The organism is Nocardioides pakistanensis (genome assembly GCF_054781215.1).
Genome location: NZ_BAAGUV010000056.1, coordinates 1 through 99697, shown reverse-complemented (window position 1 = coordinate 99697; position 99697 = coordinate 1). Strand labels below are relative to the sequence as shown.

Here is a 99697-nt window from a genome sequence, read left to right as displayed (position 1 = left end):
GTTCTCATGTCCGCCAGCGGGCAGCTTCGTGGCCGTCTCCGGGCAGTTTCTCGTGGCCGCCGACACCGGTATCCCGCCGCGACCAGGTCGGAGCGAACGGGAGCCGACCAACCGACGGGGTCGGCGAGTGGGTTGCTGAGGAAGAGCACCTCGGGGCCCGCGCCCCACGAGCGAGCCACACCCAGATCGCACTCCACGCGTCGGCCGCCCATCCCCCGAGTGTTCCACCCGGATCTCCGCGCCGCTTCGGCGGCCGAGCCGGCGCGGAGATCGCTCGCGACTCCGGCTTTGCCGATCGACGGCAGCAGGGCCGGATCGAGATCCCCTGGCGCCTGCGTCGAGACCGTCGAACATGCAGCTGGGCCCTCGTCCGGCCGGTGCCAGGCGTGCGACGTACCCCTGATGGCCTTAGCTGCATGTTTCACAGATCCTGACGGCCGCCTCTCGCAGCGGGTCAGAACCGCGGGGGTCGCAGGCCGAGGACCGGATCGAGTTCGGGGGTGGCGAAGTGCCAGTGGCTGTCGGCGGCGGCTGCCCCGGTCAGAACCGCGACCGCCGGATCGGCCAACGGCCGGTAGGGCAGTGCACGTATGAGATCGATGGCCGCCTCGACGGGGAACCAGCGGGCCTCTCGCACGAGGCGGTCGGGGTCGTCGACCGGAGGGCGGGATGTTCGATGACGACATCGAAGTTCCAGGCCAGCGATGTCAGGCCGTCGACCAGCGTCGAGGAGCTGGACCGGAGGCGAAGGGCGCCGGGTGGAACGCGCAGGCCGGCCTCCTCTGCGAGCTCACGCGCCGCGCCCTCGGCGGGTGTCTCGTGGGCGTCGACCATGCCGCTCGGGAGGTTCCAGAACTCGCCGCCCCAGCGCGAGTGCGCTTCCCGGACGAGCACAACGCGTCCGTCGTGGTGAGCGAGCACGCCGGCGAAGCGCCGCGGGGAGGGGGCGGTCATGAGGAGATCCTCGCAGGTCGACTCTCGGGATCAGAGCAGACGGAGGATGGCGGCGGTGAGCGCGGCGACCAGCACCACCACGATGAACGGCGCGCGCAGCAGCAGCGCGACGACGGCTGCCGCCAGGCCGGCGGCGCGAGCATCGACGGTGAGCGTCGCACCCGAGGCGAAGACCTGCACGGCCACCAGAGCAGCGAGCAGGGCGACCGGCATCAGGTCCGCGACGCGGTGCACCAGCGGCCGCTCGAGCACCGAGGCGGGGATGGACAGGCCGGCGAGCTTGAGCAGGTAGGCGCCCACGCCGGTGACGATGATCGCGGTCCACATCACGGGTGCTCACCCCCACCGGCCAGGTCGTCCCGCGCCGGGATCTCGGTCGCGTCGGGAGCGGGCCGGGTCAGCAGCCCCGTGCCGAGGGCGACCACGGCCGCCGCCAGCACCGGAACACCGGCCGGCGCCGCGGGCACGAGGCTGAGGGCCAGCGCGACCGCGAGCACCGCGGTGACCTGGTTGTGCCGGTCGCGCAGCCGTGGCCACAGCAGCGCCAGGAAGGCGCCGCCGACCGCGGCGTCGAGCCCGTAGGTGCGCGGGTCGCCCAGGGCCTCCCCGGCCAGCGCTCCACCGAGGGTGGCGAGGTTCCACAGCGCGAACACCGCCAGGCCCGTGCTCAGGAAGCCCACCCGCGCGTCCTCGGTCGTCTCCCGGGTGACCGACATCGCGGTGGACTCGTCGATCAGCAGGTGCGCGGCGCCGGCCCGCCGCCAGCCGGTCCACCCGAGCAGGGGAGCCAGGCGGAGCCCGTAGAGGGTGTTGCGGGTGCCGAGCAGCAGGCCGGTCACGGCGCCGGAGAACGGCGCACCGCCGGCGGCGACGACCCCGACGAGCGCGAACTGCGAGGCGCCGGTGAACACCAGCAGGGACAGCGCGCAGGTCTGCAGGACCGTCAGGCCGGCGGCGACGGAGATGGCGCCGAACGAGATCCCGTAGGCGCCGGTGGCGACACCGACCGCGACCCCGTCGCGGATGATCGCGCGTTGGGTGGGAGTGGGGTTCACCCCCGTGAAGTTAGTGCAGGTGGCGCCGGCGTACGCGACGGGGCTCGGCGGCGGGCTCGGGCGCGTGCACGAGCAGGTAGGTGATCACCGCGCCCACGACCAGGCCGACACTCGCGCCGGCGCCGACGAGCACGGGGTAGGGGAGCATGAACGCCGCCCAGGCGCCGGCGCCGATGAAGACGGTCAGCGCGACGGCGGAGACGATGACGCGGTAGAACTTCGGCAGAGGTCCCAGCACTGTGCACCCTCCGGTTTCGTCCGGGTCAGCAGACCCGATCTCGAGCCTACGACTGTTCAGACGAACGAGTCGAGCAAAAGGTTGCCGGCAGCCGACGGTTCACTCGGTCAGGTCGGTGTGCAGCCGGACCTGCTTGACGAGCACCTCGCCGTCACCGCGCAGGTCGAGCTCGCGGTGCGCGCCGTCGGGCGCCCAGCCTGCGTCGGTCAGGAAGCTCCGCCGCGCGTCGTCGGTGCTGTTCAGCCAGGCCACCGCGCGGCGGAACTTGTCCGCGCGGAGCGTGTCCACGCACGCCTGGAGCAGCCGGGAGCCGTGCCCGTGCCGGGTCTGCTCGGGGTCGACGGTGAGCTCGGAGACCTCGCCGTCGACGACCGGGTCGGCGTCGGGGTCCTCGGAGGGGGAGGTGATCGCGAACCCGCGGACGGTGTTGCGCTCGAGCGCGACGAGCACCCGGTTGCGTGCGTCCTTGGGCTTGGTCAGCGAGGCCTGCCAGGCGGCGGTGAACTGGTCGGCGTCGAGGGAGTCCAGTACGTCGGGCGGCAGGAGGCCGTCGTACGACCGGCGCCATGCCCGGACCTGCACGCCGGCGATCGCGGCCGCGTCGTCGGCCCAGGCCACGCGGACCGAGACGTCGGCGGTCGGGGTGCCGTGGGAGGAGCTCATGGACCCATCCTGACAGGGCTGCGCGGTGTTACACGCCGACGGTCGTGGTGAGTGTGACCTGTAACACTTCCTTGTTAGGGTGTGCTCATGTACGGCAACGACTTCTCCGCGCCCGAGAGCGCCGCGCCCCCCGTCACGGAGGACCCACCGGGCTTCTTGGACGTCATCGACGCCGACGGCAGGATCGAGCCGCGCGACGCGATGCCTGACGGCTACCGCAGGACCCTGATCCGGCAGATCGCCCAGCACGCGCACTCCGAGATCATCGGGATGCAGCCCGAGGGCAACTGGATCACCCGCGCCCCTAGCCTGCGCCGCAAGGCGATCCTGATGGCGAAGGTGCAGGACGAGGCCGGGCACGGGCTGTACCTCTACGCCGCCGCCGAGACCCTCGGCGTCGACCGCTCCGAGCTCCTCGACGCTCTGCACGCGGGCCGGCAGAAGTACTCCTCGATCTTCAACTACCCGACCTTGACCTGGGCCGACGTGGGGGCCATCGGCTGGCTCGTCGACGGCGCCGCGATCGTCAACCAGGTGCCGCTGTGCCGCTGCTCCTACGGCCCCTACGCACGGGCGATGGTGCGGGTCTGCAAGGAGGAGTCGTTCCACCAGCGGCAAGGGTTCGAGGCCCTGTACGCGCTCGCGCACGGCACCCCCGCGCAGAAGGCGATGGCCCAGGACGCGGTGAACCGCTGGTGGTGGCCGAGCCTGATGATGTTCGGTCCCCCGGACGAGAAGTCCACGCACTCGGCACAGTCGATGCGCTGGGGGATCAAGCGGTTCTCCAACGACGAGCTTCGTCAGCGTTTCGTGGACATGACCGTGCCGCAGGCCGAGGCGCTCGGGCTGACCCTGCCCGACCCGGACCTGCGCTGGAACGACGAGCGCGGACACTACGACTTCGGTGAGATCGACTTCACCGAGCTGTTCGAGGTGATCAAGGGCAACGGTCCGTGCAACAAGCAGCGGCTCGAGCACCGGGTGCGTGCGCACGAGGAGGGTGCCTGGGTGCGGGAGGCCGCCGCGGCGTACGCCGAGAAGCAGCAGGCACGTACGACGGGAGCGGTGGCATGACGCGCGAATGGCCCCTGTGGGAGGTGTTCGTGCGCTCCCGGCGAGGGCTCTCGCACGTCCACGTCGGCTCGCTGCACGCAGCCGACGCGCAGATGGCGCTGCACAACGCCCGCGACCTCTACACGCGTCGGCAGGAGGGCGTCTCGCTGTGGGTGGTGCCCGCCGCGGCGATCAGCGCGTCGAGCCCCGACGAGAAGGACTCCTTCTTCGACCCGGCAGCCGACAAGATCTACCGGCACCCGACGTTCTACGAGGTTCCCGAGGGCGTGGAGCACCTGTGAGCCGGACGTCTGCGGAGACCGGGGCCCCTGCGGGCGGGACCACGACCGATGCCCACGTCCGCTACGTGCTCGCGCTCGCCGACGACACGCTGGTCGCCGCCCAGCGACTGGGGGAGTGGGTCGCCTCCGCGCCGGTGCTGGAGGAGGACGTGGCGCTGGCCAACATCGGCCTCGACCTGCTCGGCCAGGCGCGGGCCCTGCTCGCCCACGCCGGTGCCCTCGAGGGCCGGGGGCGTGACGAGGACGCGTTGGCCTACTTCCGTGACGAGCGCGACTTCCTCAACGTGCACCTCGTCGAGCGCGACAACGGCGACTTCGCGGTCACCATGGCGCGGCTGCTCGTCCTCACGGCGTATCTGAAGCAGCTGTGGTCCGCCCTGCAGCCGAGCACGGACGCCACGATCGCGGCGATTGCGGCGAAGGCGGTCAAGGAGGCCGGCTACCACGTCGAGCACGCCCGGATGTGGGTGCTCCGGCTCGGCGACGGCACCCCCGAGTCGCACCGGCGGATGCAGGCCGGGCTCGACGCGGAGTGGCCGTTCGTCGACGAGCTGTTCGACGACGGCTTCGTCGACGACGCGCTGCTCGAGGCCGGCGTCGCGGTGCGCCCGAGCAGCCTCCGCGAGGCCTGGCTGGCCGAGGTCGCCGCCGTGGTCTCGGAGGCGACGCTGACCCTGCCCGACGTACCCCCCGCCGTGACCGGCGGCCGCCGGGGCATCCACACCGAGCAGATGGGCTACCTGCTGGCCGAGATGCAGCACCTCGCCCGCTCGCACCCGGGGGCGTCGTGGTGAGGGTCTCGACAAGCTCGACCACCGGGAACCGCTCGACCGCCGGGAACCGCTCGACCCCGAGCCCCGCCCTGTGGGGGGTCGTCGCCGCGGTGCCCGACCCGGAGATCCCGGTGCTCACCATCGCCGACCTCGGGATCCTGCGCGACGTCACCGTCGGCGACGACGGACACGTGCACGTCACGATCACGCCGACGTACTCCGGCTGCCCGGCGATGGATACCATCCGCGACGACGTGGTGGCCGCGCTGGCAGCCGCCGGCTGCCCCGATGCGACGGTGCAGGTCGTGCTGTCGCCTGCGTGGACCACCGAGTGGATGAGCGCCGAGGGGCGCCGCAAGCTCGAGGAGCACGGCATCGCACCGCCGTCGGTGCACGAGCCCGGCGCCGCCGTGCCGCTCCGGCTCACCGTGCGCTGCCCCCAGTGCGGCTCGCCCGACACCCGGGAGCTGAGCCGGTTCGGCTCCACCGCCTGCAAGTCCCTGTGGGCCTGCAACGCGTGCCGCGAGCCCTTCGACCACTTCAAGGACCTCTGAACCCGTGAGCAGACATGCGGTCTTCCACCCGTTGCGGGTCGCGGCGATCGAGCCGGTGACCGCCGACTCGGTGGCGATCACCTTCGACGTGCCCGAGCACCTGAAGGCCGACTACGCGTTCACCCAGGGTCAGCACGTGAACCTGCGTACGACGCTCGCCGGCGACGACGTGCGGCGCAGCTACTCGATCTGCTCGCCGGTGTCGTCGGGGGTGCTGCGGATCGCCGTGAAGCGGCTGCCCGGGGGAGCGTTCTCCGAGCACGCGCTCGAGCGGTTGCAGGCCGGTGACGTGATCGACGTGATGACCCCGAGTGGGCGGTTCTTCACCGACCTCGATCCCGACAACGCCAAGCGCTACGTCTGTGTCGCCGCCGGGTCGGGCATCACGCCGATCCTGTCGATCGTGGCGACCACGCTCGAGGTCGAGCCGCGCTCGCACGTGACCCTGGTCTACGCCAACCGCACGCACGCGTCGGTGATGTTCCTCGAGGAGGTCGAGGATCTCAAGGACCGCTACCCCGACCGGTTCCAGCTGATCCACGTGCTCTCCCGCGAGCCGCAGGAGGTCGAGCTGTTCTCCGGACGGCTCGACGTGCCGCGCATGCAGCGGCTGCTCGACACGCTGATCCCGCCGGCCGACGTCGACGAGTGGTTCCTGTGCGGGCCCTACGACCTCGTCGGGGCACTGCGCAAGCAGCTCGTCGCCGAGGGCGTGGACAAGCGGTCGGTGCACGCCGAGGTGTTCCACGTCGAGACCCGGCCGCGTGCCCGTCGTACCCCTGTCGACGCGGGCGGCGCGGACGCCGGCGGCAGCGAGGTGACGATCAGCCTCGACGGGCGGCGCTCGACGTTCAGGCTGGCGTCCGACGGGCCGCCGGTGCTCGACGCCGCGCTCACGGTGCGGGCAGACGCCCCGTTCGCGTGCAAGGGCGGTGTGTGCGGGACCTGCCGGGCGAAGGTGGTCGAGGGTTCGGTCGAGATGGACACCAACTGGGCGCTCGAACCGGGCGAGGTCGAACGCGGCTACGTGCTGACCTGCCAGGCGCACCCGACCTCGGAGAAGCTGCACCTCGACTACGACGCGTGACCCGTCGGCCGGCGCACGGCGCTGTCCGGTTGGGGACGTCCGGCACTGGCAGCACCTCCTCGGCGCGAGCAGGCTGGCAGCAGTGAGAGGAGGAGGTGTACTCGATGAGACTGACGCTTCGTGACCTGGTCGCGACGATCCTCGTGCTGGCGATCGCGGTGCCCTACGTCGGCTACCTGATCGAGGGCGACATGCCCTTCGTGGAGGATGCGCGCGGGATGGCCGCGGTCGGCCTGCTGCTCGGTGCTGCCGCCTACGTGGTGCTGAGGATGGGCGACGAGTTCGACCGGGTCGGCAAGGTCGAGACGACCGTGGCAGCGGTGTCGCTGGCTCTGGGGCTCGTGGCGCTCGCGTTCGCCGAGACCGGCGCAGCCGAGGTGCTGCTGGCGGCCTTCATGGCATCGATCCTCGTCGTGTTCGCGCTGGAGCTGGTCGACCACTCGGGGGTCATGCACTGGCACGAACCACCCATGACGCGCGCCTGAGCGGGACCGCGTCACCCGACGGCGCCCGGTGAGGGGCCCTCACCGGGCGCCGTCGCGTGCAGACGGTTCTCGGCCCGGCGTAACGCCGGCAACCCGGCGTCGTTGCACTGCGTGAGCGCGGCTCGGGGCCGCGCCGCTGCCTGAAAGGGACTCCGATGACTCTCACCCGCCGACTCACCGCACGCCTGGGTGCCACCCTCGCCGCCACCGGCCTCCTCCTCGCCTCCCTCGGGCTGGTCCCGGCCGAGGCGATCGTCGGTGGCCGCCAGGTCGAGGACGGGGAGTTCGGGTTCATGGCGTCGATCCAGACCGCCGGGTCCGAGGGCACCGCCGGCCACTTCTGCGGCGGGTCCGTGATCGCGCCGCAGTGGGTGCTCACCGCGGCACACTGCATGGTCGACACTGACCCGGCCGACATCCAGGTCACCGTCGGGCGCACCAACCTCGACGCCGCCGGAGGACAGACGCTCACCGCGGACCGGGTGGTCGTGCACCCCGACTACGAGGCGACCGGGACCTTCGACGCCGCGCTGATCCACACCACCGCGCCGATGGACGTGCCCGCGATCGAGCTGGTCCCGCTCGGTGACGAGAGCCTCGAGCAGAGCGGCGCGGCGCTCACGGTCGCGGGCTGGGGCACCGAGTTCTTCATGTCGCCCACCATCCCCGCCCAGATGAAGGCCGTCGACGTCGAGGCGGTCGCCGACGCCGACTGCGTCACCAACGGGCTGATGGGCTTCCAGGCCGAGTCCGAGATCTGCGCCGAGACGCTGCTCGGCGACTCCTGCCAGGGCGACTCGGGCGGCCCGCTGTTCGGCACTCTCGCCGATGGCCGCCAGGTGCAGGTCGGGATCGTGTCCTACGGCCTGGGCTGCGCCACCCCGCTGTTCCCGGGCGTGTACGGCGAGGTGAACAACCCGTCGATCCACGAGTTCATCACCTCGACCGCCGGCGTCGGGAGCGCGTCGAGCAAGGCCAAGCCGGGCCGCGGCAAGGGCCGCAAGTAGCGCGGCCTACTCGAAGGGCGTCGGGTCCCCGGCACCACGCCGGACGACCTCCGGGGCGCCGGAGGAGAAGTCGACCACGGTCGTCGGGTCCTTGCCGGCGTCACCGGAGTCGATCACCGCGTCGACCTGGTGGTCGAGCCGCTCCTTGATCTCCCAGCCGTCGACCATCGGCTCCTCGTCGCCGGGCAGCAGCAGGGTGGTCGTGACGACCGGCTCGCCGAGCTCGGCGAGCAGCGCCTGCGCGACCCTGTGGTCGGGGATCCGCACGCCCACGGTGCGCTTCTTCGGGTGCAGCAGCCTGCGCGGGACCTCCGAGGTGCCCGGCAGGATGAACGTGTAGCAGCCCGGGGTCGCCGCTTTTATCGCGCGGAACACCGAGTTGTCGATGTGCACGAGCTGGCCGAGCTGGGCGAAGTCCTTGCACAGCAGCGTGAAGTGGTGCTTGTCGTCCAGGCCGCGGATCTGCCGCATCCGCGTCAGGCCGTCCAGGTTGCCCATCTGGCAGCCGAGCGCGAACCCCGAGTCGGTGGGGTAGGCCACGACGCCGCCGTCGCGCATGATGCGGACCACCTGGGCGATCGAGCGAGGCTGCGGGTCCACCGGGTGCACGTCGAAGTACATCGCCATGGCCCGAGCCTCCCACACCGCGCTCGCTGCCGCTCGTCGTCGGTGCGCGGTGCTACCTTGACCCGGTGCAGCAGTACCTCGATCTCCTCCAGCGGATCCTCGACGAGGGCGTGGAGAAGGGTGACCGCACCGGCACCGGCACCCGCTCCGTGTTCGGCCACCAGATGCGCTTCGACCTGCGCGAGGGCTTCCCGCTGGTCACCACCAAGAAGGTCCACACCCGGTCGGTCTTCGCCGAGCTGCTGTGGTTCCTGCGCGGCGACACCAACGTCAAGTGGCTCCAGGACCGCGGCGTCACGATCTGGGACGAGTGGGCCGACGAGCACGGTGACCTCGGCCCGGTCTACGGCTACCAGTGGCGGTCCTGGCCGACCCCCGACGGACGCCACGTCGACCAGATCGCGGAGGTGATCGGGGCGCTCCGGCGCGACCCGGACTCGCGCCGCCACATCGTCTCGGCGTGGAACGTCGCCGACATCCCGCAGATGGCGCTCGCCCCCTGCCACGCGTTCTTCCAGTTCTACGTCGCGCCCTCGCCCGACGGCGGGCCGGGCCGGCTGAGCTGCCAGCTCTACCAGCGCTCGGCCGACGTGTTCCTCGGTGTGCCCTTCAACATCGCCTCCTACGCGCTGCTCACGCACATGGTCGCCCAGGTGACCGGGCTCGAGGTCGGCGACTTCGTGCACACCCTCGGCGACGCGCACCTCTACCTCAACCACCTCGACCAGGCTCGCCTCCAGCTCGGCCGCGAGCCCCGGCCGCTGCCGACGCTGCGGCTGGACCCCTCGGTCACCGACATCGACGGCTTCGACCTGGAGCACATCGTCGTCGAGGGCTACGACCCGCACCCGGGCATCAAGGCGCCGATCGCGGTATGACGACCGTCTCCGGCGCGCCTGCCTCGGAGGCGGGAGGTACGACGGGCCGGCGGATCGTGCTGGTCGCGGCAGTCGCCGACAACGGCGTGATCGGCAACGCCGGGGACATCCCGTGGAGCATCCCCGAGGACATGCGGCACTTCCGCACGGTCACCCGGGGGCACACCGTGGTGATGGGACGAGTGACGTTCGAGAGCATCGGCCGGCCGTTGCCCGACCGCACCAACGTCGTGGTCACCCGCGACCCGGACTGGTCCGCCGAGGGGGTCACGGTGGCCGGCAGCCTCACCGAGGCACTGGCCGTGGCCGCCGCGACCGGAGCCCCCACAGGCGACACCGACGCCGACGTCCCCACGGCCGATGCCGGCGAGGTGATCGTGATCGGCGGGGCGCAGGTCTACGCGGCGGCGATGTCGCTGGCCGACGCGCAGATCCTCACCGAGGTGCACCAGAGCCCCGAGGGCGACACGTTCTACCCCGCGTTCGACCGCTCCGAGTGGGTCGAGACCCGCCGCGAGGAGCACGACGGCTACGACTTCGTCTGGCTCGAGCGGCGCTGAGCCTTCCACTGACGTGTCCACGGCGACGGCCGGTGCGTGCGTAGCGATAACCTGACCCCATGAGCCCGTCCCCGCTTGCCCCCGCGCCGTTCGGCCGGGTCCTCACCGCGATGGTCACCGCCTTCGCCGACGACGGTTCGGTCGACCTCGACGCGACCGCCCGGGTCGCCGTACACCTCGCCGACACCGGCCACGACGGCGTCGTGGTGTCCGGGACGACGGGCGAGGCGCCCACGACCAGCACCGAGGAGGACGGGAAGATCCTCCGCGCGGTGATCGACGCCGTCGGCGACCGGGTCAAGGTGGTCGCCGGGGTCGGCACCAACAACACCGCGCACTCCGTCGAGCTCGCCGAGCAGGCGTTCAAGATCGGCGCGGACGGCGTACTCCTGGTCACGCCGTACTACAACAAGCCGACCCAGGAAGGCGTCGCCGCGCACTTCGAGGCGGTCGCCGCGGCCAGCGAGCTGCCGGTCATGCTCTACGACATCCCGGGTCGCACCGGGGTGCAGATCGCCGAGGACACCTACAAGCGGGTGGCCGAGAACGACCGGATCGTGGCCGTCAAGGACGCGGTGGGCGACCTCTACCGCGGGGTGCGGATCATGGAGGCCACCGGGCTGGCGTTCTACTCCGGCGACGACGTGCAGAACCTCGGCTGGCTGACCCACGGCGCCGCCGGCATCGTCTCGGTGGTCGGCCACGTCGCCGGCCGGGAGTACGCCGCCATGGTGCGCGCCGTGGAGGCCGGTGAGCTGGCCGAGGCACTGGCGATCTACCGCCGGCTCGTGCCGGTCGTCGGCGCGATCATGACGAAGGCCCCCGGCGCGATGATGGCGAAGGCCGCCATGCAGCTGCTGGGCGTGCTCGACAACCGCAACATGAGACTTCCGCTCGTGCCGGCCGGCGACGACCTCGTCGCCCTGCTGCGCACCGAGCTGGTCGACGCTGGACTGCTGGAGAACTGACGACTTGACGAAGGGCACCGCATGAGCCACCCCCACCCCGAACTGTCCGCCCCGGGTCCGCTGCCGGAGAACGGCCTGCGGGTCATCCCGCTGGGAGGGTTGGGTGAGATCGGGCGGAACATGACCGTCTTCGAGTACGACGGTCGCCTGCTGATCGTCGACTGCGGGGTGCTGTTCCCGGAGGAGAACCACCCTGGCGTCGACCTGATCCTGCCCGACTTCGAGCCGATCCGGGACCGGCTGGACCAGGTCGAGGCACTGGTGCTCACCCACGGCCACGAGGACCACGTCGGAGCGGTGCCGTACCTGCTGCGCGAGCGGGGGGACATCCCGCTCGTCGGCTCCCAGCTGACGCTGGGCTTCGTCTCCGGCAAGCTCCGTGAGCACCGGCTCAAGGAGACCGTGCAGCACGTGGTGAAGGAGGGTGACTCGCTGACGTTCGGGCCGTTCGAGCTCGAGTTCGTCGCGGTCAACCACTCGATCCCCGACGGCCTCGCGATCGCGATCCGCACCGGCGCCGGCCTCGTGCTCCACACCGGCGACTTCAAGATGGACCAGGTCCCGCTCGACGGCCGGATCACCGACCTGCGGGCGTTCGCCCGGCTCGGCGAGCAGGGCGTGGACCTGTTCATGGTGGACTCAACGAACGCCGAGGTGCCCGGGTTCACCACGTCCGAGCGCGACATCGCGCCGGTCCTCGACCGGGTCTTCCACCAGAGCAGCCAGCGGATCATCGTGGCCTGCTTCGCCTCCCACGTGCACCGCGTGCAGCAGGTGATGGACGCCGCGGTCGCGCACGGGCGCAAGGTCGCCTACGTCGGCCGCTCGATGGTGCGCAACATGGGCGTGGCTCGTGAGCTCGGCTACCTCAACGTCCCGCCGAACACCCTCGTCGACGCCAAGGAGCTCGCCGACTACCCGCCGGAGAAGACGGTGCTGATCTCCACCGGCTCCCAGGGCGAGCCGCTGTCGGCGCTCTCGCGGATCGCGCAGCGCAACCACAGCTTCGTGCACCTGGAGGAGGGCGACACCGTCGTGCTCGCCTCCTCGCTGATCCCCGGCAACGAGAACGCCATCTACCGGGTGATCAACGGCCTGTCCCGCCTGGGCGCGAACGTCGTGCACAAGGGCAACGCGCTGGTCCACGTCTCGGGCCACGCGTCGGCCGGCGAGCTGCTCTACTGCTACAACATCGTCAAGCCCAGCAACGTCCTGCCGATCCACGGCGAGGTCCGGCACATGCGCGCCAACGCGGATTTGGCCAAGCAGACCGGGGTGCCCAACACCGTGCTCGCCGAGGACGGCGTGGTCGTCGACCTCGTCGACGGGAAGGCGTCGATCGCGGGCAAGGTCAACGTCGGTTACGTCTTCGTCGACGGCTCCTCGGTCGGCGACCTCACCGAGTCCGAGCTCAAGGACCGCCGGATCCTCGGTGAGGAGGGCTTCATCTCGGTGATCGTGGTGGTCGACTCGGTGACCGGCAAGGTCTCCGGCGGCCCGGAGATCCACGCCCGCGGGTTCATCGAGGGTGAGTACAAGTTCGACGAGATCGTGCCCTCGGTGATCGAAGCGCTCGACCGGGCGATGTCCGAGGGTGTCGACGACAACTACCAGCTGCAGCAGACGATCCGCCGCGTGGTCGGCCGGTGGGTGAGCAACAAGCACCGCCGTCGCCCGATGATCGTCCCGGTCGTGATCGAGGCCTGAGCCGGCCCGCCTGAGCCGACCGCGGCGACCCGGCTGCTGCGTGCAGCCGTTCGGGGGGCCGCGGCTCAGGCCTGCACGGCCGCCGGGTCGGCGGGCAGCGGCGCCGCGGCGGCGCCCAGGTCGAGGATCCGGTCGACGCGGTCCAGACCGACGGTGCCGTGGGTGATCCACACGACCGTGCGCGATGAGGCGACGTCGAGCAGGTCGGCGGCGACCGCCTCCGCGGTGGAGGTGTCCAGGTGGGCGGTCGGCTCGTCGAGCACCAGCACGGGAAGGCCGGCGAGCACCGCCCGGGCCATCCCGATCCGTGCTCGCTCTCCGCCGGAGACGTGGGCGTGCCCGTCACCGAGCATCGACTGCAGTCCGCGCGGCAGGCTGTCCAGCCAGGGCCCGAGCTGCACGCTGCGCAGGGCGCGCGCGACGTCGTCCTCGGTGGCGTCGGGGCGGGCGAGGCGGACGTTCTCGAAGACGGTCGAGGCGAAGATGTGCGGGTCGTCGTCGACCAGCCCGACCTTGCGTCGTACGTCGTCGAGGAGCAGCGACCGGGCGGGGACACCGTCGATCGTCACGATGCCGGAGGACGGGTCCAGGAACCGCATCAGCACCGCCGCGAGCGTGGACTTCCCCGACCCCGAGGGCCCGACGACGCCGACCCGGGCGCCCGGTGCCAGCTCGAGGTCGAGGTCGCGGAAGGCGTCGGTCACACCCCACCCGGCGGAGACCCGCTCCAGCCGCACGAGCGGGGCGCCGTCGGGCGCGGGAGCGCCACGGGGGGCCGCCGGGTCGGCGACAGCCGGGGTCACGGCGGCGAGCTCGGAGAGCCGGTGGTCGGCCGCGGCCACCCGCACCTGCAGCGCGCCCACGTCCGCCAACGGGGAGATCACCTCGAGCAGCGCCAGCGGGAGCAGCACCAGGAGCGCGAGCATCGGCGCCGACACCCGTTCCTCGGCCAGGGCCGGAGCGCCGACCCACCCCACCCCGAGCACGCCCAGCCCGGTGCTGAGCAGGGCGGCGGTGCGGCCGGTGGCCACGGCCCGCGTGGACCGCGTGGCCGCGGCGGACGCGGCCTGGCCGACGGCGTCGACCTGCCGCACTGCGCTCCGGTCGGCCTGCCACATGATCAGGTCCGCTGCGCCCTGCAGCAGGTGTACGACGGACGCAGACAGGCCTGCGCGTTCGGCGACGAAGTGCCCCTCGGCCCGGGCCACGCCCATCCGGCTCACCGTGTAGGTCAGACCGCCGCCGACGAGCAGGGTCAGGCCCGTGACCAGCCCCGCCTCCGGGAGAACCCATGCAGCGAAGACGGTGGCGATCACCGCGACCCCGCTGAACGTGACGAGCGGTGAGCGAACCCGCAGGTAGCGGTCCACCAGCGAGTCCACGTCGTCGACGATCGTGGCGAGCACGTCGCCGCGCTGCCGCCCGAGCCGACCGGGCACGAGCGGCACCAGCGCGTCGTACACCGCGGCACGCCGCTCGGCGAGCAGGCGCAGGGCGACGTCGTGCGACACGAGCCGCTCGGCGTAGCGCAGCACGGGGCGCGCCAGGCCGAAGGTCCGGACACCGACGATCGCGACCATCAGCATCAGCACCGGCGGGTGCTCGGCCGCCCGGGCGATCAGCCAGCCGGCGGTCGCGGTGAGGGCCACTCCCGAGGCCGCTGCAAGCGCACCGAGCACGGCGCCGACGGCGAGGCGCACGTCGGCCCGGTCCCGGAACGCAGCCCAGCGGCCGGTCTGCGCGGTCTCGTGCACGGTCTCGCGGGTGGTGGCAGGCGAGGTCGTGGTGGCCGTCGTCGCGTCTGCGAGGGGGGGCGAACCCGTGGGCGGGGCCTCGGGGTCGCCGGGCGCGGCCGGGAGCCCCGGTCCGGATGGCTGGGACACGATCCGGAGGGTACGTCGGGCGGGGACCTCGACGACGTGGTCGGCCAGCTCCACCAGCGACTCGCGGTGCGCGACGACCACGACCGTGCTCCGGGTGCCGAGCCAGGTCACCGTCTCGGCGATCACGGCCTCGGTGAGCGGGTCGAGGTGCGCGGTGGGCTCGTCGAGCAGCACCACCGGCCGGTCGGCGACGACCGCCCGGGCCAGGGCGAGCCGGGCCCGCTCACCGGCGGAGAAGCCCTGACCGTCCTCCCCGAGGAGCTCGTGGAGCCCCTCGGGCAGGGCGGCGACGACCTCGCTGAGACCGACGCGCTCCAGGGCGGCCCAGACCTCGAGATCGGTGGCACCCGGGCGACCGAGCCGGACGTTGTCGGCCACGGTCGCGGTCGCGATCCACGGCCGCTGCGGCACCCAGGCGACCTGGCTCCGCCAGGCGGGGGACTCGGGGTCGACCTCGCGCCCGTCCACGCGCACGACCCCGTCGCGCAGGGGCAGATGACCCATCAGCGCGGCCAGCAGCGTGGACTTGCCCGAGCCCGAGGGGCCGACGACCGCGGTCACCCCGCGCGCGGGCAGGGAGGCGGAGAACCGGTCCAGGACGGGCTCGGGGCGGTCGGGGTAGCCGACGGTGACCCGGTCGACCTCGATCGAGCCGCCCGCGCCGCCCGTGACGGCCGCGGGTGTGGGCTCGACGCCGGGAGGGGTCCCTTCCGCTCCGGAGGCGCCCTCGCGAAGTCCCCGCCCGGAACGCAGGATCTCGTCGGCGGCCTCGAACGTGGCAGTGCCTTCGGCGGCGGCGTGGAACTCCGCGCCGACCCGGCGCAGCGGCCAGTACGCCTCCGGGGCGAGCAGCAGCACCACGAGCGCCGTACCCAGGTCCAGGGAGCCACCGGAGAGCCGCAGCCCGACGACCACGGCGACCAGGGCCACGGAGATCGTCGCGACCAGCTCCAGCACGGCCGAGGAGGCGAAGGCGAGCCTGAGGGTGTCGTTGGTGGCCCGGCGGTAGCGGTCGGTGACCGCCCGGATCGATGCCGACTGCGCCTTCGCGCGCCGGTACGCGACCAGGGTCGGCAGGCCGCGCATGACGTCGACGAAGTGGCCGGACAGCGAGGAGAGGGTGCGGTACTGCCGGTCGGCGCGGTCGCGGGTGGCGAGCCCGACCAGGACCGCGAACACCGGCACGAGGGGGAGCGTCGCCAGCACGATGCCGGCACTGAGCAGGTCCTGGGTGGCGATCGCGACCACGGTCACGGTGGGCAGCACCGCGGCGACGACGAGCGCGGGCAGGTAGCGCGTGAGGTAGGGATCGATCGCCGACACACCGCGCGTGGCGAGCAGGGCCACCTCGCCGCTGCGCCGACGCGAGAGGCCGTACGGACCCTGAGCCAGGGCCGCGGTGAGCAGCCGGTGCCGCAGGGAGGCGGTGACCTGTGCCGAGGCCCGTGCGGAGAGCACGTCGACCAGCCAGGAGCTCGCCGCCCGGCCGAACGTGACGAGTCCGAGCGCGATGCCGGCGCGGAGGGCGCCGTCCCAGGAGCCGTCGGCGGCTCCGGAGAACAGCGAGGTGATCAGGGCGGCCACGGCGAACGCCTGACCGACCAGGAGGAGTCCCGAGAGGGTGCTCGCTGCAACGACACCGGCCAGGGGGAGCCTGGCCGGTGTCAGGTGTGGCAGGAGACGGGGGTCGAGCGGCTTCATGACCCCTGCTGGGCGAGCTCCGCCGTCGGGATGTGGTGGACCGAGATCCGCTTGCGGAAGATCCAGTAGGTCCAGCCCTGGTACATCAGCACGATCGGGGTGAACAGGACGGCCACCCAGGTCATGATCTTCAGCGTGTAGTCGGTCGCCGAGGCGTTGGTGGTGGTCAGCGACCACGCAGCGTCCAGGGAGGAGGGCATCACGTCGGGGAACAGCGCGACGAACAGGCCGGCCACCGCCAGACCGATGGTCGCGAAGGTGCCGATGAACGCCCAGCCCTCACGGCCCTCGTAGGCGGCGAAGAGGCCGGCGACCAGGGCGAGCGCGGCACCGACGAACAGGGCCGCGGACCCGAAGGACCCGGTGAGGAACTGGGTCCAGACCAGGAAGCCGACCGCGACCACGGCGGTGCCGAGGCCCAGCTTGATGCCCAGCGCACGCGCGCGGTGCCGGATGTCGCCGTCGGTCTTGAGCGCCAGGAACAATGCGCCGTGGGTCAGGAACAGTCCCAGGGTGGTCAGGCCGCCCAGCAACCCGTAGGGGTTGAGCAGGGTCAGCGTGCTGCCGACGTACTCCTTGTCGGCGTCGATCGGGACACCGCGGACGATGTTGGCGAAGGCGACGCCCCACAGGATCGCCGGCAGCAGCGAGCCGAAGAAGATCGCCTTGTCCCAGCGGGCCTTCCAGAGCGCCTCGTCACGCTTGGCGCGGTACTCGAAGGCGAGGCCGCGGACGATGAGCGCCACCAGGATCAGCAGCAGCGGCAGGTAGAAGCCGCTGAAGAGCGTGGCGTACCACTCGGGGAAGGCGGCGAAGGTGGCGCCGCCGGCGACGAGCACCCACACCTCGTTGCCGTCCCAGACCGGGCCGATCGTGTTGATCACGACGCGACGCTCGGTGTCGTTGCGCGACAGGACCGGGAGCAGCATGCCGACGCCGAAGTCGAAGCCCTCCAGCACGAAGTAGCCGATCCACAGCACCGCGATCAGGCTGAACCAGACGGTGGTCAGTTCCATGAGGTCGAAGTCTCTCTCGTCAGATGTCGTGGGTCGGGGATCAGTAGGCGAAGGTCAGCGGCTCGTCGGACTGCCGGCCGAGCTGGGGGGTCGGCGGCTCCTCGAACGGGTCGGCGCCCTTGCGGATGAACTTCAGCATCAGGCCGATCTCGACGACCATGAGAACCGCGTAGACCAGGGTCAGGGTGATGATCGAGGTCCACGCCTCACCGACGCTGACGCCGGGGGAGACCGCGGTGGCGGTGGTCATCAGCCCGAACACGGCCCAGGGCTGCCGGCCCATCTCGGTGAAGATCCAGCCGAAGGAGTTGGCCACGACCGGCAGCAGCGGCATCGAGATCGCCAGCCACAGCCAGGCGCGGCCCTTCGGCACCAGGTTGCGACGGGTGGCCCACAGCAGCGCCGCGGCTCCGAGACCGGCGACCACGCCGAGCCCGATCATCAGGCGGAAGGTCCAGTAGGTGACCGGGATGATCGGCGTGTAGTCACCGGGGGAGTAGTACTTCGCCCCCGGGTCCTGGCCGTAGGTCTCCCGATACTCCTCGCGGAGCTGGTTGATGCCGACGACCTCGGCGTCGAAGTCGTTCTCGGCGAGGAAGGACAGCAGGTTGGGGATCTTGATCGAGAAGACCTCCTCCGAGCCGTCCAGCGACCCGATGGTGAGGACCGAGAAGTCCGCGGGTGCCTCGGTCTCGTACAACGCCTCGGCCGCGGCCATCTTCATCGGCTGGACGTCGGTCATCACCTTGCCCTGGAAGTCACCCGTGACCGCGACGCCGAGGCCGGCGACGATGGTCACGACGGCGCTGATCCGGACCGCCTTGCGGTAGAGCGAACGGTCGGCGTCGGGGGTCTTGCTGCGCATCATCAGCCACACCGAGACGCCGAGGATGAACGCGCCCCCGGTCATGTAGGCCGCGGTGATGGTGTGCGGGAAGGTCACCATCTGCACCTTGTTGAACATCACCGCCCAGAAGTCGGTGAGCTCCGCGCGGCCGGTGTCGGGGTTGAACTCGTAGCCGACCGGGTGCTGCATCCAGGAGTTCGCGGCGAGGATGAAGTACGCCGAGAGCAGGGTGCCGATGTGCACCAGCCACATCGTCGCGGCGTGCAGCGCCCGGGGCAGCTTGTCCCAGCCGAAGATCCACAGGCCTAGGAACGTCGACTCGAGGAAGAACGCCAGCAGTCCCTCGATCGCGAGCGGGGCGCCGAAGATGTCACCGACGAAGCGGGAGTAGTCGCTCCAGTTCATGCCGAACTGGAACTCCTGCACGATGCCGGTGACCACGCCGATGGCGAAGTTGATCAGGAACAGCTTGCCGAAGAACTTCGTCAGTCGCAGGTACTGCTCGTTGCCGGTGCGTACCCACATCGTCTCGAACCCGGCGATGATCGCCGACATCCCGATCGTGATCGGGACGAACAGGAAGTGGTAGACGGTGATGATTCCGAACTGCCACCGGGCGATGTCGACGACGTCCAAGGGAGGGCCTTCTTTCCGCGACGGGCACACAACTACTACATATCGTAGTAGATACTACGACGGGTAGTACGTCCTCGAGCAGGGCCATTAGACTCAGGACCATGGCCCTAACGTCCCGGATGGGTGAGCTCGAGCGCGCTGTGATGGACGAGCTGTGGTCGGTCCCCGACGGCGGCTGGTTGACCGTCCGCGAGGTCCACGACCGGCTCGCCAGCCGCCGGGCGGTCGCCTACACCACCGTGATGACGGTGATGGACCGCCTCTCGAAGAAGTCGCTGGTCCGTCAGCAGCGTGACGGTCGCGCCTACCGCTACGCCGCGGCAGCCTCGCGAGCCGCGATGACCGCCGACCTGATGCGCGGTGCCCTCGAGGAGTACGCCGTGGACGAGCGGGACACTGCGCTGGTGGCGTTCGTCGGGGAGGCCAGCGCCGAGGAGCGGGCTGCCCTACGGCGCGCTCTCGCAGAGCTCGAGGACGACTGACCGATCCGGCGATGACACCGCTCCTCCTGGCCGCACTCGCGGTCCTGCTCTCGGGGCCCGCCCCGTGGCTCGTGCTCCGATTTCCCGAGCTCCGGCAGGCCCCCAGGGCGGCAATGACGCTGTGGCAGGCAGTCGCCCTGGCAGCGGTGCTCGCCGCCCTGGGCGCCGGCCTGTCCCTGGCCACCGGCGCCGTCGTCGCGCCCGGCAACAGCAGCTCCCGGGCCGTGGCCGCGGGCGGCGTGCTGGTCACGGCCGTGGTGCTCGCCCGGCTGCTGGTGAGTGGTCACCGCGTCGGGACGCGGCTGCGGTCGACCCGCCGGAGCCACCGCGAGCTGGTCGACCTGCTCGGCGCCGAGGACTCGGGCGTGCTCGTGCTCGAGGACCCACGCCCGCGGGCCTACTGCGTTCCCGCGCTGACGCGGTCACGCGTGGTCGTCACTGCCGGCGCCGTCGAACGCCTCCACGAGGACGAGGTCGCCGCGGTGCTGACCCACGAACGCGCTCACCTCCGGGCCCGTCACGACCTGGTACTGGAGGCCTTCACCGTGCTCCACGAGGCGTTTCCCCGCATCGTCTCGAGCGTTCGCGCACTCGGCGAGGTGAAGCTGCTGGTCGAGGTGCTTGCCGACCGGACGGCCATGCGCCGGCATGGCCGGCTGCCCCTTGCGCGCGCCCTCGTGGCGCTGTCGGACGGCGGGGCGCCGGAGACAGCCCTGGCCGTGACTGGCTCCGACCTCGGCACGCGGATCGAGCTGCTCCGCGACGACCGGCCACGCCCGGTGCTCGCGGGGGCGCTCTACGCCACGGCGCTCGCGGTGCTCGCCCTCCCCACGGTGTTCCTCGCCCTCCCGTGGCTGGCCTCCCTGACCTGAGGCCAGGCAGGCCCGCCTCGCTGAAGGAAGGTCAGACCACGCCGAGGGCGAGCATGGCGTCGGCGACCTGGGTGAACCCGCTGATGTTGGCGCCGGCCACGTAGTCGCCGGGCAGGTCGTACTCCTCCGCAGTGGTGATGCAGCGCTCGTGGATGCCGGCCATGATCTCGGCCAGCCGCTCCTCGGTGTGCTCGAAGCTCCACGAGTCGCGCGAGGCGTTCTGCTGCATCTCCAGGGCGCTGGTCGCCACACCGCCGGCGTTCGCCGCCTTGCCGGGGGCGAAGAGCACGCCGGCCTCGGTGAGGATGTTCACCGCGTCGGGCGTGGTCGGCATGTTCGCGCCCTCGGCGACGACCTCGACACCGTTGGCGACCAGCGTCTTCGCGGCGTCACCGGCGAGCTCGTTCTCGGTGGCGCAGGGGAGGGCGATCTGGCACGGGACGTCCCAGATCGAGCCGCCCGGGACGAACGAGACGCTGCCACCACGTGCCTCGGCGTACTCGTTGATCCGCCCGCGACGGACCTCCTTGATCTCCTGCAGCAGCGCGACGTCGACGCCGGCCTCGTCGACCACGTAGCCGGAGGAGTCGGAGACCGCGACGACGGTGCCGCCGAGCTGGTGCACCTTCTCCGCGGCGTAGATCGCCACGTTGCCGGAGCCGGAGACCACGACGCGCTTGCCGTCGAAGGAGTCCCCGCGAGCGGCGAGCATCTCCTTGACGAAGAAGACCGTGCCGTAGCCGGTGGCCTCGGTGCGGGCCTGCGAGCCGCCCCAGGTGATCCCCTTGCCGGTGAGGACGCCGGACTCGTAGCGGTTGGTGATCCGCTTGTACTGCCCGAACAGGTAGCCGATCTCGCGGCCGCCGACGCCGATGTCACCGGCGGGCACGTCGGTGTACTCGCCGATGTGCCGGTACAGCTCGGTCATGAACGACTGGCAGAAGCGCATGATCTCGCCGTCGGAGCGACCCTTGGGGTCGAAGTCCGACCCGCCCTTGCCGCCCCCGATCGGCATGCCGGTCAGCGCGTTCTTGAAGATCTGCTCGAAGCCGAGGAACTTCACGATGCCGAGGTAGACGCTGGGGTGGAAGCGCAGACCGCCCTTGTAGGGGCCGAGCGCGGAGTTGAACTCGACGCGGAAGCCGCGGTTGATCTGGACGTTGCCCTGGTCGTCGACCCACGGCACCCGGAAGATGATCTGCCGCTCGGGCTCACAGATCCGCTCGATGATGGAGGCCTCGACGTACTCCGGGCGCTTCTCGACCACGGGGCTGAGGCTGGCGAGCACCTCCTTGACCGCCTGGTGGAACTCGACCTCGCCCTGGTTGCGGCGCAGGACGTCGGCGTAGACGGGCTGAAGTGCAGGGTGCAGTGTCTCCACGGGTGTAGGTCCTCTCTCGGGTGCCCGACCACTCTAGGTGAGCGGCAGACCCGGAGACGACGCCAGTCGGGCGACGGGACGAGCGGCCGGGCCCGGCGTGTGAAGCGTGAGACTGGTGTGACATTCGCTTAGGCTCCTCAGCATGGCGACCCGTACGTCTTCCCCACCGGCGTCGCGAAAGGGCAGAGGAACCAGCTCTGCTCCTTCGAGGACCCGGTCGTCCGGCAGCCAGACCCGACGGAAGCCCTCGTCGTCGACCCGCTCGTCCACCAGGACCAAGCGGCCGGCGCCCCGGGCGGTCCGCAACGGGCCTGGCCCTATTGCGACGCTGTTCGCTGCCCTCGGGCGCGGCATCGCAGCGGCGTGGCTGGGCCTTGCCCACGCGATCGGCGCGACCGTCCGCCACATCGGGCACACCGCCCGAGACCTCGACCCCGAGCACCGCCGCGACGGGGCCGGACTGTTCCTGATCGGCCTGGCCGTGGTGGTCGCGGCCGCCGTCTGGTGGCAGCTGCCCGGCGGTATCGGCGACTTCACCCGCACGGTCGTGAACGGCTCGGTCGGCCTGCTCGGCTGGTTCGTTCCGCTGCTGCTGGTCTTCGTCGCCGTGCGCAACCTGCGCGACCCCGAGCGGAACGGTCCGATGGGCCGGCAGGTGATCGGCTGGGCCGCCCTGCTCTTCGGTGTGCTCGGTCTGGTGCACATCGCCAACGGCATGCCCGAGCCCAAGCTCGGGGACACCTCCGGTCTGCAGCAGGCCGGGGGAGCGCTCGGCTTCGTGATCGCCTCGCTGCTCATGGACCTGTTGCGCAGCACGCTGGTCGTCGTACCCCTGCTCGTCCTGCTGGCGGCGTTCGGACTGCTGGTGATCACCGCGACGCCGGTCTACCAGATCCCCACCCGCCTGGCCGCGGCTCGCGACCGGCTGCTCGGCCGCACGCCGGCCGGGGCCGATGTCGAGGGAACCGACGGGGCCGACCAGCCGACCGAGCCGCTCAAGCGGCACCGGCCGCGCCGCCGGGTCGGCTCGATGGCCGCCGACGACGTGGACCCCGACCTCGGCGACAAGCCCTACGACAGTCCCGTCCTCGAGGGCCGCGCCCTCGCCAAGCGCGGCAAGCCGGACGCTGCCGTCCCGGACGAGGCAGCCGACGCGGCGACGGGGGAGAAGAAGGACCTCGAGCCGCCGCCGCACGCGCCGCTCCCGGCTCGGGTGGAGCAGCTCTCCCTGTCCGGCGACGTCACCTACTCGCTTCCGCCCAACGAGGTGCTCAAGCCCGGCAGCCCGCACAAGCCGCGGTCCAAGGCCTCCGACGACGTCGTGTCGCGGCTGACGGAGGTCTTCGAGCAGTTCGACATCGACGCCCAGGTCACCGGCTACACCCGGGGCCCGACGGTCACCCGCTACGAGGTCGAGCTCGGCTCGGCGGTGAAGGTGGAGAAGGTCACCGCGCTGGGCAAGAACATCGCCTACGCGGTCGCCTCGGCCGACGTCCGGATCCTCTCGCCGATCCCCGGCAAGTCCGCGATCGGCATCGAGATCCCGAACGTCGACAAGGAGATCGTCTCCCTCGGCGACGTGCTCCGCTCGGGCAACGCCCGCAACGACCACCACCCGATGATCGTCGGGCTCGGCAAGGACGTCGAGGGCGGCTTCGTCGTCGCCAACATGGCGAAGATGCCGCACCTGCTGGTCGCCGGCGCCACCGGCTCCGGCAAGTCGAGCTTCGTGAACTCGATGATCACCTCGATCCTGATGCGCTCCACACCCGACGAGGTGCGGATGATCCTCGTCGACCCCAAGCGCGTCGAGCTCAACGTCTACGAGGGTGTCCCGCACCTGATCACCCCGATCATCACCTCGCCGAAGAAGGCCGCCGAGGCGCTGCAGTGGGTCGTGCGCGAGATGGACATGCGCTACGACGACCTCGCGGCGTTCGGGTTCCGCCACGTCGACGACTTCAACAAGGCGGTGCGTGCAGGGAAGGTGCAGGTGCCGCCGGGCAGCGAGCGGGTGCTGGCGCCGTACCCGTACCTCCTCGTGGTCGTCGACGAGCTCGCCGACCTGATGATGGTCGCCCCGCGCGACGTCGAGGACGCGGTCGTCCGGATCACCCAGCTCGCGCGTGCCGCCGGCATCCACCTGGTGCTGGCCACCCAGCGGCCGTCGGTCGACGTCGTGACCGGCCTGATCAAGGCCAACGTGCCCTCGCGGCTGGCGTTCGCGACGTCGTCGCTGGCCGACAGCCGCGTGATCCTCGACCAGCCCGGCGCCGAGAAGCTGGTCGGCCAGGGTGACGGGCTGTTCCTGCCGATGGGTGCGGGCAAGCCGGTGCGCGTCCAGGGCTCCTGGGTCACCGAGGCCGAGATCCACCAGGTCGTCGCGCACTGCAAGACCCAGCTCGAGCCGAGCTACCGCGAGGACGTCACGGCTCCGCAGCAGAGCAAGCGCGAGCTCGACGACGACATCGGCGACGACATGGACCTGGTGATCCAGGCGATCGAGCTGGTCGTCTCGACCCAGTTCGGCTCCACGTCGATGCTGCAGCGCAAGCTGCGCGTGGGCTTCGCCAAGGCCGGCCGCCTCATGGACATCCTGGAGAGCCGCGGCGTCGTCGGCCCGAGCGAGGGCTCCAAGGCGCGCGACGTGCTGATCAAGCCCGACGACCTCGACGGGGTCATCGCCACCTTGCAGGGGGAGCAGTGAGCGCCATGCACGACGACTTCTCCGACGCGTTCGTCGAGGACGGACGCGCCGGGGAGACCCAGGCCACGGCGACCCCCGTCGTCGTCCACCGCCGGGCCGGCGTCGCCGCGGTCATCGGCGCGGCCGCCTCCGCGGTCGCGATCGCGTACCTCTGGCGGGCCGCCCAGTCCATGGCGGTCCTCGACTGGACCCTGTTCGCCGTCATGGCGGTGGTCGCCGGCTACTACCTCGCCTCGCTGGTCGACGCCCGCACCCCGTTGCTGGTAGCCGACGACCTCGGCGTGCGGATCCGGCTCGGCCACGAGTGGCGCGGGCTGCCGTGGGAGGCGATCGGCCAGGTCGTCGTACACCCGCGCACCGGGCTGCTGCGCGACGGCCGGCTCGTCGTCGCCCCGCGCAACCTCACCCGAGCGCTCGAGGGTCTCGACGCGCGGGCCCGCCGGCACGTCGCCCTGAACCAGAAGATGTACGGCGCTCCGCTGGCCGTGCCGCTCGGCAGCACCACCCGGACCAACACCGCCGGGGACCACGACGTCAGCGCCGGGGTCGCCGGACTCGCGCTCGGTCGCTCCGAGGTGGTCGAGCTCGACCCCCGCACGCTGGAGGTCGTCGAGCACGCGGCTGAAGACGCCGGACCTCCCTCGAACCAGCCGAACGGTGAGCATGCCACTGCTCGGGCCGCGGACCATGCGTCCACCGGTGAGTCTGTCCGCCAGGGGGGTACGACCTCGCAGCAGCCGTTCCCCGCGCTGCGTGAGGACGTGCCCCACGACGAGCCGCAGCGCTTCCCGCTCCACGATGCGCCGGCACGGCCGGAATCGCGCACGGGCGCGGAAAACGCCCCCGTCGGGGACGCTCTCGCCGCGGACAGCGCGCACATGCGCGAGCTTGGCTCCGCCGTGGTGGGCGAGGGGGTCTCGCAGCGGTCGGCCGGACACCTGCGCGGAGCCCTCGGCGCGCTCGCGACCGTGGTCTCCCGGGTCGGCCGGGGTCGCGCTCACGACGTCGACGAGCCTGCCGCGCCAGAGGCGCCCTCCGCCGTCGAGCCGGACGAGAGCGCCGCACCGAGCACCCCGTTGCTCGCACCCCCTGATGCGCTGCGCACCACCCGACCGGCGCTACGCGCCGAGGCGACGCTGGACACCGCGGGCAGCACCGCGCTGGCCCCCAGCTCCGACGGCCGGACGATGCTGCCCGAGGGTCGCGAGCTGCGCCGCCCGGGCAGCGTGGACCTGGTCTTCGAGCGCGTGGAGCTCGGCGACCGGGTGCGGCCCATCTCCACGCTGGGCGAACCGGTCGAGCCGCTGGTCATCGACGGCTACCCCACCGAGCCGGCCTACGACCCGGTGATCGGACCCGAGCTCACCGCCGCCCGGACCCGGCTCGGGCTCTCCGTGGACGACGTGGCCGAGCGCACCCGGATCCGTCCGCACGTGATCGAGTCGATCGAGGTCGACGACTTCGGCCCGTGCGGCGGCGACTTCTACGCCCGCGGCCACCTGCGCACCCTGGCCCGGATCCTCGGCAAGGACCCCGCGCCGCTGCTGGAGCTGTTCGAGCAGCGCTACGCCACCGCGCCGGTCAACCCTCGGCGCGTGTTCGAGGCCGAGCTCGCGACCGGGATGACCGGCAGCATGCGCGCCACCGTCGGCGGCCCGAACTGGGGCCTGCTGATCGGCGCGGTGCTCGTGCTGGTCCTCCTGTGGGGGGTCGCGCGGCTGTTCACCACCGACCCGTCGTCCACGGTCGAGATCCCGGCGCCTGCCCTGGACAGCTCCGCGGTGGTCGAGCCCGCGCCGGCAGCGCAGCCGCTGGCACAGAGCCGTCCGGCCGCCAAGCCGGTCGGGGTGCGGCTGACCGCGTCGCAGTCGGACTCCCATGTCGTGGTGCGCGACGCCAGCGGCAAGGTGGTGTTCAGCGGGGTGCTGGTGCTCGGTGAGCGCAAGCAGCTCGACGTCGTCCCTCCGGTCCGGGTCGTCGCGCGGGACGGCGGTGCGGTCGAGGCTCGGGTCGCCGGGCGCGACAGGGGCTTGCTCGGCGAGGCCGGCGAGCCCGCCCGTCGTACCTTCCGCTGAGGCGCGGCGGGTGTGACGTTGACCCCCGAGGCGGTCGCGGGTTAGCCCTTCCGGGCCACCGCCCGTCATACTCGATGGCGGTTATGACTACATCTGCTGACACCGACGCGCCCGCGCAGCCGGGGCTGACCACCGTCGCGATGCTCACCCTCGGGTGCGCGCGCAACGAGGTCGACTCCGAGGAGCTCGCCGGGCGGCTCGAGGCGGGCGGCTTCCGGCTCGTCGAGGACCCCGCCGACGCCGAGACCGTCGTCGTGAACACCTGCGGCTTCGTCGAGGCGGCGAAGAAGGACTCGGTCGACACGCTGCTGGAGGCCTCCGACCTCAAGGGCGCCGGTACGACGCGCGCGGTGGTCGCCGTGGGCTGCCTGGCCGAGCGTTATGGCAAGGACCTCGCGGAGTCGCTCCCCGAGGCCGACGCGGTGCTCGGCTTCGACGACTACCCCGACATCGCCGACCGGCTGCGCTCGATCCTGGCCGGCGAGCAGCACCACCCGCACACGCCGCAGGACCGGCGCAAGCTGCTCCCGATCTCCCCGAGCGAGCGTGGTGCCTCGGCCGACTCGGTGGTGCTGCCCGGGCACACGATCGCGGCCCCGGACCTGCCCGCCGGTGCGGCTCCCGCGGCCGGTCCGCGCGCGGTGCGCCGGCGCCTCGACGGCGGGCCGATGGCGCCCCTGAAGCTGGCCAGCGGCTGTGACCGCCGCTGCTCGTTCTGCGCGATCCCGAGCTTCCGCGGCTCCTTCGTCTCTCGTCGCCCCTCCGATGTCGTCGGCGAGGCGCGGTGGCTGGCCGAGCAGGGCGTCAAGGAGCTCTTCCTGGTCAGCGAGAACTCCACGTCGTACGGGAAGGACCTCGGCGACATCCGGCTGCTCGAGACCCTGCTCCCCGAGCTGGCGGGGCTCGACGGCGTGGAGCGGGTCCGGGTGTCCTACCTCCAGCCGGCGGAGACCAGGCCGGGTCTGGTGGCCGCGATCACCGGCACGCCGGGGGTGGCCGACTACTTCGACCTGTCCTTCCAGCATGCCTCCAACGCGGTGCTGCGCCGGATGCGCCGGTTCGGCGACCCGCAGAGCTTCCTGGAGCTGCTCGAGCAGATCCGCGGCCAGGCGCCGCTGGCCGGGGTGCGCTCCAACTTCATCGTCGGCTTCCCCGGCGAGACCGAGGAGGACGTGGAGATCCTGTGCGACTTCCTCGAGGCCGCCCGGCTCGACGCCGTGGGCGTGTTCGGGTACTCCGACGAGGACGGCACCGAGGCCGCGACGTACGCCGCGAAGCTCGACGAGGACGAGATCCGGGCTCGCACCGAGCACGTCACCAACCTCGTCGAGGAGCTCACCGCCCAGCGGGCCGAGGAGCGTCTCGGTGACCGGGTCGAGGTGCTGATCGAGTCGATCGGCCACCGGGCCGCGGAGGGACGGGCGGCGCACCAGGGGCCTGAGGTGGACGGCTCGACCACCGTGGTGAACCTTCCTCCCGACGTCCGCGTCGGCGACTTCGTGACGGCCGTGGTGACCGACACCGACGGCGTCGACCTCGTGGCGAGCGCCACGACCAACGAGAGGTAGGGCTCGGCCTTGTCCACGCAAGCTCCGGCCAGCAACTGGAACGTGCCCAACGCACTGACCACGCTGCGGATCGCGCTGGTGCCGTTCTTCGGCTGGGCGCTGCTCGTCGACGGCGGGGAGTCGGTGCTGTGGCGCACCGTCGCCTGGGCGATCTTCTTCGTCGCGATGGTCACCGACAAGATCGACGGCGACCTGGCCCGCAAGCACAACCTCGTCACGAACTTCGGCAAGATCGCCGACCCGATCGCCGACAAGGCACTGACCGGCATGGCCTTCATCGGCCTGTCGGTGATCGGCGAGGTCTGGTGGTGGGTGACGGTGCTCGTGCTGGTGCGGGAGTGGAGCGTGACGTTCATGCGCCTCTCCATCGCCAAGCACGTGGTCCTGGCCGCCAACGCCTCCGGCAAGCTGAAGACGATGCTGCAGGGTCTCGGCCTGGGCCTGCTCGTGCTGCCACTGCGCGAGGTCGACGGCTGGCTCGAGACGCCGGCCTTGGTCGTGTGGTGGATCGCGATCGTCGTGCTCGCCGCGGCCGTGGTGATGACGGTGTACTCCGGCTACGAGTTCTTCCGCGACGCGTTCAGGCAGCGCCGTCACCACAAGGCTCGCGCCTCGGTCTAGGCACCGGGGCGCCGCGCCGCCGTGCGATCCGCGTCGGCGAGGTGCACCGCGGCGCCGACCAGGGCGAGGTGCGAGAAGGCCTGCGGGAAGTTGCCGGCCATCCGCCCCGCCACCGGGTCGTACTCCTCCGAGATCAACCCGACATCGTTGAGGAGTCCGAGCAGCCGCCGCATCAGCGTGTGGGCGTCGTCGAGGCGGCCGGCCCTGGCGTATGCCGAGACCAGCCAGAACGAGCAGGCCACGAACGGGTGCTCGTCGCCGGGCAGGCCGTCCACCCCGGTCTCGGTGCGGTAGCGCAGCAGCAGCCCCTCGACCATGAGGTCCTTCTCGACCGCCTCGATCGTGCCGAGCATCCGCGGGTCGTCGCCGTCGACGAAGCCGACCAGCGGCAGCACGAGCAGCGAGGCGTCCACCTCGGTGGTGTCGTAGTGTTGCGTGAAGGTGTTGCGCGCCGCGTCGTACCCCCGGGCCAGCACCTCCTCACGCACCTCCTCGCGCAGCCGGCGCCACTCGTCGACGGGCCCCGGCAGGCCGTGCTGCTCGACGGCGCGGACGGCACGGTCGAACGCCGCCCACACCATCACCCGCGAGTGGGTGAAGTGGCGCTGCGGGCCACGGATCTCCCAGAGCCCGTTGTCCGGCTCGTCCCAGTGCGTGGCCAGCTCCTCGACCAGGGTGCGCTGCAGCGCCCACGAGTCCTCGGTCTCCGGAAGCCCGGTCTCGCGCGCCATCTCGAGGGCGATCATCACCTCGCCGAGGACGTCGGTCTGCCGCTGGCTGACCGCGCCGTTGCCGATCCGCACCGGGCGGGAGCCCTCATAGCCGGGGAGGTGGTCCAGCTCGCGCTCGGGCAGGTCCCGGCCGCCGTCGACGGTGTACATGATCTGCAGGTCCGCAGGGTCCCCGGCCACGGCGCGCAGCAGCCAGTCGCGCCACAGCAGCGCCTCGGTGCTGTAGCCGCACGCCAGTAACGCCTCGAGGGTCAGCGAGGCGTCGCGCAGCCAGCAGTACCGGTAGTCCCAGTTGCGCACGCCCCCGAACTCCTCGGGAAGCGAGGTGGTCGGGGCGGCGACGATGCCGCCGGTGCCGCCGTGGGTCATCAGCCTTAGCGTGACCAGCGAGCGGAGCACCGCCTCCCGGTAGGGGCCCTGGTGGCTGCAGTACGACGTCCACCGCTCGCTGCGGGCGATGGTCGCCGCCAGCCGCGCGTCCACCTCGAGGAACTCCGGAACCGGGTGGTGCGAGGCGACCCAGGTCATGGCGAAGGTGAGGGTCTGTCCCGCGGCGACCTCGAAGCTGTCGGTGTGCCGGTACCCGGTCGCCGTGGGCAGCCGGTCGCCACGGAGCACCAGCCGGTCCGGCCCCGCCACGGCCATCACCACGTCGGTGTCGTGGACCCGCTGGTGGGTGACCCAGGGCTTGACGGTGCCGTAGCCGAACCGGACCACCCACTCGTGGCGCATCCGCACCGTGCCGCTGACCCCTTCGATCCGGCGCACCAGGTCGGCACGCCCGTCGGCCACCGGCATCGCGTCGACGACGCGCACGCTTCCCGTGGCGGTGGTGTAGGTGGACTCCAGGACGGCGGTGCCGTCGAGGTAGCGGCGCGTGCAGGTCGCTTCCCCGTCGGGGCCGAGCAGCCAACGGCCGTTCTCGGGGTCACCGAGCAGCGCAGCGAAGCACGCGTGCGAGTCGAACCGCGGCAGGCAGAGCCAGTCGACCGAGCCGTCGCGACCGACCAGGGCGGCCGTGGCGGTGTCGCCGATGACGGCGTAGTCCTCGATCGGCAGCGGCATGCGACCACGCTATCCGGTCCGCGGTTGCGGGCTGTCAGGCCCAGGTTTGCGCAGGTCACGGCTGGTTACCATGACCCGCGTGAGCACAGACGAGCAGGCGGGCCAGGGCACCAGCGAGGCGCCGCAGAGTGACCAGATGACCCTGGCCAGTGCCCTGCAGGCCGAGCTCTTCGGACGGGGGCTGATGCTGGCCACCGCGGAGTCGCTCACCGGCGGCCGGCTCGGCGACGTGATGAGCGCCGCGCCCGGGGCCAGCGACACCTACCTCGGAGGCGTGGTCAGCTACGCCACCGAGGTCAAGCAGAAGGTGCTCGGCGTCTCGGACCAGACGGTGGAGAACCACGGCGTGGTCTCCGCCGAGTGCGCCGACGAGATGGCGGTCGGCGTCCGCAACCTGATGGGCGCCGACTACGCAGTCAGCACCACCGGCGTGGCCGGACCTGCGGAGCAGGAGGGCAAGCCGGTCGGTCTGGTGTTCGTCGGCGTCGCCGGCCCGCACGGCATCCACAGCAAGCGGTTCCACTTCGACGGGGACCGGGCCGAGATCAGGGAGAAGGTCGTCAAGGCCGCGATCGACCTGGTGATCGAGACAGTCCGGGCCGACCAGTAGTGTCCAGTCCCCGGTCGGGGTCTTGCGCTGGGAGGTTCCCCGGCGGGAAGTTTCGGCCAGCGGGTAGCGTTGGGTCCCTAGATCGTCATCTGGAAAGGAGCAGCGGCATGGTCCTCTTTCGTCGCCTCCTCGGCGAGGTCCTCCGCACGCGGCGGATCCGCCAGGGTCGCACGCTGCGCCAGGTGTCGGCCGAGGCCCGGGTGAGCCTGGGCTACATCTCCGAGGTCGAGCGCGGCCAGAAGGAAGCCTCCTCGGAGCTGCTCGCATCGATCTGCGCGGCGCTCGACGTGCCGCTCTCGGAGATCCTCGCCGAGGTCAGCGACGCGGTCGCGATGGAGGAAGCCGCGCTCGCGATCGCCGTCGACGAGGCCGCCGCCCCCGCCCCCGGCGGCGACGTGGTCGCCTCGGCCGCCTGAGCCGCGCCGGCCCAGCCCCCGCGGCGCGGTCGCGACGGCCCAGCTCGGCCGGAGCAGCCGCGTTGGCTCAGCCTCACGGCTGGCAGCGCGGACACCAGTACGTCGCCCGCTCCCGACTCGCCTGCTCCGACTCCCGCTCGGCACCCGGACCGAGCCCGGAGGGACCCTGCATCGCCACCTCGATCCTGGTGCCGCAGCGCCGGCACGGCTGCCGGTCGCGACGGTAGACCCACAGCTGCCTCCCACGCCGCGTGTCACCGGTGGTGGTCTGGGCGGTGCGCAGCTTGTTGGCCTCGAGCACCCGCTTGGCCTGCCGCAGGAGCGGACGGAGGTCGGCGACGTCGCCGACCGGGAGCCACGGGTGGAGTCCCTGCAGGAAGCAGAGCTCGGACTTGTACATGTTGCCGATGCCGGCGAGGTTGCGTTGGTCGAGGATCGCCTCGCCGACCGCACGCCCCGGATCGCTGCTGACCCGGCGCAGCGCCTCCTCGAGGTCCCAGCCCGGCCCGAGCAGGTCCGGCCCGAGATGGCCGACCACGGTGTCCTCCGCTCCCCGGGGAAGCACCTCCACGACACCGAGGCTGAAGCCCACGGCCGACCACTCCGCGGTGTGCAGCACCACCCGCGCCTCGTGCGCGGGCCTCCGCCACGGCGTCCCGGGGTGGTACAGGTGCCAGGACCCTTCCATCTTCAGGTGGGTGTGCAGCGTGACCGCCTCGTGGCCCTCGCCGATCCGGGTGAGCAGGTGCTTGCCCCGCGACACGGTCTGCAGCACGGTCCGGCCCGTCAGGTCGAGGGTGGCGTGGGCCGGGACCCGGAAGTCGCTGCCGGTCAGCACCTGGCCCGAGAGCGCCTTGTCGAGGTGCAGGGCGGTGCGCCACACGGTGTCGCCCTCAGGCACGGAGCCGCAGCCCTCTCGGTGTCGCGACGAAGCCGGCGGTCTCGAGCGCGTGACGCAACCCGCTCGGGCGCTCACCGAGCCCGAGGATGTGCTCGCCGTCGGCGCGCTCCACCGTGAGCCGGCCCAGCGCCCCCTGCCGGACCGCCGTGGCGAGCGCCCGCGTCGCCGGCTCCAGCACGCGCGGATCTTCGGCGTAGGTCAGCAGGGTCCGACCGCCGCGCTCGACGTACACGACGAGCTCGCCGTCGACCAGGACCACCAGCGTACCAGCCTTGCGGCCCGGTCGGTGTGAGCCGCGGCTGCTGCCGTCTCCGCCCGCCTCCGCGTCGGCGACCACGCGGTCCGGCCAGGGCAGAGCAGCACCGTAGGGGTTCGCGGGATCCGTGGCGGCAAGGGCAACCGCGGTCGGCTCGGCCCCCGGGTCGGCCCCCGGCTCCCGGGAGTAGGACCGCAACCGGTCCACTGCCCCGGGCGCCCCGAACTGGGCAGCACCGAGCGTGGCGACGAAGTACCCCCGGCGGCACCGACCGGAGTCCTCGAACGCAGAGAGCACCTTGTAGACCCCGGCGAACCCGCCGGGCACCCGCTCGCTGGTCACCGCGCCGCGGGTGACGACACCGTGCCGCTCCAGCAGCGCCTCGGCGCTGGCGTGCGCGCGCCGGGTGACGTCGGGCTCGAGCTCGGGCAGCAGTGCCCATCGGCCGGCGACCGTCGGCGGTCCGGTGCGGCTGGGCCCCCGGCCTGGTCCCGGTGGTCGGCGTGAGGACCGGGCACGGGGTGGGGTGCGCCGTGCGCCGGTGGCGCGGTGCGCGGTCCGGCCGCTGCTGGTCAGGGCGCGAAGCGGGGCGAGGGTGTCTCCGGCGATCCGTCCCGCCCACACCAGGTCCCAGAGGGCGGCCTGCATCGTGGCGTCGTCCGCAAGCCCGGACCGGGCCTGGGCGAGGTCGGCTAGCTGTCGGAAGAAGAAGGCGCCACCGCCGGCGAGCACCCCGAGGACCGCCTCGTGCAGCGGGGTGCTCTCCAGCTCGCCGTGGTCGGGCAGCGTCAACGGCGCGGAGTCGGCCAGGTGCAGCGAGACCCAGCCGTCGCTGCCGGGCAGCGTGCCGTGGCCCGCCCAGAGCACCTCGCCGCTCGCGGTCAGCTCGTCGAGCATCGCGGGCTGGTAGTCGACCACCCGGCTGCCGAGGACCAGCGGTTCGAGCGCCGAGGCGGGGACCGCGCACCCGGCCAGCTGGTCGACGACGGAGAGCACGCCGTCGACCCCGCGGAGCCGGGTGCCCTTGGCGCCGACGGGCACGACGTTCTGCCAGGCCGGCAGGAACCGGCCCAAGGTCGACGGCTCGACCGGCTCGACCTCCCTGCGCAGCGCTGCCAGCGACCGGCGGCGCAGCCGGCGCAGCACCTCCGCGTCGCACCACTCCGATCCGGTGCCGGCGGGGCGGAACTCGCCCTCGAGCAGCCGGCCCTGCGCCCCGAGCCGGGCCAGGGTCTGCTGGACCACGGCAACGCCGAGCCCCAGCCGGGCTGCCACGTCGGCTGGGGTGAACGGGCCGTGGGTGCGGGCGTAGCGGGCCACCAGGTCGGCCAGCGGGTCGGCGACGGGTTCGGTGAACGTCTCCGGGGTGCCGGGCGGAACCGGCACGCCGAGGCCGTCGCGCAACCGGCCGACGTCCTCGACCGCTGCCCAGCGAGCCTCGCCGGCGACGCGGACCTGCACCGCCCGGCGGGAGTCCTGCAGCTGCTCCAGCCAGCCGGCTGCCTGGCCACGGACAGCCTCGACGGTGCGCTCGGCGACCTCCTCGGTGCTGAGCGGGCCCAGCAGACGCAGCAGGTCGGCCACCCCTTCGAGGTCGCGGGCCTGCCGTTCGGGTACGAGCCGCTGCAGCTCGGTCTCCACGTCGGCGAGCACGTCGGGGTCGAGCAGCTCGCGCAGCTCGACCCGGCCGAGGAGCTCGGCGAGCAGACCCTGGTCGAGCGAGAGCGCCGCCGCCCGGCGCTCGGCGATGGGGGAGTCGCCTTCGTACATGAACGCCGCGACGTAGCCGAACAGCAGGGACCGCGCGAACGGGGAGGGCTGCTGGGTGGTCACGTCGACGAGCCGGATCCGGCGAGCGGCGACGTCCTTCATCAGGCCGACCAGCGCGGGGACGTCGTACACGTCCTGGAGGACCTCGCGCACCGCCTCGAGCACGATCGGGAAGGACGGGTACTTCACCGCCACCTCGAGCAGCTGCGCGGACCGCTGCCGCTGCTGCCACAGCGGAGAGCGGCGGCCCGGGTCGCGGCGGGGGAGCAGCAGCGCGCGTGCGGCGCACTCGCGGAACCTGGACGCGAACAGCGCCGAGCCACCGACCTCCGCGGTGACGATCTCCTCGATCTCGTCGGGCTCGAAGACGACGACCTCGGCCCCCGGTGGGTCCTGGTCGGTCTCGGGGACGCGGAGCACGATCCCGTCGTCACCGGGCAGGGCCTGGGCGTCGATTCCGTAGCGTTCGCGCAAGCGGGTGCCGATGGCGAGCGCCCAGGGCGCGTGCACCTGCGTGCCGTAGGGCGAGTGCACCACGATCCGCCAGTCGCCGAGCTCGTCGCGGAACCGCTCGACGAGGATCGTCCTGTCGGAGGGGAGCGTGGCGGTGGCCTCCCGCTGCTCGTCGAGGAACATCACCAGGTTGTCGGCCGCCCACTGGTCGAGCCCTGCAGCGCGGCCCCGGGCGACGGCCTCGTCGCGGGACAGCGCGGACAGCTCGCGGGTGAACGCGCCGATCGCGGCACCCAGCTCGGCGGGCCGGCCGAGCTGGTCGCCCTTCCAGAACGGCAGCCGTCCGGGCTGCCCAGGGGCGGGGGAGACGAGCACCCGGTCGTGGGTGATGTCCTCGATCCGCCAGCTGGTCGCGCCGAGTGCGAACACGTCGCCCACGCGCGACTCGTAGACCATCTCCTCGTCGAGCTCGCCGACCCTGCTTGCCTTTTCGCCCACCAGGAAGACCCCGAACAGGCCCCGGTCTGGGATGGTGCCGCCGCTGGTGACCGCCAGGCGCTGTGCTCCGGGCCGTGCACTGAGGGTGCCGGTGACCCGGTCCCAGACGATCCGGGGCCGGAGCTCGGCGAACTCGTCGGAGGGATAGCGGCCCGACAGCAGGTCGAGGGTGGCGTCGTACGCCGAGCGGGGCAGCCCGGTGAACGGCGCCGCCCGGCGGACCAGGTCGAACAGCGCCTCGGCGTCCCACTCGTCGACTGCCGTGGCGGCCACCACCTGCTGGGCGAGCACGTCCAGAGGGTTGGCCGGCACCCGGAGCGACTCGATCGCGCCGGAGCGCATCCGCTCGACGGCGACCGCGGTGTGCACCAGGTCGCTGCGGTGCTTGGGGAACAGCACGCCGCGGGAGACCTCACCGACCTGGTGCCCGGCTCGGCCCACCCGCTGAAGGGCGCTGGCCACCGACGGCGGCGACTCGATCTGCACGACCAGGTCGACCGCGCCCATGTCGATGCCGAGCTCCAGGCTGCTGGTCGCGACCACGCAGGGCAGCGCCCCGCGTTTCAGGTCGTCCTCGATCAGCGCACGCTGCTCCTTCGACACCGACCCGTGGTGGGCACGCGCGATCACCGGTGCGGCGCCGTACGACTGGCCGGACTGGGCCATCACCGCCGCCGGCGGGCCGGTCACAGGGGTGACACCGGTCCGTTGGCCGGGCCCGGTCCGTTGGTCGGGCCCGTCGAGACCGGCCCGCTCGGCCGCGATCTCGTTGAACCGGGCGGTCAGCCGCTCGGCCAGGCGACGGGAGTTGGCGAACACGATCGTCGAGCGGTGCTGCTCGATCAGGTCGACCACGCGCTCCTCCACATGTGGCCAGATCGAGGCGCGACGCTCGGCGTCGCCTGCCGCCGAACCCTCCGACGGCTCCAGCTGGGCCAGGGCAAGCTCGGTCATGTCCTCGACCGGCACCACGACCTGCAGGTCCCACTCCTTGCGCGAACCCGGTGCGACAACCTCGACCGGCCGTGCGCCGCCCAGGAAACGCGCCACCTCCTCGACCGGTCGCACGGTCGCGGACAGGCCGATCCGCTGCGCGGGCTGCTGCAGCAGTGCGTCGAGGCGCTCGAGGCTCAGCGCGAGGTGGGCGCCGCGCTTGGTGCCGGCGACGGCATGCACCTCGTCGACGATCACCGTCTCCACGCCCCGCAACGCCTCACGTGCCTGCGAGGTGAGCATCAGGAACAGCGACTCCGGGGTGGTGATCAAGATGTCCGGAGGCGTGGTCGCCAGCCGCCGGCGCTCGGCCGACGGAGTGTCGCCCGAGCGGACACCCACGGTGATGTCGCGCACCGGCTCGCCCAGCCGGTCGGCGGTGTGCCGGATGCCGGCCAGCGGAGCGCGCAGGTTGCGCTCGACGTCGACGGCCAACGCCTTGAGCGGGGAGACGTACACGACCCGGCAGCGCTGCAGCTTCTCCTCAGGTGCGGGCCGGGAGGCGAGCCGGTCCAGCGACCACAGGAACGCCGACAGGGTCTTGCCGGAGCCGGTCGGCGCGACCACCAGGGCGTTGCGTCCGGCCGAGATCGTGCTCCACGCGCCGAGCTGGGCCGGGGTGGGCTCGGCGAAGGCAGCCTGGAACCAGGCCCGCGTCGGCTCGCTGAACCCGGCGAGTACGTCGACCGCGGCCGACGTACCTTCTTCTCTGCTCACCGCACCATCCTTGCTCATGGCACCGACAGGTCGTCGCCGGCGAACCCGACCGGCGCCATCCTTCAGGTACCCGGCGCCGCCGCCGATATCTCTCGTATCGGACGAGTCCCCGTTCGAGCGGAGGGAGGCCGCCATGTTCCACACCACCGGATCAGCCATCGCCATGTGCACGGTCCGCTGCCATCCGGAGGGCGGCTACGCGCCCGTGCTGCACCTGTCGAGCACGCCGGCGCCCGAGCCGGTCGCGACCGGTATCTCGCTGCCGACGCCCGCCGAGGCCGCGCAGTACGCGCGCAACCACTTCGGCACGCTGCCGGTCGTCGTGGCCGAGGAGTGTCACCAGCGCAGCCTGACCCGGCGCTGACCCTGGCGCGCTGGTTCAGCCCGTCGAGACCTCCGCTGGTCGAGCCCGTCGAGACCTCCGCTGGTCGAGCCCGTCGAGACCTCCGCTGGTCGAGCCCGTCGAGACCGCGCCCCGACGAAAAGCCGGTGAAACCGTCGGTGCCGGGTTCTAGGGTTGTCTGCTGTGTCGCAACCCCACCAGCACCAGACCGATCGCCGCCCGCCGGCACCTGCCGCTGACCCCGTGGCCGAGACACCCGACCCGGGTCGCGAGGCCATGGTGCGCGCTCGCGGGCTCCGCAAGTCCTACGGCGACTTCGAGGCGGTGCGCGGCATCGACGTCGAGGTGCGTCCGGGCGAGGCGTTCGGCTTCCTCGGCCCCAACGGCGCGGGCAAGTCCTCGACGATGCGGATGATCGCCGCCGTCTCGCCGCCCAGCGGCGGCGAGCTGAGCATCCTCGGCATGGACCCGGCCCGTCAGGGCCCCGAGATCCGGTCCCGGATCGGGGTCTGCCCGCAGGAGGACACCCTCGACAACGAGCTCAACGTGCGCGACAACCTGGTGGTCTACGGGAGGTACTTCGGCATCCCGCGCCGCGAGGTGGCCGACCGGGCCGACGAGCTGCTGGAGTTCGTGCAGCTCACCGACAAGGCGAAGGCCAAGGTCGAGGACCTCTCCGGCGGCATGAAGCGTCGGCTGACCATCGCCCGCTCGCTGGTGAACCGCCCCGACCTGCTCCTGCTCGACGAGCCGACCACCGGGCTCGACCCGCAGGCGCGGCACCTGCTGTGGGACCGGCTGTTCCGGCTCAAGCAGCAGGGCGTCACGCTGGTGCTCACCACGCACTACATGGACGAGGCCGAGCAGCTGTGCGACCGGCTCGTGGTGATGGACGGCGGCCGGATCGTGGCCGAGGGCTCACCGCTGGACCTGATCCGGGAGCACTCCACGCGCGAGGTCGCCGAGCTGCGCTTCGGGGTGGGGGAGCACGCCGCGCTCGCGGCGAGGGTCGAGGACCTCGCCGACCGGGTCGAGGTGCTGCCCGACCGGCTGCTGCTCTACACCTCAGACGGTGAGGAGGCGCTGGCCCGGGTCCACGAGCGCGGCCTGTCGCCGACGACATTCCTGGTCCGCCGCTCCACGCTCGAGGACGTCTTCCTCCGGCTGACCGGAAGGACCCTGGTCGACTGATGAGCGACCTGACCACGCCCGCTCCCATCGGCCGGCTGGACCTGATCGGCCGGCAGCTCGACTACTGGGTCACCGTCTACAAGCGCACCTGGCGGGGTTCGGTGATCACGTCGTTCGTGATGCCGCTGCTCTACGTCGCTGCGATGGGTGTGCTGCTCGGCGGGTTCATCGAGCAGGACCCCGAGACGCTCGAGGGCGCGACGTCGTACCTCGCCTTCGTGGCACCCGGCCTGGTGGCGGCCCATGCGATGCAGACCTCCACCGGTGAGGTGATGTGGCCGGTGATGGGCATGATCAAGTGGAGCCGCACCTACTACGCCATGACCGCGACACCGCTGCGCCCCAGCGACATCGTCGCCGCCCAGCTGCTGTTCGTGAGCTTCCGCGTGGCCAGCGCGTGCGGGGTGTTCCTGCTCGTGCTCGCCGGGTTCGGGGTGTTCGACTCCGTGACCGGGCTGCTCCTGGCGTGGCTGGTGCAGATCCTTCTCGGCCTCGCCTTCGCGACGGTGTTCTTCGGGTTCTCCGCGTCGCTGAAGAACGAAGCCGGTTTCTCGGTGGTCTACCGGCTCGTGGTGATCCCGCAGTTCCTGTTCTCGGGCGCGTTCTTCCCGATCGCCAACCTGTCCGCCCCGCTGGAGTGGACCGCCCGGCTCACCCCGCTGTGGCACGGGGTCGACCTGACCCGGATGCTGCTGCTCGACCGGGTCGACGGCTCCCTGGCGCTGGTCCACGTCGCCTACCTCGCGGTGATGGTGCTGCTCGGTTGGTGGTTCGCCGCGTCCCGACTGACGAGGAGGCTGGCGCTCTGATGGCGGTCATCAACGCCGCGCTCGCCGAGGGCGCACGCACCACCCGACGGCCGACCGGACGCACCCTGGTGGTGCGCAACTTCATCACCTACCGGTCGGCGTGGCTGCTGTTCGCGACCGGCTTCCTCGAGCCGGTGTTCTACCTGTTCTCGATCGGCGTGGGCGTCGGCCAGCTGGTGGAGGGCTTCGAGCTCAACGGGCAGCTGGTCACCTACGCCGCTTTCGTCGCGCCGGGCATGCTTGCCAGCTCGGCGATGAACGGTGCGATCTTCGACTCGACGTTCGGGATCTTCTTCAAGCTCCGCTACGACAAGGTGTACGACGGCGTGCTCGCCACGCCGATGCGTCCGATCAACATCGCCACCGGCGAGCTGATGTGGTGCCTGCTGCGCTCGGGTGTGTACTCCCTGGCGTTCCTGCTCGTGATGGTGGCGATGGGGCTGGTCGACTCCTGGTGGGCCGTGCTGGCCTGGCCGGCCACCTGGCTGATCGGCTTCGCCTTCGCCGGGGCCGGGATGGCGCTGACGACGTTCATGAAGTCCTGGCAGGACTTCGAGTACATCCAGCTCGCGATCATCCCGATGTTCCTGTTCTCCGCCACGTTCTTCCCGATCACAGCGTTCGACGGGTTCCTGCGCTGGCTGGTGGAGGTGACCCCGCTGTACCGCGGGGTGGTGCTGTGCCGCGAGCTGACCACCGGGGCGCTGTCCTGGGACTCCGCGATCTCGGTGGTGTACCTCCTCGCGATGGGCGCGCTCGGACTCGTGGTCGTCTCGCGCCGGCTGCACAAGCTGCTGTTGTCCTGACCAGCCCCGTTCCCGTTAGGCGGCCGGCGGCTCGCGTCGCGGCTCGATGCCCATCTCCAGGCCGCGGGCCAGACCCTGCTCGTAGGCGAGGGGATACACCGCGCGCGCCCGGTCGGCGTCGAACAGGCCGAGCGGGTTCCGCCCGGCCATCCGGGCGATCTCGCACGTCGGCTGGATCAGCTGCACCTCGCAGTCGAGGTGACGTGCCTGGCAGCGACGCATCTCCAGCGACAGCAGGAGCCCGGCTGTCCGACCCATCGGGCCGAGGACCCGGCCCGCCAGGGGCGCGACCACGATCACCCGGTCGGCCTCGGCCGCGGCGTCGACCGAGGTGGCCGACCACATCCCGCCGTCGATGTAGAGCCGCCCCTCGATTCGGTGGGGAGGGAGCAGGCCGGGGATGGCGGAGGACGCTGCCACCAGGTCGGCGAGGGGGTACACACCGCCGTCGAGGATGTGCCGGCGCCGGCTGCGCACACAGACCGCCGACACCGAGACCAGGTGGTGGGTGCGCTCGCCGAAGATCTCGCGGGCGATGTCGGCGAGCACGCCGGGCTTGAAGTTCGGTACGGCGGGGGCCGGGAGCTCGGCGAACTCCTCGTAGGTGATGCCCAGGGCAAGCGCCGAGGCGGTCCACGAACCGGCGGACGTGCCGAGCGAGGGAGCGGTGGCGACCGCGATCCCCGCGTCCGCGAGCCCTGCGGCGACCCCCGCGGTGTAGGCGATCCCGAACACCCCGCCGCCGCCGTAGACCATGGCGAGCCGATGGCGCGCGAAGACCAGCTCCGGCCGACCGTCCAGATCGACCTTCCCCCGGTCGCTGTGCCCGTGGGCCATGGCGCACCTCCGCCTGCTTCCACCCTGCTGCGCGGTGGATCGCGGGAGCAGGGGCGATCGGCCCCCGGGAGAGGTCCTTCGGCCTGGTCGGGCCGGGCCGGGCTACCGAAGCTCGGGCGGGATGATGACGTGTGCCGCCGGGGTGGCGTGCTGCGCCGGGTTGAGCATCTTCTGGAACCACGCCACGTCGATCCACTGGTCGAACTTGTAGCCGACCTCGCGCATCCCGCCGACCCGCTCGAACCCGCAGTACTCGTGCAGCTTGATGCTCCCCGGGTTCGGCAGCGCGACCAGGGCGACCGCGGTGTGCACGCCCGACTCGGCCATCGTGTCGAGCAGCGCCGGGTAGAGCAGCTTGCCGATACCCTTGCCTCGCACCGACGGGTCGAGGTAGATCGAGGTCTCCCGCGTGAGGCTGTACGCCGGACGCGGCCGGAAGCTCCACGAGTAGGCATACCCGACGACGTCCTCGTCGGAGTCCACCGCGACGAGCAGGTGGTCGCCGGGGTGCTTGCCCGCGAGCTTCTCCTGCCAGTACGCCGAGTCGGGAGGCTCCAGGTCGAAGGTCGCGATGCTGTTGGCGATCTCGTGGGCGTAGATCGCCGCTATGTCGGAGAGGTCATCCTCGACGGCCGGACGGATCACGAACTCGGGAGGCATGGGCTGCATTCTCGCAGGCTCGGCCGCGGCGCCGGCGGTCAGTCCACCCGGAGGTCGCGGACCGCTCGGTGCTGGGTCGTAGGCTCGGGGAGTCCCGATGCCGATGTCGAAGGTGAGTTCTGCGAGTGCGTCACACCGAGTTCTGGGCCCGCATGGAGCATGCCCTCGGACCGTCGTACGCCCGGGTGTGGGCCCGCGAGCACGTGCTCGCCGATCTCGAAGGTCGCACCGTGCAGGAGGCGCTCGACGCGGGAGAGACCCCCAAGGTCGTGTGGCAGGCGGTCTGGCGCGCGCTCGGCCTGCCGGCGTCGGAACGCTGACCAGGGTGAGACCATGCCGGACATGAGCGACCAGCACTCCTCAGCCGCTGCCGGGCGCCGGGTCGCCGGCTGGGTCGGCTCCAACGCGGCCGGCTTCGCGCGCGGGTTCGGCGGCGGGGTGCGCTGGCCCGACCACCGGGTCGAGCAGGTCCAGCGGCGCACCGTGTGGACCCTCGTCGCTGCCCAGGGCCTGGGCGGACTGGGCATCACCATCGGCGTCGCGGTGGCCGCGATCCTGGCCGAGGAGATCTCCGGCCGTGAGGACCTCGCCGGGCTGGCCCAGACCATGCAGGTGCTCGGGGCCGCCGTGGCGTCGTTCCTCCTCGCGCACCTGATGGGCACGCGTGGCCGCCGTCCGGGCCTGACCCTGGGTTACCTGCTGGGCGCCGCCGGGGCTGCCCTCTGCGTGCTGGCGGGCATCATCGACTCTTTCGCGACACTGCTCGTCGGCGCGGCCCTGCTGGGCTCCACGACCGCGGCGAACAACCAGTCCCGCTACGCAGCCACGGACCTCGCCAAGCCGCATCACCGGGCCAGGGCGCTCTCGGTGGTGGTCTGGGCGACCACGATCGGCGCGGTCGCCGGACCGAACCTCACCGGTTTCGCCGGGAGTGCGGCCGAGCAGATCGGCATCCCGCGGCTGACCGGGCCGTTTCTGTTCGGCCTGGTCGGGATGCTTGCCTCGGCACTGGTGATCTGGCTCTTCCTGCGCCCCGACCCGTTGTTCGTCGCGCGGGAGGCGGCGCTCGACAGCGGCACCCCGCCCGCCGTGCTCACCGGCACGAAGTGGTCCCGGGTGCGCGACGTGGTCACCACCCAGACCGGCGTGGCCGCCGGCATCACCACGCTCGCGCTCGCGCACGCGGTGATGATCGCGGTGATGGTGATGACCCCGTTGCACATGCACCACGGCGGCGCCGAGCTCGAAATCATCGGGATCGTGATCAGCGGGCACGTGCTCGGGATGTTCGCCTTCGCCCCGGTGGTGGGCTGGGCCTCGGACCGGTTCGGGCGGGTGCGCGTGATGAACGCCGGCGCGCTGGTCCTGCTGGCGTCGTTGTTCCTGTCCGGGACCGCGCCCAGCGGCGCCTCCTGGCAGATCGGGTGGGGCCTGTTCCTGCTGGGCCTGGGCTGGTCGCTGTGCACCGTCGCCGCCTCCACGCTGCTCTCGGAGTCCGCACCGCTCGACGCCCGCACCGACGTCCAGGGTGCCGCCGACCTGATCATGGGGCTCGTCGCGGCAGCGGCCGGCGTGGTGGCCGGGCTGGTCATGGGCGGCTTCGGCTTCGGGCCGCTGAACGTGTTCGCCGCGCTGCTGGTGACCGGCATCGTCACGGCGTCGGAGTTCGCCCGCCGGGACGGACGTACGACGGGCGCGGACACCGTCGAGGGCGAGACACCGCTCGGCCTGTGAGGCGATCCGGCCGGCTCTCGGTCGGGGATCGGACCGGCGCCGCCACACTGGTTTGATGAACTCGACACGCGTGAAGGACTGGCTGATCGGTGCCACGGGCATGCTCGTCGTCCTGGCGGCAGCAGCCGCGGCGCTGTGGTGGGCGGTGACGGACTCTCCGGGCTCGGCGCCCACGGAGACTCCCGTGGTGGAGCCGGGCGGCCCTGTGCGCGCGGAGCCGCCCGTCCGGCTGCGACCCGACGAGGTCTGGCTCGCCGACCTGGCTCTCGACACGGAGCAGGTGGTGACCGCCGACTCGACGCTGCGTGACGTGCGGGCTCGGGGTCTGGACGTGGTCACCAGCCCGACGGGACTGGTCGCCTCACGGGTCACCGTGGACGCCACCGTGCCGTTCGAGGTGGTGGCCGATGAGCTCGGCGGGGGCGCCGAGGTCCGTGCTGCCGAGGACGGTCAGGCCACGGTCCTGACCACGGTCGAGGCGCTCGGTCGGGAGCTGGATGTCGCCGCCACCGGCACGGTCGAGGTCGTGGCGGGCAGGCTCGTCGTCGAGCCCCGCTCGATCGACCTCGGTGGTCCGGGCTTCCTGTCCGATGCCCTGGCCGCGGTCGTGCGCAGGCTGGTGACCATCGAGCACGAGGTCGCCGGGCTCCCCGAGGGCCTGGTGCTCGAGGACGTCTCCGTGCGCGCCGACGGCTTCCGCGCACGACTCCGCGGGCAGGACGTGGTCCTGGTGCCGTAGCCCCTGGGCGTGTCGGGGCCGATCGAACAGGTGTTCGGGCTAATGTGGGTCCACAACCACGACGCAGAGGCTGCACATCCACAGACCAGCTCGTGTGATCGAGAACTGTCGGAGGTGCCCTCTAGTGTCAACCGCGATGAAGAAGAGCTCAGGTTCCGCGAGCAGGCGGACAGACGGACGGATTACTTCAATGGCTGGTGGAGACCGCGAGAAGGCGCTTGACGCCGCGCTCGCAAACATCGAACGGCAGTTCGGCAAGGGTTCGGTCATGCGGCTCGGCGACGAGACGCGCGCCCCGCTCGAGGTCATCCCGACCGGTGCCATCTCCTTGGACATCGCGCTCGGCCTCGGCGGCTTCCCGCGGGGGCGGGTCGTGGAGATCTACGGTCCGGAGTCCTCCGGTAAGACCACGGTTGCCTTGCACGCGGTGGCCAACGCCCAGCGGGCGGGCGGGATCGTGGCGTTCATCGACGCCGAGCACGCGCTCGATCCCGAGTACGCCAAGGCCCTCGGTGTCGACACCGACGCTCTTCTCGTCTCCCAGCCCGACTCCGGTGAGCAGGCGCTCGAGATCGCGGACATGCTGATCCGCTCCGGCGCGCTCGACCTGATCGTCGTCGACTCGGTGGCCGCGCTCGTGCCGCGTGCCGAGATCGAGGGCGAAATGGGTGACAGCCACGTCGGCCTCCAGGCCCGCCTGATGAGCCAGGCGCTGCGGAAGATGACCGGTGCCCTCAACGGTGCCGGGACCACGATGATCTTCATCAACCAGCTGCGCGAGAAGATCGGGGTGATGTTCGGCAGCCCGGAGACCACCACGGGTGGCCGTGCGCTGAAGTTCTACTCCTCGGTGCGCCTCGACGTCCGCCGGATCGAGACGCTCAAGGACGGCCAGGAGATGGTCGGCAACCGCACCCGCGTGAAGGTCGTGAAGAACAAGGTCGCCCCGCCGTTCAAGCAGGCGGAGTTCGACATCATGTACGGCCAGGGCATCAGCCGCGAGGGTGGGCTCATCGACGTCGGGGTCGAGGCGGGTCTGGTTCGCAAGGCCGGCGCCTGGTACACCTACGAGGGCGACCAGCTCGGCCAGGGCAAGGAGAACGCCCGCAACTTCCTCCGCGACAACCCCGACCTCGCCAACGAGCTCGAGAAGCGGATCCTCGAGAAGCTCGGGGTTGGTCCCCACGTCGACACACCTGCGGCTCCCGCCGAGCCGACCGGGGTGGACTTCTGACCCCTGCCGTGCCGCACCACGCAGACGACCGTCCGTCTGGTTCCCACCTCCCAGGGCCCCAGGCGGACGGTTCTGTGCTGTCGTCCGACCCCGCCGCGCCCGTTCCCGCAGCGCCGGAGTCAGGTGCGGCTGATGCCGGCGTCCCCGTCGCCGGTGCCGACGAGTCCGGCGCCCCGGAAGCCGTGCCGGAGGACCCGGTCCTGCTAGGCCCGGACGCCGACAGCGAGGAGGTCGCCCGCAAGATCCTCCTCGACCAGTTGACCGGCCAGGCCCGCAGCCGCGCCGAGCTCGCCACCAAGCTCGCGAAGCGCCGGGTGCCCGAGCACGTGGCCCAACGCCTGCTGGACCGGTTCGAGGAGGTCGGTCTGATCGACGACGCCGCCTTCGCCCGGTTGTGGGTGGAGTCCCGCGGCCCTGGGAGGGGACTCGGCCGGCGCGCCCTGGCCCAGGAGCTGCGCCGCAAGGGCATCGACGACGAGACCGCCCGAGCGGCCCTCGACCAGGTCGAGCCCGACGACGAGGAGGAAGCCGCACGGGCGCTGGTGCGCCGCAAGCTGCGCACCCTGCGCAACGTCGACCGGGCGACCGCGACCCGGCGGCTCACCGGGATGCTGGTGCGCAAGGGACACGGTGGCGACGGGGTGTGGCGGGTGGTGCGCGAGGAGCTCGACGCCAACGGCCTGTTCGACGGGAGCGACGAGGCCGACGCCGTCGACGACCCGTTCGGCTGAGCACCCCCGGCGCGCATCGTGTGCACCCCGCGGGCGCGGCCCGCGTGCGCAGACCGGGGGCTGCGTCGTCGGCCCGTGCGGGCAAGCGGCCCGACGACCGGCTCCCGTGCAGACATCGTGCGTGTGGCGCGCCCTCACGCGGTTTCCTTGACCGGCCCAGGTCGGCGACCTAGCCTCGAAAGGGACGGCCGCGTCCCATGACGCGACCCGACTGAGATGACACTGAACCCGGCGTGAGCCGGACATGCGCGACAGTTACGTGTGACCTGAGCGCCCGCCTCGTGGCGGTCGCTGAGTTCGGCGTACCCGTCGCGCCCATAGCGACAGGAGCCTGGGATGAACTCAACTGCCGTTCCGGCGGACCAGGCCGGCGAGAGGTACCCACTCCTCCTGGGGCTCGACATGGTCGAGTGGCTGCTCGCGATCATCGCGCTGCTGGTCGTGGCCGGCATCGCCACGCTGGCGATGGGACTGGTCAACCGGCACCGCGCGGCCAAGCACGAGGAGGCCCTGCACCGAGACCTCCAGGAGCAGCGTCAGGACATCGAGCGGCGCGAGCACCGGCTCCGCGAGCGCGAGGAGCGGCTCGACGAGCAGGCCCGCCGGCTCCAGGGACGTGCCGACGAGCTGGTGGCGACCGAGGCCGAGCTCGAGGCCCGGCGCGCCGAGCTGCTCGACATCGAGGAGGACCGCCGACGGACCCTCGAGCAGGTCGCCGGGCTGACCGCCGAAGAGGCCCACGACCAGCTGGTCGAGAGCATCGAGGCCGAAGCCAAGCGCGCCGCCGCAATCTCGGCCCGGGACATCGAACGCGCGGCCCAGGACGAGGCCGACGCCCGTGCCAAGCGGATCCTGGCGACGGTGATCCAGCGGCTCGCCTCGGAGCAGACCAGCGAGTCCGTCGTGTCGACCGTGCAGCTGTCCGGGGACGACATGAAGGGCCGGATCATCGGCCGCGAGGGGCGCAACATCCGGTCGTTCGAGCAGATCACCGGCGTCAACCTGATCGTCGACGACACGCCGGGTGCGGTGCTGCTCAGCTGCTTCGACCCGGTCCGCCGGGAGATGGCCCGGCTCACGCTCGAGGAGCTGCTCGCCGACGGCCGGATCCATCCCAGTCGGATCGAGGAGGTCCACGAGCGGTCATGCATCGAGGTGGACCGGCTCTGCGTCCGTGCCGGTGAGGACGCCGCGCTGGAGATGGGGATCACCGACCTGCACCCCGAGCTGGTCGCCACGCTCGGCAAGCTGAAGTACCGCACCTCCTACGGCCAGAACGTCCTGCGCCACCTCGTCGAGTCCGGGCACGTCGCGGGGCTGCTCGCCGACGAGCTCGGCCTGGACCGGACGCTGTGCGTGCGCGCGGCGTTCCTGCACGACATCGGCAAGGCGCTGACCCACGAGGTCGAGGGTTCCCACGCCATCGTCGGGGCCGAGCTGGCCCGCAAGTACGGCGAGTGCGAGGACGTCGTACACGCGATCGAGGCGCACCACAACGAGGTCGAGCCGCGCACCGTCGAGGCCGTCATCACGCAGGCCGCCGACGCGGTGAGCGGCGGTCGACCCGGTGCGCGTCGGGAGTCGTTGGAGGCGTACGTCGAGCGCCTGCACCGGCTCGAGCAGATCGCGATGGACAAGCCCGGCGTGGAGAAGGTGTTCGCGATGCAGGCCGGTCGCGACGTGCGGGTGATGGTGCTGCCGGACGAGGTCGACGACATCGGCGCGCAGGTGCTCGCCCGCGACATCGCCAAGCAGTTCGAGGAGGAACTGACCTACCCCGGCCAGATCAAGGTCACCGTGATCCGGGAGTCCCGAGCCACCGAGGTCGCCCGCTGACCCCGTGTAACGCGGGGTTACGGACGCTCCACACGCGGCAGGACGCGAGGGAAGCGTCCAGAGCACTGGGGGAGACGGGTCGCTGGCGCAAGGAAGTTACCTACCGGTAATGTCCACTGGCATGGCGAACGTGTTGGACCTGTACCACCAGGTCACCAGGCTCCCGGCGGGCAAGAAGATCTTCTCGGTGCTGTTCTCGCAGAAGGCTCCGTACTTCGCGACCGTGCGGCCCCGGTTCGTCGAGCTGCGGCCCAACTATGCCGAGCTGCGGATCAAGAAGCGCCGCGGCGTGCAGAACCACATCGGCACGGTCCACGTGATCGCGATCATCAACGGCCTCGAGGCGGCGATGGGCGCGCTCGCCGAGGCCACCATCCCGCCTGACAAGCGGTGGATCCCCAAGGGGATGGAGGTGGACTACACCGCGAAGGCGACCAGCGACATCACCTGCATCGCCGAGACCGACCCTGAGGCATGGACTGGCGACGACCCCGACCTGCCGGTGCGGGTGCGCGGAGTGCGTGACGACGGCACCGTGGTGGTCGACGGCGTGATCCGGCTCTGGGTCACCGAGAAGCCGGCGAAGTAGGCGCGCGCAGGGTCAGCCCGCGCCGCCACCTCCGGGGTTGAGGTTCGGGTCGTGCGCCGCGGAGAGCTTGCCGGCCGAGGAGTGTCCGCGCTGGGCGAAGCGGCGCTCGACGTACACCGCCAGCCGCGACAGCGAGTAGTTGATCGCGATGAAGATCACCGCGATCAGCCCCAGTGGCACCACGGAGTGGTCGACGAACTCGGCGATCAGCCGGCCCTGGGCGACGGCATCCTGGTAGGAGATGATCAGACCCAGTGAGGTGTCCTTGAGGACGATCACGCACTGGCTGATGATCGCCGGCAGCATGATCGTGACTGCCTGCGGCAGCAGGACCAGGCGCATCACCTGGTTCTTGCGCATTCCGATCCCGTACGACGCCTCGGACTGTCCCTTGGGCACGGCGTTGATGCCGGCGCGGAACACCTCGGCGAGCACCGAGCCGTTGTAGAGCGTCAGCGCCGCCACCAGGGCCCAGAACCTGTCCAGCACGTCGGCGTAGGCGATGAACAAGAACAGGATCAGGAGGATCAGAGGCACCGCGCGGAAGAACTCCACGATGACCACGGCCGGCCAGCGGACCCACGCATGGTCCGAGAGACGAGCGACCGCGAACACGGCACCGAACACGACCGAGGTGACGATGGCGACAGCTGCGGCGGAGAGGGTGGCTTGGAAACCCTGCCAGATGGCGCGCCAGATGTTCTCCTGCGCCATGTCCTCCCACAGCTCGGCTTCGAACTCGCCTTCGACGTAGAGCTTCCAGAGCACCAGCCCGAGGACCGCCGTCAGGATGATCGCGCCAAGCCAGGTGTAGAGCCGGTGTCGGGCGGCCGCGCGGGGCCCGGGGGTGTCGAAGAGGACCGTGCTCATCAGGCCACCGCCAGCTTGCGCTCGAGGATGGAGGCCAGCCCGGAGATCAACAGCACGATGATCACGTAGCCCAGGGCGAAGCCGATGAAGATGACGTAGATGTCGGTGGTGAACTGGTTGCCGAGCTTCTTCATGACGTACGAAGCCTCGGCGACACCCACGATCGCCAGCACGCTGGTGTTCTTCGCGAGGGCGATGTAGATGCTCGCCAGGGGCGGGATGATCGCGCGGAACGCCTGCGGGAGAACCACCATCCGCAGCGACTGGGAGAAGTCCATCCCGATGGACCGGGCCGCCTCTGCCTGTCCGGCCGCGACGGAGTTGACCCCTGAGCGGATCGCCTCGCAGACGAAGGCCGCGGTGTAGAGCGAGAGACCGATGATCCCCATCACCTCGAAGGTGTTGAGCTCGTACAGCCCGAAGTCGAACCCGAGGTCACTGAACCCCAGGGTCGGGATCACGAACACACCGAGCACCAGGATGAGCACCAGCGGGGTGTTGCGGAAGACGTTGACGTACGTCGTGCCGGCCGCGCGCAGGCTGGTGATGGGGGAGACCCGGAAGCTGCCCAGCACCGTGCCGAGCACGGTGGAGAGCACCAGCGAGAACGCGAAGATCCACAGGGTCTTCACGAACCCCGCCTGGACCTGGTCCCACTCGTTGAAGAAGGCGTTGTCGAACACCGTTCACCTCGTCAGGAGATGAGCCGGGGGACGCCACGGCGGACGTCCCCCGGCTCGTCGGTCATCGGTCGGACCGTGTGCTCAGGCGCACTCGTCCAGCGTGGGCGGCTCCGGAGTCTCCACCCCGGACTCGCCGAGAGTGGCCTCGAACGCCTCGGCCCAGGTGCCGTCGTCCATTGCGTCCTGCAGCGTGTCGGTGATGAACTGGCACATCTCGGCAGCGTCCTTGTTGTAGCCGACGCCGTAGCGCTCCTCGGAGAACGGCTCGCCGACGACCTCGAGCTCGTCGGGGTTCTCCGCGGCGTAGCCGAGCAGGATCGCGCCGTCGGTGGTCACGGCGTCGACGGTGCCGTTCTCGAGCTGGTCGACGCACTCGGAGTAGGTCGCGAACGGCACCGGGTTGGCGCCGTACTCGTCCTCCATCCGCTGCAGCGAGGTGGAGCCGGTGACCGAGCAGACCTTCTTGCCCTCGGTGTCCTCGGGCTTGGTGATCGCGTCCTTGTCCTCCTCACGGACCAGGAGCTGCTGCCCGGTGACGTAGTACGGGCCGGCCTGGCCGACCACCTGGCGACGCTCGTCGGTGATCGAGTACGACGCGATCACGAGGTCGACGCGGTCGTTCTCCAGGAACGGCTCGCGGTTCTCCGAGACCGTCTCGACCCACTCGATGCCGTCGTCCTCGATGCCGAGCGCGGCAGCGAGGATCCGGCCGATCTCGATGTCGAAGCCCGACGGGGCGTCGGCCCCGGGCTCCTGGAAGCCGATGCCGGGCTGGTCGTACTTCACGCCGATCTTGATCTTGCCGGCGTCGGCGAGCTCGGCCATCTTCGTGCCGGAGTCGAACGTCGGGTTGTCGGCCACATCGACCTCGGTGTCGCCGCCGTCACCCCCGCACGCTGCGAGCACGAGCGAGAGCCCGGCTGCCGCGATCACTGCCTTGGTCCTGGTGAAACGCATGTGTTCCCCTTCTGTATCTGACCGGGCCGATGGGTCGCCCGGCCGAGCTGGTGGACGGATCAGTGCTTGAGGATCTTGCCGAGGAAGTCCTTGGCCCGGTCCGACTGCGGGTTGGTGAAGAACTCCTCGGGGGTGTTCTCCTCGACGATCTGGCCGTCGGCCATGAAGATCACCCGGTCCGCCGCCGTACGGGCGAAGCCCATCTCGTGGGTGACGACGACCATGGTCATCCCGCGCTGGGCGAGGTCGACCATGACGTCGAGGACCTCCTTGATCATCTCCGGGTCGAGCGCGGAGGTCGGCTCGTCGAAGAGCATCACCTTGGGCTCCATCGCGAGCGCGCGGGCGATCGCGACGCGCTGCTGCTGGCCGCCGGAGAGCTGGGCGGGGTACTTGTTGGCCTGCTGTGCGACACCGACGCGCTCGAGCAGCTCCATCGCGCGCTTGTCGGCATCCTCCTTCTTCTGCTTGCGCACCTTGATCGGCCCGAGCGTGACGTTCTCGAGGATCGTCTTGTGCGCGAAGAGGTTGAACGACTGGAACACCATCCCGACCTCGGCGCGGAGGCGGGCGAGCTCCTTGCCCTCCTGGGGCAGCGGCTGACCGTCGAGGGTGATCGTGCCCCCCTGGATCGTCTCGAGCCGGTTGATCGCCCGGCACAGCGTGGACTTGCCTGATCCGGACGGGCCGATCACGACCACGACCTCACCCTTGTTGATGGTCAGGTTGATGTCCTGGAGCACGTGCAGGTCCCCGAACCACTTGTTCACGTGGTCGAGGACCACGAGTGGCTCACCGGAGCCGGCGTGGGACGCAGGGGAGGAGGAGGCTTCCGCAGCGGTCATGGCCTGCACGTTAGCGACAGCACAGTGTGACTGCCTACACAGAACGGCCCCTGCACAGTTTCAATACGGTTAAGAAGGGGGACTCAGACGGGGTCATCGACGAAAGGGAGAGACGTGGCTCGCAAGAATCCGGTGGGCAAGCTCGCCGAGACAGCGTTCAGCACACTCAAGGACCCGAAGGCGGCAGCTGAGAAGGTCGTCGAGCAGGCCAAGGGCACCGTCGCACTCGGCAAGGTGATGGCCGAGACCGCCGGTTCGGTGGCGGAGTCCGTGGTCCAGCGCGCGACCGGCCGAGGTCAGAAGCAGCCGACCCAGCGGCCTGCACCGGTCGAGGTGAGCCGTCCCGCAGCGTCCGAGCCGGGCCTGCGTGCGGTCCCGGACGTGAACGAGCCTGCGGCCACCCAGGCCCCGGCGAAGCCGTCGGGCGCTCCGGCGAAGAAGCAGGGCGACCAGCTTCGGACCGTGCCGACCAAGACCGCGGCTCCGCGGAAGAAGCCGGCCGCGAGCACGCCCGCGAAGAAGGCTGCCGCGAGCGAGCCGGCGAAGAAGACTCCCACCAAGAAGACCCCGGGTGCGAAGAGCGCGACCGCGAAGCAGCCGGTCAGGCCGCCGGTGCAGGACGTCGCCACCAAGAAGGCGGTCGCCGACGCCGAGGCAGCCAAGAAGGCCCCGGCCAAGAAGACCGCTGCCGAGAAGACTGCAGCCAAGAAGACCGCCGGCAAGAAGACTGCAGCCACGAAGACTGCAGCCAAGAAGGGCGCTGCCAAGAAGGCTCCCAGCCCGGCCGAGGTCGCCGAAGTGATCGAGGCCAAGGTCGCCGAGAACCCCAGCGAGACCGCGGCCCAGCCTGCGAAGAAGGCAGCCAAGAAGGCGGCGAAGAAGGCTCCGGCCAAGAAGTCCGCGCCGGGCGCGAAGCTCCCGGTCAAGAAGTCGGCCGACACCGGTGCGGCCAAGAAGACGACGCCGGCGAAGTCGGCAGCCAAGAAGGCCCCGGCCGCCAAGCCCGTGGATCAGGGTTCCGCCGCCGGTGCGGCCAAGCCCGTGGATCAGGGCTCGGCCGCCGACGGGGCCAAGCCGGCGGCCGCGCAGGGCGGGTCCGCGGTCTCGCCCGCCAACCAGGGCGAGGACGCGCGCACGCCGTCTGGGATCCCCGCGGCAGGCCAGGGCTTCAACCCCGCAACCGGCCAGACCGGTCTGGTCCAGCGCGGCACCGCACCGGTCACCGAGCCGGACACCGGCGACCAGCAGAGCTCCTCGGGTTCCGCGGGCACCGACGCCGACTGAGTCAGCACCCACCCGACGCCTCCGCGGCCGCGTCCCCGACACCGGGGGCGCGGCCGCGGCGGCGTGATGGGCGTCCTCTGGTGGGTCCGGCTCCTGCCGGCGGTGCAGGCGAGGGCAAGCCCGCGCGGCTGGTGGCCACGTCACGATCGTTCAGCTGAGCTGTTGTGACGGTGATCTCGGCGTCCGGGCGGTCACAACAGCTCAGCTGAGCTGTTTTGACGGTGATCTCGGCGTCCGGGCGGTCACCACAGCTCAGCTGAGCCGTCGTGGCGGCAGGTGCGGCGGGCCGCGGCGCGCGCCGCGGGGCGCGGCGAGCGCGGTGCCGCGGGGTCCGACTGCAACGCGTTCTAGTTCAGTGGCTATCCTGCCGTCCATGGACATCACAGGTGCAAGCGCAGTCGTCACGGGTGGGGCCTCCGGGATCGGCGCGGCCGTCGTACGCCAGCTGGCCCAGCGGGGCGCCAAGGTGGTCGTGGCCGACCTCCAGGAGGACAAGGGCAGCCAGATCGCCGAGGAGGTCGGTGGCCGGTTCGTCAAGGTCGACGTCACCGATACCGACCAGATCGTCGCCGCGGTCGAGGCGGCCCAGGAGCTCGGCCCGCTGCGGGTGCTGGTCAACTCCGCGGGCATCGGGTGGGCGCAGCGGACCATCGGCCGGGACGGGAGCTACGACTCCGCGCACGACCTCGACGCGTTCAAGAAGGTCGTGGCGATCAACCTGTTCGGCACCTTCGACGCGATCCGGATCGCGGCGACGGTGATGAGCCGCAACGAGCCGCTCGACGAGTCGGGCGAGCGTGGTGCGATCGTGAACCTGGCCTCCGTGGCCGCCTTCGACGGGCAGATCGGCCAGGCGAGCTACTCGGCCTCCAAGGGCGGCGTGGTCGGTATGACGCTCCCCATCGCGCGCGACCTCTCCGCCGCCGGCATCCGGGTGAACACGGTCGCCCCGGGGCTGATCGACACCCCGATCTACGGCGAGGGCGAGGCCAGCGAGCACTTCAAGGCCAACCTCGAGCGTGGCGTGCTGTTCCCCAAGCGGCTCGGCGCCCCCGAGGAGCTGGCCTCGATGGTGGTCGAGGCGGTCACCAACAGCTACCTCAACGCCGAGACGATCCGCGTCGACGGCGGGATCCGGATGCAGCCCAAGTAGGTCACGGCGCGTCCTGGCGCCGCCGACGCGAGGCAGCCTCTTCTCAGCCGAGGTCGACGAACACCGGGTTGGTCAGAGCGACCATCGCGGAGCCCACGGCATCCTGCGTCGGGTCCGTGGGCGGCTGGTCGACCGACCCCGGCCGCCGTACCTCGACGCGCAGGAAGCGGGCGGCGGCCGCGGGCAGTGTCAGCTCCAGAGCCACCTCACCCTCCGCGTCCGCCGGCACGGACGCCAGCGGTCCGGTCGGCCCGACCAGCGTCGCGACGCAGCCGGGCACTCCCTGGACGTCCACCCGCGCCCTCACGGTGTCGCCCGCGCCGGCCGGGAGCCGGCCGCCGCACGTGGCCTCCCCCGACGGACCGGACACGATGAAGTCGAGGTGAACGTCGGCGGACTCGGCCAGCCAGGCACGCCCGGCCTTGAGTGACCGGACCAGCGCGCCGGTGCTCAGCGTGTCGGCGAGCACCACCGTCTGCGGCAGCCCGACCGGTTGGTCCGGCCTGTGGGAGTCCGAGCTGCCGACGACCGGGACGTAGCGACCGGCCACGAGCATGGCGTGCCAGCGGGACAGGGTGCCCTCGTCGTCGAGGGTCCACGGCCCGTTCCACACCTCGATCGCGTCGGCCTGCTCCAGCGGACCCTGGCTCCAGCCGGTCGACGGGATCGGCACGGTGGGGTGCGCGATGATCGCGAGCCCGCCCAGGTCGCGCACCTGGTCGAGGAACCGGGGCAGCGCGCCGTCGGTGCTGCGGTAGCGCCAGTCGACCCACGCCCCGGCCGGGAGTCCCAGGGCCAGCCAGTGGCCCTCCCGGGTGGTGACCTCCTCGCCGTTGACCACGAGCAGGTCGGCCGGTGCGTGGCGGCCCCAGACCAGGCTCGCCGAGCTCGTGTTGTGCTCGGTGGAGGCGAAGAAGTCCAGGCCCGCTGCGGCTGCGGCCGCGACCATCTGCGCGGGAGTGCGGCTGCCGTCGGAGTGGACGGTGTGCAGGTGCAGGTCGCCGCGGTACCACCGCCGGCCGGTGCCGGGCACCGAGCGCGGCGCCGGGGACGGCCGGAAGCGGCGCCCGGGACGGCCGAAGTGCAGCGTGACCGTCATCGTCCAGTCGACGCCGGGCGGGATGATCCCGACCGGCCCGAGCACGACGTGCCACAGTCCTGGCTCGAGGGGGCCCGGCAGGTAGCCAGGCGTGGCGCCGGTCCGCGAGACCCGGAACGACCGCCGTGCCCCGCCCGACCAGCCCCGGAAGCCGGCGGCGTTGCCGAGGCCGTGCCCGGAGGCGTCGAACAGGCCGATGTCGATCACGTTCGCGCTCGCCCCGATCGGCGTCGGAGTCGACTCGTAGTCGTAGGAGACCTCGATCTCCCGCACGCCGCGCGGCACCCGGACCGGTACGTAGTGCCAGTCCGCAGTGTCGACCCCGGTGAAGCTGCCCGTGTAGGTGCGACTGACGCTGCGTCCCGCCGCGGCGGGCTCGAACAGCATCGGTGCCGCGACGGTGGCCAGCCCGGTCGTCAGCCCGGCGGCCACGGCGGTCGCCCTGCCCGTCGTACGCAGGAACTCGCGGCGGTCGGGCTGTTCTGCCGGCCCGAGGGCGGGGGAGCGGTGCTCGCACATGCCCTGCCAACGCCGCTCGTGGGACCGGGGTTACGCGGTCGGTCGGCGTGCGCGCATTTCTCCGGGTACGACGGGGCGCCGTACCCTGGTGCCGATATGTCTGCACCAGCTCCCCGCACCTATGAGGTCCGCACCTACGGGTGTCAGATGAACGTCCACGACTCCGAGCGGCTCACCGGCCTGCTCGAGGACGCGGGCTACGTCCGCGCACCGGAGGACGCCACGGCCGACGTGGTCGTGTTCAACACGTGTGCGGTGCGCGAGAACGCCGACAACAAGCTCTACGGCAACCTCGGTCACCTCGCCCCGGTGAAGGCGGCGCGGCCCGGCATGCAGATCGCGGTCGGCGGCTGTCTGGCGCAGAAGGACCGCGGCGAGATCACCCGCAAGGCGCCGTGGGTCGACGTGGTGTTCGGGACCCACAACATCGGCTCGCTGCCGGTGCTGCTCGAGCGCGCGCGCGTCCAGGAGGAGGCGCAGGTCGAGATCCTCGAGTCGCTCGAGGTCTTCCCCTCGACGCTGCCGACCAAGCGCGAGTCGGCGTACGCAGCGTGGGTGTCGATCTCCGTGGGGTGCAACAACACCTGCACGTTCTGCATCGTGCCCGCGCTGCGCGGCAAGGAGAAGGACCGTCGACCCGGGGAGATCCTCGCCGAGATCGAGGCGCTGGTCGCCGAGGGGGTCACCGAGGTCACCTTGCTCGGGCAGAACGTGAACTCCTACGGCGTTGAGTTCGGTGACCGGTTCGCGTTCGGCAAGCTGCTGCGCGCCTGCGGGGAGATCGAGGGGCTGGAGCGGGTCCGGTTCACCAGTCCGCACCCGGCAGCGTTCACCGACGACGTCATCGACGCGATGGCCGAGACCCCCAACGTCATGCCGAGCCTGCACATGCCGCTGCAGTCGGGCTCGGACAAGGTGCTGCGCGACATGCGGCGGTCCTACCGCCAGGAGCGGTTCCTCGGCATCATCGAGCGGGTGCGCGCGAAGATCCCCGACGCTGCGATCACCACCGACATCATCGTCGGGTTCCCCGGCGAGACCGAGGAGGACTTCCTCGAGACGATGAAGGTGGTCGAGGCTGCGCGGTTCTCCGGCGCGTTCACCTTCCAGTACTCCAAGCGGCCCGGCACGCCGGCGGCGGTGCTCGAGGAGCAGGTGCCCAAGGCGGTCGTGCAGGAGCGCTACGAGCGGCTCGTCGAGCTGGTCAACGACATCGCGTGGGACGAGAACAAGAAGCTGGTCGGGCGCACCGTCGAGCTGCTGGTCTCCGAGGGCGAGGGCCGCAAGGACGAGCAGACCCACCGGCTCACCGGCCGAGCCCGCGACAACCGGCTGGTGCACTTCGCTGCTGTCGGCCGGGACGGCGACGTGGTCGACGTACGGCCCGGGGACGTAGTCGAGGTGGTCGTCACCAAGGCCGCGCCCCACCACCTGGTCTCGGACGCGCCGGTGGTGTCGGTGCGGCGCACCCGCTCCGGCGACGCTTGGGAGGCCCGCAACGCCGCCCCCCAGCAGGCCGCCGGGGTGATGCTCGGCCTCCCGACGGTCGGGGTGCCCGAGCCGCTGCCGGCGACCGAGGGCTGCTCCCTCTAGCCGGCATACCCGCGGTGAACCTCAGCCGAGCGCGGCCAGCAGGTCGCGGCAGGCCTGCTCGCAGGTGCGGCACGACTCGGCGCACACGCGGCAGTGCTCGTGCATCGAGGCGTGCTGGTTGCACTCGTCACCGCAGGACTGGCACGCCTGGGCGCACGCCTCGAGCACCGCGCGGGTGATGTGTGCGTCGTAGCCGGTGTGCCGTGAGAGCACCCTGCCGGTGGTCTCGCAGATGTCGGCGCAGTCGAGGTTGGTGCGGATGCACTTGGTCAGCTCGGCGACCATGTCCTCGGCCAGGCAGGCGTCGGCGCAGGCGGTGCAGAGCTGTGCGCACTCGAAGCACGCGGTGATGCAGGCCTCGAGCTTCTGCCGGTCGACGCCGCCGAGGTCCTTCGGGTAGGTCTCAAGCATCTGGGCGGTGGCAGTCATCTCTCCTCCTCGGATCAGGTGCTTTCCCGAGGCGGACCCGCGGGCCGCTGCGGGATGCGGGTCAGAACCCGAAGGCGAGGATCGGCTCCAGGGTCCCGTCGCGCAGCCCCTCGATCACCACCCGCTCATGAGGTACGACGGGCGACGGCAGGTCGTGCACGCCGAACCAGCGGAGCTCGGCACACTTGTCCGGCTCGATGATCCGCGGCTCGCCCGACCAGCTCGTGGCGAGCAGGAAGTAGTCGACCCGCTCGTCGATCGGGTCGCCGGTCGCCCCGGTGCGGTGCATCGCGCACAGGCCGGTCAGCTCCAGGTCGCCGACGCCGAGCTCCTCGGCGGCCTCGCGCGCAGCGGCCGCGAAGACGGACTCGCCGCGCTCGACGTGTCCGGCCGCGGCCGTGGCCCAGTGCCCGTCCATGTAGCCGGTGCCCTGGCGCAGCTGCAGCAGGATCTGGTCCTCTGCGCCGACCCGGCGGAGGAACAGGACATAGGAAGCGGGCACGACGACGAACCGGTCGGTCATGCCCGCAGCCTAGGGGGATCTCAGTTGCCGGAGTGTCCGGGGTTCTTGTGGCTCAGCTCGTGGGAGGGCACGTCGGCGGTGTTGCTCTCGCCGACCGTGCGCTTGGGCCGCGCCTGGTCGTCGGGGTGGGGCTCCCGGTCGGCCTCGGGGTCCCGGCCCGGGGCGTCCCTGAGCTCCGGACCGCCGGTGGTGGGCACGGTGCCGTGCGTGCGCGATCGCGCGGTGCCGACCGTGCCGGTGCCCTCGAAGTCGGTCAGGTCGCCGAGTCCCTGGGTGCTGGTCTCGTCAGCCGGGCCGGTGCGCTCGCTGCTGATGCCCATGTCGCCCTCGAGGCCCGCAGAGGTGGCGGCGTTGGGGTTGGCCGCCTCGGCAGCCTCTGCCTCGAGCACCTCGTCGTGCGGCGTGCGCAGGGTCTCGCCGGTCTCGTGGTCGTAGGCGGTGCCGGTCTCGGGGGACTCGTCACTCTCGGGGCGGTACTCCTCGGCGTTGTTGCTCATGATGCCTCCTCTGCTCGCCGGGCTCGCTGCCCGGTGGAGTCTGGTGCCGACGCGGGGTGGGCGCTCACTCGTGACCGGAGTCGTCCGACGGTTCGGCCTGGGGTCCGCGAGCATGGTCGCCCTCGTCCCGCGGTTCGGCCGGCGGGTGGGCGCCGACCGGCTCCTCGACCTCGCGCATCGGCCGCTCGGGTTCCTGTGGCTCGCCTGGCTGCGCCGGCGTCCCGGGGCCGCCGGGAGCGACCGGACCCGATGGTGCGTCACTGCGCAACGGGCCTCCTGGGGGAGTCGGGGCGTCGAGACTGCTCGATGCCTGGGGGTTCGCCGGCCCAGGCTTGGTCGTCTCGTCCTCGGCCGGCGTGCCGCCGTGGTTCGTCTCTGATGCTGCCATGTCCGAGGCGTACCCGACAGGCCCTGAGGCAAACACCCCGGGGACCCACCTGGGAGACTGCAGGACATGTCCTCGACCGGCCGCAGCACCTCGTCCCGGCCGCCCGTGGTGGCCGTCGTCGGACCCACCGCGGCGGGCAAGTCCGAGCTCTCCCTGGACCTCGCCGAAGCCCTGCACGGCGAGGTCGTCAACACCGACGCGATGCAGGTCTACCGCGGCATGGACATCGGTACGGCGAAGCTCTCGGTCGCCGAGCGCCGGGGCATCCCGCACCACCTGCTGGACCTGCTGGAGGTCACCGAGCCCGCGAGCGTCGCGGAGTTCCAGCGCTGGGCCCGTGACGCGATCGAGGACTGCCGAGCCCGCGGCGCGAGCCCCGTGCTGGTCGGCGGCTCCGCGCTCTACACCCGAGCTGTGCTGGACCGGTTCGAGTTCCCCGGCACCGACCCGGCCGTGCGTGAACGGCTGGAGGACGAGCTCGCCGAGCGCGGGCCCGAGGCCCTGCACCGCCGGCTCGTCGAGCTCGACTCCGACGCGGCGGCGCGGATCATCCCCAGCAACGGCCGCCGGGTCGTCCGCGCGCTGGAGGTCATCGAGCTCACCGGCCGCCCGTTCAGCGCCAGCCTTCCGGAGCTGACCTACGTGGTCGACGACGCGCACCAGGTCGGCGTCGACATCCCGCGGCCGGTTCTCGACGAGCGGATCGCGCTGCGGGTGGAGCGGATGTGGAATGCCGGCTTCGTCGAGGAGGTACGACGCCTCGCCGCTCGTGGTCTCCGCGAGGGCCGCACCGCCAACCGGGCGATCGGCTACCAGCAGGTGCTGGCGTTCCTCGACGGCGAGCTCACCGAGGCCGAGGCCATGGAGCAGACGATCGTCGCGACCCGCAGGTTCGCCCGGCGCCAGGACAGCTGGTTCCGCAAGGACCCGCGGATCAGCTGGGTGGCCTGGGACGACCCCGACCGGGTGGCCAAGGCGCTGGCGGCAGTCGGCCGGTCCCGCTGACCCCCATGACACGCGCTCGTCCAAGGTAGATAGGTTAGGCTCACCTAACTATCTCGCGGAGGTGCCCACGTGTTCGACTTCCGGCCCGTCGACCCTGGCCAGGACGCGGTGCTGCTGCACGACTGGTTCACCCGTCCCTACGCGCAGTTCTGGGGCATGCAGCAAGCGACCGTCGAGGACGTCGCCGCGGAGTACCACCGGATCGCCGGCTCGCCGCACCACGACGCCGTCCTCGGCCTGCTCGACGAGACCCCGGTCTTCCTCTGCGAGCGCTACGACCCTGCCCACCACGAGCTCGCGGCGCACTACGACGTGCAGCCCGGCGACATCGGGATGCACTTCCTGGTCGCACCCGCCGACGTCCCGGTGCCCGGGTTCACCACGTCGGTGATCCGCGCCGTCATGGACCAGCTGTTCGCCGACCCGGCGGTGTCGCGCGTGGTCGTCGAGCCCGACCTGCGCAACACCAAGGTGCACCGGCTCAACGGGCTCGTCGGCTTCGAGGTCGCCGGCACCGTGCGGCTGTCGGACAAGGAGGCGGCGCTGAGCTTCTGCACCCGCGAGCGCTTCGAGGCCACCGAGGCGGCGCGATGAGCCTCGTCGAGCATCTGACCCCCGAGCGGGTGGCGACCGCACACCGGGGCCTGGTCCGCAAGGCGTTGGCCGAGCTCTCCCACGAACGGCTGCTCGTCCCGCAGTCGCATGGCCCAGGAATGTGGGCGGTGGCCGGGGCGGACCCGGCCGTGGAGTACACCTTCGCGGCGCGGCTGCTGCCGCTGGACCACTGGTTGGTCGACGCCGGGTCGATCCGGCGCCTCGAGCGTGGCGAGGAGACCGAGCTGGACATCCAGCGGTTCGTGCTCGACGTGAACGACCGGCTCGGGATCGGCGCCGGCACGTTGCCGGTGTATCTCGAGGAGCTCGGCAGCACGTTGGCCGGCGCGGCGTACAAGCTGCGCCCGGACGCGCCCACCGCCAAGGAGCTGGTCCACGCCGACTTCCAGACCGTCGAGGCCGCGATGACGGAGGGTCATCCCTGCTTCGTGGCCTGCAACGGCCGGCTCGGCTTCGACGCCGACGACTACCTGCGCTACGCCCCGGAGACCGGCGCCCGGTTCCGGCTGGTCTGGCTGGCAGTTCGCCGCGCCCACGCGACCGTGGCGGCCGCCCGCGGAGTCGAGTACGACGCTCTGATCGCCGCCGAGCTGGGGGCCCAGAGGCTCGACCGGTTCACGCGTCGGCTCACCGGGTTGGGGCTGGACCCGACGGAGTACGTGCTCGTGCCCGCCCACCCGTGGCAGTGGGCCAACAAGCTCGCCGGTGTGCTGGCCGGCCCGCTGGCCCGGCACGACGTGGTCTGGCTCGGCGAGGGTGACGACGAGCACCAGGCGCAGCAGTCGATCCGCACGATGTTCAACACCAGCCGCCCGGAGCGGCCGTACGTCAAGACCGCGTTGTCGATCCTGAACATGGGGTTCATGCGCGGGCTCTCCCCGCAGTACATGGGCCCCACCCCGGCGATCAACGACTGGGTGGCCGACCTGGTCGCCGGCGACGAGACGCTGCGGCGGCAGCGGTTCTCGGTGCTGCGCGAGGTGGCGGCGGCCGGCTTCCACCACCGGCTCTACGAGGACGTGTCGCTGAGCACGCCGTACACCAAGATGCTCTCCGCGCTGTTCCGCGAGAGCCCGGTGGACCAGGTCGAGGAGGGCGAGCGGCTGGCGACGATGGCCTCGCTGCTGCACGTCGACGCCGGAGGTCGGGCCGTGGTGGCCGAGCTCGTGGCGCAGTCGGGGCTGGCGCCGGACTCCTGGCTGCGCAACTATCTCGAGGCCTATCTGGTGCCGCTGCTGCACTGCTTCTATGCCCACGCGCTGGTGTTCATGCCGCACGGGGAGAACGTCATCCTCGTGCTCCGCGACCACGTCCCGGTGCGGGTCCTGATGAAGGACATCGGCGAGGAGGTCGCCGTGCTCGACACCGACGCGGAGATGCCCGAGGAGATTCGGCGGGTGGTGGCGGACGTGCCGGAGGACCTGCACGTGCTCTCGCTGCTGACCGACGTCGTCGACTGCTTCCTGCGGTTCCTCTCCGCTCGGTTCGAGGAGGCCGGCCTGCTCGACGCCGACCGGTTCTGGCAGGTCGTGGCGGTCTGTGTGAGCGCGTACCAGGCACGACATCCCGAGCTCGCCGAGGGGTTCGCCCGGCACGACCTGTTCGTCGAGCGGTTCCCGCTGTCGTGCCTGAACCGGCTGCAGCTGCGCAACAACCAGGAGATGGTCGACATCGCCGACCCTGCCTCCGCGCTGGCGATCGCCGGGGAGCTCGACAACCCATTGGCAAGAGCCGTTCGGGCGCGTCCGTGACAGGAATCACCGGGCCTTGGCGCAGCTGCGGGGGACCGGGCGCTCAGGTCGAGACGCGCCGGACCGATGGGTAAGCCCGGCAACCCGACGCTCCGCACAGAAACGAGCAGCAATGACCCTCCCCCTGGCCCGACGCGCGAAGCACGAAGACGACCTGCCCGCCGTGCTGCGCTCCACCGACACCCTCGTCGCGGCGATGGACGGCCTGCCCATGGTGCTGCTGCTCACCGACCCCACCGGCGAGATCATCTACCGCAACGCGGCGGCGACCGCGATGGCCCAGAAGACCGCCGCCGCACACGGCCCGGAGGCGCTCGGCGTGCTCCGGGACGTGCTCAAGCGGCTGCTTCGCGACTCCCGGGCCTTCCCGGTCAGCGAGCAGGTCCAGGTGGGCTCCGGTGAGGGCGCGGTGCACATCGCGGTGACCATCGCCGAGACGCCGGTCGGCTACTCCGTCACGTGGCAGGACGTCACCGCCACGGTCACCCAGACCCGGCTCAACGCGACGCTCGCCGACGAGCTCGCCAGCGAGTCCGAGCTGCTCACCCGCCTCGGTGAGGAGCTCGCACGGGCCTCCGCGGACACCTCCGCGCAGGCGGAGGCGTTGTCAGCCGGGTCGGCGCAGATGGCGCAGAGCGTCGAGGAGATCGCCGCCCGTGCCACCACCGCAGCGTCGAGCACCGGCGCGGCGGTCGAGTCGGCCCAACAGGCCAGCGTCAACATGGAGGGGCTGCGCCGCTCCGGCGAGGAGATCGGCAGCATCACGCGGCTGATCATCGGGATCGCCGAGCAGACCAAGCTGCTCGCGCTCAACGCCACGATCGAGGCGGCCCGGGCCGGCGAGCGAGGCAAGGGCTTCGCGGTCGTCGCCAACGAGGTCAAGGAGCTCGCCGCCCGCACCGCGGAGGCGACCCAGCAGATCACCAGCATGATCGGCGCGATCCAGGAGGGCAGCGGTCAGGCCGCCGACGCCCTGACCGGGATCGTCGAGCTGATCGCCGGTGTCGCCGACCAGCAGTCGATGATCGCCAGCGCGGTCGAGGAGCAGAACGCGACCACGCGCGAGATGGCCGGCCGGATCGCCTCGGTCGCGGAGTCGGTGCACGGGTCGACCGCGGCCGCGTCGTCGGTGCGCACCGCCGCGGTCTCGATCAGTGACCAGGCGGCGAGCCTGCGGCAGCGCGTGTCGGGCGGGGCCGAGTCGACGCTGTCCTACTAGGGGCCCTGCGCCGCCGGGGTGCCGCCTCGCCCCGGCGCCGCCCCGTCAGCGGTGCAGCACCGTCAGGGTGCAGCCCCGTCAGCGGTGCAGCTCGTTCAGACCGCCAGGGCGTGGTGCGGCATGCCGGTGTTGTCGAGCACCTCGAGCAGGAACACGGCGGCGTCGCAACGGGTGCAGCAGTACTCACAACCGTCGACGGCGCAACCCTCCTCCACCGGGACGAAGAGGCCCTCGTCACCACACTCGGCGCAGAAGGCGACGACGCCGGCGAGCATCAGCTTCTCCGATGTGTTCTCCATGTCCGAAACGGTAGGAGATCGCGCCGACAGAATCCGGCTGCACGCGCCGGATAGGCTGGAGCGGTGCCTCACACCGTCCCCCCGCCCGGCGGCTTCGCCTTCGTCAAGGGTCACGGCACCGAGAACGACTTCGTGCTCCTGCCCGACCCCGACGGGAGCGTGCACGGCGACCTCGCGCCCGAGCTGGTGGCCGCGCTGTGCGACCGGCGCGCCGGCATCGGCGGCGACGGGGTGATCCGGGTGATCCGCTGTGCGGCCTACGACGACCCGGCCGCTGTGGCGGTCCGCGGCGCGGCCGAGTGGTTCATGGACTACCGCAACTCCGACGGCTCGCCCTCGGAGATGTGCGGCAACGGCGTGCGGGTCTTCGCCCGCTACCTCGCCGAGCACGAGGGGGTCGACGTGCACCGGCCGCTGCCGATCGGCACGCGTGCCGGGATCAAGACGGTGGCCTTCGAGGACGACGGCCAGGTCACCGTCGACATGGGCGAGCCGGCCCTGTTCGCCGACACCAAGGTGGCAGTGGGGGAGAAGAGCTGGCCGGCGGTCAACATCGGCATGGGCAACCCGCACGCGGTCGCCTTCGTCGACTCCCTCGACGACGCCGGGCCGCTGCTGGAGAGCCCCGCTTACGACCCGGCTGCGTACCCCGAGGGCGTCAACGTCGAGTTCGTCGTGCGCCGCGGCGCGCAGCACGTCGCGATGCGGGTCCACGAGCGCGGATCGGGGGAGACCCGGTCCTGCGGCACCGGCGCCTGTGCGGTGATGGTGGCCAGCGCTCTGGCCGATGGCACGGGCCGCGGTACGTCGTACCGGGTGGACGTGCCGGGCGGCGAGCTGAAGGTGACCTGGACCGACGCCAACCGCCTGCTGCTCACCGGGCCGGCGGTGCTCGTGGCGGCCGGCGAGGTGTCCAAATCATTCGCGATGGGTACCTGAGCCGTGTCAGCATCGGGGCGAAGCCGGAAGATTTCCGGCGCCCGCGATGTTGTGACTGGTGAACATGACTGAATCTCAGAAGGCTCACGCAGCCACACACGAAGACACCGTCCACGCCGTCGACCGGGTCCGCCCGGTCGACGAGGACTTCAGCCTCGACGACGAGCTCGCCGCCACCGACTCCTGGGACGACGTCGACGAGACCGCCGGCGTGTCCGGCTACGCCGACGAGGACCCGGAAGAAGCGGACACGGGAGACAGCGCGGGTGACTGGGACCTCGCGGAGCGTCACGCACTGCGCCGCGTCGTCGGTCTGTCCACCGAGCTCGAGGACATCATCGAGGTCGAGTACCGCCAGCTGCGCCTCGAGCGCGTCGTGCTGGTCGGGGTCTGGACCGAGGGATCGGTCGAGGACGCCGAGAACTCCATGGCCGAGCTCGCGCTGCTCGCCGAGACCGCGGGCTCGCAGGTGCTCGACGCGATCTACCAACGCCGTCAGAAGCCCGACCCGGCGACCTTCATCGGTCGCGGCAAGGTCGACGGGCTGCGCGAGATCGTGCAGGCCAGCGGCGCCGACACCGTCATCTGTGACGGTGAGCTCGCCCCCTCGCAGCTGAGGAACCTCGAGGACCGGGTCAAGGTGAAGGTCGTCGACCGCACCGCACTGATCCTCGACATCTTCGCCCAGCACGCGAAGTCACGTGAGGGGCAGGCACAGGTCGAGCTCGCCCAGCTGAACTACATGAAGCAGCGCCTGCGTGGTTGGGGTGGCAACCTGTCCCGACAGGCCGGTGGCCGCGTCGGTTCCCAGGGCGGCGGCATCGGTGGCCGCGGTCCCGGTGAGACCAAGATCGAGACCGACCGACGCCGGATCAACACCAAGATCGCCAAGCTCCGCCGCGAGCTGGCCCACATGAGCACCACCCGTGAGACCAAGCGCTCGGAGCGCAAGCGCCACGAGATCCCCTCGGTCGCGATCGCCGGCTACACCAACGCCGGCAAGTCCTCGCTGCTGAACCGGTTGACCGGTGCCGGCGTGCTGGTGGAGAACGCGCTGTTCGCCACCCTGGATCCGACCACCCGCCGGACGACGACCTCCGACGGCCGGATCTACACGATGTCCGACACCGTCGGCTTCGTGCGCCACCTGCCCCACCAGCTCGTCGAGGCGTTCCGGTCCACGCTGGAGGAGGTCGCCGACTCCGACCTGATCCTGCACGTGGTCGACGGGTCGCACCCCGACCCGGAGGGCCAGATCGCCGCGGTCCGCGAGGTGTTCGCCGAGATCGGCGCCGACAAGGTGCCCGAGCTGATCGTGATCAACAAGGCCGACCTGGCCGACCCGATGGTGATCGCGCGGCTGCGCCAGCGTGAGCCGCACTCGGTGGTGGTGTCGGCGCGCACCGGCGAAGGCATCTCCGAGGCGCTCGCCGCCGTCGAGGCCGACCTGCCGCGTCCGGGCATCGCCTTCGAGGCGCTGCTGCCCTACGAGCGCGGTGACCTGCTCAACCGGATCCACGAGCACGGCGAGGTCGAGCGCATCGAGCACACCGGCGAGGGCACGGTCGTCCACGGCCGGGTGCACGCCGAGCTCGCCGGTGAGCTGACGCCGTACCTCACCTCGTCCGCGACCGCCTGATCGGCTGCCGCCGGGGGCCGGAGGTCGGACAGGTCAGGCGGAAGGGGAGTGGACGACCTTGAGGAGCGGGGCGGACTCGCCGTCGCGGGCGCGCTGAGCAGGCACCTCGGGTGCAGGGCGCAGGAGCCGCGCGAAGGTCTCCTGCTCCTGCGCAGCGCGTACGGCGCGGCCGGCCAACAGTCGTGCTTGCAGTGCGTTCATCGGTGTCAACCCCCTGAAAAGACCGGCCCTCCCAGCTTCAAGATACGACTCGTCCGGACGGCTTGGGAAAGCGGCAGGCCGCGCCGTCCAGGACTTTGCGAAACCTTTACCCGGCGGTCCAGAGGGCCTCTCCCGCGACGTTGACGGCAGCGCCGACCTGTGCTGGGTGATATGTCCGGTTCCGCCCTGCGGCGGGACGCGCCGGTGGGGCCGACTTCGAGATCGAACGCCCATAGGGGACGATAGGTCCCATGTCTCGTGCTGCCCTCGTGCGCCTGGTCCTGGCGCTGCTCATCCTCGGCGGTTCCATCGCCATCGCTGTCACCTCCGAGCCCCGTCTGGGGCTCGATCTCCGTGGTGGCACCCAGATCGTGCTGGAGACCCAGGACTCGCCGACCGTCGAGGCCGACGCCGAGGCCACCGATCGCACCCTCGAGGTGCTGCGTGGTCGCGTCGACGCCCTCGGCGTCGCCGAGCCGACCCTGGCCCGCGCGGGCGAGAACCGGATCATCGTCGAGCTGCCCGACCTCGATGACCCGACCGAGGCCGCGCAGGTGATCGGCAAGACCGCGCAGCTGGCCTTCCGGCCGGTCCTCGAGGCGGTCGACCAGAAGGCCAAGCCGAAGCAGGGCGAGGTGATTCTGCCCGACGAAGGTGGCCAGCTGCTGCGGCTCGGCAAGGTCGCGGTGCCCGGTGACCTGGTCTCCGGTGCAGAGGCCAACACCGACCCAGCACAGGGCACCGGCTGGTTCGTCAGCGTCGACTTCCGCGGCTCCGAGGGCCGCACCGCCTGGAAGAACCTCACCGCCGAGGCCGCGTGCGCACAGATGGGCGCCCCCCAGCGGCGGGTCGCCATCGTGCTCGACAACGAGATCATCTCCTCGCCCGAGGTCGTCGCGGAGATCCAGTGCGGCGTGGGCATGCCCGGCGGCTCCACCCAGATCACCGGTGACTTCACCATCGAGGAGGCCAAGAACCTCGCGGTCCTGATCGAGGGCGGCGCGCTGCCGGTCCCGGTGGAGATCATCGAGCAGCGTGTGGTCGGCCCCACCCTGGGTGAGGACGCCATCTCCGCCTCCTTCGAGGCGGGTGTGATCGGCCTGATCCTGACCGGCCTGTTCATCGCGATCGTCTACCGGCTGATGGGTGTGCTCGCGACGTTCGCCCTGGCGACGTACGCCGTGATCTCCTTCGCCGCCCTGGTCGCGCTGGGCGCGACGCTGACCCTGCCCGGCCTGGCCGGTTTCGTGCTCGCGATCGGTATGGCGATCGACGCCAACGTGCTGATCTTCGAGAGAGCCAGGGAGGAGTACACCGAGTCGGAGAAGACCGGTCTGGCGGGGGCGCTCTCGATCGGCTTCAACAAGGCCTGGTCCGCGATCATCGACAGCAACATGACCACCCTGCTCGCGGCCGGTCTGCTGTTCTTCCTGGCCTCCGGGCCGGTCCGTGGCTTCGGCGTCACCCTGTCGATCGGTGTCATCGCCTCGATGATCTCGGCGCTGATCATCGCCCGGGTGCTCACCGAGCAGGCCGCCCGGATGGGTTGGCTGCAGAAGCACCCCAAGGTCAGCGGCCTGGCCACGACCGGACGCGTGCGCGACGCGCTGCGGCGGTGGAACCCCGACATCATGGGCCGCACCAAGCTGTGGCTGAGCATCTCGGCTGCCGCGCTGGTCGTGGCGTTCGCCGGGGTCGCGGTCAACGGGCTGAACCTCGGGGTCGAGTTCACCGGCGGCCGACTGATGGAGTACTCCACCGCCCAGCCGGTGTCGGTGGACGACGCCCGCGAGGCGGTCTCCGACGCCGGGTTCCCCAACGCCGTGGTGCAGGAGTCCGACAACGACAAGATCTCGGTGCGCACCGGCCAGATCAGCAACACCGACCAGAACGAGATCCTCGCCGCCCTCGACGAGGCCGGCGGAGGGGCGACCAAGGAACGCGACGAGCTGATCGGCCCCAGCCTGGGAGACGAGCTGCGCAACAAGGCGCTGATCGCGTTCGGCATCGCGCTGGCCGTGCAGATGCTCTACCTGGCGATCCGCTTCAAGTGGACGATCGGCGCCTCTGCGGTGGCCGCGATGTTCCACGACGTGATCATCGTGCTCGGCATCTTCGCGTGGCTGAACAAGCCGATCGACGGCATCTTCCTCGCCGCGGCCCTGACCATCATCGGTCTGTCGGTCAACGACTCGGTGGTGGTGTTCGACCGGATCCGGGAGCAGTGGCAGAAGAGTCCGGAGAAGGACATGGCCAAGGTGGCCAACCAGGCCTCGCTCGACACCATGCCGCGTACGGTCAACACCGGCCTCGGTGCGATGTTCATCCTGGCGGCCCTCGCCATCCTGGGTGGCGACTCGCTGCGGGACTTCGCGATCGCGCTGCTGCTCGGTCTGACGATCGGTACGTACTCCTCGGTCTTCACCGCGACGCCGCTCTCGCTCTTGCTGCACAAGAAGTGGCCGCTGCCCAAGGCGACCGCCAAGAAGCAGCGGGTGGCCCGTGACCCGAACGACTCGGGCGCGGTCGTCTGACCCGATCACTCCCCGACGGCTCCGCCGTCGACCCGCAGTCGGGTCGGCGGCGGAGTGCTGTGGAAGTGACTCGGTGGTGGCCGGCCGGAGCGGATAGGGTTCTGCGGTGCACAGCTCCCCGACCGTGAAGCAGGTCCTCGCCGGTGCCGTGAGCGCACTGGGCGGTCAGGAGCGTCCCGGCCAGATCCAGATGGCCGAGGCAGTCGGGCGTGCGCTGGCGACCGGAGAGCACCTGCTGGTGCAGGCCGGCACGGGCACCGGCAAGTCACTGGCCTACCTGGTGCCCTCGCTGCTGCACGACCGCCGAGTCGTCGTCGCCACCGCGACGCTTGCCCTCCAGCACCAGCTCGTCGAGCGCGACATCCCTGCCCTGCTCGAGGCGGTGGGCGGGGATCACGGTGCGCTGGGGGACCAAGCGACGTACGCCGTACTCAAGGGCCGCTCCAACTACGCCTGCCTGCACCGGATCCGCGAGGGTGTCCCCGACGACCAGGGCACCCTCGTCGACGTGCCCGAGGGGTCGATGGGCGCGGAGGTTCTCGCGCTGAGGTCCTGGGCCGAGGAGGAGGCCGAGCGCGACGGCCCCGGCGACAAGGACTCCGCGCCGAAGCACACCGACCGGGTCTGGCGGCAGGTGTCGGTCACCCACCGCGAGTGCCTCGGCGCCACGAAGTGCCCCTACGCCACCGAGTGCTTCGCCGAGCGCGCCAAGGAGAAGGCCGCGCACTCCCAGCTGATCGTCACCAACCACTCGTTGCTGGCCATCGACGCGATCGAAGGCGTGCCGATGATCCCGGAGTACGACGCGGTGGTCATCGACGAGGCCCACGAGCTGTCCGCACGGGTGACCCAGGCCGCCACCGACGAGCTGTCCGTGGCGGACATCGAGCGAGCCGCGAAACGGTCGCAGAAGTACGTCGACGGCTCGGCCGGTTCCGGGCTCGGCAACGAGGCCGACGAGCTCGCCGACGCTGCCGACGTGCTCCGTGACGCCCTTGCCGAGACCGACGCCGGACGGATCGACTCGCTGCCCACCGCGCTCGCGGACGGGCTCGCGCTGGTGCGCGACTCCGCGCGCGCCCTGATCTCGGCCTTCCCGAAGGAGTCCGGCGGCGCGGGCGGCGAGGCCGACGCAGGGCGGACTCAGGCCCGGGGCTGGGTGCAGGAGATCTTCGCGACTGCGCAGAGGATGGCAGCCAACCTCGAGTCCGACGTGCTCTGGGTCAGCGACCGCGACCCCTCGCGGGGTGGCAGCCGCCTGTTCGTCGCACCGCTGCAGGTGTGGGGACCGCTGCGCGACAAGCTGCTGCACGACAAGACCGTCGTGTTCACCTCCGCGACGCTGATGCTCGGCGGTGACTTCAGCTCGGTGGCCACGAGCATCGGCCTCAAGCCCACCGAGCGCGTGGACCACTCGATCGACGCCGCGCCGTCCGGCGCGACGGGCCGCGGAGACGTCGCGGGCGACGACACCGGCGAGGCCGCGGTGGCCGAGAGGACCGGTTCCGAGGAGCACGACGGGGTCCAGCCCTGGCGCGGCATCGACGTCGGCTCGCCGTTCGACTACGGCCGCCAGGGGATCCTCTACGTCGCACGGCACCTGCCGCCGCCGGGCCGCGACGGTCTCGGTCCGACTCAGATCGACGAGATCGCCGGCCTCGTCGACGCCGCCGACGGTCGCACCCTGGGTCTGTTCTCCTCGCGGCGTGCCGCGGACGCGGCGGCGGAGGCACTGCGCGAGCGGCTGCCGCACCTGACGGTCATGGCGCAGGGCGAGGCGCAGCTGCCGGAGCTCGCTCGGCTGTTCGTCGAGGACCCGCACGCCTGCCTGTTCGGCACCCTCAGCCTGTGGCAGGGCCTCGACGTGCCGGGGGACACCTGCCAGCTGGTCCTGATCGACCGGATCCCGTTCCCGCGACCCGACGACCCGCTGATGTCCGCGCGCCAGCGGGCCGTGGACCGGGCCGGCGGCAACGGCTTCATGTCGGTCGCCGCCACCCACGCGGCGCTGCTGCTCGCCCAGGGGGCCGGCCGGCTGATCCGCACCAGCCAGGACCGCGGGGTCGTGGCGATCCTCGACCCGCGGCTGGTCACCGCGCGCTACGGCGGGTTCTTGCGCGCCTCGCTCCCGCCGATGTGGCCGACCACCGACCGCGACGTGGTGCTGAAGGCGCTCAAGCGGCTCTCGGAGTCGGCAGGAGCACCCGCCGCGGCCGGCTGAGCTCGCCGGAGCTACAGGTGGCTGCGGCCGTCGTACCCGCCCCGCGGCGCGCCGAGACCGAAGAACGTGCCGACGGTGGGAGCGACGTCCACCGTGGCGGCCTTCGCGCTCGAGACGCCGCTGCCGACCCGCCGATGACCTCCGCCGACGAAGAACGGGATCGGCGAGGTGGCCGGGTGGCCGTGGTTGCCCGGGATCGGGTTGCTGTACGGCGCCGGGTCGCTGAACCGCCAGCCCGAACGGCAGTACACGACCAGGTCGCCGGCGTTGTCGCCGAGCCGCAGCCGTCGCGGGAGACGGACCGAGAGAACGCCCTGGGTCTCCAAGGCGATCGCGCGCATCCGGTCGAGGGCTGCGGTACGACGATCGGCGGGCCCGGTCCAGTACAGCAGGTCCGCCCCGCCGTTCTGCGCGACGACGACGTTGCCGGCCAGCAGCGGGTCGGCGTCGAGCGCCGGCTGCAGGGAGATGATCCGGTCCGGGCGCGACCAGTCCATGGAGTGGTCGGCGAGCACGACCACCATCGAGGTCGACCACCGCCCGGTTGACCTCAGCATCTCCACGAACCGGCCGACCTGCGTGTCGACGCTGAGCAGTGCGGCCGTGCGCGCGGCCTTCAGCGTGGTGCCGGTGAGGTCCATGTGGCCGACCCGGTCGCAGTCGCCGAGGTTCACGAAGACCAGGTTGGGGTCGAACTCCTCGACCATGCTGATCGCGGCGTCCATCGTGAAGGCGTCCGGCGCGTGCCCGCTGATCGGGACGATCGGGGCCGGCTCCCAGCGGTAGGTGGCGCGCTTGCCGAAGATCCCGAACAGGTACTCCTTGCTGAGCACGGTCCCGGTGGTGAACCCGTTGCGGTTGAGCCGCTCGATGACCGTGGGGAAGCGCAGGTCGCTGGGCCGGTCGAGGTCGCGGATCACCTGCTCGGTGCGGTCGTAGATCGCGTTGGCGGGCACGCCGCTGCGGTCGGGGCGGACCCCGGTCATCATCATCACGTGGTTCGGGATGGTCTCCATCACCGGCAGCGACCGCGCGCGCGGGAAGTTCATCCCGCCGTCGCGCAGCGCCTGCAGGTTGGGCATCAGCCCGCTGCCGATCTCGTCGGGGCGGGCGCCGTCGACGACGAGCACGTAGGCCCGCGGCTTGCGCTTCACGGCGGCCTGCGCGGTCGGCGCGCCGAGGGCGGCGGAGAACAGCAGCGACGCCCCGGCGGCTCCGGTGACCTTGAGGAAGGAGCGGCGGTTCAGCTCGCCCCCGCCCGCCGACACCCTGGTGGTCGGGCCCATCACCGCTCCCTGACCGGTGCGTCGACGGCGTGCACGCGCTGGGTGTTGGCGTCGGTGGCCCAGGACGCGGTCCAGCTGGCCGTGGCGTCCGGGTCGGTCCGCTCGCTGATCACGTAGTAGTCCATCTGGGTTCGCGCGGCGGTGACGTCGAGGACGGAGTAGCCGTGGTCGTCGAAGTTGAGGTACTTGATGTGCCGGTTGTTGGCCTGGATCAACGCCTCGACGGGGATGCTCGAGCGCACCGGGGCGGTCTGCGTGATGTCGTTGAGGTTGTCGCTGGTGACCGACGTACACACGAACTCGGTCGCCACGGAGCGACCGGCCTCGCTCGGGTAGGTGCCGGCGTCGATCGGCAGGTCGCACGCCCAGCCGGAGTGGATGTCGCCGGTGAGGAACACGGTGTTGCGCACACCGTTGTCGGCGAGGTGGTCGAGCACCTCGTGCCGGTCGGCGGTGTAGCCGTCCCACTGGTCGACGTTGTAGGGCGAGCCGTCCTCGGGCAGCAGGCCGGTGAAGTCGTTGATCGCCCGGGTCAGCTCGTGGGGCAGGGGCGGGAACACCACCGGCGCGATCATCACCGGGTTGCCGATCAGCTTCCACTGGGCGCGGTCGTCGTCGAGGGACTCCTTGAGCCAGCGCATCTGCGCCTCACCGGTGATCGTGCGCTCCTGGTGGCTCACCGACCCGTCGACGACTGGCGCGGCCGCCTGCTGGGAGCGGTAGGTGCGCAGGTCGAGCATCGACAGCTCGGCGAGCGTGCCGAACTTGAGCCGGCGGAAGAGGCGGGTGCCGTCGCCGAGCGCTGCGGTCTCACCCATCCGCACCGGCATCCACTCGTCGTAGGCACGGTGCGCGCGGCGGCGGCGGGCTCGGTAGTCGCCCTCGGTCGCCGGGTCGTGGTTCTCGGCACCCTCGGCCCACTGGTCGTTGGTGACCTCGTGGTCGTCCCAGGTGACGATGAACGGGAACTTCCGGTGCAGCGCCTGGAGGTCCTTGTCCTCCTTGTACTGCGCATGCCGCTGCCGGTAGTCGGCCAGCGACACCATCTCGTGGGCGGGCACGGGGGTGCGCAGGTCGCCGTACTCGTCCGCACCGTACTCGTAGAGGTAGTCGCCGAGGTGGATCACCGCGTCGAGGTCGTTGCGCCGGGCCAGGTGGCGGTAGGCCGAGAAGTACCCCGCGGGCAGGTTGGAGCAGGAGGCCACACCGAAGCGCAGGTTGCGCGGGTCCGCGTTCGGGGCCGGCGCGGTGCGGGTCTGGCCGACCGGGCTGGCCACGCCCTTGTAGAGGAACCGGTAGTAGTACGTGGTACGCGGACGGAGGCCGGTGGCCTCGAGCTTCACGGTGTGGTCGCGCTTCGCGCTGGTCGTGAACGCGCCCTTCGCGACCACGTGGCGGAACCGGCGGTCCATGGCGACCTGCCACCGTACGACGACCCGCGGCCCCTTGCCCGAGCCGGCGGTTGCCTGCGGGGTCGGGGTGACCCGGGTCCACAGGATCACGCTGGTCGGGTACGGGTCCCCCGAGGCCACGCCGTGGCGGAAGTACCGGTTCGGGGCGGCCTCGGCCTCCTCGGCGATGGCGACCCCGAGGGCGGCGGCTCCGGTGGTGGCGGCGCCGGCGACGAGGAGGGAGCGGCGGTCGAGCTCGATGTTGGTCACGCTGCATCCAACGACGCTGTGCCGGATCGGTGACGTGAGGTAGCGACTGTTCACCGTTCGTTCAGCTGTTGCGCGGTCTCGACGTGAGCCGGGTCACCCCAGGCCCGGCGGTGATGCGGTCGGCGCGCGTGACTCCCTGCAAGGATGGGGCGATGGGGTCTCTCTACGTGGTCAGCGACGTGCACGGCCATCGCGACGACTTCCTGCGGGGGCTGGACCGGCTCGGGTTCGGCGCCGACGACGAGCTGTGGATCCTCGGTGACCTGCTCGACCGCGGTCCCGACGGCTTCGGCGTCGTCGAGGCGGTGATGCGGCTGCAGCGCGAGGCTCCCGGCCGGGTGCACGTGCTGATGGGCAACCACGAGATCCTCGCCGTCGGCCGGTACCGCTTCCCCGGGTCGCAGTTCTCCGCGTCCTGGCGGGCCAACGGAGGACTGGCGGAGGACCAGGCGCGCTTGCGTGAGGAGCACATCGCCTGGCTCGCCTCGCTGCCCGTGCTCGGCGGTGCCAGGAGCTATCTGCTGATGCACTCCGACACCACGGCGATCACGACCTGGGGCGGCAGCGTGGAGGAGGTCAACGAGACCGTGCGCGACCTGCTGTCCGACCCGGACGACCTCGAGGCGCATTGGCAGGTGTGGGCGCTGCTCACCCGCCGCTACGAGTTCGCCGGCGGCGACGGCAGGGAGGTCGCGCGCGGCCTGCTCACCAGGTACGGCGGCCAGCAGATCGTGCACGGCCACACGATCATCGGCTCGTTGCTCGACGAGCCGTCGTCACGGGTCACGCAGCCACTGCTGTACGCCGACGGGCTGGTGCTCGACATCGACGGCGGCCGTTACGACCGCGGGCCGCTGTTGTTCGTCGAGCTCGACTGACGCGCTCCGGGCGTCCAGACGCGGCGGCGTCCGACCCCTCAGACGCAGCGGATCGTACGGGTCAGACCCTGCGCAGGACCGCGGTGACCTTGCCGAGGATGGTGGCGTGGGTGCCGTCGATCGGGTCGTAGGCCTCGTTGTGGGGGAGCAGCCAGACCTTGCCGTCCTTGCGCTGGAAGGTCTTGACGGTGGCCTCGCCGTCGAGCATCGCCGCGACGATCTCGCCGTTCTCCGCGGTGGGCTGCTGCCGCACCACGACGTAGTCGCCGCTGCAGATCGCCGCGTCGATCATCGAGTCGCCGACTACCTCGAGCAGGAACAGGGTGCCCTCGCCGACGAGGGTCTTGGGCAGCGGGAACACGTCCTCCACCCGCTCCTCGGCCAGGATCGGACCACCGGCGGCGATCCGGCCGACCATCGGCACGTAGGTGGCGGCCGGCATCGGGCTGACTCCGGCGTCGCCGGTGGCGGACTCGACGACCTCGCCGGGGGAGAAGACCTGCATCGCGCGGGGACGGTTGGGGTCGCGCTTGAGGAAACCCTTCTCCTCGAGCGTCCGCAGCTGGTGGGCGACGGAGGAGGAGCTGGTCAGGCCGACCCGCTCGCCGATCTCGCGCATGCTCGGCGGGTAGCCACGGGCCTCGATCGACTCGCGGATCACCTCGAGCACCCGCTGCTGTCGCGGGGTCAGGCCGGAGGCGTCAGGGGGTCCGTCGGGGAGCTCGGAGACTGCTCTGCCCTTGCCTGATGCCATCGTCCATGCCCTTCTCGAGTGCCGCGCCGTCGTCGCGCCTGGCCTGTTCACAAGGTAGACCTGAATCGGTGCCGCTTCAAACACCTGTTCGAATGGGCGTGTCTGGTTGAGTTCCTCCATGACACAGTCCCCCTCCCTTGGTACCTCCGTCGTCGTCACGGGCGGAGCGCGCGGCATCGGCCGCGGTATCGCCGAGCGCATGGTGGCCCGCGGCCATCACGTGCTGATCACCGACATCGACGGTGCGGCTGCCCGTCGTACCGCCGAGGAGATCGGCGCGGTCGCCGGTCTCCAGCAGGACGTCCGCGACGAGGCGTCACACCGCGCGGTCGCCGAGGAGGCGTTGCAGCACGGTCCGCTCGCGGTCTGGTTCAACAACGCCGGTGTCGGCAACGACGGGGCGCTCATGGAGCTCTCCTCCGCCTCGGTCGAGCAGCTGGTGCACGTCAACCTCCTCGGCGTCGCCTGGGGGATGCGCGCGGCGGTCGACGCCTTCGGCTCGCGCGGCGGCGACATCGTGAACACCGCCTCCCTGTCCGCGCACGGACCGGTCCCCGGTCTGTCGGTGTACGCCGCGACCAAGGCCGCCGTCGTGTCGCTGACCCAGTCGGTCCACGTCGAGACGCCCGACAACATCAGGGTCCATGCACTGTGTCCAGACGGGGTGGCCACCGCGATGGTGGAGGCGATGAAGGCGGACGGCATGGCCAAGGCGCTGGTCCACTCCGGCGGTGCCCTGCTCGGCGTGGACGAGGTCGCAGAGGCGGCCGTGGGCCTGGTCGGCACCAACCGCGTCGTCCGCTCGGTGCCCGGCTGGCGGGCCGGCCTGATGCGGTTCACCTCCGTGACGCCCTCGGTGTCCATGAAGGGTCTGAACATCTTCCTGTGGGACGGTCGCCGCGCGATGCGCCGCGGCCGGCCGCGCTGAACGGCGGCGTTCGCCAAGGGATGCCGGATTCCCTCTGACCGTGGCGGCCCGGCACGGGGAGGGAGATCGCCCCGCGCAGGGCTCCCGCGACTCGGGTTCGGTCGAACACATGTTCGGCGTGTCTCTTGCACAGCCTTCTGCCTGGCCCTATGTTCGTACACGTGTTCGATCGAACAGGGTTTCGAGAGGCGCCCGCCGAAAACTGTCGGCGGTCACCGATAGACCTCTGTTCATGGACGTACGGCACGGCAACTCCCAGGAGGTCTCACCCATGAGCGCCATCGTTGCGGCACACGACTTCGGCTTCACCGGTCCCCGTTCGGTTCGGCGTACGCCGAACGTGCGGCTGACCCGACGCGGCCGGCTCGTCCTGCTGATGCTGTTCGTGGGGCTGGCGTTCGTGGCACTGACCGTCTTCGGTGGTCACTCCGCTGCCACCGGTGAGGCCGGAGCGCCGGTCGAGACCCGCACCGTCGTGGTGGGGGAGGGTGACACCCTCTGGGGCATCGCCAGCGAGATCGCCGAGCCGGGCGAGGTGCGCGAGATGATCCACCACATCCAGGAGCTCAACGCGCTCCCCAGCGCGAGCCTGCAGCGAGGGCAGGAGCTGGCCGTCCCGCTGGGCTGAGATGACTTGTTGCCGGCTTCCTTCGACCCGTGGCCGGCTTCGAGGGGAAGGACGAGGGCGGAGCTGCCAGCGCTGGCTCCGCCCTCGTCGACTGTTCAGGCTCCCTGCCGGTCACCTCTCTGCCGCTCAGCTCTCTGCGGCGGCGACGGCTCCGTCGGCGATCAACCACTGGCCGGCGGTGTAGGTGGCCATCACCGCCGACTCCAGGGCCGGCGACGGGTCACGCCGGAGGAACTCCTGGACCCCGAGCAGGCTGTCGGAGAGCAGGAACAGCGACGTCCCGGCCATGATCTTGCGCCGGGCCGTGGGAGACATGGAGCCGCGGAGCACGGTCGAGCTCGCGAACATCGCGGACAGGATCGCGGAGTAGACCGCGATCGGCACCCGGAGGGTCGGGTCCTTGCGTCCGGCCGCAGTGGCCATGACCGGCGCGAGGACGACCCAGCTCGCGACGCCGGCCTTCACACCCGGCTCGGAGAGCCCGGCCTGCGGGTCGCGTGCAGACGTGAATCCCGCGATGTAGCCGAGGTGGGCCACCAGGAACGAGCCCACGCCGCCGAGGAACGCCGAGTTGCTCTTGCCGAGGAGAGCCACGTCGCCGCCCCACGAGAAGGCCTGGGCTGCCTGGACACCACGGAGGAGCCCGTCAGCGCGCCCGGCCGAGGCCAGCTCGGTGCGGGCGGCGAGCGTGGGCATCAGCAACGGCTTGGTGAGATACCGAGCCCGCCGGGCTGCCTTGCCCCCGCGTCCTGCGAGGTAGGTGTCGACGCCGGCGAGGGCGAGGTAACCGAGTGCGGCGGCGCGGCGTGGGTTCCGGAGCTTGGGCATGGCACATGGTTGCGTATCGGCCGGCCCGGGTGGTCGGCGGGCTAGGCAGGTGTCCTGCGGCCGCCGCTACCCGTAGTTGCCCGACAGCGTTGCCCTCGCCTCGCTGATCCGCAGGCTTGCCTCAGGTCCGGCGATGGTCAGTGTCTCCGGGATGTCCTGCCAGGCGCCGCCGTTGACGCGGAACCTTGCCGAATACGTGACGTCCACCCGTGGACGAACGGTGACGTCGGCGTCGGAGTAGCGGTAGGTGATCTCCATCGACGGGTACGGCGCGCCGGGGCTCGTCGTGGCGGTGGTCTGCCCGTCGCCGTGGTGCCAGGTGTACTCGACAGCCTCGGCGACGATGTCGACCTGCTGGCCCAGCAGCGTGACCGTCGCCGTGAACGGCTGAGCCTGCGTGTAGAAGATCGTGTCGAAGTTGACCAGCGTCCTGCCCTCCGGCTGCGTCCGGGCCTGCAGCGTCGGGAGACCGATCCGGCGGATCTCGTTCAGGACCAACCCCGGCGTGACCTGCGGTCGCGGAGTGTCAGCCGCCGTCGGCGGCTCGCCGAAGCACTGGGTCGACAACGGCAGCCAGGTATTCGCATCCGTTCTGCCCCAGAGCCGATACAGCCGCGCACTTGGATCGGCGCAGACCTGGGCAGCCGCGCAGTCGGTCTCGGTGCTTCCAGAGGTTCCCGTGCCCGGCGACGAACAGGCGATGACCCACTCGTACGCCACGAACACGCCACTGGACGCCGTGACCGCGGCTTGATGCGACGAAAGCTGTGCGTCGCGCTCCGTTTGCTCGACCGCTGCAACAAAGACTGAGTCGCCTTTGGCGCCTCCCGCGACGTCTGGTTCCGCGATTGCCGGCGCGATCGGTAGTCCCAAGAGGAGCATGCCTACGCCGAAGCTTCTCAGCCAACTCCTCCATCCCATGCGCGAAGTCATTGTGTCGCCTCCAGTCGCACGACAACCCAGCCAGATGATGTATGCGCGAGGGTGAAGTCAAGGTGTCCGCGACTTGCCGGCGAGGTTGAGGGTGGAGCCTCACTTGTCTCAATCGTCGTCTGCGGCGCTATGGAAATGCCCGCGGCAATGACTGTGGTGGATCTCCGCGGTGAAGGGATGTGCTCAAGGCTCTGGATGCTCCATCCATCGCCTTCGAGTCGGCCACCTTGTCGGTACACATCCGAGATCCGGTTCTCAATCGCCTCGCACGTTGAGCAGCGGTCACGATGCAGGTTTCGAAGTGGTTGAGTGTCACCGGTTGTCATCGAGTAGTTCACGACCTCGACGTAGTGACGCACGAACGCTTTGGCGGCAGCCTTGCTCGCCCCCTTGGCCTCGGCGGGCAGCTCGGGCGGCACGGCGGAGGGCGTGGGCGTCGCGGACGGCGCGGCAGAGGCGCTCTCGAGGGGCGGCGGCTCGGGGTTCGAGCTGCAGCCGGAGACACCGCCGATGAGCACGCCCAGCGCCAAGGCACCCGCCGCCGCCCTGAGCTGGAGCCCAGAGGCCGTTCCCGGCGAAGTCAGAGTCCCGAGCATTCGACCCCCATGTGTTCCCGACCGAGATGCTGCGGCGTCCGGGTCGTCCGGCGACGACAGCGATCAGCAACCTACTGAGGCGGCCAGGATTCGGCTAGACCCGACCGGGAAGCTGTGGACGGCAGCTCGACGCGCGGAACACCCGCCGGGCGATCGCCGAGAACTCCGAGCGCCGGCTAGGAGGCCCGGTAGGTTCGGGGTTCAACTCGTCCGTCCCAGAGGAGCCAGATGGGCATCCGGTTCAGGTTCATCGCCGAGCGCTTGCGCAACAGCTACTGGTTCCTCCCCAGCCTGATGCTGCTCGGGTCGGCCCTGCTGGCCAGTGGAACCATTGCACTCGACAAGGACTTCGACCCCGAGCGGATCGAGTGGCTGGGCCAGCTCGTGTACTCCGGCGGGCCGGACGGGGCGCGAGAAGTCCTCGGCACCATCGCCTCGTCGATGATCACGGTCGCAGGTGTCGTCTTCTCGATCACCATCGTCACCCTGCAGCTCGCGTCGTCGCAGTTCGGTCCGCGCATGCTGTCGAACTTCATGCGCGACCGGGGCCAGCAGCTCACGCTCGGCACGTTCGTGTCCACGTTCCTCTACTCGTTGCTGGTCCTGCGCGCGATCCGCAGCGACGACCCGACGACGGTGCCTCATCTGTCGGTGACGGTCGCGCTGCTGCTCGCCGTCGCCAGCCTGAGCGTCCTGATCTACTTCATCCACCACGTGGCCACGACGATCCAGGCGCCCAACCTGATCGCGGCCATCTCGGACGAGCTGCTGCGGGCGACCGACGTCCTGTTTCCGGAGGTCGAGGGCGACGGGACAGCCCGGACGACGAGTCAGGAACCGGTTCTCCCCGACGACTTCGACGCCGGCTCGCGCCCGGTCGCGGCCAAACGGACGGGGTACGTCCAGGTGCTGGACGTCCAGCGGCTGGTCGACGTGGCGAGCGAGCACGATCTCGTGGTCCGCCTGGAGACCCGGCCCGGCCGCTTCGTCGTCGACAACACCACGTTCGCCCTCGCGTACCCGGCCGCCCACGTCACCGACGAGGTCCTCGACGAGATCGCCGGCTGTGTCGTCGCCGGGCCCCGGCGCAGCGCCCAGGACGACATCGAGTTCCCGATCAAGCAGATGGTCGAGATCGCCGTACGCGCACTGTCTCCCGGTATCAACGACCCGTTCACCGCCAACACGTGCGTCGACCAGCTGAGCTCCGGGCTGTGCGTGCTGGCCGGTCGCGAGTTCCCGCCGTCGAACGTGGTCGACGAGCGGGGGCGGCTGCGCGTCACGGTCGAGGACCCGGTCACCTGGGACCGGATGGTCGGCGGCGCTTTCGACCAGATCCGTCAGTGCGCCGACTTCCACGCCTCGGTGTACGTCCACCTGCTCGAGTCGTTGGCCCGCATCGCCCGGTGCGTTCGCCACCCCGACCGCATCGAGCCCCTCGTCCGAGAGGCACAGCTGGTCCTGGAGGCGGCCAGGCGCAACCTCGACGAGACCGCCGATCTGCGCACCGTGCGGCAGCGGTACGACGATCTCCAGGATGTCGTGGGAGCACCCAGCGGACCGGCTTGAGCAGGACCGGCCCGCTGCAGCGGTCACTCAGCCCTGCGCCGTGGAGCCGCGCGGCGGGGTCGGTAGTCCGACAGGAAACCGAGCACGCGCAGGCCGCGCCCGATGAGTGCGAGCAGCAGGACGAGGCAGACGACCGCGCCCAGCGAGGCCCCGGCGGTGAACAGCCACGCCCCCGGCGAGCCACTGCGCGCGACGACGCCGAAGTCGATCGCGGCACCGACGAGGTAGACCCACGCCACCGCGGACAGGACCACCCCGAGCGCCAGGGCGCCGAGCAGGACCAGAGGCTTGCCACTGGCCCGAGACTCGCTGTGCTTGCGGACGCGACGTCCTTCAGCCACGGCGCCTCAACATCGCGCGCACCTGGCTCACGAGCACCGCGACCGGGACGGCCCCGAGAGCCGTGCCGAGCACCAGGGACGCGACGCCGATGAACGTCTCACCCTCGTCGATCGCGTAGATCCCGAACCGGACCATCGTGATGCCGAGGTAGAGCAGGGCAGCGCCGAGCACGACGGCCACGACCGCTGCCACGCCGGTGCCGATCCGACGCCGCGCTTCCTGCTCCCTCTCCACCCGGTCGACCCTATCCGGCTACTCCGCGCTGATCGCGCGCAGCACGTCGAGACGGGCCGCGCGGCGGGCCGGGAAGACCGCCGCGAGCACGCCGACGAGCGCGGCGACGACCACGAACAGCAGCAGCCGGCCCCACGGGATCGCAAGGACGTCGATGCCCTGGTCGGCGATCGCCTGCTGCAGCGCGACACCGAACGCGATGCCCATGACGACACCGAGCACCGCACCGAGCACCGCGACGATGACCGACTCGAGCCTCACCATCCGGCGCAGCTGCGACCGGGACAGCCCGACCGCGCGCAGCAGGCCGATCTCCCGGGTGCGTTCGATCACCGACAGCGCCAAGGTGTTGACGATGCCGAGCACCGCGATGATCACGGCGAGACCGAGCAGTGCGTAGATGATGTTGAGGAAGAAGTCGATCTGCTCCTTCTGCTGCTCGGCGAACTCGGCCGGGTCGGCCAGGGTCACCGTCGGCAGGTCGGCCAGGATCTCCTCGACGTCCGCGCGCACCGCGTCCGCGTCGGCGTCGGCGGTCTTGTTGACGAACAGGATCGTGTCGAGCGGCTGCAGACCGCCCTTCTCCAGCGTGTCGAGCGTGACCAGGTAGTCCGCAGGCACCGAGGCGCCCGCCTGGAAGACACCCACGACGGTGAGGTCGACGGTGCCGCCCTGGAAGTCCATCTCGAACTCGTCACCGGGGGCGAGCCCCTGCTCGTCTGCGACGTCCTGGGTGATGATCGTCGTGCCAGGCCGCAAGGCGCTCATCGCGCCGGCGGTCAACGGGAAGTCGGTTGCGGCCGCGAGGTCCTCGGGGTCGGAGGCCCCGACGAACGCGCCGTCACCGTTCACCTCGGCGAAGGCCTGCCGGAACTGCGCCACCGCGTCGATCCCGTCGACCTCGCGGATCTGCTCGGCGATGCTCGGCGAGAAGGGCGTGCCCACGGCGTTGGAGACCACGAACTGCGAGGTGATCGCGGCCTTCAGGGCCTTGTCGGTGCTCGCCGCGGCCGACGCCCCGAGGATCGACATCAGCGACACCAGCGCGAGGCCCAGCATCAGCGCGGATGCCGTGGCCGCGGTGCGGCGCGGGTTGCGCTTGGAGTTCTGCGCGGCCAGCTGGCCGACCGTGCCGAACAGCCGACGGTACGACGCACCGAGCAGATCGACGACGGGGCGACCGATGACCGGGCTCATCAGCGAGACACCGATCAGGATCGACAGCATCCCGAGGCCGATCATCGTCAGGCCGGTGCCGCCGTCGGTGGAGAAGCCGGCGAACATCAGGCCGATGCCTGCCACCACGAGCACGGTCCCGAAGATCACCCGGCGGCGCAGCGAGGTCTCCGGCAGCGCCACGTCGTCGCGCATCGCCGCCACCGGAGGGATCCGGGAGGCACGGCGGGCGGGGAGGTAGGCGGCAAGCATGGTCACGACGATGCCGACCACGTAGGACACGACGACCGTGCGCAGCTCGACCGGGAACTCGGCGTTGGACAGGTCCAGGCCGATCGCGCCGAACAGCGCCTTGAGCCCCAGCGCGAGGAGGAAGCCCGCCCCGAGACCCACGGTCGACCCGATCAGGCCGATGACGAGCGCCTCGGTGAGCACCGAGCGGTTCACCTGCCTGCGCGAGGCCCCGAGGGCACGGAGCAACGCGAGCTCCCTGCTGCGCTGGGCGACCAGGATCGAGAACGTGTTGATGATCAGGAACGTGCCGACGATCATCGCGACGGTCGCGAAGACGAGCAGGAAGGTGTTGAGGAAGCCGAGGATCTCCTGCAGGCCCTCCTCGTTCTCGTCGACCACGGCGTCGCCGGTCTTGGCGGTGACGCCCTCGGGCAGCACCTCGGCGGCCGCGTCGCGCAGCTCGGTCTGGGAGACGCCGGGCTCGGCGGCGAGGGAGACACCCGACCACTCCCGACGACCGCCGAAGAACAGGTCCTGCATCGTCTCGGCGTCCCACAGCGTCAGCGTGGCGCCGGCCAGGGAGCCCTCGCCGAACTCGACGAGACCGACCAGCTCGACGTCGAGCGTCGGCGGGTCCCCGGGGGTGACCAGCTTGACCGTGTCGCCGACCTCGTAGCCGCCCTTCTCGGCGGTGTCGACGTCCATGGCGATCTCACCGGGACCGTCAGGGCGCTCCCCGTCGACGTACGTGGTGATCGGGTCACCGGTCAGCGCGGTGGAGTCGCCGTCGGTGAACGCCAGGCCCGGCGGGCCGTTGCCACCGACGAGCTTGCCGTCGGAGCCGATGACGTACATCGACAGCAGCTGGTTGTAGGGGTTGACCTCGGCGGCGCCGTCGATCTCGCGGAGGTCCTCCACCACCGAGTCGGGGATGGTGCGCGCGTCAGGGCCGGAGTCCCAGGACCCGGCGCCCTCGGGCGTGATCTCCACGTCGGAGGTGCTGCCGGCGATGATCCCGCTGAACGCCCCACCCATCGCGTCGGTGAAGATGAACGAGCCGGACACGAACGAGACGCCGAGCACGATCGCGAATGCGCTGAGGAACAGCCGGACCTTGTGCGCAACGAGGTTGCGCAAGGTGACGTGCCACATCAGGCCATCGCCCTCGCGGTCAGCTTGCCCATCTCCTCGAGGACGCTCTCGCGGGTGGGGTTGCGCAGCTCGTCGACGACCTTGCCGTCGGCGAGGAACACCACCCGGTCGGTGTAGGCCGCGGCGACCGGGTCGTGGGTCACCATCACGATCGTCTGCCCGTGCTCGTCGACGCTGCGCCGGAGCAGGCTGAGCACCTCGGCGCCGGAGGTCGAGTCGAGGTTGCCGGTCGGCTCGTCGGCGAAGACGATCTCGGGCCGGCTCATCAACGCCCGGGCGCAGGCGACGCGCTGCTGCTGGCCGCCGGAGAGCTCGTTGGGGCGGTGCCCGAGCCGGTCGCGCAGGCCGACCGTGTCGATGATCGTGTCCCACCACTCCTGGTCGGGCTTGCGGCCGGCGATCGACAGCGGCAGCTCGATGTTCTCCTTCGCGGTCAGCGTCGGGACCAGATTGAACGACTGGAAGACGAAGCCGATCTTGTCGCGGCGCAGCTCGGTCAGCTGCTTGTCCTTGAGCGTGGAGAGGTCGGTCTCGCCGAGGAACACCTGGCCGGCGGTGGGGGAGTCCAGCGCCGCCATGCAGTGCATCAGCGTCGACTTGCCCGAGCCGCTGGCGCCCATCACGGCGGTGAACTCCGCGGTGTAGAAGTCGATGTCGACGCCGTCGAGGGCGTTCACGGCCGCCTCGCCCTCGCCGTACACCTTGCGCAGGTCGACGCTGCGGGCGGCGACCGACTTGCTGTGCCGGTGGGAGGTCTGTGTCTGTGGGTGCTCGCTGGTCACCCGGCAAACCTAGTCCCGACCGCCGACGGTCTGCAGCGCATTAACGCCGCTGTGACCAAGCTCAGGGACGAGACCAGGGTGATCCCGGAGTCCGAGCGGAGACGACGGTGTCGGAACCGTCCACTAGGGTGCTCCGCAACGGTGTCCACTATGGGGGTTGAGAGATGGTTCTCCGTTTTGTCCTGCTCTGCGTCGTAGCGCTCGCCATGCTCGGGTCTCCGCAGGCGGCGACCGCCGAGGAGGATCCGGGCGGCTCCATCCTCGTGATCATGGACGTCTCCGGGTCCATGGCCCGCAAGGACGCCGGCGGCACCACGCTGATCCAGGGCGCCCGGCAGGCGGTGCGTCAGCTGGTCTCCGAGGCTCCGCCCGAGACCCCGGTCGGACTACGGCTCTACGGCCACACCTACCCCGGGGAGGACAAGCGCCGCGGCTGCCAGGACACCGAGCTGGTGGTGCCGGTCGAGGCCGTCGCGCAGTCCGGTACGGCGATCACCGCGGCCATCGACGGGGTGAAGCCGACCGGGTTCACGCCGATCGGCGGGGCGCTGAAGCAGGCCGTCAAGGACTTCCCGCCCGAGGGGGAGCGCACGATCGTGCTGGTCAGCGACGGCGAGGACACCTGCGGTGCCCCCGAGCCGTGCCAGGCCGCGCGCCAGCTGGCGGGCCAGGGCATCGCGGTCCAGGTGGACACCGTCGGGTTGTTCCTCCGGGGCAACGCGAAGGCGCAGAAGCAGCTGCAGTGCGTGGCGAAGGCCACCGGCGGGCGCTACTACACCGCCGACAACGCCGCTCAGCTGACCGAGCGGCTGACCACCGTCTCGCAGCGCGCGATCCAGCGGTTCGAGGCCAGCGGCGGCCCGATTCAGGGCGGTCCGGCAGCGACCCGAGCCACCGCGATGGAGGCCGGGGCGGCCTACGTGGACAACGTCAAACCCGGCGAGGCGCGTTGGTACTCCTTCCCGGCAGGTCAGGGCCAGGAGGTCGCCGTGACACTGACCGAGGACGGGTCCACCGACTACGGCTGCTGCCTCGAGCTGGCGCTGCACGGACCGGACTTCGACCGGATCGACTCGGAGAGCACCTTCAACGGCGGCGCCACCGCCAAGACGATGCGTGTCGCCTCGCCCGACCGAGGCCTCGACGACAGCGGTGACTACTACCTCGAGGTGACCCTCGACGCCGATGCCGCCAACCGCCCGGTGACCTACGAGTTCGTCGCAGAGGTCAGCGGTGCGGCGCTCGAGGAGTCACCCAGCGTCGAGCCCACGCCCAGCCCCACCGTCGAGCCCAGCCCCACAGAGGAGCCGACGCCCGAGGCCGTCGAGGAGCCGGCCGAGGACGAGCTCGAGTCGGCGGCCGCCGACACCGACGAGGGCGGCGGGCTGTGGACGGTGCTGATCGCCGTGCTGGTCGCCCTCGTGCTCGCCGCGGGCGCCGCCGTCGGACTGCTCGCCCGCTCCACCCTCCGCAAGTGACCTCACCCGAGAAGACAAGGACGAAGAACCCATGCGTCGTGCCATCGCCCTGACCACCCTCGCCGCCGCACTCGTGCTGCCGCTCCCGGCCACCGCGATGGCCTCCGGCGAGGAGATCGACGGCGGCGCCGCCGCCACGCAGGCCACCCCGGTCGAGTCGGGGACGACCTACCTCGACGACGTCGCCCCCGGCGAGGCGCGGTGGTTCTCGGTGGACGTGATGACGGCACAGGACTACGGCGTGACGCTGACCGAGTACGGCGACACCGAGTACAACTGCTGCCTGTCGGTGGCGTGGTACGACTCCGACTTCGACCGCGACATGGGCGACAGCGGTTTCAACACCGATGGGACCGCGAAGACCTTCCGGGTCGCCTCCGAGGGCGGGGTCGACGAGGACGGCACCCGCTACCTGGAGATCCGGCTCGACGAGGACTCGGCGAACCGCCCGTTGAGCTTCGAGTTCGTCGTCGACGTGACGGGCGAGGGTGTCGCGGCGGAGTCGCCGAGTGCCTCGCCGACCGAGGCGGCGTCCGAGGAGCCCGCTGCCGACGAGGCGGACTCCGCCGGCGAGGACGAGCCGGAGGCCGCCGCGGTCGACGCCGGTGACGACGGCGGGAACACCATGCTGTGGGTGGTTGTCGGCCTGCTGGTCCTGCTGGTGGTGCTGCTGATCGCGGTGGTCGTGCTGTTGATGGTGCGCATGCGCAAGGCCGGTGCGGTCGACGCAGGCTCCGCGCAGCAGCCCGTGGGTTCTGGACAGTCCCCGACGCAGCAGGGCTGAGCCGAGGGCCGCAGCAACCTCAGGGCCGCCTCGGGCCGCTCGTCGGACCGGCGGGATCCGCAGTCGGCGGTCCGGTCGGCGTCAGGCGGTCGTGCCCGGCTCCAGCCGGGCGCCGGCGGTGATCTCGGCGCCGGGCGCGACCGTGGAGTCGCGGCCGACCAGGGTGACCTGCTCCGGGTCGTCGGTGCCCTTCGCGTCCGGGTCCCCGACGCGGGCTCCGGCGCCGATGGTGCAGCCGGCGTCCACGATGCTCCAGGACACCTCGGCGCCGGCCTCGATGGTCGTGTCGTGCAGGATCACGCTGTCGGACACCACGGCGTCCGCCGCCACGACGACGCCGGGGCCCAGGACGCTGCGCCGTACGACACCGGCGACGCGCGCGCCCGGGCTGACCAGGCTGTCGCCGAGCTCGCAGCCGGGCTCGAACCGGGCCGCGACCCGCTGCGGCTGACGGGTCAGGAACGGCCAGCTCGGATCGGCGAAGAGCTCGTCGGCCTCGCCGGTGAGCAGGTCCTGGTGCGCGGCGAGGTACAGGTGCGGCTGGCCCAGGTCACGCCAGTAGCCGGGCAGCGCGTGCGCGTAGACCCGGCCTCGGTCCACCAGCCGCGGCACCAGGCTCTCTCCGAAGTCGCCGAGTCCGCTGTCGCCGGGCTCGGCGTCGGCGGTGCGCTCGCGGTGCAGCTCCTCGAGCGTCTCGACGAGGACGTCGGGGGAGTACACGAAGATCTCGGTCGCGACCGTGGTCGTGCTGGGCCGCTTCGGCTTGTAGGCGAAGCCGGTGACCCGGCCGAGCCGGTTGGCCTCGACGGTCGCGTGGTTGCTCGCCTGCCGCTTGGCCACCTCGGTGGTGACGATGGTCAGCTCCGCACCCTTGGCGCGGTGCGTCTCGATCGCGTCCAGGTAGTCGAACCGGTAGACGTGGTCGGCGCTGAGCACGAGCACGACCTCGGGGTCCGCGGCGCGGATCTGGTCCCGGATCCGGAACAGCAGGTCGGCGTTGCCGGTGGCGAACCCCTCCTCGTCGCCGGTGCCGGTGCCCTGCTGCGGCATCACCAGCCGCAGGCCGCCGTGGTTGCGGTCGAGGTCCCAGGGTCGGCCGTTGGCGACCTCCTCCTCGAGCATCCCGCCCTGGTACTGCACCGAGAGCCACACGTCGCTGATGCCGGAGTGCACCAGGTTCGACAGCGGGAAGTCGACGAGCTGGTAGACCCCGGCGAACGGCAGGGCGGGCTTGGCACGCTCACGGGTGAGGACGTCCATGCGTCCGCCCGCACCGCCGGCCTGGATGATCGCGAGGATCCGGTTGCGTGCCATGGGCGGGGGATACCCGGGGCAGTCCCCGGCAAACAAGTCAGGAGACGACGAGGGGTACGACGGTCGCCGGCCGCCGTACCCCTCGTCCCCCTGAAGATCAGGCGTGCGCGGCGTGCGTGGCCTCCCACCCGGCGTAGCCGCCGAGCACGTCGGAGACGTCCGTGAAGCCGAGGTGTCGCAGCAGGCTGCCGCCGACGCTGGAGCGCCAGCCGCCGGCGCAGTAGAGCACCGTCGGCCTGTCGGCGTCGAGCTCGCCGACGCGACGAGCGAGCTGCGCGAGCGGGATGTTGACCGCACCCGGGATCATCCCGGCCTCGGTCTCACCGGCGTTGCGGATGTCGACGAGCTGCACGTCGTTGGCGGCGACGTGCTCGTCGAGCTGGTGCGGGGTGATCCGGCTGGCGTGGACGACCTGCTCGTCGAGGCAGTGGTCGATCATGTACGCCTCGGGCCGCGGGACGAAACCGACCGCGTGGTCGAAACCGATCCGTGCCAGGCGGACGCCGGCCTCCTGCTCCTCGCCCTCGGGCGCCATCAGGATGATCTTGTCGTCGGGCTTGACGACCATGCCGACGGTCTCGGCCATCCGGCCGTCGACCGGCACGTTGATCGCGCCCTGGAGGTGACCGGCGGCGAACTCGACCGGGTCGCGGGCGTCGATCACCTTCGCGCCGTCAGCCAGGGCCTGGGTCACCTCCTGCGGGGACAGCGCCGGCAGCGTGGCGCCGGGCTCGCGGGTGCCGCGCTCCTGGCGGTTGAGGATCGCGTTGTAGACGAAGTACTCCGGGGCCGGGGGCTGGCCGGCGGTGACCACGGCGAGGAACTGCTCCTCGCTCATCGGCTGGCAGGCGTAGTTGAACTGGCGCTGCTCACCGATCGTGGACTGCTTCTCGGTGGAGAGGTTCTTGCCGCAGGCCGAGCCGGCGCCGTGCGCGGGGAACACGCGGGTCTCGTCGGGCAGGCCCATCAGCTTGTGCTGGATGGAGTGGTAGAGCATCTTGCCGAGCTCGTCGGCGGTCACGCCGATCGAGGCGAGCAGGTCGGGGCGGCCGACGTCACCGATGAACAGCGCGTCGCCGGTGAGCACGCCGTAGGGCACGGTGTCCTCGGCGTTCTCGTAGACCAGCACGCTGATCGACTCCGGCGTGTGGCCGGGGGTCTCCATGATCTCGAGCACGACGTCGCCGAGCTCGATGCGCTCACCGTCGGACAGCGAGCGGACCTCGAAGTCGGCCTGCGCGGCCTTGCCGTAGCCGATCCAGGCGCCGGTGGCGTTGGCCAGCTCGATGTGGCCGGAGACGAAGTCGGCGTGGAAGTGGGTGTTGATGACACCGACGATCCGGAGGCCGTGCGCCTGGGCGTCGGTGAGGTACTCCTCGATGTCACGACGGGGGTCGACGACCACGGCCTGGCCGGTCTTCTCGTCACCGATCAGGTAGGACGCCTGGGAGAGGCAGTCCAGGTAGTACTGCGCGAGGTACATAGGTGTGCTCCTTGGCTGGGTCGTGATGCGCGTCACCAGACCCAAGGTATACCCCCGTGGGTATATTCCCGCCAGTGTCGGATCGGTCTGGACCGGGCGGCGGGGCCGCCCGTGGGGCCGGACGAGGGTTTTGGCCGGCCCCGGATACTGGACACGGATGACTGACGAGAAACCACGCCTCGAGATCAACTGGGTCCAGTCCGCCGCCGGCGCCCTGGCTGCGGTGACCTCGGCGGTGCTGCTGTCCACGGTGGGTGTCGCCGGCACCCTGATCGGTGCCGCGCTCGGCAGCCTGGCTGCGACGATCGGCAGCGCGGTCTACTCTCACTACCTGCGCGCCACCAAGGAGCGGGTCGCCGCCGCCCAGACGGTGGCGGCCGTGCGGATCGGCCTTGCGCAGTCCCGGGTCCGTGAGGCCCCGGCCGAGGCCGAGCGGGAGCTCGAGCGTGCCCAGGAGGTGCTCGAGGCGGCCGACCCCGACCCCGCACCCGAAGGCTGGCGGGTGGCGCTGGCCGGCCTGCCGTGGAAGCGGATCGCGCTGGTGTCGGTGGGCGTGTTCGTCGCGGCGATGGCAGTCATCGTGGCCTTCGAGCTGGTGGCCGGCCGGGCGGTGTCGTCGTACACCGGCGGGTCGGACGCGGATCGCCGTACCTCCATCCCGGGCGTCGGCGGCGGGGCCGAGCCGTCTGCCCCGCCGGCCGAACCGCCCACGGACGCGCCGACCGAGCAGCCGGACGAGGGTGAGCTGCTGGTGCCGAGCGAGAGCCCGGGAGAGACCCCGACGGAGAGTACGACGCCCACCGAGACGCCGAGCGTCGAGCCGACCGAGACGCCGACCCCCACGCCCACCGCCGAGCCGACCACCCCGGCCCCGACGCCGACGCCCGAGGGCCAGTAGGACGTGCACTCGCGGCCGACCTGACCGCCTTTCCCGCCTGACGCCGGCGGTCGAGGCGCGCAACTGCACGTCCGATCGGCCCCGCGCGGGTGCGGCGGTCAGCGGCGGAAGACCACCGGGGTGACCGTGCCGTGGGTGTCGCTCATGAACACCCCGCGCAGCGAACCGCCCTCGAGGGTCAGCTCGGCCTCGCCGACCGACCCGTCGGCGGCCTTGTAGCGCAGCCACACGCGGGTGCCGTCGATCGTCCCGTGGCCGGCGACCGAGACGCCGTACAACGTGCGCTCGGCGAAGATCACCGAGTCACCGTCCTGCTCGAAGTGGTAGCCGAGCCCGCTCGCCGCCGACCAGGGGCCCGCGACATAGGCGCCCGCGCGCCGGGTCGGCCCGACGCCGGAGCGGGCGAGCTGCTGGAGCGCGGCGAGCCGGCCGGCGAGCCGGGCGCTGACGATCTCCCACGGAGTGAGCCGCTCGCCGCAGATCGAGCGCGGCAGGCCGGCGGAGTCGCGGTCGGGCTGATGGGGTAGCCGCGGGCCCTGGGTCCCGGTGCCGTGGCTGAGCGCGTACATGATCGCCACGCCGTCGCGGAACCACCACGGGTGCTTGCCCATCGTGCTGCTGTTCATGATCGTCACGCCCCCCGGCTGACCATGGTCGGATGAGGTCCCCCCGGACCTCACCCCCATTGACGCGCACGGGGCTTGGTGGTGGCAACGGCCAGGAGTCTCGACTCATCTCCCCAATCCGCACCAGGTCCAAACCAGCTGGGCCGCCGACCGGTGACGGAGGTGACTAGTGAGGAATGGCCCGAACGTGCTCTGGCGCCCGACATGGCCGTTCCGCGCCGTGCGCGCAGGGGCCTGGGGCGACACGCCGAGCCGGCCAGCCGACACGCCCGGATCGAGCTGGAAAAGGCCCTCTGACCTGCGCTTTTGCGGTCCGGGGAAAGCTTCTTGGGCCAGATTCGGCGATCGGGTTGCGTGCTCTAGGGGTCCCGCGTACGGTTACCACTACATCTAGTAGTCACACCGATGTAACTTTCCACAGGTAGTGGCGAGAACTGCACAGGCGACTGCTATTTGTCCCCAAGTTACCCACAGTTCAGCCCACAGGCCGGCCCCGCGGAAGCACCCGGGCCACGGCGAGATCCCAAGGTGCCAAGACCTTGGTGGAGCCATGCCTGAGCACGGCAGAAACCGTCGGTGCTGGGTGTTGAACTAAGTGCATGAGGACGACGACGACCCGCCGGGTCACCGAGTGGAAGGAGCGGCACGAGATGCACTGCCCGTACTGCCGCAACACCGACACCCGGGTCCTCGACAGCCGGGTCGCCGAGGACGGCAGCGCGATTCGCCGGCGGCGGACCTGCCCGGCCTGCGAGAAGCGGTTCAGCACCGTGGAGCAGATGCAACTGGTGGTGGTGAAGCGCTCCGGTGCGACCGAGCCGTTCACCCGCGACAAGGCGATCGCCGGCGTCCGCAAGGCGTGCAAGGGCCGGCCGGTCTCCGAGGACGACCTGGCCAACCTCGGCCAGAAGGTCGAGAGCGCCCTGCGTGCCGAGGGCTGGGCCGAGGTCCCCGCCAACGAGGTCGGGCTGGCGATCCTGGGCCCCCTGCGCGAGCTCGACGAGGTGGCCTACCTCCGCTTCGCGAGCGTCTACAAGTCCTTCGCGAGCGCTGCGGCGTTCGAGGAGGAGATCGCGATGCTCCGGGCCGAGCGGTCGGTCCGTGCAGCGTCCGGTGTCGAGTCGTCGCCCCAGACCCCGGCGGCGACCGGCACCTGCGACAGCACGTCGGCCCCGTCCGACGTACCTCAGCCGGCCTCGACCGGCTGACCACAGTCTGCCCGGCGCGTTGTGGGGAAGCGGCGCGTCGGGCAACCCAACTTATTGACCGTTGCGTGGCAGACCACGCGGCGAGCACAGCCAGATGACGAAGAAGTCAGAATCAGGGGAACAGGAGCACTTCATGACGGAGACGGTCAGCGGGTCCGCCCGAGCGGGACGCAAGAGCAAGGGTCTGAAGATCGAGCGGGTCTTCAGCACTGAGGGAGTGCACCCGTACGACGAGATCACCTGGGAGCGTCGCGACGTCGTCCAGACCAACTGGAAGACCGGCGAGGCCGTCTTCGAGCAGCGCGGCGTGGAGTTCCCCGACTTCTGGTCGGTGAACGCCTCCACGATCGTCACCACGAAGTACTTCCGCGGCGCGGTCGGCACCGACGCGCGTGAGTGGAGCCTCAAGCAGCTCGTCGACCGCGTGGTGAAGACCTACCGCAAGGCCGGTGAGGACCACGGCTACTTCGCCACCGACGCCGACGCCGAGATCTTCGAGCACGAGCTGGTCTGGCTGCTCGTGCACCAGTACTTCTCCTTCAACTCCCCGGTCTGGTTCAACGTCGGCACGCAGTCGCCGCAGCAGGTTTCCGCGTGCTTCATCCTGTCGGTCGACGACTCGATGGACTCGATCCTGAACTGGTACAAGGAGGAGGGCTTCATCTTCAAGGGCGGCTCCGGTGCCGGCCTGAACCTGTCGCGCATCCGCTCCTCCAAGGAGCTCCTGTCCAGCGGTGGCACGGCGTCCGGCCCGGTGTCGTTCATGCGCGGCGCCGACGCGTCCGCGGGCACGATCAAGTCCGGTGGCGCCACCCGTCGCGCGGCGAAGATGGTCGTGCTCGACGTCGACCACCCCGACATCGAGGAGTTCGTCGAGACCAAGGCGCGCGAGGAGGACAAGATCCGCGCGCTGCGTGACGCCGGCTTCGACATGGACCTCGGCGGCAAGGACATCACGTCCGTGCAGTACCAGAACGCCAACAACTCCGTGCGCGTCAGCGACGAGTTCATGCGCGCGGTCGAGGACGGCACGAAGTTCGGCCTGCGCGCCCGCCAGACCGGCGAGGTGATCGAGGAGATCGACGCCCGCGACCTGTTCAAGAAGATCGCCAAGGCCGCGTGGGAGTGCGCCGACCCGGGCCTGCAGTACGACGACACGATCAACGACTGGCACACCAACCCGGAGACGGGGCGAATCACCGCCTCCAACCCGTGCTCGGAGTACATGTCGCTGGACAACTCCTCGTGCAACCTCGCGTCGCTGAACCTGATGAAGTTCCTCAAGGACGACGACACCTTCGACAGTGAGCTGTTCGCGAAGGCCGTCGAGCTGGTCATCACCGCGATGGACATCTCGATCTCGTTCGCCGACTTCCCGACCGAGGCGATCGGCCAGACCACGCGTGACTACCGCCAGCTCGGCATCGGCTACGCCAACCTCGGCGCGCTGCTGATGGCGATGGGTCTGGGCTACGACTCCGACGGCGGCCGCGCGATGGCTGCGGCGATCACCTCGCTGATGACCGGCCAGGCCTACAAGCGCTCCGCCGAGCTCGCCTCGGTGGTCGGCACCTACAACGGCTACGCCCGCAATGCCGACGCCCACAAGCGCGTCATGCGCAAGCACCAGGCGGCCAACGACGCGCTGCGCACGCTGCACGCCCACGACCGCGACGTGCACCGCGCGGCCACCAAGGCGTGGGACCAGGTGATCAAGCTCGGCGAGAAGAACGGCTTCCGCAACGCGCAGGCCTCGCTGCTCGCGCCGACCGGCACCATCGGCTTCATGATGGACTGCGACACCACCGGCATCGAGCCCGACTTCAGCCTCGTGAAGTTCAAGAAGCTCGTCGGCGGCGGCTCGATGCAGATCGTCAACCAGACCGTGCCGCGTGCGCTTCGCAAGCTGGGCTACCAGGAGGAGCAGGTCGAGGCGATCGTCGAGTACATCGCCGAGCACGGCCACGTCATCGACGCTCCGGGCCTGAAGACCGAGCACTACGAGGTGTTCGACTGCGCGATGGGCGCTCGCGCCCTGGCTCCGATGGGCCACGTGCGGATGATGGCCGCCACGCAGCCGTTCCTGTCCGGTGCGATCTCGAAGACCGTGAACCTGCCGGAGACGGCCACGATCGAGGAGATCGAGGACATCTACCTGCAGTCCTGGAAGCTCGGCCTCAAGGCGACCGCGGTCTACCGCGACAACTGCAAGGTCGGCCAGCCGCTGTCGGACGGCAAGGGTGAGAAAAAGGGCAAGACCGAGGTCGAGGTCGTCACGGAGAAGGTGGTCGAGTACCGCCCGACCCGCAAGCGTCTGCCGAAGTCGCGCCCGTCGCGCACCACGTCGTTCACCGTCGGTGGCGCCGAGGGCTACATGACCTCCGGCTCCTACCCCGACGACGGGCTCGGCGAGGTGTTCCTCAAGCTCGGCAAGCAGGGCTCGACCCTGGCCGGCGTGATGGACGCCTTCTCGATCGCGGTCTCGATCGGCCTGCAGTACGGCGTCCCGCTGGAGACCTACGTCTCGAAGTTCACCAACCTGCGCTTCGAGCCCGCCGGCCTCACCGACGACCCGGACGTGCGGATGGCGCAGTCGATCATGGACTACATCTTCCGCCGCCTCGCGCTGGACTACCTGCCGTTCGAGCAGCGCTCGGCGATGGGGATCTACTCCGCCGAGGAGCGTCAGCGCCAGCTCGAGACCGGTTCCTACGAGGCTCCGGCCGAGGAGGAGGTCTACGTCTCCGAGGCCGACGAGCTCAAGACCGAGTCCACGGTGGTCGAGCCCGTCGAGACCCCTGTGGTCGAGACCCCGGCGGCCGAGGCTCCCAAGGCCGCGCACACCTCCGCCGAGCTGATGGAGCAGATCACCGGCACCGCGGTCGACAGCCCGCTGTGCTTCACCTGCGGCACCAAGATGCGCCCGGCAGGCAGCTGCTACGTCTGTGAGGGCTGCGGTAGCACCAGCGGCTGCAGCTGATGTCGAGTTGCATGGAGATGGCATGTGCGAGTTGCGCGAAACGGCACTGAGTTGCAGTAGTGCCAAAGGCTATGACTATCACCGTCAGGGTGATAGTCGGTGATAGCGCACCATCATCGGCCGGCCCGGTCCCTCCGCCTGAGGGGCCGGGCTGGCTGTGCGTTCGGGGGCATGTCGCACGGTCGCAGGTTGTCCCCGCTGCCGACGCACCTATGGAGTGCGACCGGGCAGCACGAGGCTCGTCCGCCGACGAAGGTGTCGGCGCGACGTGATCCGATGAAGCGGGCTCATCGAAGCCCAGGCAAGAAGCGAGGGACCGGCCTTGCCGGGCCGGCCCCTCGTGGCTCTGACAGGACGTCAGATGCGGTGCGTCACCCGTATCAGACCACTGTCTGCGCCGACTTGTCATGTCGACGCGGGCAGGAGGTGAGAAATGTCTAGGAACACGAAGCAGACCAGCGCCAAGGCGAAGGCTGCGAGCAAGGTGCTGAGCAACCCGAGGGCGAGCAAGGCCGCGAAGTCGGCTGCCGCCAGCGCGTTGTCTCAGACGCCGAAGCGGAAGTGATACCAGGCAGCCCTCCCGCCAGGAGGGCCGCCACCGGCCGCGCCAGCGCGGCACCTTTCTCACCTAGGAGTACGGCATGAAGCACACCGTTGACGCCGCGTTCGCGGCCCTCGACGACAACCTCAACCTCGACCCGGCGGTGCGCCGCAAGGCTCAGGAACGCCACAACGCCATCCGGGAGGAGTTCGCCGCCGCCGGCCTCATCGCGAGCAGCTTCCTGCAGGGTTCGTTCGCCCGCAAGACGATGCTGAAGCCCCTCAAGGACGTCGACATCGTCTGCGTGCTCCCCGAGGCGTTCTGGCAGCAGCTGCGCGGCCCGGACGGCCCGGGCAAGGCGATGGAGTGGTTCAAGGCGCCGATCAAGGCGCGCTGGCCCGAAGTCGAGTTCGACGCCGGCGACGAGCCCTCCGGGAAGGCGCTACGGCTGTCGTTCCCGGACTGCGAGTTCACCATCGATCTCGTCCCGGCGTTCGAGTACAAGGACGACTACGTCCTCATCGGCGACCGCCACGAGGGCACCTGGACCCCCAGCAACTCCCGGATCCAGCTGAAGAAGGTCAGCGACCGCAACCAGCAGACCGACGGCCGGTTCGTACACCAGGTTCGCGAGGTCAAGGCACTCACCAAGCACCATGAGGAGCTGGAGTTCGTCTCCGGGATCGTGGTGGAGTCCCTCGCTTACGCGGTCATCGGGCGCAAGATGCTGGACGAGGACGCGGTCGCCGCGGTCCTCCAGCACGCCGCCACCGCGGTGATGGGTCCGGTCATCGAGCCCGCTGGCGACGACGACGTGACCGCGAAGTGGACTGCGCAGGAGCGTGCAACGGCCGCGCGGGTGTACGCACACGCCGCTCGCCGGGCCGAGGAAGCGTTGCGCCTCGAGCGGGCTGGCGAAGTCGACGGTGCCATCGACGTCTGGCACTCACTGTTCGGTGACGCGTTCCCCGCTGCGTCGCAGCGTTCGGCCGCGGACACCATGGCGGCGTGGGCGGGCGGCAGTGTCACCAGCACCGGCCGGCCCAGCAGCACGCGAGCCGCATCTCAGCAGGCGGCGCCGGGGCGTTCATGGTCCCGGTCCAACCCCGGTCCGTGGTTCTCGCGCTGAGCGACGTCCTCCGGGACCTGGCCCGTGTTGGCCGGGTCCTGGAGGCGGAGCTCTACGGCGTCGGCGTCGACCGCCTCCGGCAGGACCGGTACGGCGGCGTTGTCCTCGATCTGACGTTCGCCCCGTTGCCCGAGTTGGCCGCCGCCGGCTACCGGGCCGAGCGCGGTCGGATCAGCATCCGAGCCGACGGCGCCCTCTACGCGTTCCCCCTCAGGCCGCAGCGGTCCTGGAAGCACCGGAACCCATCCCCGCTCGGCTGGCAGTTCGGTCACCTCGCCGGCGAGCTCTGCCTGTGGTATCCCCGCGACCCCCGTTCGCTGCGCTGGGAGTGGGACGACGGACTCGAGCAGTACGTCACCCGAGTGCATCGGCACCTCTTCTTCGAGGAGTTCCACCGCCGCGAGGGTCATTGGCCGGTGGAGGACGCCCCGCACTCTGACCCGGAGTCCGGCGCCCACCTGATCAGGAGCGCCTTCATGCGCAAGGAGGTACGCCGATGGGCGTCATGACCACAGCCTTCGCCGTCGCCTCAGAGAAGGTGCCCGGCGCCCCCGAGCCTGCCGGTGGTGGGGGCGGCTCACGCGACGTTTGGCTCACCGTCGCGATTGCCCTGCTGGGGTCCTCGCTCGTCGCAGGCCTCATCACCACCCTTCTGAGCAACCTCCGCGCCTCAGCAACCTCGCGGCGCGACGGGTACGCCAACGCCGTTCGCTCCCTCATTGCGCGCGTGGAGTACCCGTACCGGGTCCGGCGTCGCATCTCCGACGACCCCGAGGTCTTGACGGAGCTGGTGGGGCGCGGACACGACCTGCAGGAACAGCTCGCTGCCTGTCGCACGTGGGTGAACTCGGAGAGCCGAGCCGTAGGCGCCATCTTCGAGCGCGCACTCGCCGCGATCGACGGGACGGTCAACCCGAGCACCGCGGACGCCTGGAACCAACCGCCGATCACCGCGGCCGCCGGCATGAACCTCGCGGGCTGGGGCCCCGGCGATCAGTGGCCGCACCTCGCGAGCCTCGAAGGCGCCATCGCCTACCGGTTCGGATGGCGTCGGCTGCTTCCCGCATGGCTTTGGCGTCGCTGGGTGTGAGGCCGGTACGGCGCCTTGTGTCTTCCTCCGCCTGCCGGCGTCGTGGCAGAGCAGCCAAGTAGCCGATGAGGGGGCTGTACCTCGGTGTACCGAACGCGCCTTACGCCGAGCGCACGATCGGAACACTCATCAATACCCGGGCGGGCCGTCGACGTTGACGGTGGGAATGCCGCCGCCCACCCGAGCGATCACCGCCAGGGATGGCTCCCGTGCGGGGTTCGACTCGCGGTGGACGGTGGGCCTTGACCCCGGACTTTGGACACGGGGTGGGATTACGCGGCTGACGGGAGCGTAGCGGCGTAG

The 99697-nt window shown here is 71.0% G+C and carries 93 protein-coding genes; 54 read left to right on the top strand and 39 right to left on the bottom strand.

The window, feature by feature from the left end; genetic code table 11:
* Positions 1 to 540 precede the first annotated feature (540 nt).
* The 5 genes from ACYVIH_RS17960 to ACYVIH_RS17940 all read right to left on the bottom strand — a co-directional run bounded on the left by ACYVIH_RS17960 (position 541) and on the right by ACYVIH_RS17940 (position 2910).
* Positions 541 to 954, bottom strand: coding sequence for an NUDIX hydrolase (locus tag ACYVIH_RS17960; RefSeq protein WP_460870882.1), 414 nt, complete (start codon positions 952 to 954; stop codon positions 541 to 543).
* Positions 955 to 984: 30 nt separating this feature from the next.
* Positions 985 to 1281, bottom strand: a complete 297-nt coding sequence (locus tag ACYVIH_RS17955; protein ID WP_460870886.1) for an AzlD domain-containing protein — start codon at positions 1279 to 1281, stop codon at positions 985 to 987.
* On the bottom strand, positions 1281 to 2009 hold the full coding sequence (locus tag ACYVIH_RS17950; RefSeq protein ID WP_460870881.1) for an AzlC family ABC transporter permease: 729 nt from the start codon (positions 2007 to 2009) through the stop codon (positions 1281 to 1283). The genes ACYVIH_RS17955 and ACYVIH_RS17950 overlap by 1 nt, the downstream gene beginning before the upstream one ends.
* Before the next feature lie 10 nt (positions 2010 to 2019).
* The gene (locus ACYVIH_RS17945; protein ID WP_460870880.1) at positions 2020 to 2247 is read right to left on the bottom strand and encodes a hypothetical protein; all 228 of its coding nucleotides are present in this window, start codon (positions 2245 to 2247) and stop codon (positions 2020 to 2022) included.
* 99 nt (positions 2248 to 2346) lie between these two features.
* A complete protein-coding gene (locus ACYVIH_RS17940) occupies positions 2347 to 2910 on the bottom strand; it encodes a GNAT family N-acetyltransferase (protein WP_460870879.1) in 564 nt (187 codons plus the stop codon).
* Positions 2911 to 2997: 87 nt separating this feature from the next.
* Here ACYVIH_RS17940 and paaA point away from each other — a divergent pair, with 87 nt between their 5' ends.
* The 7 genes from paaA to ACYVIH_RS17905 all read left to right on the top strand — a co-directional run bounded on the left by paaA (position 2998) and on the right by ACYVIH_RS17905 (position 8171).
* Positions 2998 to 3984, top strand: coding sequence for a 1,2-phenylacetyl-CoA epoxidase subunit PaaA (paaA, locus tag ACYVIH_RS17935; protein WP_460870878.1), 987 nt, complete (start codon positions 2998 to 3000; stop codon positions 3982 to 3984).
* Positions 3981 to 4265, top strand: coding sequence for a 1,2-phenylacetyl-CoA epoxidase subunit PaaB (gene paaB, locus ACYVIH_RS17930; protein ID WP_460870877.1), 285 nt, complete (start codon positions 3981 to 3983; stop codon positions 4263 to 4265). Before paaA ends, paaB begins: the two co-directional genes overlap by 4 nt.
* Positions 4262 to 5059: a 1,2-phenylacetyl-CoA epoxidase subunit PaaC gene (gene paaC / locus ACYVIH_RS17925; protein WP_460870876.1), complete on the top strand. Its 798-nt coding sequence runs from the start codon at positions 4262 to 4264 to the stop codon at positions 5057 to 5059. Before paaB ends, paaC begins: the two co-directional genes overlap by 4 nt.
* Entirely contained in the window at positions 5056 to 5592 is a 537-nt protein-coding gene (gene paaD, locus ACYVIH_RS17920) for a 1,2-phenylacetyl-CoA epoxidase subunit PaaD (protein WP_460870875.1), read from the top strand. Before paaC ends, paaD begins: the two co-directional genes overlap by 4 nt.
* 4 nt (positions 5593 to 5596) lie before the next feature.
* On the top strand, positions 5597 to 6679 hold the full coding sequence (gene paaE, locus ACYVIH_RS17915) for a 1,2-phenylacetyl-CoA epoxidase subunit PaaE (protein ID WP_460870874.1): 1083 nt from the start codon (positions 5597 to 5599) through the stop codon (positions 6677 to 6679).
* Positions 6680 to 6783: 104 nt separating this feature from the next.
* A complete protein-coding gene (locus tag ACYVIH_RS17910) occupies positions 6784 to 7164 on the top strand; it encodes a hypothetical protein (RefSeq protein ID WP_460870873.1) in 381 nt (126 codons plus the stop codon).
* Between the two features lie 155 nt (positions 7165 to 7319).
* Positions 7320 to 8171, top strand: a complete 852-nt coding sequence (locus tag ACYVIH_RS17905; RefSeq protein WP_460870872.1) for a S1 family peptidase — start codon at positions 7320 to 7322, stop codon at positions 8169 to 8171.
* 6 nt (positions 8172 to 8177) lie between these two features.
* Here the strand turns inward: ACYVIH_RS17905 and ACYVIH_RS17900 are convergent, their stop codons facing one another.
* Positions 8178 to 8798 carry an L-threonylcarbamoyladenylate synthase gene (locus tag ACYVIH_RS17900; RefSeq protein ID WP_460870871.1) on the bottom strand — a complete coding sequence of 207 codons (621 nt, stop codon included), beginning with the start codon at positions 8796 to 8798 and terminating at the stop codon, positions 8178 to 8180.
* A gap of 65 nt (positions 8799 to 8863) precedes the next feature.
* On the opposite strand from ACYVIH_RS17900, the gene ACYVIH_RS17895 reads away from it, so the two are divergent.
* The 4 genes from ACYVIH_RS17895 to ACYVIH_RS17880 are packed head-to-tail and all read left to right on the top strand — an operon-like array spanning position 8864 to position 12911.
* Positions 8864 to 9676: a thymidylate synthase gene (locus tag ACYVIH_RS17895; RefSeq protein ID WP_460870870.1), complete on the top strand. Its 813-nt coding sequence runs from the start codon at positions 8864 to 8866 to the stop codon at positions 9674 to 9676.
* The gene (locus tag ACYVIH_RS17890) at positions 9673 to 10236 is read left to right on the top strand and encodes a dihydrofolate reductase (RefSeq protein ID WP_460870869.1); all 564 of its coding nucleotides are present in this window, start codon (positions 9673 to 9675) and stop codon (positions 10234 to 10236) included. Before ACYVIH_RS17895 ends, ACYVIH_RS17890 begins: the two co-directional genes overlap by 4 nt.
* Before the next feature lie 59 nt (positions 10237 to 10295).
* Positions 10296 to 11204, top strand: a complete 909-nt coding sequence (gene dapA / locus ACYVIH_RS17885; protein WP_460870868.1) for a 4-hydroxy-tetrahydrodipicolinate synthase — start codon at positions 10296 to 10298, stop codon at positions 11202 to 11204.
* Between the two features lie 21 nt (positions 11205 to 11225).
* Positions 11226 to 12911: a ribonuclease J gene (locus ACYVIH_RS17880; RefSeq protein WP_460870867.1), complete on the top strand. Its 1686-nt coding sequence runs from the start codon at positions 11226 to 11228 to the stop codon at positions 12909 to 12911.
* Positions 12912 to 12976: 65 nt separating this feature from the next.
* Here the strand turns inward: ACYVIH_RS17880 and cydD are convergent, their stop codons facing one another.
* From cydD to ACYVIH_RS17865, 3 genes are read right to left on the bottom strand one after another with little or no spacing between them, the layout of a single operon-like run.
* Entirely contained in the window at positions 12977 to 16495 is a 3519-nt protein-coding gene (gene cydD / locus ACYVIH_RS17875) for a thiol reductant ABC exporter subunit CydD (protein ID WP_460870865.1), read from the bottom strand.
* The gene (cydB, locus tag ACYVIH_RS17870) at positions 16492 to 17511 is read right to left on the bottom strand and encodes a cytochrome d ubiquinol oxidase subunit II (RefSeq protein WP_460870863.1); all 1020 of its coding nucleotides are present in this window, start codon (positions 17509 to 17511) and stop codon (positions 16492 to 16494) included. The genes cydD and cydB overlap by 4 nt, the downstream gene beginning before the upstream one ends.
* Positions 17512 to 17551: 40 nt before the next feature.
* Positions 17552 to 18994 carry a cytochrome ubiquinol oxidase subunit I gene (locus tag ACYVIH_RS17865; RefSeq protein ID WP_460870862.1) on the bottom strand — a complete coding sequence of 481 codons (1443 nt, stop codon included), beginning with the start codon at positions 18992 to 18994 and terminating at the stop codon, positions 17552 to 17554.
* A 101-nt stretch (positions 18995 to 19095) separates the two neighbouring features.
* On the opposite strand from ACYVIH_RS17865, the gene ACYVIH_RS17860 reads away from it, so the two are divergent.
* Complete coding sequence (locus ACYVIH_RS17860) at positions 19096 to 19476, top strand: BlaI/MecI/CopY family transcriptional regulator (protein WP_460870861.1); 381 nt, start codon at positions 19096 to 19098, stop codon at positions 19474 to 19476.
* 11 nt (positions 19477 to 19487) lie between these two features.
* Positions 19488 to 20348, top strand: coding sequence for a M56 family metallopeptidase (locus ACYVIH_RS17855; protein ID WP_460870860.1), 861 nt, complete (start codon positions 19488 to 19490; stop codon positions 20346 to 20348).
* A gap of 31 nt (positions 20349 to 20379) precedes the next feature.
* Here the strand turns inward: ACYVIH_RS17855 and gdhA are convergent, their stop codons facing one another.
* Positions 20380 to 21720 carry an NADP-specific glutamate dehydrogenase gene (gene gdhA / locus ACYVIH_RS17850; RefSeq protein WP_460870885.1) on the bottom strand — a complete coding sequence of 447 codons (1341 nt, stop codon included), beginning with the start codon at positions 21718 to 21720 and terminating at the stop codon, positions 20380 to 20382.
* A 151-nt stretch (positions 21721 to 21871) separates the two neighbouring features.
* Here gdhA and ACYVIH_RS17845 point away from each other — a divergent pair, with 151 nt between their 5' ends.
* The 4 genes from ACYVIH_RS17845 (at position 21872) to pgsA (ending at position 28700) form a co-directional block, all read left to right on the top strand.
* Positions 21872 to 24436 (top strand): FtsK/SpoIIIE family DNA translocase, encoded by a 2565-nt coding sequence (locus ACYVIH_RS17845; RefSeq protein WP_460870859.1) that lies wholly within the window; start codon positions 21872 to 21874, stop codon positions 24434 to 24436.
* Between the two features lie 5 nt (positions 24437 to 24441).
* Positions 24442 to 26511: a RodZ domain-containing protein gene (locus ACYVIH_RS17840; protein WP_460870884.1), complete on the top strand. Its 2070-nt coding sequence runs from the start codon at positions 24442 to 24444 to the stop codon at positions 26509 to 26511.
* 74 nt (positions 26512 to 26585) lie between these two features.
* Positions 26586 to 28079, top strand: a complete 1494-nt coding sequence (gene rimO, locus ACYVIH_RS17835) for a 30S ribosomal protein S12 methylthiotransferase RimO (RefSeq protein ID WP_460870858.1) — start codon at positions 26586 to 26588, stop codon at positions 28077 to 28079.
* A gap of 9 nt (positions 28080 to 28088) precedes the next feature.
* A complete protein-coding gene (pgsA, locus tag ACYVIH_RS17830) occupies positions 28089 to 28700 on the top strand; it encodes a CDP-diacylglycerol--glycerol-3-phosphate 3-phosphatidyltransferase (RefSeq protein ID WP_460870857.1) in 612 nt (203 codons plus the stop codon).
* Here pgsA and ACYVIH_RS17825 read toward each other — a convergent pair.
* Complete coding sequence (locus ACYVIH_RS17825; protein WP_460870856.1) at positions 28697 to 30496, bottom strand: glycoside hydrolase family 15 protein; 1800 nt, start codon at positions 30494 to 30496, stop codon at positions 28697 to 28699. The genes pgsA and ACYVIH_RS17825 overlap by 4 nt on opposite strands.
* Before the next feature lie 79 nt (positions 30497 to 30575).
* Between ACYVIH_RS17825 and ACYVIH_RS17820 the strand changes: the two genes are divergently transcribed.
* Both ACYVIH_RS17820 and ACYVIH_RS17815 read left to right on the top strand, forming a co-directional pair.
* On the top strand, positions 30576 to 31106 hold the full coding sequence (locus ACYVIH_RS17820; protein WP_460870855.1) for a CinA family protein: 531 nt from the start codon (positions 30576 to 30578) through the stop codon (positions 31104 to 31106).
* A gap of 107 nt (positions 31107 to 31213) precedes the next feature.
* Entirely contained in the window at positions 31214 to 31522 is a 309-nt protein-coding gene (locus ACYVIH_RS17815; protein ID WP_460870854.1) for a helix-turn-helix domain-containing protein, read from the top strand.
* A 73-nt stretch (positions 31523 to 31595) separates the two neighbouring features.
* Here ACYVIH_RS17815 and ACYVIH_RS17810 read toward each other — a convergent pair whose 3' ends face one another.
* Positions 31596 to 32423 carry a DNA-formamidopyrimidine glycosylase family protein gene (locus ACYVIH_RS17810; RefSeq protein WP_460870853.1) on the bottom strand — a complete coding sequence of 276 codons (828 nt, stop codon included), beginning with the start codon at positions 32421 to 32423 and terminating at the stop codon, positions 31596 to 31598.
* Complete coding sequence (locus ACYVIH_RS17805; RefSeq protein ID WP_460870852.1) at positions 32416 to 37110, bottom strand: ATP-dependent helicase; 4695 nt, start codon at positions 37108 to 37110, stop codon at positions 32416 to 32418. Before ACYVIH_RS17805 ends, ACYVIH_RS17810 begins: the two co-directional genes overlap by 8 nt.
* Before the next feature lie 133 nt (positions 37111 to 37243).
* Here ACYVIH_RS17805 and ACYVIH_RS17800 point away from each other — a divergent pair, with 133 nt between their 5' ends.
* The 4 genes from ACYVIH_RS17800 to ACYVIH_RS17785 all read left to right on the top strand — a co-directional run bounded on the left by ACYVIH_RS17800 (position 37244) and on the right by ACYVIH_RS17785 (position 40259).
* Positions 37244 to 37474 (top strand): hypothetical protein, encoded by a 231-nt coding sequence (locus ACYVIH_RS17800; protein WP_460870851.1) that lies wholly within the window; start codon positions 37244 to 37246, stop codon positions 37472 to 37474.
* Positions 37475 to 37696: 222 nt separating this feature from the next.
* Positions 37697 to 38644, top strand: coding sequence for an ABC transporter ATP-binding protein (locus tag ACYVIH_RS17795; protein WP_460870850.1), 948 nt, complete (start codon positions 37697 to 37699; stop codon positions 38642 to 38644).
* Positions 38644 to 39453 carry an ABC transporter permease gene (locus tag ACYVIH_RS17790; protein ID WP_460870849.1) on the top strand — a complete coding sequence of 270 codons (810 nt, stop codon included), beginning with the start codon at positions 38644 to 38646 and terminating at the stop codon, positions 39451 to 39453. The genes ACYVIH_RS17795 and ACYVIH_RS17790 overlap by 1 nt, the downstream gene beginning before the upstream one ends.
* Positions 39453 to 40259 (top strand): ABC transporter permease, encoded by an 807-nt coding sequence (locus ACYVIH_RS17785; protein ID WP_460870848.1) that lies wholly within the window; start codon positions 39453 to 39455, stop codon positions 40257 to 40259. The genes ACYVIH_RS17790 and ACYVIH_RS17785 overlap by 1 nt, the downstream gene beginning before the upstream one ends.
* A 15-nt stretch (positions 40260 to 40274) precedes the next feature.
* On the opposite strand, the gene ACYVIH_RS17780 is transcribed toward ACYVIH_RS17785, so the two are convergent.
* Positions 40275 to 41096 carry a patatin-like phospholipase family protein gene (locus ACYVIH_RS17780; RefSeq protein ID WP_460870847.1) on the bottom strand — a complete coding sequence of 274 codons (822 nt, stop codon included), beginning with the start codon at positions 41094 to 41096 and terminating at the stop codon, positions 40275 to 40277.
* A 102-nt stretch (positions 41097 to 41198) separates the two neighbouring features.
* Positions 41199 to 41756, bottom strand: coding sequence for a GNAT family N-acetyltransferase (locus ACYVIH_RS17775; RefSeq protein ID WP_460870846.1), 558 nt, complete (start codon positions 41754 to 41756; stop codon positions 41199 to 41201).
* Between the two features lie 125 nt (positions 41757 to 41881).
* On the opposite strand from ACYVIH_RS17775, the gene ACYVIH_RS17770 reads away from it, so the two are divergent.
* The 7 genes from ACYVIH_RS17770 (at position 41882) to ACYVIH_RS17740 (ending at position 48619) form a co-directional block, all read left to right on the top strand.
* Positions 41882 to 42076: a DUF3046 domain-containing protein gene (locus tag ACYVIH_RS17770; RefSeq protein WP_460870845.1), complete on the top strand. Its 195-nt coding sequence runs from the start codon at positions 41882 to 41884 to the stop codon at positions 42074 to 42076.
* Between the two features lie 22 nt (positions 42077 to 42098).
* Entirely contained in the window at positions 42099 to 43490 is a 1392-nt protein-coding gene (locus tag ACYVIH_RS17765) for an MFS transporter (protein ID WP_460870844.1), read from the top strand.
* Between the two features lie 55 nt (positions 43491 to 43545).
* Positions 43546 to 44229, top strand: a complete 684-nt coding sequence (locus ACYVIH_RS17760; RefSeq protein WP_460870843.1) for an LmeA family phospholipid-binding protein — start codon at positions 43546 to 43548, stop codon at positions 44227 to 44229.
* Between the two features lie 190 nt (positions 44230 to 44419).
* Entirely contained in the window at positions 44420 to 45463 is a 1044-nt protein-coding gene (recA, locus tag ACYVIH_RS17755; protein WP_460870842.1) for a recombinase RecA, read from the top strand.
* A gap of 74 nt (positions 45464 to 45537) precedes the next feature.
* Positions 45538 to 46194, top strand: a complete 657-nt coding sequence (locus ACYVIH_RS17750; protein WP_460870841.1) for a regulatory protein RecX — start codon at positions 45538 to 45540, stop codon at positions 46192 to 46194.
* A gap of 336 nt (positions 46195 to 46530) precedes the next feature.
* Positions 46531 to 48030: a ribonuclease Y gene (rny, locus tag ACYVIH_RS17745; protein WP_460870840.1), complete on the top strand. Its 1500-nt coding sequence runs from the start codon at positions 46531 to 46533 to the stop codon at positions 48028 to 48030.
* A 121-nt stretch (positions 48031 to 48151) separates the two neighbouring features.
* Positions 48152 to 48619: a hotdog fold domain-containing protein gene (locus ACYVIH_RS17740; protein WP_460870839.1), complete on the top strand. Its 468-nt coding sequence runs from the start codon at positions 48152 to 48154 to the stop codon at positions 48617 to 48619.
* A gap of 12 nt (positions 48620 to 48631) precedes the next feature.
* On the opposite strand, the gene ACYVIH_RS17735 is transcribed toward ACYVIH_RS17740, so the two are convergent.
* From ACYVIH_RS17735 to ACYVIH_RS17720, 4 genes are all read right to left on the bottom strand, one after another.
* On the bottom strand, positions 48632 to 49489 hold the full coding sequence (locus ACYVIH_RS17735; protein ID WP_460870838.1) for an amino acid ABC transporter permease: 858 nt from the start codon (positions 49487 to 49489) through the stop codon (positions 48632 to 48634).
* A complete protein-coding gene (locus ACYVIH_RS17730) occupies positions 49489 to 50172 on the bottom strand; it encodes an amino acid ABC transporter permease (RefSeq protein ID WP_460870837.1) in 684 nt (227 codons plus the stop codon). Before ACYVIH_RS17730 ends, ACYVIH_RS17735 begins: the two co-directional genes overlap by 1 nt.
* An 81-nt stretch (positions 50173 to 50253) precedes the next feature.
* Entirely contained in the window at positions 50254 to 51129 is an 876-nt protein-coding gene (locus tag ACYVIH_RS17725; protein ID WP_460870836.1) for a glutamate ABC transporter substrate-binding protein, read from the bottom strand.
* 59 nt (positions 51130 to 51188) lie between these two features.
* The gene (locus ACYVIH_RS17720) at positions 51189 to 51974 is read right to left on the bottom strand and encodes an amino acid ABC transporter ATP-binding protein (RefSeq protein ID WP_460870834.1); all 786 of its coding nucleotides are present in this window, start codon (positions 51972 to 51974) and stop codon (positions 51189 to 51191) included.
* Between the two features lie 114 nt (positions 51975 to 52088).
* Here ACYVIH_RS17720 and ACYVIH_RS17715 point away from each other — a divergent pair, with 114 nt between their 5' ends.
* A complete protein-coding gene (locus tag ACYVIH_RS17715) occupies positions 52089 to 53258 on the top strand; it encodes a hypothetical protein (RefSeq protein WP_460870833.1) in 1170 nt (389 codons plus the stop codon).
* Between the two features lie 373 nt (positions 53259 to 53631).
* Positions 53632 to 54411 (top strand): SDR family NAD(P)-dependent oxidoreductase, encoded by a 780-nt coding sequence (locus ACYVIH_RS17710; RefSeq protein ID WP_460870832.1) that lies wholly within the window; start codon positions 53632 to 53634, stop codon positions 54409 to 54411.
* Positions 54412 to 54454: 43 nt separating this feature from the next.
* On the opposite strand, the gene ACYVIH_RS17705 is transcribed toward ACYVIH_RS17710, so the two are convergent.
* Entirely contained in the window at positions 54455 to 56029 is a 1575-nt protein-coding gene (locus ACYVIH_RS17705; RefSeq protein WP_460870831.1) for a CehA/McbA family metallohydrolase, read from the bottom strand.
* A 96-nt stretch (positions 56030 to 56125) separates the two neighbouring features.
* Between ACYVIH_RS17705 and miaB the strand changes: the two genes are divergently transcribed.
* Positions 56126 to 57622: a tRNA (N6-isopentenyl adenosine(37)-C2)-methylthiotransferase MiaB gene (gene miaB / locus ACYVIH_RS17700; RefSeq protein ID WP_460870830.1), complete on the top strand. Its 1497-nt coding sequence runs from the start codon at positions 56126 to 56128 to the stop codon at positions 57620 to 57622.
* Positions 57623 to 57643: 21 nt separating this feature from the next.
* Here the strand turns inward: miaB and ACYVIH_RS17695 are convergent, their stop codons facing one another.
* From ACYVIH_RS17695 to ACYVIH_RS17680, 4 genes are all read right to left on the bottom strand, one after another.
* Positions 57644 to 58051 carry a four-helix bundle copper-binding protein gene (locus tag ACYVIH_RS17695; protein WP_460870829.1) on the bottom strand — a complete coding sequence of 136 codons (408 nt, stop codon included), beginning with the start codon at positions 58049 to 58051 and terminating at the stop codon, positions 57644 to 57646.
* 61 nt (positions 58052 to 58112) lie between these two features.
* Entirely contained in the window at positions 58113 to 58574 is a 462-nt protein-coding gene (locus ACYVIH_RS17690; protein WP_460870828.1) for an NUDIX domain-containing protein, read from the bottom strand.
* A gap of 20 nt (positions 58575 to 58594) precedes the next feature.
* Complete coding sequence (locus ACYVIH_RS17685; RefSeq protein WP_460870827.1) at positions 58595 to 59071, bottom strand: hypothetical protein; 477 nt, start codon at positions 59069 to 59071, stop codon at positions 58595 to 58597.
* A 64-nt stretch (positions 59072 to 59135) separates the two neighbouring features.
* On the bottom strand, positions 59136 to 59459 hold the full coding sequence (locus tag ACYVIH_RS17680) for a hypothetical protein (protein WP_460870826.1): 324 nt from the start codon (positions 59457 to 59459) through the stop codon (positions 59136 to 59138).
* Positions 59460 to 59525: 66 nt separating this feature from the next.
* On the opposite strand from ACYVIH_RS17680, the gene miaA reads away from it, so the two are divergent.
* The 4 genes from miaA (at position 59526) to ACYVIH_RS17660 (ending at position 64049) form a co-directional block, all read left to right on the top strand.
* Entirely contained in the window at positions 59526 to 60464 is a 939-nt protein-coding gene (miaA, locus tag ACYVIH_RS17675; protein ID WP_460870825.1) for a tRNA (adenosine(37)-N6)-dimethylallyltransferase MiaA, read from the top strand.
* 69 nt (positions 60465 to 60533) lie between these two features.
* On the top strand, positions 60534 to 61058 hold the full coding sequence (locus tag ACYVIH_RS17670; protein WP_460870824.1) for a GNAT family N-acetyltransferase: 525 nt from the start codon (positions 60534 to 60536) through the stop codon (positions 61056 to 61058).
* Entirely contained in the window at positions 61055 to 62830 is a 1776-nt protein-coding gene (locus tag ACYVIH_RS17665; protein ID WP_460870823.1) for an IucA/IucC family protein, read from the top strand. The genes ACYVIH_RS17670 and ACYVIH_RS17665 overlap by 4 nt, the downstream gene beginning before the upstream one ends.
* A 112-nt stretch (positions 62831 to 62942) precedes the next feature.
* Positions 62943 to 64049 (top strand): methyl-accepting chemotaxis protein, encoded by a 1107-nt coding sequence (locus ACYVIH_RS17660; RefSeq protein WP_460870822.1) that lies wholly within the window; start codon positions 62943 to 62945, stop codon positions 64047 to 64049.
* Positions 64050 to 64144: 95 nt separating this feature from the next.
* On the opposite strand, the gene ACYVIH_RS17655 is transcribed toward ACYVIH_RS17660, so the two are convergent.
* Positions 64145 to 64348 carry a hypothetical protein gene (locus ACYVIH_RS17655; protein ID WP_460870820.1) on the bottom strand — a complete coding sequence of 68 codons (204 nt, stop codon included), beginning with the start codon at positions 64346 to 64348 and terminating at the stop codon, positions 64145 to 64147.
* A 63-nt stretch (positions 64349 to 64411) separates the two neighbouring features.
* Between ACYVIH_RS17655 and dapF the strand changes: the two genes are divergently transcribed.
* Both dapF and hflX read left to right on the top strand, forming a co-directional pair.
* Positions 64412 to 65287 (top strand): diaminopimelate epimerase, encoded by an 876-nt coding sequence (dapF, locus tag ACYVIH_RS17650; protein WP_460870819.1) that lies wholly within the window; start codon positions 64412 to 64414, stop codon positions 65285 to 65287.
* Between the two features lie 64 nt (positions 65288 to 65351).
* Positions 65352 to 66926, top strand: a complete 1575-nt coding sequence (hflX, locus tag ACYVIH_RS17645; RefSeq protein ID WP_460870818.1) for a GTPase HflX — start codon at positions 65352 to 65354, stop codon at positions 66924 to 66926.
* 33 nt (positions 66927 to 66959) lie between these two features.
* Here the strand turns inward: hflX and ACYVIH_RS17640 are convergent, their stop codons facing one another.
* A complete protein-coding gene (locus ACYVIH_RS17640) occupies positions 66960 to 67127 on the bottom strand; it encodes a hypothetical protein (RefSeq protein ID WP_460870817.1) in 168 nt (55 codons plus the stop codon).
* Positions 67128 to 67378: 251 nt separating this feature from the next.
* Here ACYVIH_RS17640 and secD point away from each other — a divergent pair, with 251 nt between their 5' ends.
* Together secD and ACYVIH_RS17630 are read left to right on the top strand one after the other, a co-directional pair.
* Positions 67379 to 69661, top strand: a complete 2283-nt coding sequence (gene secD, locus ACYVIH_RS17635; RefSeq protein ID WP_460870816.1) for a protein translocase subunit SecD — start codon at positions 67379 to 67381, stop codon at positions 69659 to 69661.
* A 106-nt stretch (positions 69662 to 69767) separates the two neighbouring features.
* The gene (locus tag ACYVIH_RS17630) at positions 69768 to 71882 is read left to right on the top strand and encodes an ATP-dependent DNA helicase (protein ID WP_460870815.1); all 2115 of its coding nucleotides are present in this window, start codon (positions 69768 to 69770) and stop codon (positions 71880 to 71882) included.
* A gap of 11 nt (positions 71883 to 71893) precedes the next feature.
* Here ACYVIH_RS17630 and ACYVIH_RS17625 read toward each other — a convergent pair whose 3' ends face one another.
* Positions 71894 to 73168 carry an alkaline phosphatase family protein gene (locus ACYVIH_RS17625; RefSeq protein WP_460870814.1) on the bottom strand — a complete coding sequence of 425 codons (1275 nt, stop codon included), beginning with the start codon at positions 73166 to 73168 and terminating at the stop codon, positions 71894 to 71896.
* Positions 73168 to 74829 carry an alkaline phosphatase D family protein gene (locus ACYVIH_RS17620; protein ID WP_460870813.1) on the bottom strand — a complete coding sequence of 554 codons (1662 nt, stop codon included), beginning with the start codon at positions 74827 to 74829 and terminating at the stop codon, positions 73168 to 73170. The genes ACYVIH_RS17625 and ACYVIH_RS17620 overlap by 1 nt, the downstream gene beginning before the upstream one ends.
* A 152-nt stretch (positions 74830 to 74981) precedes the next feature.
* Here ACYVIH_RS17620 and ACYVIH_RS17615 point away from each other — a divergent pair, with 152 nt between their 5' ends.
* On the top strand, positions 74982 to 75707 hold the full coding sequence (locus ACYVIH_RS17615; RefSeq protein WP_460870812.1) for a metallophosphoesterase family protein: 726 nt from the start codon (positions 74982 to 74984) through the stop codon (positions 75705 to 75707).
* Between the two features lie 61 nt (positions 75708 to 75768).
* Here ACYVIH_RS17615 and lexA read toward each other — a convergent pair whose 3' ends face one another.
* Positions 75769 to 76461 (bottom strand): transcriptional repressor LexA, encoded by a 693-nt coding sequence (lexA, locus tag ACYVIH_RS17610; protein ID WP_460870811.1) that lies wholly within the window; start codon positions 76459 to 76461, stop codon positions 75769 to 75771.
* A 118-nt stretch (positions 76462 to 76579) separates the two neighbouring features.
* Here lexA and ACYVIH_RS17605 point away from each other — a divergent pair, with 118 nt between their 5' ends.
* The gene (locus tag ACYVIH_RS17605; RefSeq protein ID WP_460870810.1) at positions 76580 to 77389 is read left to right on the top strand and encodes an SDR family oxidoreductase; all 810 of its coding nucleotides are present in this window, start codon (positions 76580 to 76582) and stop codon (positions 77387 to 77389) included.
* Positions 77390 to 77660: 271 nt separating this feature from the next.
* Positions 77661 to 78017, top strand: a complete 357-nt coding sequence (locus tag ACYVIH_RS17600) for a LysM peptidoglycan-binding domain-containing protein (RefSeq protein ID WP_460870809.1) — start codon at positions 77661 to 77663, stop codon at positions 78015 to 78017.
* A 126-nt stretch (positions 78018 to 78143) separates the two neighbouring features.
* Here ACYVIH_RS17600 and ACYVIH_RS17595 read toward each other — a convergent pair whose 3' ends face one another.
* The 3 genes from ACYVIH_RS17595 to ACYVIH_RS17585 form a co-directional block, all read right to left on the bottom strand.
* Positions 78144 to 78845, bottom strand: coding sequence for a lysoplasmalogenase (locus ACYVIH_RS17595; protein ID WP_460870808.1), 702 nt, complete (start codon positions 78843 to 78845; stop codon positions 78144 to 78146).
* A gap of 66 nt (positions 78846 to 78911) precedes the next feature.
* Entirely contained in the window at positions 78912 to 79778 is an 867-nt protein-coding gene (locus tag ACYVIH_RS17590) for a hypothetical protein (RefSeq protein WP_460870807.1), read from the bottom strand.
* On the bottom strand, positions 79775 to 80374 hold the full coding sequence (locus ACYVIH_RS17585; RefSeq protein WP_460870806.1) for a DUF6318 family protein: 600 nt from the start codon (positions 80372 to 80374) through the stop codon (positions 79775 to 79777). Before ACYVIH_RS17585 ends, ACYVIH_RS17590 begins: the two co-directional genes overlap by 4 nt.
* Positions 80375 to 80602: 228 nt before the next feature.
* Here ACYVIH_RS17585 and ACYVIH_RS17580 point away from each other — a divergent pair, with 228 nt between their 5' ends.
* Positions 80603 to 81943: a DUF2254 domain-containing protein gene (locus ACYVIH_RS17580; protein ID WP_460870805.1), complete on the top strand. Its 1341-nt coding sequence runs from the start codon at positions 80603 to 80605 to the stop codon at positions 81941 to 81943.
* A gap of 23 nt (positions 81944 to 81966) precedes the next feature.
* Here ACYVIH_RS17580 and ACYVIH_RS17575 read toward each other — a convergent pair whose 3' ends face one another.
* The 4 genes from ACYVIH_RS17575 to ACYVIH_RS17560 are packed head-to-tail and all read right to left on the bottom strand — an operon-like array spanning position 81967 to position 85863.
* A complete protein-coding gene (locus ACYVIH_RS17575; RefSeq protein ID WP_460870804.1) occupies positions 81967 to 82284 on the bottom strand; it encodes a hypothetical protein in 318 nt (105 codons plus the stop codon).
* Complete coding sequence (locus ACYVIH_RS17570; RefSeq protein WP_460870803.1) at positions 82277 to 82519, bottom strand: hypothetical protein; 243 nt, start codon at positions 82517 to 82519, stop codon at positions 82277 to 82279. The genes ACYVIH_RS17575 and ACYVIH_RS17570 overlap by 8 nt, the downstream gene beginning before the upstream one ends.
* Positions 82520 to 82537: 18 nt before the next feature.
* Entirely contained in the window at positions 82538 to 85081 is a 2544-nt protein-coding gene (locus tag ACYVIH_RS17565; protein WP_460870802.1) for an ABC transporter permease, read from the bottom strand.
* Entirely contained in the window at positions 85081 to 85863 is a 783-nt protein-coding gene (locus ACYVIH_RS17560; protein ID WP_460870801.1) for an ABC transporter ATP-binding protein, read from the bottom strand. The genes ACYVIH_RS17565 and ACYVIH_RS17560 overlap by 1 nt, the downstream gene beginning before the upstream one ends.
* 164 nt (positions 85864 to 86027) lie before the next feature.
* Here ACYVIH_RS17560 and ACYVIH_RS17555 point away from each other — a divergent pair, with 164 nt between their 5' ends.
* The gene (locus ACYVIH_RS17555; RefSeq protein WP_460870800.1) at positions 86028 to 87341 is read left to right on the top strand and encodes a vWA domain-containing protein; all 1314 of its coding nucleotides are present in this window, start codon (positions 86028 to 86030) and stop codon (positions 87339 to 87341) included.
* A gap of 31 nt (positions 87342 to 87372) precedes the next feature.
* A complete protein-coding gene (locus ACYVIH_RS17550) occupies positions 87373 to 88125 on the top strand; it encodes a hypothetical protein (RefSeq protein ID WP_460870799.1) in 753 nt (250 codons plus the stop codon).
* 81 nt (positions 88126 to 88206) lie between these two features.
* Here the strand turns inward: ACYVIH_RS17550 and ACYVIH_RS17545 are convergent, their stop codons facing one another.
* Positions 88207 to 89439 (bottom strand): glucose-1-phosphate adenylyltransferase family protein, encoded by a 1233-nt coding sequence (locus ACYVIH_RS17545; RefSeq protein ID WP_460870798.1) that lies wholly within the window; start codon positions 89437 to 89439, stop codon positions 88207 to 88209.
* 97 nt (positions 89440 to 89536) lie between these two features.
* Positions 89537 to 90958, bottom strand: coding sequence for a rhodanese-like domain-containing protein (locus ACYVIH_RS17540; RefSeq protein ID WP_460870797.1), 1422 nt, complete (start codon positions 90956 to 90958; stop codon positions 89537 to 89539).
* A gap of 121 nt (positions 90959 to 91079) precedes the next feature.
* Between ACYVIH_RS17540 and ACYVIH_RS17535 the strand changes: the two genes are divergently transcribed.
* Positions 91080 to 91820 (top strand): hypothetical protein, encoded by a 741-nt coding sequence (locus ACYVIH_RS17535; RefSeq protein WP_460870796.1) that lies wholly within the window; start codon positions 91080 to 91082, stop codon positions 91818 to 91820.
* Between the two features lie 98 nt (positions 91821 to 91918).
* On the opposite strand, the gene ACYVIH_RS17530 is transcribed toward ACYVIH_RS17535, so the two are convergent.
* A complete protein-coding gene (locus ACYVIH_RS17530; protein WP_460870795.1) occupies positions 91919 to 92455 on the bottom strand; it encodes a hypothetical protein in 537 nt (178 codons plus the stop codon).
* Positions 92456 to 93096: 641 nt separating this feature from the next.
* Between ACYVIH_RS17530 and nrdR the strand changes: the two genes are divergently transcribed.
* The 6 genes from nrdR (at position 93097) to ACYVIH_RS17500 (ending at position 99394) form a co-directional block, all read left to right on the top strand.
* The gene (gene nrdR / locus ACYVIH_RS17525; protein WP_460870883.1) at positions 93097 to 93654 is read left to right on the top strand and encodes a transcriptional regulator NrdR; all 558 of its coding nucleotides are present in this window, start codon (positions 93097 to 93099) and stop codon (positions 93652 to 93654) included.
* Positions 93655 to 93787: 133 nt separating this feature from the next.
* Positions 93788 to 96634 (top strand): vitamin B12-dependent ribonucleotide reductase, encoded by a 2847-nt coding sequence (locus ACYVIH_RS17520; protein WP_460870794.1) that lies wholly within the window; start codon positions 93788 to 93790, stop codon positions 96632 to 96634.
* A 433-nt stretch (positions 96635 to 97067) separates the two neighbouring features.
* The gene (locus ACYVIH_RS17515; protein WP_460870793.1) at positions 97068 to 97199 is read left to right on the top strand and encodes a hypothetical protein; all 132 of its coding nucleotides are present in this window, start codon (positions 97068 to 97070) and stop codon (positions 97197 to 97199) included.
* 76 nt (positions 97200 to 97275) lie between these two features.
* Positions 97276 to 98304, top strand: a complete 1029-nt coding sequence (locus tag ACYVIH_RS17510) for an SMODS domain-containing nucleotidyltransferase (protein ID WP_460870792.1) — start codon at positions 97276 to 97278, stop codon at positions 98302 to 98304.
* On the top strand, positions 98289 to 98813 hold the full coding sequence (locus tag ACYVIH_RS17505) for a hypothetical protein (protein ID WP_460870791.1): 525 nt from the start codon (positions 98289 to 98291) through the stop codon (positions 98811 to 98813). The genes ACYVIH_RS17510 and ACYVIH_RS17505 overlap by 16 nt, the downstream gene beginning before the upstream one ends.
* On the top strand, positions 98801 to 99394 hold the full coding sequence (locus ACYVIH_RS17500; RefSeq protein ID WP_460870789.1) for a hypothetical protein: 594 nt from the start codon (positions 98801 to 98803) through the stop codon (positions 99392 to 99394). The genes ACYVIH_RS17505 and ACYVIH_RS17500 overlap by 13 nt, the downstream gene beginning before the upstream one ends.
* Positions 99395 to 99697 lie beyond the last annotated feature (303 nt).

What these genes read in the sequence shown, in the direction of transcription:
- ACYVIH_RS17960 (WP_460870882.1), bottom strand. Translation starts at nt 954, where the DNA reads ATGACCGCCCCCTCCCCGCGGCGCTTCGCCGGCGTGCTCGCTCACCAC.
- ACYVIH_RS17955 (WP_460870886.1), bottom strand. Translation starts at nt 1,281, where the DNA reads ATGTGGACCGCGATCATCGTCACCGGCGTGGGCGCCTACCTGCTCAAG.
- ACYVIH_RS17940 (WP_460870879.1), bottom strand. Translation starts at nt 2,910, where the DNA reads ATGAGCTCCTCCCACGGCACCCCGACCGCCGACGTCTCGGTCCGCGTG.
- paaA (WP_460870878.1), top strand. Translation starts at nt 2,998, where the DNA reads ATGTACGGCAACGACTTCTCCGCGCCCGAGAGCGCCGCGCCCCCCGTC.
- paaB (WP_460870877.1), top strand. Translation starts at nt 3,981, where the DNA reads ATGACGCGCGAATGGCCCCTGTGGGAGGTGTTCGTGCGCTCCCGGCGA.
- ACYVIH_RS17910 (WP_460870873.1), top strand. Translation starts at nt 6,784, where the DNA reads ATGAGACTGACGCTTCGTGACCTGGTCGCGACGATCCTCGTGCTGGCG.
- ACYVIH_RS17905 (WP_460870872.1), top strand. Translation starts at nt 7,320, where the DNA reads ATGACTCTCACCCGCCGACTCACCGCACGCCTGGGTGCCACCCTCGCC.
- ACYVIH_RS17900 (WP_460870871.1), bottom strand. Translation starts at nt 8,798, where the DNA reads ATGGCGATGTACTTCGACGTGCACCCGGTGGACCCGCAGCCTCGCTCG.
- ACYVIH_RS17890 (WP_460870869.1), top strand. Translation starts at nt 9,673, where the DNA reads ATGACGACCGTCTCCGGCGCGCCTGCCTCGGAGGCGGGAGGTACGACG.
- dapA (WP_460870868.1), top strand. Translation starts at nt 10,296, where the DNA reads ATGAGCCCGTCCCCGCTTGCCCCCGCGCCGTTCGGCCGGGTCCTCACC.
- ACYVIH_RS17880 (WP_460870867.1), top strand. Translation starts at nt 11,226, where the DNA reads ATGAGCCACCCCCACCCCGAACTGTCCGCCCCGGGTCCGCTGCCGGAG.
- cydD (WP_460870865.1), bottom strand. Translation starts at nt 16,495, where the DNA reads ATGAAGCCGCTCGACCCCCGTCTCCTGCCACACCTGACACCGGCCAGG.
- cydB (WP_460870863.1), bottom strand. Translation starts at nt 17,511, where the DNA reads ATGGAACTGACCACCGTCTGGTTCAGCCTGATCGCGGTGCTGTGGATC.
- ACYVIH_RS17860 (WP_460870861.1), top strand. Translation starts at nt 19,096, where the DNA reads ATGGCCCTAACGTCCCGGATGGGTGAGCTCGAGCGCGCTGTGATGGAC.
- ACYVIH_RS17855 (WP_460870860.1), top strand. Translation starts at nt 19,488, where the DNA reads ATGACACCGCTCCTCCTGGCCGCACTCGCGGTCCTGCTCTCGGGGCCC.
- ACYVIH_RS17845 (WP_460870859.1), top strand. Translation starts at nt 21,872, where the DNA reads ATGGCGACCCGTACGTCTTCCCCACCGGCGTCGCGAAAGGGCAGAGGA.
- ACYVIH_RS17840 (WP_460870884.1), top strand. Translation starts at nt 24,442, where the DNA reads ATGCACGACGACTTCTCCGACGCGTTCGTCGAGGACGGACGCGCCGGG.
- rimO (WP_460870858.1), top strand. Translation starts at nt 26,586, where the DNA reads ATGGCGGTTATGACTACATCTGCTGACACCGACGCGCCCGCGCAGCCG.
- ACYVIH_RS17825 (WP_460870856.1), bottom strand. Translation starts at nt 30,496, where the DNA reads ATGCCGCTGCCGATCGAGGACTACGCCGTCATCGGCGACACCGCCACG.
- ACYVIH_RS17815 (WP_460870854.1), top strand. Translation starts at nt 31,214, where the DNA reads ATGGTCCTCTTTCGTCGCCTCCTCGGCGAGGTCCTCCGCACGCGGCGG.
- ACYVIH_RS17800 (WP_460870851.1), top strand. Translation starts at nt 37,244, where the DNA reads ATGTTCCACACCACCGGATCAGCCATCGCCATGTGCACGGTCCGCTGC.
- ACYVIH_RS17790 (WP_460870849.1), top strand. Translation starts at nt 38,644, where the DNA reads ATGAGCGACCTGACCACGCCCGCTCCCATCGGCCGGCTGGACCTGATC.
- ACYVIH_RS17785 (WP_460870848.1), top strand. Translation starts at nt 39,453, where the DNA reads ATGGCGGTCATCAACGCCGCGCTCGCCGAGGGCGCACGCACCACCCGA.
- ACYVIH_RS17780 (WP_460870847.1), bottom strand. Translation starts at nt 41,096, where the DNA reads ATGGCCCACGGGCACAGCGACCGGGGGAAGGTCGATCTGGACGGTCGG.
- ACYVIH_RS17775 (WP_460870846.1), bottom strand. Translation starts at nt 41,756, where the DNA reads ATGCCTCCCGAGTTCGTGATCCGTCCGGCCGTCGAGGATGACCTCTCC.
- ACYVIH_RS17765 (WP_460870844.1), top strand. Translation starts at nt 42,099, where the DNA reads ATGAGCGACCAGCACTCCTCAGCCGCTGCCGGGCGCCGGGTCGCCGGC.
- ACYVIH_RS17760 (WP_460870843.1), top strand. Translation starts at nt 43,546, where the DNA reads ATGAACTCGACACGCGTGAAGGACTGGCTGATCGGTGCCACGGGCATG.
- recA (WP_460870842.1), top strand. Translation starts at nt 44,420, where the DNA reads ATGGCTGGTGGAGACCGCGAGAAGGCGCTTGACGCCGCGCTCGCAAAC.
- rny (WP_460870840.1), top strand. Translation starts at nt 46,531, where the DNA reads ATGAACTCAACTGCCGTTCCGGCGGACCAGGCCGGCGAGAGGTACCCA.
- ACYVIH_RS17740 (WP_460870839.1), top strand. Translation starts at nt 48,152, where the DNA reads ATGGCGAACGTGTTGGACCTGTACCACCAGGTCACCAGGCTCCCGGCG.
- ACYVIH_RS17735 (WP_460870838.1), bottom strand. Translation starts at nt 49,489, where the DNA reads ATGAGCACGGTCCTCTTCGACACCCCCGGGCCCCGCGCGGCCGCCCGA.
- ACYVIH_RS17725 (WP_460870836.1), bottom strand. Translation starts at nt 51,129, where the DNA reads ATGCGTTTCACCAGGACCAAGGCAGTGATCGCGGCAGCCGGGCTCTCG.
- ACYVIH_RS17720 (WP_460870834.1), bottom strand. Translation starts at nt 51,974, where the DNA reads ATGACCGCTGCGGAAGCCTCCTCCTCCCCTGCGTCCCACGCCGGCTCC.
- ACYVIH_RS17710 (WP_460870832.1), top strand. Translation starts at nt 53,632, where the DNA reads ATGGACATCACAGGTGCAAGCGCAGTCGTCACGGGTGGGGCCTCCGGG.
- ACYVIH_RS17705 (WP_460870831.1), bottom strand. Translation starts at nt 56,029, where the DNA reads ATGTGCGAGCACCGCTCCCCCGCCCTCGGGCCGGCAGAACAGCCCGAC.
- miaB (WP_460870830.1), top strand. Translation starts at nt 56,126, where the DNA reads ATGTCTGCACCAGCTCCCCGCACCTATGAGGTCCGCACCTACGGGTGT.
- ACYVIH_RS17695 (WP_460870829.1), bottom strand. Translation starts at nt 58,051, where the DNA reads ATGACTGCCACCGCCCAGATGCTTGAGACCTACCCGAAGGACCTCGGC.
- ACYVIH_RS17690 (WP_460870828.1), bottom strand. Translation starts at nt 58,574, where the DNA reads ATGACCGACCGGTTCGTCGTCGTGCCCGCTTCCTATGTCCTGTTCCTC.
- ACYVIH_RS17685 (WP_460870827.1), bottom strand. Translation starts at nt 59,071, where the DNA reads ATGAGCAACAACGCCGAGGAGTACCGCCCCGAGAGTGACGAGTCCCCC.
- ACYVIH_RS17680 (WP_460870826.1), bottom strand. Translation starts at nt 59,459, where the DNA reads ATGGCAGCATCAGAGACGAACCACGGCGGCACGCCGGCCGAGGACGAG.
- miaA (WP_460870825.1), top strand. Translation starts at nt 59,526, where the DNA reads ATGTCCTCGACCGGCCGCAGCACCTCGTCCCGGCCGCCCGTGGTGGCC.
- ACYVIH_RS17665 (WP_460870823.1), top strand. Translation starts at nt 61,055, where the DNA reads ATGAGCCTCGTCGAGCATCTGACCCCCGAGCGGGTGGCGACCGCACAC.
- ACYVIH_RS17660 (WP_460870822.1), top strand. Translation starts at nt 62,943, where the DNA reads ATGACCCTCCCCCTGGCCCGACGCGCGAAGCACGAAGACGACCTGCCC.
- ACYVIH_RS17655 (WP_460870820.1), bottom strand. Translation starts at nt 64,348, where the DNA reads ATGGAGAACACATCGGAGAAGCTGATGCTCGCCGGCGTCGTCGCCTTC.
- hflX (WP_460870818.1), top strand. Translation starts at nt 65,352, where the DNA reads ATGACTGAATCTCAGAAGGCTCACGCAGCCACACACGAAGACACCGTC.
- ACYVIH_RS17640 (WP_460870817.1), bottom strand. Translation starts at nt 67,127, where the DNA reads ATGAACGCACTGCAAGCACGACTGTTGGCCGGCCGCGCCGTACGCGCT.
- secD (WP_460870816.1), top strand. Translation starts at nt 67,379, where the DNA reads ATGTCTCGTGCTGCCCTCGTGCGCCTGGTCCTGGCGCTGCTCATCCTC.
- ACYVIH_RS17625 (WP_460870814.1), bottom strand. Translation starts at nt 73,168, where the DNA reads ATGGGCCCGACCACCAGGGTGTCGGCGGGCGGGGGCGAGCTGAACCGC.
- ACYVIH_RS17615 (WP_460870812.1), top strand. Translation starts at nt 74,982, where the DNA reads ATGGGGTCTCTCTACGTGGTCAGCGACGTGCACGGCCATCGCGACGAC.
- lexA (WP_460870811.1), bottom strand. Translation starts at nt 76,461, where the DNA reads ATGGCATCAGGCAAGGGCAGAGCAGTCTCCGAGCTCCCCGACGGACCC.
- ACYVIH_RS17605 (WP_460870810.1), top strand. Translation starts at nt 76,580, where the DNA reads ATGACACAGTCCCCCTCCCTTGGTACCTCCGTCGTCGTCACGGGCGGA.
- ACYVIH_RS17600 (WP_460870809.1), top strand. Translation starts at nt 77,661, where the DNA reads ATGAGCGCCATCGTTGCGGCACACGACTTCGGCTTCACCGGTCCCCGT.
- ACYVIH_RS17595 (WP_460870808.1), bottom strand. Translation starts at nt 78,845, where the DNA reads ATGCCCAAGCTCCGGAACCCACGCCGCGCCGCCGCACTCGGTTACCTC.
- ACYVIH_RS17590 (WP_460870807.1), bottom strand. Translation starts at nt 79,778, where the DNA reads ATGACTTCGCGCATGGGATGGAGGAGTTGGCTGAGAAGCTTCGGCGTA.
- ACYVIH_RS17585 (WP_460870806.1), bottom strand. Translation starts at nt 80,374, where the DNA reads ATGCTCGGGACTCTGACTTCGCCGGGAACGGCCTCTGGGCTCCAGCTC.
- ACYVIH_RS17580 (WP_460870805.1), top strand. Translation starts at nt 80,603, where the DNA reads ATGGGCATCCGGTTCAGGTTCATCGCCGAGCGCTTGCGCAACAGCTAC.
- ACYVIH_RS17565 (WP_460870802.1), bottom strand. Translation starts at nt 85,081, where the DNA reads ATGTGGCACGTCACCTTGCGCAACCTCGTTGCGCACAAGGTCCGGCTG.
- ACYVIH_RS17555 (WP_460870800.1), top strand. Translation starts at nt 86,028, where the DNA reads ATGGTTCTCCGTTTTGTCCTGCTCTGCGTCGTAGCGCTCGCCATGCTC.
- ACYVIH_RS17550 (WP_460870799.1), top strand. Translation starts at nt 87,373, where the DNA reads ATGCGTCGTGCCATCGCCCTGACCACCCTCGCCGCCGCACTCGTGCTG.
- ACYVIH_RS17545 (WP_460870798.1), bottom strand. Translation starts at nt 89,439, where the DNA reads ATGGCACGCAACCGGATCCTCGCGATCATCCAGGCCGGCGGTGCGGGC.
- ACYVIH_RS17535 (WP_460870796.1), top strand. Translation starts at nt 91,080, where the DNA reads ATGACTGACGAGAAACCACGCCTCGAGATCAACTGGGTCCAGTCCGCC.
- nrdR (WP_460870883.1), top strand. Translation starts at nt 93,097, where the DNA reads ATGCACTGCCCGTACTGCCGCAACACCGACACCCGGGTCCTCGACAGC.
- ACYVIH_RS17520 (WP_460870794.1), top strand. Translation starts at nt 93,788, where the DNA reads ATGACGGAGACGGTCAGCGGGTCCGCCCGAGCGGGACGCAAGAGCAAG.
- ACYVIH_RS17515 (WP_460870793.1), top strand. Translation starts at nt 97,068, where the DNA reads ATGTCTAGGAACACGAAGCAGACCAGCGCCAAGGCGAAGGCTGCGAGC.
- ACYVIH_RS17510 (WP_460870792.1), top strand. Translation starts at nt 97,276, where the DNA reads ATGAAGCACACCGTTGACGCCGCGTTCGCGGCCCTCGACGACAACCTC.
- ACYVIH_RS17500 (WP_460870789.1), top strand. Translation starts at nt 98,801, where the DNA reads ATGGGCGTCATGACCACAGCCTTCGCCGTCGCCTCAGAGAAGGTGCCC.